This is a genomic window from Nocardiopsis potens DSM 45234, from assembly GCF_000341105.1.
GTDB lineage: Bacteria > Actinomycetota > Actinomycetes > Streptosporangiales > Streptosporangiaceae > Nocardiopsis_A > Nocardiopsis_A potens.
Map to the genome: position 1 here is coordinate 1 of NZ_ANBB01000041.1, position 113639 is coordinate 113639.

At 72.9% G+C, this 113639-nt stretch carries 106 protein-coding genes, 1 tRNA gene and 1 pseudogene (1 of these 108 running past the window's edge); 69 read left to right on the forward strand and 39 right to left on the reverse strand.

The annotated features are described in order from the left end of the window. A pseudogene (locus D459_RS35875) lies at positions 1-1247 on the forward strand (hypothetical protein); the annotation flags it as partial. Here D459_RS35875 and D459_RS35030 read toward each other — a convergent pair. Beyond that, on the reverse strand, positions 1225-3408 hold the full coding sequence (locus D459_RS35030; protein WP_017594029.1) for a hypothetical protein: 2184 nt from the start codon (positions 3406-3408) through the stop codon (positions 1225-1227). The pseudogene D459_RS35875 and the gene D459_RS35030 sit on opposite strands and share 23 nt — an antisense overlap. Positions 3409-3580: 172 nt before the next feature. Between D459_RS35030 and D459_RS0116040 the strand changes: the two genes are divergently transcribed. Further along, positions 3581-5170: a beta-N-acetylhexosaminidase gene (locus tag D459_RS0116040; RefSeq protein ID WP_017594030.1), complete on the forward strand. Its 1590-nt coding sequence runs from the start codon at positions 3581-3583 to the stop codon at positions 5168-5170. A gap of 99 nt (positions 5171-5269) precedes the next feature. Here D459_RS0116040 and D459_RS0116045 read toward each other — a convergent pair whose 3' ends face one another. Then, on the reverse strand, positions 5270-6175 hold the full coding sequence (locus D459_RS0116045) for a glycerophosphodiester phosphodiesterase (RefSeq protein WP_017594031.1): 906 nt from the start codon (positions 6173-6175) through the stop codon (positions 5270-5272). A gap of 271 nt (positions 6176-6446) precedes the next feature. Here D459_RS0116045 and D459_RS36375 point away from each other — a divergent pair, with 271 nt between their 5' ends. Further along, entirely contained in the window at positions 6447-7928 is a 1482-nt protein-coding gene (locus D459_RS36375; RefSeq protein WP_193790258.1) for a hypothetical protein, read from the forward strand. A gap of 1848 nt (positions 7929-9776) precedes the next feature. Here D459_RS36375 and D459_RS31800 read toward each other — a convergent pair. From D459_RS31800 to D459_RS0116085, 6 genes are all read right to left on the reverse strand, one after another. Then, positions 9777-10907: a hypothetical protein gene (locus D459_RS31800; protein WP_241485060.1), complete on the reverse strand. Its 1131-nt coding sequence runs from the start codon at positions 10905-10907 to the stop codon at positions 9777-9779. Continuing rightward, positions 10907-12076 (reverse strand): homogentisate 1,2-dioxygenase, encoded by a 1170-nt coding sequence (locus tag D459_RS0116065; RefSeq protein ID WP_017594034.1) that lies wholly within the window; start codon positions 12074-12076, stop codon positions 10907-10909. Before D459_RS0116065 ends, D459_RS31800 begins: the two co-directional genes overlap by 1 nt. A 118-nt stretch (positions 12077-12194) precedes the next feature. Further along, a complete protein-coding gene (locus D459_RS0116070; RefSeq protein ID WP_017594035.1) occupies positions 12195-13922 on the reverse strand; it encodes an FAD-dependent monooxygenase in 1728 nt (575 codons plus the stop codon). A 594-nt stretch (positions 13923-14516) separates the two neighbouring features. Then, positions 14517-15698 (reverse strand): C40 family peptidase, encoded by a 1182-nt coding sequence (locus tag D459_RS0116075; protein WP_017594036.1) that lies wholly within the window; start codon positions 15696-15698, stop codon positions 14517-14519. Between the two features lie 239 nt (positions 15699-15937). Then, entirely contained in the window at positions 15938-17605 is a 1668-nt protein-coding gene (locus tag D459_RS0116080) for a bifunctional 3'-5' exonuclease/DNA polymerase (protein WP_017594037.1), read from the reverse strand. A gap of 92 nt (positions 17606-17697) precedes the next feature. Beyond that, a complete protein-coding gene (locus D459_RS0116085; RefSeq protein ID WP_017594038.1) occupies positions 17698-18216 on the reverse strand; it encodes a MarR family transcriptional regulator in 519 nt (172 codons plus the stop codon). Positions 18217-18286: 70 nt separating this feature from the next. Here D459_RS0116085 and D459_RS0116090 point away from each other — a divergent pair, with 70 nt between their 5' ends. Next, a complete protein-coding gene (locus D459_RS0116090; protein ID WP_017594039.1) occupies positions 18287-19495 on the forward strand; it encodes an FAD-dependent oxidoreductase in 1209 nt (402 codons plus the stop codon). Positions 19496-19603: 108 nt separating this feature from the next. On the opposite strand, the gene D459_RS0116095 is transcribed toward D459_RS0116090, so the two are convergent. Then, complete coding sequence (locus D459_RS0116095) at positions 19604-20509, reverse strand: 2-hydroxyacid dehydrogenase (protein ID WP_017594040.1); 906 nt, start codon at positions 20507-20509, stop codon at positions 19604-19606. 262 nt (positions 20510-20771) lie between these two features. Between D459_RS0116095 and D459_RS0116100 the strand changes: the two genes are divergently transcribed. Further along, complete coding sequence (locus D459_RS0116100; RefSeq protein ID WP_017594041.1) at positions 20772-21383, forward strand: PadR family transcriptional regulator; 612 nt, start codon at positions 20772-20774, stop codon at positions 21381-21383. Here the strand turns inward: D459_RS0116100 and D459_RS0116105 are convergent. Both D459_RS0116105 and D459_RS0116110 read right to left on the reverse strand, forming a co-directional pair. After that, complete coding sequence (locus D459_RS0116105; protein ID WP_017594042.1) at positions 21353-22171, reverse strand: TrmH family RNA methyltransferase; 819 nt, start codon at positions 22169-22171, stop codon at positions 21353-21355. The two genes, D459_RS0116100 and D459_RS0116105, sit on opposite strands and share 31 nt — an antisense overlap. 122 nt (positions 22172-22293) lie before the next feature. Beyond that, on the reverse strand, positions 22294-22869 hold the full coding sequence (locus D459_RS0116110; RefSeq protein ID WP_017594043.1) for a hypothetical protein: 576 nt from the start codon (positions 22867-22869) through the stop codon (positions 22294-22296). Between the two features lie 316 nt (positions 22870-23185). Here D459_RS0116110 and D459_RS0116115 point away from each other — a divergent pair, with 316 nt between their 5' ends. From D459_RS0116115 to D459_RS0116150, 8 genes are all read left to right on the forward strand, one after another. Continuing rightward, positions 23186-24916 (forward strand): substrate-binding domain-containing protein, encoded by a 1731-nt coding sequence (locus D459_RS0116115; RefSeq protein WP_017594044.1) that lies wholly within the window; start codon positions 23186-23188, stop codon positions 24914-24916. A gap of 173 nt (positions 24917-25089) precedes the next feature. After that, positions 25090-26853 (forward strand): substrate-binding and VWA domain-containing protein, encoded by a 1764-nt coding sequence (locus tag D459_RS0116120; RefSeq protein WP_017594045.1) that lies wholly within the window; start codon positions 25090-25092, stop codon positions 26851-26853. Positions 26854-27063: 210 nt separating this feature from the next. Then, positions 27064-27780, forward strand: coding sequence for a hypothetical protein (locus D459_RS31805; protein ID WP_017594046.1), 717 nt, complete (start codon positions 27064-27066; stop codon positions 27778-27780). Between the two features lie 71 nt (positions 27781-27851). Continuing rightward, the gene (locus D459_RS37365) at positions 27852-29798 is read left to right on the forward strand and encodes a hypothetical protein (protein WP_026120444.1); all 1947 of its coding nucleotides are present in this window, start codon (positions 27852-27854) and stop codon (positions 29796-29798) included. A gap of 157 nt (positions 29799-29955) precedes the next feature. Then, a complete protein-coding gene (gene orn, locus D459_RS0116135; protein ID WP_017594047.1) occupies positions 29956-30561 on the forward strand; it encodes an oligoribonuclease in 606 nt (201 codons plus the stop codon). Positions 30562-30634: 73 nt separating this feature from the next. Further along, a tRNA-His gene (locus D459_RS0116140) sits at positions 30635-30707 on the forward strand. 207 nt (positions 30708-30914) lie between these two features. Then, positions 30915-32171 carry a hypothetical protein gene (locus D459_RS31815; protein ID WP_017594048.1) on the forward strand — a complete coding sequence of 419 codons (1257 nt, stop codon included), beginning with the start codon at positions 30915-30917 and terminating at the stop codon, positions 32169-32171. A 56-nt stretch (positions 32172-32227) separates the two neighbouring features. Then, positions 32228-32530 carry a SelT/SelW/SelH family protein gene (locus D459_RS0116150; RefSeq protein WP_017594049.1) on the forward strand — a complete coding sequence of 101 codons (303 nt, stop codon included), beginning with the start codon at positions 32228-32230 and terminating at the stop codon, positions 32528-32530. Between the two features lie 9 nt (positions 32531-32539). Here the strand turns inward: D459_RS0116150 and D459_RS0116155 are convergent, their stop codons facing one another. Continuing rightward, positions 32540-32806 carry a hypothetical protein gene (locus D459_RS0116155; protein WP_017594050.1) on the reverse strand — a complete coding sequence of 89 codons (267 nt, stop codon included), beginning with the start codon at positions 32804-32806 and terminating at the stop codon, positions 32540-32542. Positions 32807-33241: 435 nt separating this feature from the next. Between D459_RS0116155 and D459_RS0116160 the strand changes: the two genes are divergently transcribed. The 22 genes from D459_RS0116160 (at position 33242) to D459_RS0116255 (ending at position 52974) form a co-directional block, all read left to right on the forward strand. Further along, positions 33242-34336: a hypothetical protein gene (locus D459_RS0116160; protein ID WP_017594051.1), complete on the forward strand. Its 1095-nt coding sequence runs from the start codon at positions 33242-33244 to the stop codon at positions 34334-34336. 74 nt (positions 34337-34410) lie between these two features. Next, positions 34411-35196: a Flp pilus assembly protein CpaB gene (gene cpaB, locus D459_RS0116165; protein ID WP_017594052.1), complete on the forward strand. Its 786-nt coding sequence runs from the start codon at positions 34411-34413 to the stop codon at positions 35194-35196. Further along, a complete protein-coding gene (locus tag D459_RS0116170) occupies positions 35196-36878 on the forward strand; it encodes an AAA family ATPase (protein WP_017594053.1) in 1683 nt (560 codons plus the stop codon). The genes cpaB and D459_RS0116170 overlap by 1 nt, the downstream gene beginning before the upstream one ends. A 108-nt stretch (positions 36879-36986) precedes the next feature. Next, positions 36987-37379, forward strand: a complete 393-nt coding sequence (locus tag D459_RS0116175; protein WP_017594054.1) for a TadE/TadG family type IV pilus assembly protein — start codon at positions 36987-36989, stop codon at positions 37377-37379. Between the two features lie 74 nt (positions 37380-37453). Next, positions 37454-38785, forward strand: coding sequence for a CpaF family protein (locus tag D459_RS0116180; RefSeq protein WP_017594055.1), 1332 nt, complete (start codon positions 37454-37456; stop codon positions 38783-38785). Next, positions 38782-39711, forward strand: coding sequence for a type II secretion system F family protein (locus D459_RS0116185; RefSeq protein WP_017594056.1), 930 nt, complete (start codon positions 38782-38784; stop codon positions 39709-39711). The genes D459_RS0116180 and D459_RS0116185 overlap by 4 nt, the downstream gene beginning before the upstream one ends. A gap of 17 nt (positions 39712-39728) precedes the next feature. After that, positions 39729-40640 (forward strand): type II secretion system F family protein, encoded by a 912-nt coding sequence (locus tag D459_RS0116190; RefSeq protein ID WP_017594057.1) that lies wholly within the window; start codon positions 39729-39731, stop codon positions 40638-40640. An 8-nt stretch (positions 40641-40648) separates the two neighbouring features. After that, positions 40649-41881, forward strand: coding sequence for a sensor histidine kinase (locus D459_RS0116195; RefSeq protein WP_017594058.1), 1233 nt, complete (start codon positions 40649-40651; stop codon positions 41879-41881). 79 nt (positions 41882-41960) lie between these two features. Next, the gene (locus D459_RS0116200) at positions 41961-42659 is read left to right on the forward strand and encodes a response regulator (protein WP_017594059.1); all 699 of its coding nucleotides are present in this window, start codon (positions 41961-41963) and stop codon (positions 42657-42659) included. Between the two features lie 182 nt (positions 42660-42841). Beyond that, positions 42842-43132, forward strand: a complete 291-nt coding sequence (locus D459_RS31820; protein WP_017594060.1) for a hypothetical protein — start codon at positions 42842-42844, stop codon at positions 43130-43132. A gap of 105 nt (positions 43133-43237) precedes the next feature. Continuing rightward, positions 43238-44374, forward strand: a complete 1137-nt coding sequence (locus D459_RS0116210; protein ID WP_017594061.1) for a pilus assembly protein TadG-related protein — start codon at positions 43238-43240, stop codon at positions 44372-44374. Positions 44375-44477: 103 nt separating this feature from the next. Beyond that, positions 44478-45536: an OmpA family protein gene (locus tag D459_RS36945; protein ID WP_241485061.1), complete on the forward strand. Its 1059-nt coding sequence runs from the start codon at positions 44478-44480 to the stop codon at positions 45534-45536. A 13-nt stretch (positions 45537-45549) separates the two neighbouring features. Further along, a complete protein-coding gene (locus D459_RS35465) occupies positions 45550-46071 on the forward strand; it encodes a hypothetical protein (protein ID WP_152522996.1) in 522 nt (173 codons plus the stop codon). Positions 46072-46223: 152 nt separating this feature from the next. Continuing rightward, positions 46224-46709: an aggregation-promoting factor C-terminal-like domain-containing protein gene (locus D459_RS0116215; RefSeq protein ID WP_241485062.1), complete on the forward strand. Its 486-nt coding sequence runs from the start codon at positions 46224-46226 to the stop codon at positions 46707-46709. Between the two features lie 232 nt (positions 46710-46941). After that, positions 46942-47181, forward strand: coding sequence for a DUF7683 domain-containing protein (locus D459_RS0116220; protein WP_017594062.1), 240 nt, complete (start codon positions 46942-46944; stop codon positions 47179-47181). A 140-nt stretch (positions 47182-47321) separates the two neighbouring features. Then, a complete protein-coding gene (locus D459_RS31830) occupies positions 47322-47597 on the forward strand; it encodes a hypothetical protein (protein WP_020380208.1) in 276 nt (91 codons plus the stop codon). Then, positions 47594-48424 carry an HTTM domain-containing protein gene (locus tag D459_RS0116230; protein WP_017594064.1) on the forward strand — a complete coding sequence of 277 codons (831 nt, stop codon included), beginning with the start codon at positions 47594-47596 and terminating at the stop codon, positions 48422-48424. Before D459_RS31830 ends, D459_RS0116230 begins: the two co-directional genes overlap by 4 nt. Before the next feature lie 196 nt (positions 48425-48620). Further along, positions 48621-49868, forward strand: coding sequence for a hypothetical protein (locus D459_RS0116235; RefSeq protein ID WP_241485063.1), 1248 nt, complete (start codon positions 48621-48623; stop codon positions 49866-49868). Between the two features lie 5 nt (positions 49869-49873). Continuing rightward, entirely contained in the window at positions 49874-50416 is a 543-nt protein-coding gene (locus D459_RS0116240; RefSeq protein WP_017594066.1) for a hypothetical protein, read from the forward strand. A 109-nt stretch (positions 50417-50525) separates the two neighbouring features. Beyond that, the gene (locus D459_RS0116245; RefSeq protein ID WP_017594067.1) at positions 50526-50879 is read left to right on the forward strand and encodes a hypothetical protein; all 354 of its coding nucleotides are present in this window, start codon (positions 50526-50528) and stop codon (positions 50877-50879) included. A gap of 144 nt (positions 50880-51023) precedes the next feature. Further along, positions 51024-52475 carry an alpha/beta hydrolase gene (locus D459_RS0116250; RefSeq protein ID WP_241485064.1) on the forward strand — a complete coding sequence of 484 codons (1452 nt, stop codon included), beginning with the start codon at positions 51024-51026 and terminating at the stop codon, positions 52473-52475. Between the two features lie 19 nt (positions 52476-52494). Next, positions 52495-52974 (forward strand): hypothetical protein, encoded by a 480-nt coding sequence (locus D459_RS0116255; protein WP_051065451.1) that lies wholly within the window; start codon positions 52495-52497, stop codon positions 52972-52974. Between the two features lie 76 nt (positions 52975-53050). Here D459_RS0116255 and D459_RS0116260 read toward each other — a convergent pair whose 3' ends face one another. Both D459_RS0116260 and D459_RS0116265 read right to left on the reverse strand, forming a co-directional pair. Continuing rightward, the gene (locus tag D459_RS0116260) at positions 53051-53248 is read right to left on the reverse strand and encodes a DUF397 domain-containing protein (RefSeq protein WP_017594070.1); all 198 of its coding nucleotides are present in this window, start codon (positions 53246-53248) and stop codon (positions 53051-53053) included. Next, on the reverse strand, positions 53245-54120 hold the full coding sequence (locus D459_RS0116265; RefSeq protein ID WP_026120447.1) for a DUF5753 domain-containing protein: 876 nt from the start codon (positions 54118-54120) through the stop codon (positions 53245-53247). The genes D459_RS0116260 and D459_RS0116265 overlap by 4 nt, the downstream gene beginning before the upstream one ends. Positions 54121-54287: 167 nt before the next feature. Here D459_RS0116265 and D459_RS0116270 point away from each other — a divergent pair, with 167 nt between their 5' ends. From D459_RS0116270 to D459_RS0116295, 7 genes are all read left to right on the forward strand, one after another. Then, positions 54288-54767 (forward strand): ATP-binding protein, encoded by a 480-nt coding sequence (locus D459_RS0116270; protein ID WP_017594072.1) that lies wholly within the window; start codon positions 54288-54290, stop codon positions 54765-54767. A gap of 80 nt (positions 54768-54847) precedes the next feature. Beyond that, positions 54848-55288, forward strand: a complete 441-nt coding sequence (locus D459_RS0116275) for a hypothetical protein (RefSeq protein ID WP_017594073.1) — start codon at positions 54848-54850, stop codon at positions 55286-55288. A gap of 250 nt (positions 55289-55538) precedes the next feature. Then, entirely contained in the window at positions 55539-55916 is a 378-nt protein-coding gene (locus D459_RS0116280; protein WP_017594074.1) for a hypothetical protein, read from the forward strand. A 75-nt stretch (positions 55917-55991) separates the two neighbouring features. Beyond that, on the forward strand, positions 55992-57839 hold the full coding sequence (locus tag D459_RS31835; protein ID WP_017594075.1) for a deaminase domain-containing protein: 1848 nt from the start codon (positions 55992-55994) through the stop codon (positions 57837-57839). 1 nt (position 57840) lies between these two features. After that, positions 57841-58302, forward strand: coding sequence for a hypothetical protein (locus D459_RS35475; RefSeq protein ID WP_152522998.1), 462 nt, complete (start codon positions 57841-57843; stop codon positions 58300-58302). Positions 58303-58342: 40 nt separating this feature from the next. Next, positions 58343-58876 carry a hypothetical protein gene (locus D459_RS0116290; RefSeq protein WP_020380211.1) on the forward strand — a complete coding sequence of 178 codons (534 nt, stop codon included), beginning with the start codon at positions 58343-58345 and terminating at the stop codon, positions 58874-58876. A 119-nt stretch (positions 58877-58995) separates the two neighbouring features. Continuing rightward, entirely contained in the window at positions 58996-59490 is a 495-nt protein-coding gene (locus D459_RS0116295; protein WP_152522999.1) for a hypothetical protein, read from the forward strand. 127 nt (positions 59491-59617) lie between these two features. On the opposite strand, the gene D459_RS0116300 is transcribed toward D459_RS0116295, so the two are convergent. Further along, complete coding sequence (locus D459_RS0116300) at positions 59618-60949, reverse strand: phytase (protein ID WP_017594078.1); 1332 nt, start codon at positions 60947-60949, stop codon at positions 59618-59620. 296 nt (positions 60950-61245) lie between these two features. Here D459_RS0116300 and D459_RS33705 point away from each other — a divergent pair, with 296 nt between their 5' ends. The 3 genes from D459_RS33705 to D459_RS0116315 all read left to right on the forward strand — a co-directional run bounded on the left by D459_RS33705 (position 61246) and on the right by D459_RS0116315 (position 64422). Further along, positions 61246-62478, forward strand: a complete 1233-nt coding sequence (locus tag D459_RS33705; protein WP_017594079.1) for a hypothetical protein — start codon at positions 61246-61248, stop codon at positions 62476-62478. An 11-nt stretch (positions 62479-62489) separates the two neighbouring features. Continuing rightward, positions 62490-62978 carry a hypothetical protein gene (locus D459_RS0116310; RefSeq protein WP_017594080.1) on the forward strand — a complete coding sequence of 163 codons (489 nt, stop codon included), beginning with the start codon at positions 62490-62492 and terminating at the stop codon, positions 62976-62978. 517 nt (positions 62979-63495) lie between these two features. After that, complete coding sequence (locus tag D459_RS0116315) at positions 63496-64422, forward strand: hypothetical protein (protein WP_152523000.1); 927 nt, start codon at positions 63496-63498, stop codon at positions 64420-64422. Between the two features lie 65 nt (positions 64423-64487). Here D459_RS0116315 and D459_RS0116320 read toward each other — a convergent pair whose 3' ends face one another. Next, entirely contained in the window at positions 64488-64820 is a 333-nt protein-coding gene (locus D459_RS0116320) for a hypothetical protein (RefSeq protein ID WP_152523001.1), read from the reverse strand. Positions 64821-64825: 5 nt separating this feature from the next. Further along, entirely contained in the window at positions 64826-66031 is a 1206-nt protein-coding gene (locus D459_RS33710) for a hypothetical protein (protein WP_051065452.1), read from the reverse strand. 235 nt (positions 66032-66266) lie between these two features. On the opposite strand from D459_RS33710, the gene D459_RS0116330 reads away from it, so the two are divergent. From D459_RS0116330 to D459_RS31860, 8 genes are all read left to right on the forward strand, one after another. Further along, positions 66267-67715, forward strand: a complete 1449-nt coding sequence (locus tag D459_RS0116330) for a C2 family cysteine protease (protein ID WP_040710247.1) — start codon at positions 66267-66269, stop codon at positions 67713-67715. Between the two features lie 9 nt (positions 67716-67724). Continuing rightward, on the forward strand, positions 67725-68384 hold the full coding sequence (locus tag D459_RS0116335; RefSeq protein ID WP_017594083.1) for a hypothetical protein: 660 nt from the start codon (positions 67725-67727) through the stop codon (positions 68382-68384). A 121-nt stretch (positions 68385-68505) separates the two neighbouring features. Then, positions 68506-69642, forward strand: a complete 1137-nt coding sequence (locus D459_RS33715; RefSeq protein ID WP_017594084.1) for a hypothetical protein — start codon at positions 68506-68508, stop codon at positions 69640-69642. Continuing rightward, positions 69636-70037 carry a hypothetical protein gene (locus D459_RS33720; RefSeq protein WP_017594085.1) on the forward strand — a complete coding sequence of 134 codons (402 nt, stop codon included), beginning with the start codon at positions 69636-69638 and terminating at the stop codon, positions 70035-70037. The genes D459_RS33715 and D459_RS33720 overlap by 7 nt, the downstream gene beginning before the upstream one ends. 141 nt (positions 70038-70178) lie before the next feature. Continuing rightward, entirely contained in the window at positions 70179-70655 is a 477-nt protein-coding gene (locus D459_RS0116350) for a hypothetical protein (protein WP_017594086.1), read from the forward strand. Beyond that, the gene (locus tag D459_RS0116355) at positions 70633-71112 is read left to right on the forward strand and encodes a hypothetical protein (protein ID WP_017594087.1); all 480 of its coding nucleotides are present in this window, start codon (positions 70633-70635) and stop codon (positions 71110-71112) included. The genes D459_RS0116350 and D459_RS0116355 overlap by 23 nt, the downstream gene beginning before the upstream one ends. 347 nt (positions 71113-71459) lie before the next feature. Further along, the gene (locus D459_RS0116360; RefSeq protein ID WP_017594088.1) at positions 71460-72911 is read left to right on the forward strand and encodes a hypothetical protein; all 1452 of its coding nucleotides are present in this window, start codon (positions 71460-71462) and stop codon (positions 72909-72911) included. Positions 72912-73113: 202 nt separating this feature from the next. Continuing rightward, positions 73114-73527 (forward strand): hypothetical protein, encoded by a 414-nt coding sequence (locus D459_RS31860; RefSeq protein WP_017594089.1) that lies wholly within the window; start codon positions 73114-73116, stop codon positions 73525-73527. A gap of 2 nt (positions 73528-73529) precedes the next feature. Here the strand turns inward: D459_RS31860 and D459_RS36165 are convergent, their stop codons facing one another. After that, complete coding sequence (locus D459_RS36165; protein WP_169558461.1) at positions 73530-73700, reverse strand: hypothetical protein; 171 nt, start codon at positions 73698-73700, stop codon at positions 73530-73532. A gap of 242 nt (positions 73701-73942) precedes the next feature. Here D459_RS36165 and D459_RS0116375 point away from each other — a divergent pair, with 242 nt between their 5' ends. Together D459_RS0116375 and D459_RS35880 are read left to right on the forward strand one after the other, a co-directional pair. Continuing rightward, complete coding sequence (locus D459_RS0116375; RefSeq protein ID WP_026120452.1) at positions 73943-75259, forward strand: C2 family cysteine protease; 1317 nt, start codon at positions 73943-73945, stop codon at positions 75257-75259. 42 nt (positions 75260-75301) lie between these two features. Further along, positions 75302-75745 (forward strand): hypothetical protein, encoded by a 444-nt coding sequence (locus D459_RS35880; protein ID WP_017594091.1) that lies wholly within the window; start codon positions 75302-75304, stop codon positions 75743-75745. 441 nt (positions 75746-76186) lie between these two features. On the opposite strand, the gene D459_RS31865 is transcribed toward D459_RS35880, so the two are convergent. From D459_RS31865 to D459_RS0116395, 3 genes are all read right to left on the reverse strand, one after another. Beyond that, on the reverse strand, positions 76187-76594 hold the full coding sequence (locus D459_RS31865; protein ID WP_017594092.1) for a hypothetical protein: 408 nt from the start codon (positions 76592-76594) through the stop codon (positions 76187-76189). Further along, positions 76594-78138 (reverse strand): hypothetical protein, encoded by a 1545-nt coding sequence (locus D459_RS0116390; protein WP_017594093.1) that lies wholly within the window; start codon positions 78136-78138, stop codon positions 76594-76596. The genes D459_RS31865 and D459_RS0116390 overlap by 1 nt, the downstream gene beginning before the upstream one ends. 160 nt (positions 78139-78298) lie before the next feature. After that, positions 78299-79078: a hypothetical protein gene (locus D459_RS0116395; RefSeq protein WP_017594094.1), complete on the reverse strand. Its 780-nt coding sequence runs from the start codon at positions 79076-79078 to the stop codon at positions 78299-78301. A 193-nt stretch (positions 79079-79271) separates the two neighbouring features. Here D459_RS0116395 and D459_RS0116400 point away from each other — a divergent pair, with 193 nt between their 5' ends. From D459_RS0116400 to D459_RS0116410, 3 genes are all read left to right on the forward strand, one after another. Next, positions 79272-80159: a hypothetical protein gene (locus tag D459_RS0116400; protein ID WP_017594095.1), complete on the forward strand. Its 888-nt coding sequence runs from the start codon at positions 79272-79274 to the stop codon at positions 80157-80159. Positions 80160-80416: 257 nt separating this feature from the next. Next, positions 80417-82705 carry a fused MFS transporter/spermidine synthase family protein gene (locus tag D459_RS0116405; protein ID WP_017594096.1) on the forward strand — a complete coding sequence of 763 codons (2289 nt, stop codon included), beginning with the start codon at positions 80417-80419 and terminating at the stop codon, positions 82703-82705. A 28-nt stretch (positions 82706-82733) separates the two neighbouring features. Next, positions 82734-83174, forward strand: coding sequence for a hypothetical protein (locus D459_RS0116410; protein WP_017594097.1), 441 nt, complete (start codon positions 82734-82736; stop codon positions 83172-83174). Positions 83175-83199: 25 nt separating this feature from the next. Here the strand turns inward: D459_RS0116410 and D459_RS0116415 are convergent, their stop codons facing one another. The 4 genes from D459_RS0116415 to D459_RS0116430 all read right to left on the reverse strand — a co-directional run bounded on the left by D459_RS0116415 (position 83200) and on the right by D459_RS0116430 (position 86073). Further along, the gene (locus D459_RS0116415; protein ID WP_017594098.1) at positions 83200-84645 is read right to left on the reverse strand and encodes a WGR domain-containing protein; all 1446 of its coding nucleotides are present in this window, start codon (positions 84643-84645) and stop codon (positions 83200-83202) included. A gap of 174 nt (positions 84646-84819) precedes the next feature. Next, positions 84820-85182, reverse strand: a complete 363-nt coding sequence (locus D459_RS0116420) for an SdpI family protein (RefSeq protein WP_017594099.1) — start codon at positions 85180-85182, stop codon at positions 84820-84822. A 77-nt stretch (positions 85183-85259) separates the two neighbouring features. Next, the gene (locus D459_RS0116425; RefSeq protein WP_017594100.1) at positions 85260-85610 is read right to left on the reverse strand and encodes a hypothetical protein; all 351 of its coding nucleotides are present in this window, start codon (positions 85608-85610) and stop codon (positions 85260-85262) included. A 94-nt stretch (positions 85611-85704) separates the two neighbouring features. Continuing rightward, on the reverse strand, positions 85705-86073 hold the full coding sequence (locus D459_RS0116430; RefSeq protein ID WP_152523003.1) for a hypothetical protein: 369 nt from the start codon (positions 86071-86073) through the stop codon (positions 85705-85707). 354 nt (positions 86074-86427) lie between these two features. On the opposite strand from D459_RS0116430, the gene D459_RS0116435 reads away from it, so the two are divergent. Next, the gene (locus D459_RS0116435) at positions 86428-87237 is read left to right on the forward strand and encodes a DUF6612 family protein (protein WP_017594102.1); all 810 of its coding nucleotides are present in this window, start codon (positions 86428-86430) and stop codon (positions 87235-87237) included. Positions 87238-87401: 164 nt separating this feature from the next. Further along, positions 87402-88418: a hypothetical protein gene (locus D459_RS0116440; protein WP_017594103.1), complete on the forward strand. Its 1017-nt coding sequence runs from the start codon at positions 87402-87404 to the stop codon at positions 88416-88418. An 81-nt stretch (positions 88419-88499) separates the two neighbouring features. Here the strand turns inward: D459_RS0116440 and D459_RS0116445 are convergent, their stop codons facing one another. The 6 genes from D459_RS0116445 to D459_RS0116470 all read right to left on the reverse strand — a co-directional run bounded on the left by D459_RS0116445 (position 88500) and on the right by D459_RS0116470 (position 94812). After that, positions 88500-89498 (reverse strand): alpha/beta hydrolase, encoded by a 999-nt coding sequence (locus D459_RS0116445; protein ID WP_017594104.1) that lies wholly within the window; start codon positions 89496-89498, stop codon positions 88500-88502. Between the two features lie 187 nt (positions 89499-89685). Further along, positions 89686-90585 carry a phosphotransferase enzyme family protein gene (locus D459_RS0116450; protein WP_017594105.1) on the reverse strand — a complete coding sequence of 300 codons (900 nt, stop codon included), beginning with the start codon at positions 90583-90585 and terminating at the stop codon, positions 89686-89688. A 370-nt stretch (positions 90586-90955) separates the two neighbouring features. Further along, complete coding sequence (locus tag D459_RS31870; RefSeq protein ID WP_017594106.1) at positions 90956-92272, reverse strand: tetratricopeptide repeat protein; 1317 nt, start codon at positions 92270-92272, stop codon at positions 90956-90958. Positions 92273-92690: 418 nt separating this feature from the next. After that, complete coding sequence (locus tag D459_RS0116460) at positions 92691-93290, reverse strand: mycothiol-dependent nitroreductase Rv2466c family protein (RefSeq protein ID WP_017594107.1); 600 nt, start codon at positions 93288-93290, stop codon at positions 92691-92693. Positions 93291-93342: 52 nt separating this feature from the next. Further along, entirely contained in the window at positions 93343-94140 is a 798-nt protein-coding gene (locus D459_RS0116465; RefSeq protein ID WP_017594108.1) for an SDR family NAD(P)-dependent oxidoreductase, read from the reverse strand. Between the two features lie 171 nt (positions 94141-94311). Continuing rightward, entirely contained in the window at positions 94312-94812 is a 501-nt protein-coding gene (locus D459_RS0116470) for a hypothetical protein (RefSeq protein ID WP_051065454.1), read from the reverse strand. A 153-nt stretch (positions 94813-94965) separates the two neighbouring features. Here D459_RS0116470 and D459_RS0116475 point away from each other — a divergent pair, with 153 nt between their 5' ends. Next, positions 94966-95358 carry a MerR family transcriptional regulator gene (locus D459_RS0116475; RefSeq protein ID WP_017594110.1) on the forward strand — a complete coding sequence of 131 codons (393 nt, stop codon included), beginning with the start codon at positions 94966-94968 and terminating at the stop codon, positions 95356-95358. A 75-nt stretch (positions 95359-95433) separates the two neighbouring features. Here the strand turns inward: D459_RS0116475 and D459_RS0116480 are convergent, their stop codons facing one another. Together D459_RS0116480 and D459_RS0116485 are read right to left on the reverse strand one after the other, a co-directional pair. Further along, positions 95434-95946 carry a GNAT family N-acetyltransferase gene (locus D459_RS0116480; protein ID WP_017594111.1) on the reverse strand — a complete coding sequence of 171 codons (513 nt, stop codon included), beginning with the start codon at positions 95944-95946 and terminating at the stop codon, positions 95434-95436. A 1179-nt stretch (positions 95947-97125) separates the two neighbouring features. Then, positions 97126-98751 carry an OmpA family protein gene (locus tag D459_RS0116485; protein WP_017594112.1) on the reverse strand — a complete coding sequence of 542 codons (1626 nt, stop codon included), beginning with the start codon at positions 98749-98751 and terminating at the stop codon, positions 97126-97128. Between the two features lie 163 nt (positions 98752-98914). Between D459_RS0116485 and D459_RS0116490 the strand changes: the two genes are divergently transcribed. After that, positions 98915-99868 carry a DUF1152 domain-containing protein gene (locus D459_RS0116490; protein ID WP_017594113.1) on the forward strand — a complete coding sequence of 318 codons (954 nt, stop codon included), beginning with the start codon at positions 98915-98917 and terminating at the stop codon, positions 99866-99868. A gap of 194 nt (positions 99869-100062) precedes the next feature. On the opposite strand, the gene D459_RS0116495 is transcribed toward D459_RS0116490, so the two are convergent. Both D459_RS0116495 and D459_RS0116500 read right to left on the reverse strand, forming a co-directional pair. Then, on the reverse strand, positions 100063-101718 hold the full coding sequence (locus D459_RS0116495; protein WP_017594114.1) for a PepSY-associated TM helix domain-containing protein: 1656 nt from the start codon (positions 101716-101718) through the stop codon (positions 100063-100065). A gap of 417 nt (positions 101719-102135) precedes the next feature. Continuing rightward, positions 102136-102738 carry a hypothetical protein gene (locus D459_RS0116500; RefSeq protein WP_017594115.1) on the reverse strand — a complete coding sequence of 201 codons (603 nt, stop codon included), beginning with the start codon at positions 102736-102738 and terminating at the stop codon, positions 102136-102138. 277 nt (positions 102739-103015) lie between these two features. Between D459_RS0116500 and D459_RS0116505 the strand changes: the two genes are divergently transcribed. From D459_RS0116505 to D459_RS0116525, 5 genes are all read left to right on the forward strand, one after another. Beyond that, positions 103016-103912, forward strand: a complete 897-nt coding sequence (locus tag D459_RS0116505; RefSeq protein WP_017594116.1) for a DUF3592 domain-containing protein — start codon at positions 103016-103018, stop codon at positions 103910-103912. A 203-nt stretch (positions 103913-104115) separates the two neighbouring features. Then, positions 104116-104958: a nitrilase-related carbon-nitrogen hydrolase gene (locus tag D459_RS0116510; RefSeq protein ID WP_017594117.1), complete on the forward strand. Its 843-nt coding sequence runs from the start codon at positions 104116-104118 to the stop codon at positions 104956-104958. A 103-nt stretch (positions 104959-105061) separates the two neighbouring features. Then, positions 105062-106468: a dihydropyrimidinase gene (gene hydA / locus D459_RS0116515; RefSeq protein WP_017594118.1), complete on the forward strand. Its 1407-nt coding sequence runs from the start codon at positions 105062-105064 to the stop codon at positions 106466-106468. A 39-nt stretch (positions 106469-106507) separates the two neighbouring features. Continuing rightward, positions 106508-107518, forward strand: coding sequence for a TIGR03842 family LLM class F420-dependent oxidoreductase (locus D459_RS0116520; RefSeq protein WP_017594119.1), 1011 nt, complete (start codon positions 106508-106510; stop codon positions 107516-107518). 222 nt (positions 107519-107740) lie between these two features. Next, on the forward strand, positions 107741-107959 hold the full coding sequence (locus tag D459_RS0116525) for an EF-hand domain-containing protein (protein WP_017594120.1): 219 nt from the start codon (positions 107741-107743) through the stop codon (positions 107957-107959). Between the two features lie 46 nt (positions 107960-108005). Here D459_RS0116525 and D459_RS0116530 read toward each other — a convergent pair whose 3' ends face one another. The 4 genes from D459_RS0116530 to D459_RS31875 all read right to left on the reverse strand — a co-directional run bounded on the left by D459_RS0116530 (position 108006) and on the right by D459_RS31875 (position 112115). Further along, entirely contained in the window at positions 108006-109601 is a 1596-nt protein-coding gene (locus D459_RS0116530) for an alpha-amylase family glycosyl hydrolase (RefSeq protein ID WP_017594121.1), read from the reverse strand. Positions 109602-109797: 196 nt separating this feature from the next. Continuing rightward, positions 109798-110607: a nucleotidyltransferase domain-containing protein gene (locus D459_RS0116535; RefSeq protein WP_017594122.1), complete on the reverse strand. Its 810-nt coding sequence runs from the start codon at positions 110605-110607 to the stop codon at positions 109798-109800. Positions 110608-110763: 156 nt separating this feature from the next. After that, positions 110764-111306, reverse strand: a complete 543-nt coding sequence (idi, locus tag D459_RS0116540; protein WP_017594123.1) for an isopentenyl-diphosphate Delta-isomerase — start codon at positions 111304-111306, stop codon at positions 110764-110766. Positions 111307-111560: 254 nt separating this feature from the next. Further along, the gene (locus D459_RS31875; RefSeq protein WP_017594124.1) at positions 111561-112115 is read right to left on the reverse strand and encodes an RDD family protein; all 555 of its coding nucleotides are present in this window, start codon (positions 112113-112115) and stop codon (positions 111561-111563) included. 555 nt (positions 112116-112670) lie between these two features. Here D459_RS31875 and D459_RS0116550 point away from each other — a divergent pair. Together D459_RS0116550 and D459_RS0116555 are read left to right on the forward strand one after the other, a co-directional pair. After that, entirely contained in the window at positions 112671-113318 is a 648-nt protein-coding gene (locus D459_RS0116550; RefSeq protein WP_017594125.1) for a response regulator transcription factor, read from the forward strand. Between the two features lie 179 nt (positions 113319-113497). Next, on the forward strand, positions 113498-113639 hold the beginning of the coding sequence (locus tag D459_RS0116555; RefSeq protein ID WP_017594126.1) for an outer membrane protein assembly factor BamB family protein. It continues 1205 nt past the right edge of the window; only the first 142 of its 1347 coding nucleotides appear in the window; the start codon lies at positions 113498-113500; its stop codon lies beyond the right edge, outside the window.

Below are 113639 nucleotides of genomic sequence, written 5' to 3' on the forward strand. Positions count from 1 at the left end.
CCACCTTCGACCGGCTGCTGGCCGGCCGGCGCTGGCGCGAGGACTACCGGGCCGCGCTCGGCGCGACCGGCGGCCGCCGGCTGATCCTGGTCAGCACCACCTGGGGTCCGACCTCCCTGCTGGGCCGGTTCCCCGAGGTGCTGCCGCGGCTGCTGCGCGAACTGCCCGCCGACGAGTACCGCGTCGTGTTCGTCGCCCACCCCAACGCCTGGCACGGGCACGGGGTCTGGCAGATGCGGTCCTGGCTGGCCTCCTGCGAGCGCGCCGGGCTGGTCGTGCTGCCGCCCCGCTCCGGCTGGCAGGCGGCGCTGGTCGCGGCCGACCACGTCATCGGCGACCACGGCTCGGTGACGTTCTACGGGGCGGCCCTGGGCACGCACACCATGCTCGGCGCCTTCCCGCACGAGGACATGGACCCGGACTCCCCCATCGCGGCGTTCGGGCGGGCCGCCGCCCTGCTCGACGAGGACCGGCCGCTCGCCGACCAGCTGGCCGAGGACGCCGCCCGGCACCGGCCGGACCGGTTCGCGGCCTTCACCTCCCAGCTCACCTCGGTCCCCGGGGGTTCGGCGGCCGCACTGCGCACCCTGATGTACCGGCTGATGGAGCTGGACGAGCCGGCCGACCCGGTGCGCACCGTTCCGCCGGAGAGGCCGGTCCCGGTGTCGCTCTCCTGGCCGGCCCGGGCCGGCATCGCACCGCTGCTGGTCGCCACCGAGGGGGACGCCGCGGAGGTCCGGGTCCGCCGGTTCCCCGCCGAGCCGCGCGCCGGCGCCGGAACCGGGGCCGGCCCGGCCGGCGCGCACCTGCTCGCCGACGCCTCCGAGCCCGAGCCGAGGTGGTACGAGAGCGCCGACGTGCTAGTCCGCACCGAACCGGTCCCCGACCCGGCGGCCTGGGCCGAGCGCACCCTGTCCGAGCACGGGGCCTGCCGGATCGCCGCCGCCGCGACCGCGGCCGCACCGGGGGCGGCGCCGGCCCTCATCGCGGCGGTGCGCGCGGCGGGCCTGCTCCGGCTGACGGTGCACGGCGCCCCGCCCGGTTTCCCGGTCGAGGCCGCCACCGCCGCCCTCTGGCACGCCGCCCTGGCCGGCGCGGACCTCACCGCCCCGGCGACGGTCAAACTCCACCTCGGAGCGGCACAGGCCGCGGTCGCCGTCGAGCCGCTGCCGATCGGCCCCGAGCGGCCGACGGGGGCCGACCGCCCCAGGCCGGGGGCGGGCTCTAGCGCCGGAGGCGGCGGTTGACCCGGTGCAGGTCGGCCACGCGGTCCTCGGCACGGTAGAGCTCCGCCGCTTCGCGCAGGTCGGCGCCGGCCCCGGTGGCGTCCCCCTGTGCTTCGCGGAGGTCGGCCCGGAGGCAGAGCACGTCGGCGGTGCGCCGCCGGTGGGCGCCGCGGAAGCGCTCCAGAGCGGCCTCGATGTGCTCGCCGATCCGGTCGGCCCCCGCCCCGGCCTCCAGTGCGCCCCGGGCGAGCTCCATCTGGATGCGCCCCTCGTTGTAGGCGTCCTTCGCCGGCAGCCTCCGCACTTCGTCCCAGGCCTGCTCCAGTTCCTTCCGCTCCCCGGCCGCGTCGCCGCCCGCCCGCAGGCAGCGGGCCAGCTTCTGCCGCTGCACGACGACCGACCGCAGATCCCCCGCCTCTTCCGAGAGGGCGACCGCCTGCCGCTGCAGGGTGAGCGCCCGCGCCCGCTCCTTCCCGGCCCCGGCGCCGTCCTCCGCCCGGTCCAGCAGCTCCGCGCGGGCCAGGTGCGCCTCGGCCCGGTGCTCCCGGGCGCTGGCCCGGACGATGAGGACCAGCCGGGCCCGGGGACCGCGCTCCTCGGGGGCGCCGTCGGCATCGGCGATGGCGGCCTCCCCGTGCTCCTCCGCCGCCGAGACGCCCGCCTCCTCCCGCCCGGCGGTCTCCAGCCGACCGCGGACCGCCTGGACGTGGATCCTCGAGCGGAGGAGCAGGTCGGGGCGGATGTCCTTGGCGAGGGCCGGCAGGGCCCTGCGGTGCGTCTCGCACAGCGGGAGGTACAGGGACTCGGTGAAGTACAGCGCCCACAGGGCCTGGCAGATCCGCCCGGCGAGCCGGGCCTCCCCGAGTCCGACCGCGAGCTTCACCGCCTCGCCCAGCGCATGCCGTTCGGAGCGGAGCCAGGTGCGCGCCTCCTCCTCGCCCATCGGGCGCTGCGGCTCGGTGCGCTCCTCGGAGACGAGCGGGCGCTGCGGCATGACCGCCAGGTGCGCGTCGAGCGCCAGCGAGTGGTAGACCTCGCAGACCGCCTTGGCGAGGTCGGCCGGGTCCTCCCCTTCCGCGGCCGCGGCCCAGCGGCCGGAGGCCCGCTCCGCCGCCGCGGCGGTGAGCCGGTAGCGGGGCTCGGAGGCCCGCCCGGTGTCGTCCCGCTCCGCCAGCCCGTACCTGACCAGGTCCTCCAGGCTTTCGCGCACGTCCTTGCCGCGGTGCCCGGCCGCCAGGGCGGCGGCCTGCAGCCCCATCCCCTCCGGGCAGTGGCCCAGGTAGCGCACCAGCACTCGGTCCTCCTCCGGCAGCAGCGCGTAGGCGGCGTCCGGTGTACCGGCCATGCTCCTGTTCCCCTTTCCGAAGGCGATGGCGGCGGCGGTGTACCCGATGGCGTCCGCTTCCCGGGCGGATTCCTCGGCGAACAGCCGCTCGATCTCGTCATCGGACGGTGTGCGGAGGGGGCGCAGGGCGGCGAGCCTCCGCCACAGCACCCCTCGGGCGTCCTGCACGGAGAGCGGCCCGGCCGGCAGCGGCTCCGCGACGCTCCACTCCCTCCGGAGGCCGCCGAGCCAGTGGAGCGGGCGCTCACTGGTGATGACGACGAGGCTCCCCGCAGGAGCGCTCAGCAGCGGTTCGACCGCCCCGATCCGGTCGCCGTTCTCCAGCAGCAGCGCCATGGGGTCGAGTCCCTGGACGGCCTTCTCCAGCACCGCCCCGGGGTCGTTCACCGTGTAGCTCTCGGGGATCCCCAGGTCGCGCAGGAGTTCCTGGGCGCCCATGCGGCCCGGGAACCGGTCCAGGTCGATGGCGCGCACCACCGGGTCGACCTCCGGCAGTTCCTCCTGGAAGGCGTGGCAGAGCCGGCGCGCGAACTCCCCCGACCATCCGCCCTTGCGCCCGTGGAGGTTGAGCAGGTGGACCCGGTCCGGGTCGGCCACCTTGCGGTTCCACAGCAGCTCGTAGCGGGACCTCATGTCGGGGCCTTCGAGGCCGGGCCGGGGCACCGCCAGCGACGAGTCCCGGCGCGGCGCGTGCGCGACCTCCGCCCCTCCGTCCAGCCGGAAGATGTTGTAGACGTCGCCGTTGTGCAGATCGCCTTCGACCACCCCGACCTGGCTGACCGGCCCGGTGCTGTTCACCACCGAATTGACCGCGGAGACGGCGGCGTCGTCGGGCATGCGGCTGCTCCTCGGGAAGTGGGGGCCTCTCGTCCGGCGACGACCCTACCCCGCGGGGGTTCCGCCGATCCGTGCCTGTCCCCTTTCGGTCGGTGACCGGTCGGGGCCTGCGCGTCGCGGGGTCGGCGTGGCACGATGGGGCCGTACTGGTCTAGACCGGATAGGAGCACCCGTGTCCGCTCTCCCCCTCGTTCCGCGTCCTGCCGAGATACACGTCGACCAGGAGGCCGGCCTGTCGCTGGACTCCGCGACCCGGATCGACGCCGACCCCGGCGCCGCCGGGACCGAGGTCTGGCTCCGGGCCGAGCTCGGCGCCGCGACCGGCTTCGCGTTCCCTCCCGGGAAGGGGGAGAACGCGCGGATCAGGCTGAGCATCGACCCCGACGCCGGGCTGGGCGCCGAGGGGTACCGGCTGATCGTGGACGGGGAGGGCGCCGTCGTCATCGGCCACGACCCGGCAGGCGTGTTCTACGGCGCGCAGACGCTGCGCCAGCTGCTGCCGAACGGGGCCTACCGGCGCGCACCGCTGAACGGCGCGGACGGGGCCGCCGGCGAGTGGCCGCTGCCCAGCGTCGACATCACCGACCGGCCGCGGTTCGGCTGGCGCGGGTGCATGCTCGACGTCGGCCGGCACTTCATGCCCAAGCACGGGGTGCTGCGCTTCATCGACCTGATGGCCATGCACAAGCTCAACGTGCTCCACTTCCACCTGACCGAGGACCAAGGGTGGCGGCTGGAGATCAAGCGCTACCCGAAGCTGACCGAGGTGGGGGCGTGGCGGAAGGAGAGCCAGGTCGGCGCGGCGAGCGACCCCGGGTTCGACGGGCGGCCGCACGGCGGGTTCTACACCCAGGACGACATCCGGGAGATCGTCGCCTACGCCGCCGCCCGGCACATCACCGTGGTGCCCGAGGTCGACGTCCCCGGGCACTCCCAGGCCGCCATCGCCGCCTACCCCGAGCTGGGCGAGGGCGAGCCGCTGGAGGTCGGCACCCGGTGGGGGGTGATCGAGAACGTCCTCAACGTCTCCGACACCACGCTGGAGTTCTACCGCAACGTCTTCGACGAGGTGATGGAGCTCTTCCCGTCCCCCTACATCTGCGTCGGCGGCGACGAGTGCCCGAAGGGGCAGTGGCGGGCCAGCGCCGCCGCGCAGGCCCGGATCGCCGAGGAGGGCCTGTCCGGCGAGGACGAGCTGCAGAGCTGGTTCATCCGTCAGTTCGACGCCTACTTCGCCGAGCGCGGCCGGCGGCTGCTCGGCTGGGACGAGATCCTGGAGGGCGGCCTGGCGTCCGGGGCGACCGTGCTGTCCTGGCGCGGCACCGAGGGCGGCATCGCCGCCGCGCAGGCCGGCCACGACGTGGTCATGTGCCCCACCCGTACGTCCTACCTCGACTACCGGCAGTCCGACTCCGGCGAGGAGCCGATCCCGGTGGGCACCCTGCTCACCCTCGCCGACGTCTACTCCGCCGAGCCGGTCCCGCCGGAGCTGGCCGAGAAGGGCGCCGAGCACGTGCTGGGCGCCCAGGTCAACGTGTGGACCGAGCACATGGACTCGCCGCGCACCGTGGACTTCATGGTGTTCCCCCGGCTGTCGGCCTTCGCCGAGGTGGCCTGGGGGCCGGCCGAGCGGGACTACCGGGAGTTCCTGCCCCGGCTGGAGGCCCACCTGGGCCGGCTGGACGCCATCGGCGTGGAGTACAGGCCGCTGGACGGGCCGCACCCCTGGCAGAAGCGGCCGGGCGTGCCGGGCCGGGACTGACCCCGCCCGGACGCGGCGGTCCCCCCGGTGCGGCGGCCGCCGCGCCGGGGGGACCGGGGAAGGGGCGCCGGCGCGTCCGGACGCCCCTCCCCCGGGCCGCTACTTCGCGTGCTCCTGGATCACCTCGCGGGCGACGTCCGGGTAATCGCTTATGATGCCGTCCACGCCCTTGTCCAGGGCGGCCCGCATGTCGCTGCGGTCGTTGACGGTGTAGGTCAGCACTTCCAGGCCGGCTCCGTGCACGGCCTTCACGTAGCCCGCGGTGAGTTTGGTGTGGCTCGGGTTGATCTGGTCGGCCCACTTCGCGTACTCGGCGATCTCGTCCTCGGGCACCGTGCCCAGCAGGCCGTGCGGGACCGAGGGCATCAGCTTGGCCGAGCGCTCCGCCGACTCCCAGTCGAAGCTCTGCACGATCAGGCGGTCGGCGCCGCGCTTGCCCGTCGGCGCCAGCCAGCCGGGGTTGCGCGAGACCACGCCGGCGATGTCGGACTCGATCCCCGGGTAGAGCGCCGGCGACTTGATCTCCAGAAGCAGGTTGAGGCCGTTCTCCCGGAGGCGGTCGAGCGCCTCGTCCAGGGTGGGGACGCGCTCGCCCTCGTACTCCTTCCCGTACCAGGAGCCCGCGTCGAGCCGGCGGAGCTCCTTCAGGGTGAACTTCCCGACGTCGTAGGAGCCCCGGTCGGGGAAGACCTCCTCGGCGTCGGTGGTGCGCTCCAGAGTGGTGTCGTGGATGATCACCAACTCGCCGTCCTTGCTGCGCTGCACGTCGATCTCGACCGTCGTGGCGCCGCGCGCGTCCGCCTCGTCGATGGCGGCCAGGGTGTTCTCCGGGGCGTACCCCGCCGCTCCCCTGTGCGCGACGTCGAGCACCGAGAGCTCCCCCGGTTCTGCGTTGGTGAGCGGAGAGTCCTGCGAGCCTGTGTCCTGGACCGCCACGGCGGTCCCCGACGCCGCCGGCATGGCGAGAGCCAAGGCGGTGGCGATGAACCCGAGCCGTCGGATCATGACACTCCATTCATCTCTGCGCGAGCCGTTCTCACCGGCCGTTCAAGAGTCGGCGCGCACGGTTACCGGCGGGTGTCGTTGAAGCGAGGTCGGCGTGCCGCCCCCAGGAACTCCCCCACGCGGCCGGAGGTGGATAAGAGATTCCTCGACACGATGCACTCCTTGTGACCGGTTCACTACTTCGTGTGCGACTTTTGTTGTCGGTGACCCTTTGGCCACCACTCACAGTGTCATTAACACGACACTAAGTAGTCAAACGAGAGGGCGCACCATGCGCAAGCACCACAAAAGATGGGCGGCGCTGGCCGGTATGACCGCCGCTTCACTCACCGGTTTCGGGCTCCTCGGCGGCGCGTCGGCCACCGCCGACGACCGCGAAGAGCTTCCCTGGCCGGTGATCCAGCAGCGGGTCTCCACCTACACCCTGGACGGTTTCGAGATCAGCGACCTGCCCGCGGGCCTGGACGGGTACGCGATCAAGGCCAGGTCCTTCACCAACGGCATGGGCGAGCGGCAGGCGGAGATCTCCTGGGTCCAGGGGCCCGAGTCGGTCTACGGCAAGGTGTCCGTGCTCCGTTCGAAACGGTTCCGGTCGCTGGAGGACCTCCGCGACCGCAACTACGACCACCTGAGCCGCAACTCGCTGAAGAAGGTCGAGGTCAACGGCAAGGAGGCCTACCTCTCCGAGGCCAGCGGCGACCTGTTCCGGCTGGAGAGGCCGGGCGTGGCCGTCACCGTCTTCCTCCAGCCGGACCGGTGGGAGTCGAAGGAGCTGGTCAGGTTCGCCGAGTCGGTGCGCCCGCAGCGCGCCGCCCAGGGCGGCGCCGAGGCCCCGGCGGAGAAGCCCGCGGCCGAGAAGCCGGCGGACAAGCCTGCGGAGGAACCGGCCGAGAAGCCCGTGGAGAAGCCCGCCCCCGAAGCGGAGAAACCCGCGGACAAGCCCGCCGAGAAACCTGCGGCCGAGGCCGAGAAGCCCGCCGAGAAGCCCGCGGAGAAACCGGCGGAGAAACCGGCGGAGAAGCCCGCCGCCGAGACGGAGCAGGCCCCGAAGGGCGAGGAGTCTCAGCAGCAGGACGGGGCCCCCGCCCCGGAGCGGCCCGCCGGCCAGCAGGAGCCCTCGGCCCCCGAGACCGAGGTGCCCCCGCGGCAGCAGGAGCGGCCGGACGGGTCCCCCGCCGCGGAGAGCGGCGCGGACCGGCCCGCCGGCGGAGCCGAGCCCGCCGCCGAGTCCCCGGCCGAGGACCGGCCCGGTGCCGCCCCCACGGAGCAGAAGCCCGCGGGCGACGCCGGCCCCGCGCTCCAGGAGGGGGCGCTGAACCTCCCGGAGGGCACCACGCCCACCGAGATCCGCGTCTGCCTGCTGGAGGAGCTCGGCGGCAAGGCCCTGACCGAGGACGAGGTCGCCGCCTCCCGGGACGCCGCCGCGTTCACCATGCTGTGGGAGAAGGCCGACTCCGAAGCCCAGTGGGAGGCCCTGGAGACCTGCATCGGCCGGCTGCAGAGCTCGGGCGAGCAGGTCGACGCCGTGTCCCTGGAGGAGGGGGCGCTCGCCGAGAAGCCCGTCGGCGCCGCCGAGGAGGCCGCGCCCGCCGAGTCCGCCGAGTCCGCCTCCGGGGCCGAGGCCGCGGAGGGCTCCGGCGCCGCCGCGGACGCCCCGGCGGCCGTCGGACCCCGGATCCAGGTCAGCGGCCCCGACGCGGCCGCGTGGAACGTCGCTCCGTGGACGCTCCCGTCCGGCCGCATGACCGATTGACCGCTCGCCGACGGGCGGACAGGCCCGGGCCCGGTGGAGCGGAACGGAGAGCGGTGGTCCGCCCCGTGCGGATCACCGCCGCCCGCTCCTCTCCGATGATCTTGATGTTGCGGCCCCATCAACGCGCCTTGTCGCCAAGTGGCCGTTGCAACGAGGAACTCGGGAAAGGTCGAGGGACGGGAGGTGCCCCGACCGGGTGCGGCGCCCCACGAAGCGACGGCTCGAACGGGCGGCGACGGCGCAGGCAGGACCGGGGCGCAGACCTCACCCGAGCGCGGCGCCTCGCGGGGCGGGGGTTCAAGCGGGCGGCGAAGGCGGGAGGGGGAACCGGCCGGTCGGTCCGGCGCGGCACCCCGCAGAGCGAAGGCTCAAGCAGGCAGCGACGGCGAAGGTAGGGCCGGGGTACAGGTGGTCGCCCGAGCGTCGGGCCCCACGGGGTGAGGGTTCAAGCAGGCGGCGAAGGCGGCGATGGGGACCGGCTGATCGGTCCGGCGCGGCACCCCGCAGAGCGAAGGCTCAAGCAGGCAGCGACGGCGAAGGTAGGGCGGGGTGCAGGTGGTCGCCCGGGTGTCGGGCCCCACGGGGTGAGGGTTCAAGCGGGCAGCGAAGGCGGGCAGGGGACCGGCCGGTCGGTCCGGCGCGGCACCCCGCAGAGCGAAGGTCAAGACGGGCGGCGAGGGCAGTAGAGGGTCGGGCGCCGTGTTCACCGGCCCGGCCCGCACCCACCAGGGCGGCCTTATCCCCTATGCCCGGTTCGCGGCGGGGATCGGGCGGGAGCGGGGGCGCCTTGCGCACCGCGAGAGCACCCCGATTACATCTACCAGCGAGTAGCAAGCCCCCAGACCCCACCACCCCCTCGCCGATCACCCAGAGTGGCCAAGGCGGGCCCTCCCTGCAGGGCAAATACGACATCTCGCCCCCGCGCCATCCCTCCCCGGGTTCCGGCCCCCCGCCTTCCGGTCTTCCGGGCGGCTCGAACCCCCGAACACCGGCCCCATCAGGGCGATTCGAGCCTCTCAGGGGCCGATCCGGCCCGGGATGCGCGCCCGGGAATCACCGGGGTGCTCTCGCGGCGCGCAGGGCACCCCACCCCACCATCACCCTAAGTATTCACCCAGGTCAGAGAGGTGCAGCGGTTTCAGAGGCGGCCGGCCCCGGCACCCGGGCGACGCGGGCACGGCCACCCCGCCGCCCGGACCGCCCTGCTGCACCCGACCGACCAGCCGGTCCCCACCGCCGCCCTCGCCGCCCGCTTGAACCCCCGCCCCGTGAGGCACCGCGCCCGGGCGACCAGCCGGTCCCCTTCCCGCCCTCGCTGCCTGCTTGAACCTCCGCCCCGTGGGGCCCGACACCCGGGCGACCACCCCCGCCCCGCCCTTGCCTGCGCCGTCGCCGCCCGTCTTGACCTTCACCCCGTGGAGCGCCGCACCCGACCGACCGGCCGGTCCCCACCGCCGCCCTCGCCGCCCACTTGAACCCCCGCCCCGTGGGGCGCCGCGCCCGGGCGAGGCGCCTGACCCCGCCCCTACCTGCGCCGTCGCCGCCAGCCTTGACCTGCACTCCGCGAGACGCCGCACCGGACCGACCAGCCGGTCCCCACCGCCGCCCTCGCCGCCCGCTTGAACCCCCGCCCCGCGAGACGCCGCACCCGGCTGAGGCGCCCGACCCCGCCCCTACCCTCACCGTCGCCGCCCGCTTGAACCCCCGCCCCGCAAGGCGCCGCACCCGACCGACCGGCCGGCCCCCTCCCGCCCTCTGGGGTGCGGTGTTGCGACAGCCACTGGAAACCACCCGCGTTGTCAGGGGCCGCAACGTCAAGATCATCGCCCTGGGGGCGGCGCGCGTCCCTCACTCCGCCCAGGAGCCGAGCAGGCCCAGGGACGCGGCCTCGCGGACCGGGTCGGCGGTGCTGCGTGCGCCGACGCCGGTGAGGAAGCGCCGGGTGGTCAGCGCGGACGCGGTGTCCAGCGCGGACAGCCGGGCCGCCAGCCGCGGACCGTCGGTGATGCGCAGCGCGTCGATCACCTCGTTGGCGCGGCCCCCACCCGCGGCGACCGCAGTGGCCAGCAGCAGGTTGAGGAACCCGTGCCGGATCGGCGCGTCCGGCGCCGGCTCCGGCGCGACCGCCGGGTGCTCCCCGGAGGCGACCCGGAACGGCACGTCGTAGTGGACGCAGGCGCGGATCAGCGAGGCCAGCTCGGCCCACCTGGGCGGTGGAACGCCCGGGCCGCCGTGGCAGCGGACCAGGACGCCGAGCGGCCGGGCCCCGCTCAGCGCGGCGACCGCGTCCAGCCGCCACGGGCTGTCGGCCATCGCGAAGAAGACCGCGCGCGGCTCCCTCCGCAGCCCGCCGGAGTGCGCCAGGGAGGCGACCCGGCGCACCTCGTCCGGGCGGGCCGGCACCTCGAAGCAGGTGGGCACCAGCCCCGGCGCGTCCTCGGCGAGGGTGCGCGCGGCGTCGCCGTCCGGGCCGAGCACCACGCCCACCTCGACCTGGGGGCTCCCGGGCCCCGGCCGCGGCCGGGGGATCCGGCCGCCCTCCCCGATCGCGACGGCGCCGGCGTACGCCTCGCCCCCGCCGACGCCTAGCACCGACGGCAGCGCGCCGTCGGCCGCCCCGACGATCCCGGCGGTCGCCCCGGCGATCCCGGCGGCCGGCCCGGAGCCGTCCCCGCCGACCGCCCGGCCCAGCTCGGGCAGGAGCCCGGCCGGACACATCAGGCGCAGGCTGTGCATCGGGTGCGCGATGATCCGGTCGGACCGGTTGCGCTGCGCGGCCTGGAACGGCGGCAGCGGCGACGGCGGGAACAGCCCGGCGTCGTCGAGCAGGCCGCGGAGGAGGATCTGGGCCGGGGCGAGCCCCGGCTCGGCGACCGGGTCGCGCCACCCGGCGACCTCCTCCGGGAGCCGGCCCGCGCGGCGGAGCCTGCGGCGGGCGCCGCCCCGCCGCGCGCGGGTGTCCGCGGACGCGCGCCCCATCAGCGGGCCCATGTCCAGGCGTAGCCGGGGTCCTCGCATTCGAGCCCGGCCGGGCCGATGTCCAGCGGCCGGAAGGTGTCCACCATGACCGCGGTCTCGGTGGTGGCGGCCGCGCCGAGCGCCGCCTCCACCGCGCCGGGCTGCGGCCCGTGGGTGAACCCGGCGGGGTGCAGCGAGACCGATCCGATGCCGATGCCCGATCCCTTGCGCGCGGCGTAGTCCCCTGCGACGTAGTACATGAACTCGTCGCTGTCCACGTTGTGGTGGTTGTAGGGGATGGGGACGGCCTGCTCGTCGAAGTCGAGCGGGCGCGGGCAGAACGAGCAGACCACGAAGTTCGGCCCCTCGAAGGTCTGGTGCACCGGCGGTGGCGCGTGGGTGCGCTTCACGATCGGCTCGAAGTCGGCGATGTTGAACGCGTACGGGTAGAGGCAGCCGTCCCAGCCCACCACGTCGAACGGGTGGTGAGCGAAGGTCATCGAGGTCAGCCCGCCGCGGGTGCGCACCAGCACCGGGGTGGGCGCCTCCGCCTCGGGGCCCTCGGCCAGCAGCGGCTCCCCCGGTCCGCGCAGGTCCCGCTCGCTGTAGGGGGCGTGCTCCAGGAACTGGCCGCACTGAGAGAGGTAGCGGCGCGGCGTGCGGATGTGCCCGGAGGCCTCGATGACCAGCGCGTCGACGGTGCCGTGCGGGATCCAGCGGTGGATGGTGCCGGTGGGCACGGTGACGTAGTCGCCCTCGGCCGCCTCGATCGCCCCCTGGCTCGACTCGAAGCGCGCCGAGCCGGACTGCAGGTACACCGTCTCGTCGCCGGCGGAGTTCCGGTACAGCCCGCTGGGGCGGTCCGCCGAGGCGTGGCAGAGCCGGACGTCGGCGTTGCCGGCCAGCAGCCGCCGCCCGGCGACCAGGTCGCCGCCGGTGGGCAGCTCGCCGGTGCGGAAGTGCCGGGGCGCCAGCGGCAGGTTGGGGACCGCCGCCGCGGCGGACCGGGGGTCCTCGACCGGTTCGGCCTTGACGATGGCGGTGGGCAGGTGGCGGTGGTAGAGCAGCGAGGAGTCGGAGGAGAAGCCCTCCTCCCCCATCAGCTCCTCGGCGTAGATGCCCCCGTCGGGGCGGCGGAAGACCAGGTGGCGCTTGCGGGGGATCTCGCCGACGGCACGGTAGTACGGCATGGCGCTCTCCTTCCCGGGGAGCCGTCCCCTCCCCTGGGGGACCTCTACCCCCTCCGCGCCGCCGCGCCCCATCCCGGCCGGCCCGGGCCCGTTCCGGCCGCGCCCGCGGGCGGGGAGGTCAGGCGGTGCGGACCCGGGGCCGCGCCCCGCAGGCGCGGGCGAGCGCGGCGCGCACGGCCGAGGCCGCCTCCTCCGCCGCGGCCTCCGGGCCGGCCTGCCGGGGCACCCCGGCCGGCGGGGAGAGCACCGCACACAGGTGGGCGTCGGGACGCAGCACGAACAGCGTGCCGGGCGGGCGGCCCAGCGCCTCGGCGAGCCGGCCGTCCGGGTCCAGCTCGTCCAGGGCGTGCACGGTCAGCGGGAGCGGCAGCCCGGCGCGGCCGCGGCAGACCGCGCGGGCCTGGACCGCCCCCGGGGCGAGCACGGTGAACCCGGGGCCGAGCAGGCGGCGCAGCCGGGTGCGGTCCCCTTCGCCGCCGCCGACGCTGGCCGGCACCGCGCAGAGCGCGTCCGGGCAGATGTCGCCGGGGCCGGGGGCGCCCGGCCGGGCCTGGGCGGGGACCGCGCCGCCCGGGGTGGTCAGCGGCGAGTCCGCGTAGCGGAACGGTTCGGCGAGCCGGCCGGAGTCGATCTCGGAGCCGGCCGCGGGATCGGTGAGGGCGCGTTCCAGGACCTCGACCCGGCGCCGCCGGTCGGCGTCGGTCCGCGGCACCAGGAAGCGCATGGTCGCCGAGGTGATCCGGAGGTTCTCCCGGGCCGCGGCCCAGCGCTCGGCGTGGTAGCTCTCCAGCAGCGCCTCCTCGGCCGCGGCGCCGGAGCCGAGCGCGCACGCGATCTTCCAGGCCAGGTTCTCCGCGTCCTGCACCCCGCTGTTGAGCCCGCGCGCGCCGAACGGCGCGTACAGGTGGGCGGCGTCGCCGGCGAGCAGCACCCGGCCGGTGCGGAGCCGCGCGGCGCACCGCTCGTGGAACCGGTAGACCGAGGTCCACAGCAACTCGTAGCGGCGGTCGCCGGTGATCGCGCGGATCCGCCGGTCCAGGGCGCCGCTCTCCCGCTCGGCCTCCAGGTCGTAGCCGTCGGACACCTGCCAGTCGATGCGCCAGGTGGAGTCGGGGCACTGGTGCACCAGCACCTGCCGGCCGGGGTTCCACACCGGGTCGAAGTAGAACCTGCGCTCCCGGGGGAAGGGCAGGTCGGCGCGGATGTCGCAGATGAGGAACCGGTCGCCGAAGGACTCTCCGGGGAACTCGGTGCCGAGCAGCCGGCGCACCGCGCTGTGCGGGCCGTCGGCGCCGACCGCGTAGCGGCCGCGCAGCCCGGTCGGCCCGCCGGGGGCGTCGGCCCGCAGCAGCACGCCCGCGCCGTCCTGGCGCAGCCCGGTGACCCGGTGCCCGAAGCGGATCCGGATGTTCGGCTCGGCCTCGGCCGCGGCCAGCAGCTCCTCCTCCACCCGGGCCTGGGAGATGTTGATCCACGGCGGGAGCAGGACCCCGCCGCGCCCGGCGCTGCCGGGGAAGACGACGGTGCGCACCTCCCGCCCCCGGTAGTAGGTGCGCGCGGTGGTCCAGGTGGTGCCCTCGGCGATGATCCGCTCCCCGACGCCGAGCCGGTCGAAGACGTCGAGCACGTCGCGCTGGAAGCAGATGGCCTTGGAGCCGGTGCGCCGGAACACCGCGGCCTCCTGCTCCGGGGCGGCCTCCAGGACCTGGGAGGGGACGCCGAAGCGGGCGAGCGCCAGTGCCGCGGTCAGCCCGACCGGGCCGGCGCCGGCGATGAGCACCGGGGCGTCCTCGGCGGGCCGTCCGCGCGGGGCGCCGTCCCCGGGGCTCGGCTGGTTGAACGGCATGGGGTCCCTCCCGGCGTCCGGCCCCGCAGGGGCGGCCGCGGGCGGCGTGCCGCTCCCGCCCGCCTCCCCCCGTCTCCCCGTCGATGCTAAATGTGACCTGCGCCACCCGCAACGGCGGTCCGGTTGCGGAGGGCACACCGGCGCCGGGCCGCGCTCTTCGCACTCCGACTGAATTCCCCCGTTTCCCCCCGGACCACCCGGTTCTCTGTCACTTTGCGCAGTCGCGGTGTTGATATCCGGTCATCTGGGCTCTTGGCGAGCTCTTGCCAAAACGCCCCCGTACTGCTTACCTTGACCAGGTGTGCGGACGCCGCCCGTGTGCGGAGACGTGCGTTCCGATAACCGAAAAGACCTCGCGCAGGGCCGGAATCGCTGACTCCCCCTCCCTCAGTGACACGCCCTGCCTCCCCTCCTGTCGGGGGCCGGCCCTCCCCTCCCGGTCGGCCCCGGTACCAGGAGATGAGAAGGGGCGGTGCCGCTCGCGGCACCGCCCCTTCGCGCTTCCCTCCCCGGTCCTCCCAGGGCGATGATCTTGACGTTGCGGGGGTATCAGAGCGCTCTGGCACCCCCGCAGCGTCAAGATCATCAGGAGGGTCAGAGGCCCACCCGGACCACGCCGGCCATCTTGGCGGTGCGCACCTCGGTGGTGCGGACGTCCAGCCCGGTGCGCGGGGCCTCCAGCATCATCCCGTCGCCGAGGTAGATGGCGACGTGCGAGATGTAGTCGGGCGCGGTGGGGTCGGTGCGCCAGAAGATCAGGTCGCCGCGGCGGGCGTCCTCCCAGGCGACGTGCTCGCCCGCGTACCACTGGTCGTGGGTGACCCGCGGGATCGCGACGCCCTCCTGGGCGAAGGCCCACTGGAGCAGGCCGGAGCAGTCGAAGCCGCCCTCCTCCAGCGACTCCCCGCCCCACACGTAGGGCACGCCCTGCATGGTCTCGGCGTGCGCGATGACCCGCTCCAGGGTCTCCTCGGGGACCGCGCTGCCGCGCGCGCCGGCCGGGCGCGGCTCCGGGTCCTCCGCGAGCAGCTGCAGCGAGGCGTCCTCGCCGAGGACCTCCTCCAGCCGGTCCTTGAGCTCCCACAGGTCGGCCTCGGGCGCGGAGACCACCAGGCCGTTGCCCTCCGGGAAGCCCAGCTCCGCGGCGAGGTCCCGGGAGATCAGCGCGTCGATGCCGGCGACGCCGGAGGTGGCGTGCGTCCACACCTCGCGGGTCACCTCGCCGTCCGCCCCGTCGATCTCCACCTCGCCGCCGACGTCGAGGCCGCGCTGCCGGCCGACCTCGTCGGAGAGCGCGACCCGGCCCTCGGCGATGCCCTGCCAGATCTCGTCGGACTCGGCCGAGGGCTCGGGGGCGTAGTTGCGGAACCCGGACGGGTCCACGCCGAGCACCGAGGTCTCCTCGCCCTCGACGGAGACCCGGGCCGCGTCGACCACCTCGACGCCGGCCACCCCGTCCAGGCCGCGCACCTCGCGCAGGGCCCGCTCGGGCACGGTGTCCGGGAGGACCGCGAAGTACTCGCGCGAGCGGGGCTCGCCCAGCGGCTCGACCTCGGCGTCGCCGGAGAGGCCGCCGGGGTCGGCGACCTTCGGCGCGGTCCGCTCCCCGGAGGGCTCCGCGGAGGGGGACGGCCGGCCGGAGCCGCCCTGCAGGTCGACCGGGGGCCGGTCGGCGATGCGCGGCTCCGGGTCCGCCCAGGCGGGGGCCCCGAAGGCGGTGAACGCCACCGCGAACGCGACCGTGGTCCCCGCGCACGTTCTCAGCCGGTCCCGCACGAATCGACCTCGCTCTCCCGCGCCCTCGTTGACATCGCGTACAAGCATGGGTGCCCGGGGTCGCATTTTCAAGCGTCCCTGCGGTGAACTCGGAACCAACCGAATCCCCTGTGCCGCAGCGGGAGCGGCCGCCGGACGCGTGCCGCGGGCGCCGGAGAAGGGCAAAGCCTCTTGGACCCGCGTTGACCCGCCGCCGCTCCGCCCGCCGGCCCCGCCCCGGTCAGCCGGCACCGCCCCGGTCAGGCGTCGGCGTAGCAGTCCACCACGGACACGTCGAGCGGGAACCGGACCGGGCTCTCGCCGAACATCACCCGGCCCGCCTCGTCGGCGGCCCGCCGCGCCAGGTCCGCGGTCTCTCCGGCCAGCCGCGCCGGGACGTGCATGACCAGCTCGTCGTGCTGGAAGAAGACGATCTCCGGGCGGCCGTCGGAGCCGTCCATCCCGGCCAGGCCCCGGCGGACCGCGGCCATGAGGACCAGCGCCCACTCCGCCGCGGTGGCCTGCACGGTGAAGTTGCGGGTGAACCGGCCGCGGCCGCGCGCGGCGCCGCCGGCGTCCGGGCCCCCTTCCGCGACGGTGTTCCGCCAGCCGGGCGAGGGCGGCGGGCAGGTGCGGCCGAGCCAGGACCGCACCAGGCCGCCGCGCTCCCCCTCCTCCGCCGCCCGGTCCAGGAAGCCGATGGCCCGCGGGTAGGCCCGGCGCAGCACGGCCAGCAGCGGCGCGGCGTCCCCGCCGGTCTGGCCGTACATGGCGGCCAGCAGCCCGATCTTGGCGCGCTGCCGGTCCCCGCCGAAGGCGCCGGCCAGCCGGGCGTACAGGTCGTCGGCGCCGGCCGCCCGGGCCAGCGCGGCGTCCCGCGAGACCGCGGCGAGGATCCGCGGCTCCAGCTGCCCGGCGTCCGCGCTGACCAGCCGCCACCCGGGGTCGGCGACGATGGCGCCGCGCACCGCCTTGGGGATCTGCAGGGCGCCGCCGCCGCGGGTGGCCCAGCGCCCCGACACCACCCCGCCCACCACGTAGTCGGGGCGGAACCGGCCGCTGCGCACCCAGGCGTCCAGCCAGGCCCATCCGTGCGCGGAGTGCAGCCGGGCGAGCTCCTTGTACCTGAGCAGCGGGCGGACCGCGGGGTGGTCCACCGCCCTGAGCACCTCGGAGCGGGTGGAGGAGACGTCGTGCCCGGCGGCCGCGAACGCCTTGAGCAGCTGCGCGGGCGAGTCCGGGTTGACCTCCCGGCCTAGTGCGGCGGAGACCTCCTCGACCAGCCCGGCGAGGACCGCGGGGCGGGCCCCGGCCGGCGGCCGCGCGCCCAGCTGCGCGGTGAGCAGCCGGTCGTGCACGGCGGCGCTCCACGGGATGCCGGTGCGCCGCATCTCCGCGGCGGCCAGCGCGCCGGCCGACTCCACCGCGCACAGCAGCGCGAATCGGCCGGGGTCGGGGAGGCCGCCGATCCGCCGCCACTGGTCGGCGTGGACCTCGGCGAGCGCGGCCAGGCGGTCGGTGCCCGGCGGCAGGGTGCCGCTCTCCGCGGCGAACAGCGCCGGCTGCTCCTCGCCGCCGCGGCCGGCCCGGCGGACCGGGTCCGGCGGGACCTCCCGGCCGTGCAGCCGCGCCCAGGCGGCCCCCAGCGCGTGCGGTTCGCCGAACCGGCCGGCGTGCGCGAGCAGCAGCGCCTCGACCAGTCCGACGTCGTGGCAGCGGCCGACCTGCACCCCGCGGCCGAGCAGCGGCGGGTAGGCCTCGGAGGTGTCCGCCCACACCCAGCGGACCGCCTCCGCGCCGCCGGCCTCCCGCTCCGCGACCCCGACGGCGAGGTCACCGGTCTCGGCGGCGGCCCCCCGCACCCCGGAGGGGTCGAGCTCGGCGAGCCGCCCGCCGCCCTCCCCGTCCGGGTCCACCGCGATCCGCATGCTCCCAGTCTGGTCCTGGGCACCGACGTTTTCCCACCGTCCGCCCGTTCTCTCCCGGTCCGCTCGGCGGGGAGGGCCCGGGGCCGGAGGGGTCAGCGCTCGGGGGGCTCCTGGCCCTGCAGTTCGGCGGTGGCCTCCAGCTGGCGCCGGGCGGCCTCCTCCATGAACCCCGCGACCAGTTCGAGCTCGGCGTCGGTGTAGTGGCCGCAGAGTTCGGCGAGGCGGCGCAGCAGCCCTTCGAACAGCTCGACCCGGCCGTCCTCCAGGCCCGGGGCCGGCTCGACCAGGACCCGGCGGCGGTCGGCCTCGTCCCGGACCCGGCGCAGGAGCCCGCGGCGCTCCAGCCGGTCGAGCACGCCGGTGATGGAGGCGGGCTTGAGGCCGGAGCGGCGGACCAGCTCCCCCGCGGAGACCGACCCGGCGGCCTGGACCAGCCCCAGGATCTTCCAGTCCGTGGCGCCCAGCCCCAGCCGGGAGCTGAGTTCGCCGTGGTAGAGCACGGCGGCGTCGCTCATCGCCCGGCCGGCCTCGGCGACCCGGTGCAGCACCCCTTCGCGCGGACCGGCGGCCCCCTCCTCCGGTTCCGGCCGCCCCTCTGCGGAATCGGCCATTGACGGCCCCTCCCCTTCGCCTTATATTTCGTTCGAACGAACTAAATAATAACACGAGGAGTGACCCGCCATGAAGGTCCTGATCATCGGCGCCGGCATCGCCGGCCCGGTCACCGCGGCCGCGCTCGGGCGCGCCGGGATCGAGGCCGCCGTCTACGAGGCGCACGACGGCCCCGCCGAGCACCTCGGCTCCTTCCTCAACCTGGCCCCCAACGGCCTGGCCGTGCTGCGCTCCCTCGGCATGCTCGGCACCGTCCTGGAGTCGGCCGTCTGCCCCAGCACCGCCATCGAGTTCGCCAACGGCTCCGGCCGCCGGCTCGGCCGGCTCGAAGACGGCTCCACCGAACTGGAGGAGGGCCTGCAGACGGTGCTCATCATGCGCGGCGCGCTCCAGGCCCGGCTGGCCGAGGCCGCCGCCGCGCAGGGCGCCCGCCTGGAGTACGGCAAGCGCCTCACCGGTTTCGAGCGCACCGGTTCCGGGGTGTCCGCGCACTTCGCGGACGGCACCCGGGCCGAGGGCGACGTGCTGCTCGGCGCCGACGGGCTGCACTCCCCGGTCCGCACCGCCATGGACCCGGGCGCCCCCGCGCCCGACTACACCGGGCTGCTCAACTTCGGCGGGGTGGCGCACGGCGTCCGCGCCGCGACCCCGCCCGGCACCGTCCGGATGGTCTACGGCTCCCGCGCCTTCTTCGGCCTGCAGACCGCGCCCGGCGGCGCCGCGTACTGGTTCGCCAACCTGCCGCACCCGGAGCCGCCGCGCGGACCGGAGGCCCCCGGCCCCGAGCACTGGCGCGCCCTGCTGCTGGAGCGGTTCGCCGGCGACCTGCCGGAGATCACCGAGGTCCTCTCCGCGAGCCCGGTGCGGGACTTCACCGCCCACGGGACGTACGACATCGCGTCCCTGCCGCGCTGGTGCGACGGCCCCGTCGGGCTGCTCGGCGACGCGGCGCACGCCGTCTCCTCCTCCAGCGGGCAGGGCGCCTCGATGGCGATCGAGGACGCGGCCACCGTCGCCCGCTGCCTGCGGGACGTGCCCGGCCCCGCCGAGGCGCTCCGCTGCTACGAGCGGGTGCGCCGGGACCGCGTCGAGCGGGTCGTCGCCGAGGGCCGCCGGCGCGGCGCGCCCAAGCTGGCCGCCGGGCGGCTCCAGGTGCTCCTCCGCGACCTCATGCTGCCGGTGCTGTTCCGGACGATCTCGCTGCGCAAGGGCCACTCGTGGATGTTCGACCACCGGATCGACTTCGACCGGGACGTCCGCGAGCAGCTCCCCGCCTGAGCCCGCCCCTGCCCGGGGAAGGCGCGGAGCGGGCGCCCGGGGACCCCGAAGGCCGCGGCCCCGGCGGCCGCCCGCATCGGCGCCCCGCCGAAGCCGCGCCGCCCCCGCTCAGCGGGTTCCGGGCCGGACCACGTTCTCCAGCGGTTCGCCCGCGCCCCAGCGGCGGAGCTGGGCGTCGACGAACGCGCGCGCCCTGGGATAGAAGGTGTCCGACCCGCCCGCGACGTGCGGGGTGATGAAGACCCCGGGCGCCCCCCACAGCGGGTGCTCGGCGGGCGGCGGCTCCGGGTCGGTGACGTCGAGCGCGGCGCGCACCCGGCCGCCCTCCTTGAGCAGGGCGTCGGTGTCCAGCACCGGGCCGCGCCCCACGTTGACCACCAGCGCGTCGTCGCGCAGCAGCGCCAGCTCCTCCGCGCCGATCAGCCCGCGCGTCTCCTCGGTGAGCGGGGCGATCAGCACGACCACGTCGGCCTCCGGGAGCAGCCGGTGCAGCTCGGAGACCGGGTGCACGCCCTGCTCGGGCCGGGCCCGGCGGGCCACCCGGACCACCTCGCACTCGCACGGCGCGAGCCGCGCCTCCAGTGCCGCGCCGATGCTGCCGTGGCCGACGATGAGCACCCGGGAGCCCGCCAGCGAGCGGGTGTAGTGCGGCGCCCAGGTCCGCGCCGCCTGGTCGGCGGCCCACCGCGGCAGGTCCCGCTGGGCCGCCAGGATCAGCGCCAGCGCGTGCTCGGCGGTGCTGGCGTCGTGCAGGCCGCGCCCGTTGCACAGCTCCACCCCGTCGGGCAGCGCCGGCAGCACGTGCTCGTAGCCCGCGGTGAGCAGCTGGCAGACCCGCAGCCGCGGCATCCGGGCCAGCAGGTCCACCCGCTGCGTGCGCCCGTAGGGCATCACGTAGAAGACCGCGTCGGACAGCCCGGCGGGCTCGCCCTCCCCGTCGAAGAGGACGCCCTCCGCCCCGTCGGGGACGCTGCCCAGGTTCTGCTCCCAGGGCACCAGGACCCGGTCGGCCATGCTCTCTCCTCGGTCGCGCTCTCCCGCCCCGGCGGGGCGGTCCGGGCGCGCAGCGGCTCCCCCGCCCCGGCCCGCGGTCGGCACCGAAGCTACCAGTGGCGCCGCGGACCTCCCCGGACGGTTCCCCGCCGAAGCGATGATCATGACGCTGCGGCCCCATAAAGGCGCATTGGCAGGGCCGCGGCGCCGAGATCATCGGGGAGAGGGGGCGGCGCGGGCGCTTCGGGACGGGCGGGCCGCCGCGGGCCCCTAGAGTGATCGCATGCCGACCCGCGACGCCCCCGGACCGCGCGCGAACCTGCCCGTCAACGCCTGGGCCATCCTCGGGCTGCTGTCCTTCGGCACCGAGCTCACCGGCTACCAGCTGCGGCAGTGGGCGGAGAACGTGCTCGGGTTCTTCCACAGCGTGCCGGCGATGAGCCAGATCTACACCGAGCTGCGGCGGCTGGAGCAGCACGGCTACGCCCGCGGGGCCGAGGAGGAGGCGCCCGGCGGCCGGGCCCGGCGCGCCTACCGGATCACCCCCGAGGGGCGGGCCGCCCTCGCCGCCTGGATCGACGAGGAGCCGGTGGAGCAGCCCACCGCGCGCAACGGGGCGATGCTCCGGCTCTGGCTGGGCGCCCACGCCTCGCCGGAGCGCCTTCGGGGGATCCTCCGCGAGCACCGGGACCGGTCCGAGGCGATGCGCGCCGACGCCGCGTTCTCGCACCGGGTCACCGGGCAGGAGTACCCCGGGCACCCCTACGCCTCGCTGGTCACCTCCTGGGCGGAGCGTCGCTACGCCGCCGAGCGGGACATCGCCGAGCAGGTCCTGGCCGAACTGGAGCGGTTGGAGGCGGGCGGTCAGGAGGAGGCCGGGCGGACCAGCTCGTAGCAGGCGATCGCGGCCGCGGCGGTGACGTTGAACGAGTCCACGTCGCGCCCGGCCATCGGGATCCGCACGCACGCGTCGGCCTGCTCCATCCAGCGGTGCGACAGGCCCTCGCCCTCGGTGCCCAGCAGCAGCGCGGCCGGCCGCCCCGCGCCCTCCGCCACGGCCTCGCCGATCGGCACCGACCCGGGCGCCGGGGTGAGGGCGAGCGTGCGGAAGCCCTGCTCCCTGAGGCGGGCGGGGGCGCCGTACCAGTCGTCCAGCCGGGCGTAGGGCTGGCTGAACACCGCCCCCATGGACACCTTCACCGAGCGGCGGTAGAGCGGGTCGGCGCAGCGCGGCGAGAGCAGCACCGCGTCGATGCCCAGCCCGGAGGCGCTGCGGAAGATCGCCCCCACGTTGGTGTGGTCCACCACGTCCTCCAGCACGACGGCGGTGCGCGCCCCGCGCAGCACCTCCGCCGGCGAGGGCAGCGGCCGGCGGTGGAACGAGGCCAGCGCGCCGCGGTGCAGGTGGAAGCCGACCAGGCCGCGGGCGACCTCCTCGGAGACCACGTACAGCGGCGCGTCGACCCCGTCCAGGGCGCCGTCGAGGGCGGCGCGGCGCCGCTCGGTCAGCAGCAGCGAGCGCGGCTCGAACCCGGCGCGCAGCGCCCTGCGGATGACCTTCTCCCCCTCGGCCATGAACAGCCCGTGCTCGGACTCCAGGCTCTTGCGGAGATTGACGTCGCGCAGGTCGACGTAGTCGGCCAGGCGCGCGTCGCGCGGATCGGCGACCTCGATGGCGTGCATCCCCCCATTCTCCCGCCCCGCGGACACGGACCGGGCATCCCCGATGATCTCGACGTTGCGGCCCCATCAGAGCGCGCTGATGGGGCCGCAACGTCGAGATCATCGGGAGAAGGGGAGGCGGGTCACTCCATCGGTTCGAGCAGCGGGAGGAGGCGCTGCCAGCGGACCTCTTCGCAGGAGTCGGCGCGGTTGAGGGCGGTGTCGATCTCCTCGCCCTCCCACTCGCCGGTGATGCGCGCCTCGCCCGGCCCGTAGGCGCGGTCGGCGTCGCACACCGCCTCCGCCGGGACCTCGTCGAAGAGGCCGACCTCGGTCTCCTGCTCCTCGGGCTCCGCGGCCTCCTTGGCCTCCTTCTTCTGCTCCTCCGCGATCGCGGCCAGCTCCCGGCAGAGGGCGGGGTCCTCGACCGCGTCGCCGGTGCAGGTGAGGTTCTGGATGTAGGCGCGGTCCTCGGAGGAGACCTGGATCTGCAGGCGCCCTTCCGGGGAGTCCACCGCCGGGGGCGCGGCGTCGCTGGAGGAGTCGCTGACCATGTCGAGCTCGCTGCCCTGGGGCTGGTCGCTCGGCGTGCTCGCGGGCATCAGGGAGACGCCCGCGATGAACGCCCATACCAGGGCGCCTCCGGCGCACATGGCGCCCAGGACGGTGCTGCCGACGGCCCGCCGGGGGGTCCGGGGGCGGAGGTTCTGCTTGGCCATCGCCGCCACTCTTCGCGTTCGGACGTTCGGACACCGGCACTACAGCGGGAAGACTCCGCCCCGCCCGGTTTTGTTCTCGCGCCCCCCGAGAGCACCGCGCGCGGGCCTGGAGCGGGCCGGTTTCGAGGGGTCCGGCCCTGCGTTCCACTGTCCGCCGCGGCGTGCTCTCCGCGAGATTCGGGCGTGTACCGATCCCGCATACTAACCGTCCTCGAGCCGGGCGGTGACACTCGGTCCGCTTCCAGCCCCGCTCTTCTCCTCGATGCCTACCAGGCAGTAGGGTCGCGCCAAGCACCGCGCACCCCCCGGAGAACATGTGTCAAGCGGCCGACACCGTCTCGAACGGCGCACCCCCTCGCGCTTCCGCCTCGCCCTGGCCTCCCCGCTGGGCATCACCGCCACCGCGGTGGCGGCCATCGTCCTGCTCAGCATCGCGGTCCCGGTGGGGATCCGGCTGTCCGGCTGCGCCCGCACCGACTACCTGCGCATCTCCGGGACGCTGAGCATGGCGCCGGTGCTGCGCGCCGCCGCCGACGAGTTCAACTCCGAGGAGCACGTCTACGACGGGACCTGCGTGCTGGCGCAGGCCGACGAGACCGCCCCGCACCGGATCATGACCGAGCTGGCCGGCGGCGCGATGAACGGCGCCTCCTCGGTCCGGCCGGACGTGTGGGTGCCGGAGTCCTCCGCCTGGGTCGAGCTCACCCGGGTCTCCGAGACCGGGGCGCAGAACATCGAGACCTCGCCCCGCTCGCTGGCCGGCTCCCCGGTGGTGCTGGCCGCGCCGGAGGGCGCCGAGGGCCTGCCCGACCCGGGGGAGGCCGGGTGGGACCTGGTCCTGCCCGGCGGCCGCGAGCCGGACCGGCCGCTGGTGATGGTCGACCCGAACCGGGGCGTGGACGGGATGGCCGCCATGCACGCGGTCCGGCGCGAGCTGGGCGGCGGCGACGAGGCGGACGCCGACATGACCGACTTCGTGCGCGACGTCCAGCTGGACACGGCCTTCGGCGAGATCGACCCGGCCGGCGTCTACCCGCTCGGCGGGGCGCAGGAGCGGGCGGCGCTGACCGTGCTGCCGGAGCAGGCGGTGGCCGCCTACAACTCCCGCTCCCCCGAGGAGCCGCTGGAGGCCCTCTACCCGGAGGAGGGCACCGTGCTGCTCGACTACCCCTTCGTCACCACCGGGGACGACCCGCGGATGCGCGCCGCCGCCGACGACCTCTACTCCATCCTGCAGCGCGACTCCTACCGCGAGCGCCTGCGCGGGCTGGGCTTCCGCGACCCGGACGGCACCGCGGCCGAGGCGCTGGCCGAGCTGCCCGGGATCGACCCGGAGGGCCCGGAGACCCACGCCGACCTGACCGGCGACGCCCTGCTGGCCTCGCTGGACGACTGGAACCGGCTGTCCATGCCCTCCCGCACGGTGGTGCTGGCCGACGTCTCGGCGGCCATGGCCGAGGACCTCGGCGGGGACGGCCCGTCCCGGCTGGAGGTGACCCGGGACGCCGCGCGGCTGGGCCTGTCGCTCTTCCCCGACGAGACCGACATGGGGCTGTGGCTGATCTCCGACTCCTTCGGCGGGGACGGCCGGCAGGACGCCCAGGACCTGGGGCGGCTGGACGAGGCGGTCGGCGAGGGCGGCGCGACCCGCCGCGAGGAGCTGCAGGGGGTCGCCGAGGAGATCGAGGTGGCCGGCGGCGGCTCCCGGCTCTACGACAACATCCTGGACGCCTACGAAGAGGTGAGCTCCGACTACGACGAGGACAAGATCAACTCGGTGATCGTGCTGACCGCCGGCGAGGACGGCGGGTCCAGCGACATCTCGCACGGGGAGCTGGTCGCCGAGCTGCAGGACCGGTTCGACCCGGAGCGGCCGGTCACCATGTTCATCATCGCGTTCGGCGAGCAGTCCGCCCGGGAGGAGCTGGCGGAGATCGCCGGGGCGACCAGCGGCACCCTGTCGGTGACCGACGACCCCGGCGAGATCGGCGACATCTTCCTCAGCTCCATCTCGCGGCGGCTGTGCGTCCCGGACTGCGGGAGCTGACCCGCCCGCGCGGCACCCCGGAACCCGCACCCCTTTTGACCTGACATTTCACCTTTTTTCGGACATTCGCTAACCTTCCGAGACGTAGACCACACCGGCCCGCGGGGGCCGTCACCCTCCCCTCTCCTCCCCGTTCTCCCGTACCGACTCACGAGCACACATCGAGGACCACCTTGGGACGCCATCGCGGAAAGTACGAAGACGAGGAAGGCGGCCGGCCCCGTACGGAAGGCCGCAGCCGGCGTCGGCGGCGGCGCGGCGGAGCCTTCGCGGCCCTCGCGGCGGCGTTCGCGATCCTCGTCGCGGTCGCTCTGACCGGCACCTACATCTTCATGAACCAGAGCGGCTGCAGCGGCCAGGACATCACCCTCGACGTCGCCGTCAGCCCCGAGCTCGCCGCCCCCGTGCAGGCCGTGGCCGGCGACTTCAACGACGCCAACCACGGCGTCGACGGCCAGTGCGTCCGCGCCAAGGTGCGCGGCGTGGAATCGGCCGACGTCGCCTACGGCATCACCGGCGGCGGCCCCACCATGGGCGACACCGAGTCCCAGGTGTGGATCCCGGACTCCTCGCTGTGGGTCTCCTTCGTCCAGGAGCAGTCCGGCGAGGGCGGCGTCACCGACTCCGGGACCTCCATCGCCTCCTCCCCGCTGGTGCTCGCCCAGCCGCAGGACGCCGAGGAGACGGAGGAGCCGTCCTGGTCGGCCCTGGTGCCCACCGCGGCGCCCGCCGCCGACTCCTCCGGCAACGAGGTCCGCCTGGTCGACCCGGTGCGCAGCTCCTCCGGCCTGGCCACCCTGGCGCTGATCTCCAACACCATCGACGACGCCGACCAGGAGGGCCGCCCGCAGCTGGTCGCCGCCCTGCAGTCGCTGCAGGAGGGCTCCGCCCCCACCGAGGAGGCCGCGTTCGACGCCTTCGCCGAGCAGAGCTCCGGCGACGGCGCCGACCCGGTACTGGTCCTCTCCGAGCAGGCCGCGCTCCGCTACAACCACGACCACGGCGACGCCCCGGCCCGGGTGAGCTACCCCGAGGGCGGCTCCTACAGCCTGGACTACCCCTACGTCACCCGGACCGACGACCCGCTGACCACCCGCGCCGCCGAGGTGTTCCGCGGCGCGCTGACCCAGCAGGCCGCCCAGGACCGGTTCCTCGCCGAGGGCTTCCGCAGCGCCGACGGCGAGGCCGACCCGGAGGCGCTCCCCGAGGACCAGGGCTTCTCCAGCAAGGCGCCGAAGAGCCTGCCCACCCCCAACAACGAGACCGCGCAGCGGCTCACCCAGGCCTGGAACCAGTTCAAGCTCGGCACCCGGCTGCTCACCATCATCGACGTCTCCGGCTCGATGCTGGAACCGGTTCCCGGCACCGGCACCAGCCGGATGCAGGTCACCGCGGCCGCCGCCAAGCAGGGCCTGTCCCTGTTCCCCGAGTCGACCGAACTGGGCACCTGGGAGTTCTCCACCGCCCTCGAAGGCGACAAGGACCACCGCGAGCGGCTGCCGATCAAGGAGCTGGGCGGCGAGTCCGAGGGCGGCGCCACCCACCAGGAGGCGATCGCCTCCGACCTGGACCGGATCGAGCCGGTCCCGGACGGCAACACCGGGCTGTACGACACCTACCTGGCCGCCTACCGGGAGATGGCCGCCTCCTACAAGTCCGACCGGGTCAACGCGATCCTGATGCTCACCGACGGCAACAACGACGACCCGGACGGGATCTCGCTGAAGCAGCTGCTGTCGACCATCGAGGAGGAGTCCAACCCGAACCACCCCATCCCGGTGTTCACCATCGCCTTCGGCCCCGGCATCGACCTGGAGCCGATGCAGAAGGTGGCGGAGCTGACCGGCGGCGAGGCCTACCAGACGGAGAACCCCGCCGAGATCGGCGACATCTTCCTGCGGGCGTTCTCCCAGCGGCTGGAGGGCGCCGAGGGCTGAGGCCCCGGCCGCACCCGGCCCCGGGCCGCCCCTCCCCGACCGGACGGGAGGGCGCGGCCCCGGGCCCCGGCCGCGCCGCGCCGGCCGGAGATCCCTACCGATACATCACCCTTCCCCCTCCAATGGGGCCTATGGACTTCTCCTTCCCACTCGCGTAGGCAGAACGTACTCACAAGAGCGGTTGTGGCGTGCGTCTGGAGGGTGGCGACCATGGCCAACGCGTGGATGCCGGAAGCGGGGCGGGTGAAGTGCACCTTCGCCGCCGGGGGAACGTTCCTCGGCGGAGCGCCCCGGGCGGTCTGGCGCACCACCGAGACCGACCCCCGGGTGCTGTCCGCCCGCTCCGTCGCCCAGCGGCTGGACGGCGACGGGCGCAGCGCCCACCTGGTGTGGAACCCGTTGCACGGCGACGTCGCCCAGCTCCTCCCGGCGACCGCCCCCGCCGGCGGCCAGCTCTCCCCGCCGCCCGGCGGCGCCTCCCGGTCGATCCCGGTCGACGCCTCCGCCGACCCGGCCCGCGAGGGCCGCACCTGCCTGGTGATCGTGGTGGTCGGCCGCGCCGACGAGCCGTTCACCGACGGCCCGCTCGCCGGCGCCGGGCCCCTGCTCCGCTGGCTGGACTCCTGGGGCGTCCCGCAGTCCTGGCCCGGGGGGACGCCGCCGGCCTCCGACGGCCCGCGGCCGGCCCCGGCCGACGCGTGGAGCCGCGGCGGCCACTTCGGCGCCTCCCAGGTCCCCGGCTGCCCCGACCGCGGGCCCGGCGCCATCGACACCGGCCTGCTGCTCGGCGCGGCCTCCTCCGGCGGCGGACCCCCGGCCCCGCCGTCCGCGCGCCCGCTGCTCACCCCGGCCCTGCCCGCCCCGCTCTACCCTGCAGAGCACAGCGACAACGGCACCGCGCCCCCGTCCTACGCGGCCCGGCCCTGAGATGGATCCCCGCGGCGGCCGCCCCCTGCCACCGGACCTCACCGGTCCGAAAACCCTCTAGTCTGTGCGCCATGGGTGGATCGATCGAGCCAGGCTGGTACCAGGACCCCAACGGCGGTGACGGCCGGCTCCGGTGGTGGAACGGCCAGGAGTGGACGCAGCACGTCCGCTCGCTGTCGGAGCTGCGACCGGACCCGGGGGGCGCGGGCGGAGACGAGGAACCGACTGCCGACCTGAGCTCCGGCTCCCCCGGCGAGCAGACCATCCCGACCGCGGACGGCGGCCTGGGGGCCGGACCCGGCGAGCAGACGATCCCCTCCTCCGACGCCGGCCTCGGCGACGACCCCAGCACCATGCGCATCGACCCCGCCGCGCACCGCCCCGCGGCCCGGCCCTCCTACGAGGAGGAGCCGAGCACGATGCGGATCGACCCGCCGCAGCGGCCCGAGCCCGGCCTCGGCGACGACCCCAGCACCATGCGCATCGATCCCGGCGCGGTGCACCCGTCCCCTCCGGCGGCCTCCCCGTTCCCGCCGGACCGGCAGGCGCCCTCCGACGCCGGCCTCGGCGACGAGCCCAGTACCATGCGCTTCGACCCGGCCGCCGCGCAGCGGCCGGCCGCCGACGAGGACGTGCCCACCGCCGACCTCGGCGGCTCCACCATGCGCATCGACCCCGGCGCCGGGTACCGGCCCGGTGCCGACGAGGAGCAGCCGACCGCGGACCTGAGCCCGTCGGCCGGCTCCACCATGCGGGTCGACCCGTTCGCCGACAACGACGAGCCCACCAACGACCTCACCGGGCACCGCACCGGCTCCGGCGCGGGCACCGGCGGGCAGGCGCCGCCGAGCACCGCGGTGTTCAACCCCGACGACCCGGAGCTCGCCGCGTTCGGCGGCGGGGCCCCCTCCGACGACGAGCCCAAGAAGAAGGGCGGCTTCAACCGCTTCCTCGGCGACCTGCGCGAAGGCCTCAGCGAGATCAGCGAGGAGCGCAAGAAGCAGAAGGAGGAGCAGCGCCAGCAGGCCGAGGAGGAGGCCCGCAAGAAGGCGGAGGAGCAGCAGAAGAAGGCCGAAGAGCAGCAGCGCCTCTACGAGGAGCAGCGCCGCGCCTACGAGGAGCAGCAGCGGGCCGCCCAGGAGGCGGGCGGCGCCGCCCCCGAGGGCGGTCCGGGCGCGGCCGGCGCCGCGCCCGCCGGCTTCCCCGGCCCGGACGCTCCCCCGTTCCCCGGCCAGGACCCGGCGCACTCCGGCCCCGGCGCGCCCCCGTTCCCGCCCACCGGCGGGCAGCAGCCGTTCCCCGGCCCGCCGTCCGGAGCGCAGCAGCCGTTCCACGGCGGCCCGTCCGGTCCGCAGCAGCCCCCGATGGGCGGCGCCCCCTCCGGCCCGCCCGGCTTCCCCGGCCCGGGCCCGCAGCAGCCGGGCGACCCGAACCTCCCGCCGCCCGGCCCCTACGGCCCGCCCGGCGGCCCGATGGCGCACCCCGGCGGCCCCGGCCCGCAGCCGGGCCCCGGCGCGCCCCCGTTCCCCGGCCCCGGCATGCCTCCCGGCCCGCCGGACCCGGGGCGCCCCCCGTCCGGCCCGCAGCCGCCGTTCGGCGGCCCGTCCGGACCGCACCACGCCGACCCGTACGGGCCCCCCGGCCCCGGTGGTCCCGGCGGCCCCGGCTTCCCGCCGCCCGGTCCCGGTCCGGACGGCCCTCCGCCCGGCTTCCCCGCGCCCTACGCGGGCCCCGGCGGCCCCGGAGGCCCCGCCCCGGACGCCCCGCCGCCCGGCCCGTACGGCCAGCCGTCGCCCTACGGCCCGCCCGGGGGCCCGGCCCAGGCGCCGCCGCACAACCCCTCTCCGGAGCGGGGCAGGCGAAAGAAGAAGAAAGGGGGCTGCGGCTGCTTCGGATGCGGCATGTTCATCGTGGTACTTCTGATCGTGCTGTTCGTCGTCGGCGTGGTCCTGCAGTACACCGACACCCTCGACATCATGTGGCTGGTGTTCGGAGTGGACGTCTTCGAGTACCGGTAGGCGCACGCACCGGGGCGGGGAGAGCGGCCGGCCCCCTGCCCCGGCCCGCCCGGGGCCCGCAGCGGCACCCCCGCAGCGGCAGCGCGGCGGCCCCGCGGCCGCTACCGGCCGAGACGTTCGGAGAGCCGGGCCCCGGGCGGCGCATAAGCTAGCCCCTATGAACGACTGCTTGGTGTGGATCGACTGCGAGATGACGGGGCTCGACCTCGGTGCCGACGCGCTGATCGAGGTGGCCTGCGTGATCACCGACGGCCAGCTCAACCAGCTGGACGACGGGCTCGACATCGTCATCAAGCCCCCGCAGGCGGCGCTGGACCAGATGGGCGACTTCGTCACCCGCATGCACACCGACTCCGGCCTCATCGAGGAGCTGGACAACGGCGTCACCCTGGAGGAGGCCGAGGAGCTGGTCCTCGACCACATCAAGCGGTACGCGCCGGAGAAGACCCCGCTGTGCGGCAACTCGATCGCCACCGACCGGCTCTTCATCTCCCGCGACATGCCCCGCGTCGACGCCTACCTGCACTACCGGATGGTCGACGTGTCGAGCATCAAGGAGCTGCTGCGGCGCTGGTACCCGCGGATCTACTTCAACAGCCCGGAGAAGCACGGCGGCCACCGCGCCCTGGCCGACATCACCGAGAGCATCCAGGAGCTCCGCTACTACCGGGCCGCCGCGTTCGTCGCCCCGCCCGGACCGGACACCGAGACCGTGAAGGGCATCGCCGCGGAGTACTCCTCCCCCGCCCCGGGCGAAAAGTGATCGAAGCACCCTCCCGAGTCCGCTAGACTCTTACCGAACGCGGCGGAGAGCACCACTCGAAACCGCGGTCATGGTGGGTGTAGCTCAGTTGGCAGAGCACTTGGTTGTGGTCCAAGAAGTCGGGGGTTCAAGTCCCCTCACTCACCCTCGAAGAAAGGCCCGGCGCCCAGCGCCGGGCCTTTCTCGTTCCCCGGCCCTCCCCGACGATCTTGACGTCGCGGTGCTTTCCCGGGTGCCTGAAAGCCCCGCAACGCCGAGATCATCGGGGGAGGAGGGACGTCGGCTACCATGACCGCACGCGCCCCAGCCCCGAGCACCGACCGCCGCACCGACTTCTCCCCGGGAGTCCTCCGGTGACGTCCTCCTCCGCCCCCGCCGCCCGAGCAGGCGGCCGGCCTCCGGCCGCGGCCGACCGGCCCGGGGCCCGCCCCTGCAGCGTCGCCCTGCTCGCCGACGCCCCGCCGACCGGCGAGGTCGGCGACGCCCGGGCGCGCCGGTTCCCGCTCACCGGCAGGACCGAGGCCGAGCGCTCGGCGGCCTTCGTGGAGTTCGCCGCGGCCGAGCTGGAGGCCGGGCGCAAGGTCGTCGCCGTGCACCCGGACTGGCGGAGCGGGGCCGCGATCCGCGCGGTGCGCTTCGCCCGGGCCCGCGGACTCACCGACGGGATCGCCCCCGTCGGCCTGGCGCTGCCGCCGCTGGCCCTGTCCTTCCTCGCCGACCAGCTGGCCTACCTGGCGCGGTTCCTCCCGCCGGGCGCGGTGGCCGCGATGGCCGGCGAGCTGCCGCACCACATGTTCGCGGGGGCCTGCCTGCGCCGGGTGGGCGGCCTGTCCGCGCCGCCGCCCTCGCTCGCCCAGCACGCCGGGGCGCTCCTGCCGGGCAGCGCGTTCATCGCGGTGGGCGCCCCGGTGCGCCGGCTGCTGACCCTGCGCCCGGGGGAGCTGGCCGAGGACCTGCCCGCGCTGCCCGGGGCGCCGCTGCGGGTGGTCTCCTCCTCCCCCGGCGGCAGGGGCTCCCCGGCCTTCGCCGACGACCTGCTTCCGGTGCTGCGCCCGCACTCCGCCGAGGAGGCCCCGGAGCAGCCGCTGGCCGCCGGGTACTGGGGGACCGGCCGGTTCACCGAGTTCGTCGCGTTCAGCGCCCACCCGGAGGCGCTGGCGTACGCGGCCCGCACCGTGCGGACGGTGCCCTGCCGCTGGTGCGGCGAGCACACCGCCGAGCCCCGCTGCCCCTTCTGCGGGCGGACCGGCCACCGGGTGCCGCCCCGGAGGCCGCCGCTCGGCGGCCCGCCGTCGCTGCGCCTGACTCCGGTCCCGGCGCCGCGGACCTCGCCGGAGAACCTCTCCGTCCCCACCGGGCCGCTCGCCGCGAAGGACCGTCCCGTCCCCCTCCCCGCCGCGGGCGCCGCGCCGCCCCCCGTCCAAGAACTCCCCGCGCCGCGCCCTGCCGGGGAACTCCCTGCAGAGCCGCTCCCCTCGGCCCCGCTCCCCGGGCCGACGGCGCCGACCGCCCCGGGCCGCTGGCTCGACCCCCCGCCCGGCCTGCCGGTGGCGCCGAACGGGCGCCGCGGCGCGCACCCGATCACCGCCCCCGACGCCCCCGCGGACTGAGCGTGCGGACCGACCCTGCGGAACGCCCGCGCGGCCCCGCCCGGCATACTGGTCCCGTGTCCGACCAGGAGAAGAAGCCCCGGCTGGAGATCGAGTACTGCACGCGGTGCCGCTGGCTGCCGCGCGCCGCGTGGATGGCCCAGGAGCTGCTGACCACCTTCGAGTCCGAACTCGGCGCGGTCGCGCTGGTCCCCGGCACCGGCGGCGTGTTCCAGGTCCGGCTGGACGGCGAGCCGATCTGGTCCCGCGACACCGACGCGGCCTTCACCGACGCCGCCGACCTCAAGCGCCTGGTCCGCGACCGGATCGCACCGGACCGCCCGCTCGGCCACTCCGAGCGCCCGGCCTCCTCCGGCTGACCCCGGGGCTCAGCCCCCCGGCGGGTCCTCCGCCTCCGGGACCACCGCCGCGGGCCGCACCCGCTCCCGCTCCAGGTCCTCCAGCCACGGCTGCAGACCGCGGTCCCGCAGGTAGCCCAGCAGGTCCTCGGCCCGGTCCCGGTCGATGTCCTGCCCCTGCTCCCAGACGGCCTCGCACTCGCCGCACATCCGGAACACGGCGCCGTCCAACCGCGGCGGCACCCGGTACCCCGCCACCCGCCCGAGCCCGCACACGGGGCACTCGACTTCGCTCATGCCCAACGATCACCACCCGCCGCACCACCGCGCAAGGACGCGGCCCCACCGGAGGGCGCCCGGACCCAATCCCCGGACCCGAGGCGTGGCCGACTTCGGCCATCTCGCCCTCCGCACCGACCGCGACCAGGACCGAAAACCGTTTTCTCCGCATCCGAACGATTCCCGGATCGGCCGGAACCGTTCCCGCCCCGCCGGCGTCTCTTCAAGGTGAATCTGCTTTGTCCCCGTCTCTGCCGCCTTGCGCCCCGCAGTGATACAGGACACCGTGGGGGGCGCGCCCGCCGCGCGGCCGCGCGCCGTCCACAGGAAAGGATCGTCCTCACTGTGGACCACCGCAGAGCAGTAGGCTGTACCACCACGGTTTCTCACATTGAGCGCTTTCGGTGCCCTTAATCCCCTAAATCCTCCGTCTGATTCCGGGAGCTCGCAGAAGTGACCACTGGCCCCTCCAGGACCGCCTCCGCCGTCGCCCTCCTCGGCGACTACCCCAGCAGCGGGCTGCTCGGCAAGTTCCAGGCCGAGCGCTTCCCGCTGTCCGGCGCGGACCACGGCGAGCAGGCCGACGCGTTCATCGACTTCTGCCGCGGCCGCCTGGACGAGGGGAAGAAGGTCCTCGCCCTCTACGCCTCGTGGAACTCCGAGCGCGCCGAGCGGGCGATCGCCTTCGCCCGGGGGGCCCTGCTGACCGACCACATCGGCGCCGTCCCGATGAACATCTCCCCGCTGGCGCTCTCCCTGGTCGCCGACCAGCTCTCCTACCTGTCCCCCTACCTGCCCTCCGGGGTCACCGCCGCACTCGCCTCCGAGCTCCCCCGCCAGATCCTGGCGGGCGCCTGGATGAAGCGGGTCAACAGCCTGTCCACCATCCCCATCACCTTCAAGCAGCACCTGGGCTCCTTCCTGCCGCGCACCACCTTCCTGGCGTTCAACGCCCCGGCGCAGCGGGTGGGCCGGGTGAAGAAGCGCGACCCGCGCCCCAACCTGCCCGGCCGCCCGCTGGACCCGGTCCAGGTCCTGGTGGCCCGCCCGGACGGCCTCAGCCTGGACGAGTTCAACGAGCAGCTCACCCCCGCCCTGCGCGCGGTCTCGCTGAGCGCCCTCCCCGAGCAGCCGCTCGGCGCGAAGTACTGGGGGATGCGCAAGTACATCGAGTTCGTCGTGTTCAGCGCCCACCCCCAGGCCCTGCCCGGCGCCCCCCGCGCCATCCGGCCCGGCACCTGCGCCTGGTGCCGGGAACTGGTCGAGGGCCTGCACTGCCCGTACTGCGGCAACGTCAACCAGCCCATCGCCGGGCGGCCGCCGACCCGCGGCACCGACGTGCCCGCGCCCCCGACCAAGAGCACCGGGGAGCACATCCGGCCGGCCTGGGTCGGCGCGCGGAGCCAGACCCCGCCCTCCGGCACCGCCCCGAACGGCGCCGGCACCGGGCCTCAGCAGGGACTCGCCCCCCAGTCGGTGGCCGCCGCCCCGCAGGAGGCCCCGCCCTCCCATCCGAACGCCCCTCCCGACGGGCCCGTCGGTCGCTGAGCCCTGCACCGCGGCTCCGATCGGCCCCAGAGGACTCCCGCCCCTCGAACCCCTCTCCCTAGGAACGGAAGCGTATGAACCCCCGTCAGCGACGCGGCCTGCTGCTGATGATCGTCGCCGGGATCGGCGCCGTCGCGGTCTTCCTGACCGTGGTCTCCTACGTGAACAGCGTCAACCGCGAACTCGGCACCTACCGCACCACGCTGCGCCTCACCGAGGACGTCGCCCCCTACCAGCCGATCACCGAGGAGATGGTCGAGGAGCACCAGGTCCCGGCCCGCTTCTTCGACGAGGACATCTTCATCTCCAACCTGGAGGAGGTCCTCGACCAGCCCGGCCGGCAGCCGGTCTCCTCGACCTACATCAGCGAGGGCTCCCTGCTGCAGCAGAGCATGGTGATCCCCGCCCCCGAGCTGGAGGCCGGCGAGCGGGAGATCGCGATCATGGTGAACGCAGAGACCGGTGTGGCGGGCAAGGTGAGCCGCCAGTCCCGGGTGGACATCTACGCCACCTTCCCCTCCGAGGGCGACAACGACAGCTGCGCCACCCGGGTGCTGACCGACGTGGAGGTGCTGGAGGTCGGCCAGGTCGGCCAGAGCACCGACGAGACCGGCACCACCTCCGCGGTCGTCCCGGTCACCTTCCGGCTCAACCCGCAGGACACGCTGCACCTCACCTACGCCGAGGCGTTCTCCGGTTCGCTGCGGCTCGGCCTGATCAGCCCGGAGGGCTCCGGCGACCCCGGTGACATGCAGTTCTGCAGCAGCGACCAGGCCAAGCTGGAGCAGGAGTCCGGCGGCCAGGGCGGCGGCCAGGACGGCGACCAGGGCCAGGACGGCGCCGACGGTCAGGGCCAGTGATGAGCCACAAGATCATGATCGGCGTGCCCACCGCCGACCTCGAGACCTCGCTGATGGTCCGCTTCGACGAACTGAGCGGATGCGAGATCGTCAGCGTGCACCGGGCCTACGCCGAGCTCAGCGAGACGCTGCGGTCCATCCCCGACCTCGACGTACTGATCCTGCACGAGGACCTGGGGCCGCTGCCCGCGGTCGAGCTCATCCGCGACGTGACCCGCAACCACCCGCAGCTGGCCGTGCTGCTCATGGTGGACGAGCCCGACCCCGAGGTGTTCAGCCGCGCCATGGAGGCGGGCGCCCGCGGGGTGCTGCCGCACGACAGCACCATCGGCGACCTGGACACCCGGGTCACCCAGGCCGCGGAGTGGTCCCAGACGCTCCGCCGCCACTTCGAGGAGGCCAGCGCGAACGTGCCGGCCTCCGGGCGGCGCGGCACCATCCTCACCTTCACCGGCGCCAAGGGCGGCATCGGCACCACCACCCTGGTGGTCCAGCTGGCCCGCGCCGCCGCGCAGGCCGGCCGCTCGATCTGCCTGGTCGACCTGGACCTGCAGAAGGGCGACATCCCCGGCTACCTCGACCTGAACCACCGGCGCAGCATCGTCGACCTGGTCCAGGCCGCGGACAGCATCAGCGCGTCCATGCTCTCCGAGACGCTGTACGTGCACCCGGAGGGGATGCACATCCTGCTCGCCCCCCGCGAGGGGGAGCGCGGCGAGGAGGTGACCGAGCTCGCCGCGCGGCAGATCCTGGCCAGCCTGAGCTCCCGCTACGAGCTGGTCATCGTGGACTGCGGCTCGCACATGAACGAGGCCACCGCGATGGCCTGCGAGCTGGCGCACACCTCCGTGGTCACGGTCACTCCGGACCTGCCGGCGCTGCGCGCCGCGCAGCGGCTGATCGCCATGTGGGAGCGGCTCCAGGTGCGGGAGAAGAAGAACGTCCAGACGCTGCTGACCCGGCACAGCAAGAAGAACGAGATCCAGCCGGACTTCGCCCGCAAGCTGCTGGGCGTGTCCATGCTGCAGAACCCGATCCCCTCGATCTTCCGCAGCCTGGAGGAGGCCTCCAACACCGGGGACCCCCGCCGCATCACCGACGAGAACCTGCTCAAGCCGTACAGCAAGGTCGCCGGCGAGCTGGGGGTGCTGGCCCCGCCGCCCGAGCCGGACCTGGTCCAGTTCCCCCCGCAGGCCCCCGGGGCCGACCCCGCCCTGCCGGCGCTGCCCCCGAAGAAGCAGAAGAAGGGCCTGTTCGGCCGGGGCGACAAGGCCGCCGCCCCGAAGAAGGAGAAGAAGGGGAAGGGCAAGAAGAAGGCCTCCTCGGACAAGGGCGCCCAGTTCATCGAGTTCGCCGCGGTCACCCCGCTGCTGCTGCTCGCCGCCCTGGCCGTCTGGCAGGTCCTGCTGTTCGGCATCACCAGCATGTACGCGGGGCACGCCGCCAACGAGGCGGCGCGGCAGGCCGCGGTGACCCCGAACGACCTCGGCAAGATCACCGGCGAGGCGGCCAAGCGGGTCAGCGCGCCCTGGGACAGCACCGACACCTTCCACGTCGACATCGAGCACCGCCCGGACGGCTCCTCCTACGCCAAGGCGACGCTGGCCATGCCGGTGGTGCTGCCGAGCGCGACCTCCCCGTGGGACGTGACCGGCCAGGCCCGGATCATCTACGAGAAGTGACGGCGACCGACCGAGGACCGCGCACCGACGGGCGCGGCGACAGGCCAAGGGGGCTCTCCAGGGCCTCCTGAACTCCGACGAGGACCACAGCGAGAAAGGCACACCGCCATGGCACGCTCCCGTGCGGGGTCCCCCCACTCCGCCCGCTCACGCGGCCGCAGGGGCGACCGGGGATCGCAGTTCATCGAGTTCGCCGCCTACTTCCCCCTGCTGCTGCTGATCTGCGTGATGGTGATGGAGTTCTTCGCCGGCTTCCTCGCCCTGGAGCGGCTCGGCAACGCCGCCCGCACCGGGGCCCGGGTCGCCTCCACCCAGGGGGTCGAGGCCGGCACCGAGGCCGCCCGGGAGGCGCTCCCCGCCTGGCTGGACCAGGCCGAGGTCACCAGCGGCTTCAACGACGGCTCCTACTACGTGCAGGCCTCGGTGTCGCCGCCGTTCATGTACCCGGCCGCCGACCTGAACTTCCAGCTGACCAGGCGGGTGCACATGCCCGACCTGTGACCGCCCCCCCTGATCCCGTACGCCCGTCCGGTGCGGCCGCCCGCCCACCCGCAGCTTGATGGAGTCACCACCACATGGGCCTGCGCAACCGCCTCTACGAGAGCTCCCAGGAGAACCGGGAGAGCACCGACCGCAACAGCGTCTCGCACTGGCGCCAGCGGCTGCTGTCCGAGGTCAACCTGGACGACCTCGCCAAGCTCAGCATGCAGCAGCGCCGCATCCGCCTGGAGAAGGTGGTCGGCCACCTCCTCTCCCGGGAGGGCCCGGTCCTCTCCGACCGGGAGCGGAGCGCGCTGATCCGCCGGGTCGTCGACGAGGCGCTGGGGCTGGGCGTGCTGGAGCCCCTGCTGGCCGACGACAGCGTCACCGAGATCATGGTGAACGGCCCGGACGACATCTACGTGGAGCGCGCCGGCCGGGTGGAGAAGATCAGCACCACCTTCGCCAGCGAGAACCAGCTGATGCAGACGATCGACCGGATCGTCTCCCAGGTGAACCGGCGGGTGGACGAGTCCAGCCCGATGGTGGACGCGCGGCTGCCCAGCGGCGAGCGGGTGAACGTGATCATCCCGCCGCTGGCGCTCACCGGGCCCACCATCACCATCCGGCGCTTCCCCAAGCCGTTCACCATCAAGCAGCTGGCCGCCAAGGGCAGCCTCGACGAGCACACCGCCGCGCTGCTCGCGGCGTTCGTCCGGGCCCGGTTCAACGTCATCATCGCCGGCGGTACCGGCAGCGGTAAGACGACCTTCCTCAACGCGCTCTCGGCGTTCGCCCCCAACAGCGAGCGGATCATCACCATCGAGGACTCCGCCGAGCTCCAGCTCCAGCAGGACCACGTGATCCGGCTGGAGTCCCGCCCGCCCAACATGGAGGGCGCCGGCCAGATCACCATCCGCGACCTGGTCCGCAACTCGCTGCGGATGCGCCCCGACCGGATCATCATCGGCGAGGTCCGCGGCGCGGAGACCCTCGACATGCTGCAGGCGATGAACACCGGCCACGACGGCTCGCTGGCCACCGTGCACGCCAACTCCGCCGACGACGCCGTCTACCGGCTGCTCACCCTGGCCTCGATGAGCGAGGTCAAGATCCCCTTCGAGGCGATCCAGGACCAGATCAACGCGGCGGTGGACGTCATCGTCCACCTGTCCCGCTACGCCGACGGCTCCCGCCGGGTCGGCGAGATCGGGGTGGTCACCTCGGCCCGGCGCGAGGCGTTCAAGCTCTCCCCGGTGCTCCGCTTCGAGGCGCAGCCGCTCGGCGCGGACGGCCGCGTGCACGGCGAGTTCCACCGCTTCCCGCTCCTCGACCACATCGCCCAGCGCGTCACCAACGCCGGTGAGACCATCCCTCCCGTCTTCACCGGCGCCCCGACCCGTACTCCCCTGGGAGCCGCCCCGTGAGTCTCGACACCCTGTCCCTCCTCCTCGCCGCGCTGACCCTCGCGATCGGGGTGTGGGGGTTCCGCGAATGGGCCGTGGGCGCCCTCGACCGGCGGGACCTGGCCTCCCGCGGCGCCCTGGACGAGGTCGAGCGGCGGGCCAACTCGCCGCTGGCCCGGCTGGACGCGCTGATCCGCCCGACCGACATCGGCACCAAGATCGAGCAGCGGCTCCGGGCCGCCGGGCTGAAGATGAAGATCTCGGTCTTCATGATGATCGTGACGGTGGCCTGCGTGGTCGCGGTCGTCTTCCTGTGGCGCGCGCTGGCCCCGATCTTCGGCATCCTGGCCGCGGTGGGCGTGGTCGCCGGCATCTTCGGCTACCTCAAGCGCCAGGAGGAGCGGCGCAAGGAGGCGTTCACCGCGCAGCTCCCCGAGCTCGCCCGGGTGCTGTCCAACGCGACCCAGGCCGGCCTGGCGCTGCCCACCGCGATCGACATGGCCGCCGAGGAGCTGGACGACCCGGCCGGCTCCGAGCTGCGCATCACCGCCCGCGCCATGCAGCTCGGCCAGCCGTTCGAGGAGGCCGTGGCCGACCTGCGGGACCGGATGCCCTCCCGGGAGATCGGGGTGCTGATCAGCACCCTGCTGGTCGCGTCCCGCTCCGGCGGCGCCCTGGTCACCGCGCTGCGCAACATCTCCGACACCCTGGAGAGCAGGAAGGAGACCCGGCGCGAGGTGAAGACGATCCTCAGCGAGAGCACCGGAACGGCCTACGTACTACTCGGTATGGGCATCGGCTCGTTCTTCCTGGTCAACACGCTCATGCCGGGCGCCATCCAGAACATGACGGAGAGCACCGTCGGCTTCGTGCTCATCCTCGTCGCGATCGCCCTGTTCACCGTCGGCTTCCTGGCGGTACTGCGCATCGCCAAGATCGACTTCTGAGGCTGGAGTCCCTCCCGATGTCCCTCTCGCTACCGGTCATCCTCCTGCTCGGCCTGGCCGCCGCCATGTGCGTGGGCCTGCTCGTGTGGGGCCTGCACCTCCTCACCGCGAAGGCCCAGGTCGCCGCCGACCTCACCTCCGAGGCCCCGAAGAGCAGCGGGGACGAGGACCAGATCTTCATCCTGCACCGGATCACCCAGCGGATCGGCTCGCCGCTGCTGCCCATGATCAAGGAGCGGCTCAAGCCGGAACAGATCCAGAGCCTGCAAACCCGGATCGACTCCGCGGGCCGCCCCGAAGGGCTCACCGTCGACCGCTACCTGAGCCGCAAGGCCGGCGAGATCATCCTGTACGGGGGTCTCGCAGTGGCCATGCTCTTCCAAGGGCAGACGCTTTTTGCGTTTCTGGCCCTGGGGTTCTCCTTCATGACCGAGCTCTCCCTCATCGCCGAGCGGAACAAGCGCCAGGAGCAGATCCAGAAGCAGCTGCCGGACTTCCTCGACGTGCTGGCGGTCACCGTGGGCGCGGGCCTGTCGTTCCGGCAGGCGCTCTCCCGGGTTTCCGACTCCATGCCCGGCCTGCTCGCCGACGAGTTCCGGCTCGCCCTGCGCCAGATGGACCTGGGCACCCCCCGCAAGGAGGCCTTCAAGGCGCTGCGCAAGCGAAACAGCAACGAGTCGCTGGGCCGGTTCGTCACCGCGCTGCAGCAGGCCGAGGAGCTCGGCGCGCCGCTCGCGGACGCGCTCATGACCATCAGCAACGACATCCGCCGGGACGACGCCCAGTTCCTGCGGCGCAAGGCGCAGAAGACCGCGCCCCGGGTCACCGGCATCACCGCCGCCACCATGCTGCCGGGCCTGCTTCTGGTGATCGGCGGCGGCATGTTCCTCGGCATGGAGATCGACCTCAGTTTCATCAGCGGCGAGTGAGCAGAGCCATGAGTACCCCCGTCCAGGCGACGCTCCCCCGGCTGGCTTCGCTGGTCCGCCTGCTGCTGCAGCTGCGGATGCTGCTGGCCGCGTTCGCCCTGCTGCTCATTCCCGAGGAACGGCTCACCCCCCCTACCTTCCTGCTCATCCTCTGCTTCGCGCTGCTGTCCGGTCTGGCCGCACGGTACTGGGAGCGATTCGTTCCCTACCTGCACGAACACCCGCTGCTGATCACCCTGGACGTCTGCCTGATCTCCTCGGTGCTGGTGATCGAGGGCCCATCGGGCCCGGCGTTCATCATCACCGTCATCACCGCGACGGTCTGTGGCATCCTGTACGGCGTACGTGGGGCGTTCCTGGTCGCTTTGCTCCAGATTCTCTGCTACACGCTGGCCGTCCTGCTGTACGTCTACACGCATGGGCAGGACGCCCCGGTCGAAGTGTTCAGCTTTCAGACCCTCCTGGTTCACCCCACGCTCTACCCGATCACGGCCTACATCGGTTCAAAGGTTCGGGCGGTTTTCGCTGAGCTGGCTGCTGAACAGGAGGCCCGCAAGCAGGCGGAGCTGGCCGCGGCCGCGGCCGAGGAGCGCGACCGGCTCGCCCGGGACATGCACGACTCGGTGGCCAAGACGCTGCGCGGGGCGGCGATGGCGGCCCAGGCGCTCCCGCTCTGGCTGAAGAAGAACCCCGAGCGGGCCGCGGACATCGCCGCGCAGGTCGCCGACGCCGCGGACACCGCCTCCTCAGAGGCCCGCGCCCTCATCGCCGACCTGCGCGACCAGGACGCCGGCGCCCCCTTCACCGGGCTCGTGGAGCGGGCCGTGCAGGAGTGGGCGGAGCAGAGCGGGATCGCCGCCGCGACCGACCTCCCCGAGGAGTCCCCCGAGCCCTCGGTCACCGCGCGGCGGGAGTGCATCGCCGTGCTCAAGGAGGCGCTGACCAACGTCGAGCGGCACTCCGGGGCCCGAAGCGTCTCGGTCTCGCTGGCCGTGCACGAGGGGCGGTGCACCCTCTCCATCGCGGACGACGGCGACGGCTTCGCCGTCCCGCACGAGGAGGTGATGCGCGCCGAGCGCGACGGCAACGGCCACTACGGCCTGCTGGGCATGGCCGAGCGCGCCGAGCGCGCCGGCGGCTCCTTCGACGTCTCGTCCGCCCCCGGCGAGGGGACCGTACTGCGCGTCACGGTCCCCGTCATGTCGGCGTCCCCGCCCGCCCCGACCCCCGAGAAATCATGATGAATCCCCCATACGGAACCGAATGCCGCGAACGGACATCTGAGAGACACATGTCCATCCTCTGCTCAGGAGCCGCACCGTGACGCTCGACTCCCCCGACCGGGCATCAGCATCCCCCATCACCGTCCTGGCCGTCGACGACAACGTGATCGTCCGGGCCGGGCTGGTCGCGCTCCTGGAGGTCTCGGACGACATCGAGGTCGTCGCCGAGGCCGGCGACGGCGCCCAGGCCCTCGTCGAAGCGGAGCGGCACCGGCCCGACCTCGTCCTGCTCGACGTGCGCATGCCGGTCCGGGACGGGGTGAGCACCATCGAGGAGCTCACCCGGTTCTCCAAGGTCATCATGCTCACCCACACCGAGGACGCGGAGGTCGTCAGCACGGCCCTGCGCCGCGGCGCCTCCGGCTACCTGGTGCACGGGAACTTCAGCGCCGAGGAGCTCTACCGCGCGCTGCACGCCGTCGCGGAGGGGACGGGCACCCCGCTCTCCCCCATCGCCGCCACCGTCGCCCTGAACGCCATGCGCTCGGCCCCGGAGAAGCCCGCCCAGGCGGGGGACCCCGCCGGCCTGGGCCTGACCCAGCGCGAGGGCGAGATCCTCTCCGCCGTCGCCCGCGGCCTCGCCAACAGGGCCATCGCCGAGGAGCTCTTCCTCACCGAGAAGACCGTGAAGAACCACATCAACCGCATCTTCCGCAAGCTCGGCGTGACCAGCCGGGCCGAGGCGATCGCCCGCTGGAACGGCGTCCCGCCCCAGCAGAAGACGGCAGCCGACTGACCCCGCGGCGGCCTCCCGCCCCTGCTCAGCAGGGCACAGGCCCAAGGAATTCTTGGGACCCGCCCCCTTGCGAAGTTGGGCCCCCGGGCCCTAGGCGCCCGGATGCCCGCCCCCATAAATTAATGAACGTCGCAAGGGCAGGAGCCCACCGGATGAACCGGTAGAACGCTGAAGGAGTAGAAATGACGAACCCCCTGGTCTCCCTCCGCACCAAGACCTCTGACTTCATCGCGAAGCGCCGCGAGAACAAGAAGGACCGCGGCGCCACCTTCATCGAGTACGGCGCGCTCGTCCTCCTCGTCGCCGCCGTCGTCGCCGCCGTGTTCGGTTTCGGCCTCAAGGACAAGGTCGTGGCCATGTTCGACTCTGGCTTCCAGAAGATCTCCGAGAGCACTGACGTCGACTTCGAGGGTGGCGACCAGAACCCGGACGACCAGGGTGACCAGGGCGACCAGGAGCCCCAGCCCGAGTAACCTCTCCTCACCCGAAATCCGGTTCGGAAAGTTCGGCTTACTGGGGGCGGAGTCTACGGCTCCGCCCCTCTTCGACCCCCTAGCGAAGCTCATGAGTACACACAGATGAAACTCATACTGACGTCGCGTTTCGCCGGCGATCAGGGGCAGGCCAGCCTGTACCTGATCGTCGGCTTGGTGTTTTCTCTCCTCGCCCTCGCCATGCTCTTCCTTCGTCTCGGCGAGGCCAACGACATGCGCACTTCAACCCAATCCGCTGCAGACGCGGCCGCCCTCGCCGCGGCCGGCGACATCCAGCACCGGGTCGCGCAGACCATCGCCGATGGAAGCCTTCCCTGGGGGGTCAGCTGGCGGGCCAGCAGCGGAAAGGCCGCGGCCGAGGAGTACGCGAAAAAGAACGACGCCAAGCTCACCGATGTCCGGGCCAGCGACAATGACCAGGGCCGACTCGGAAACTTCGTCCGGGTCGAGGTCCGGGGCAACTCCTGCCAGCGCGAACTCCAAGAAGACGAGAGCGTCCACTGGAACAAGCGCGACTGCCCCGACAAGGAGGAGATCGAGGAGGCCGAGGAGCGCGGCGAGACGATTCCGGTGACCACTGGTAACGCCTCGGCGATCGCCCAGGTGAAGATCCCGGAGTGCAAGTCGGTTCCCATCCTCGACATCTTCGGTATGGAGATCGGCAGCTACATCGCCTGTCGGCCGGCCGACGGCGGAGAGTACCGCCGGATGTGGACCTATTCACAGGCGAAGGCGATCACCGATGTCAAGCTGGTCGACCGGGAGGGCCAGTGGATCTACAGTGAGCTCTCCGGCGGCCCCGGCAGCGGCCGGTACCCCTGCACCGCGGTCGGCGGCCAGAACATCACCCGCCAGATGTGCGAGACGCACGAAGCGATCATGGACGAGTGGGGCGTCGTCTTCGAGAAGTACGGCGTCGGCTGCTACCGCTCGCAGGAGGACGGCGGTGAACATCCCCGCGGCCGAGCCTGTGACTACATGGTCTCCGCCAACGGCGCACTCCCCAGCCCGGACCTGAAGAAGGGGTCCGACCAGGCAGCCCAGTGGATGATCGACAACCACGAGGAACTCGACATCTACTACATCATGTGGGACCACTACATCTGGAATCCGGGTCGGGACCCCGTCGGCCCGTGGGACCAGGTCAAGCGCTGGGTTCCCGACCGCGGCGGCAACACCGTCAACCACATGGACCATATTCACGTTTCAGTGAACTCCTGACGGCAGCCTCTCCACGCTGGCCTTAACCCGCTACTACCGTCATCGTCGATCCTCCGCTAGCCTCTGGGCGGCAACTCACGGTCTCGCTAGAAAGGTGGGGCAGATGCACAGGCCTCTGGCCAAATCAACTAAGAAACACAGGATCGCTTCTACCACCTCACTCCTCGCCGTCTCACTTCTGCTCACTTCCTGCGTATCGGACGGAGGCGCCTCTAACGAGGGCGGAAAGAACGACACATCCGGCAACGGAGGCGGTTCTTCCGATTCTGAGGGCAAGAATACGCCGATAGCGACTTCTCTGACCAGCGCCACCCCCAATAAAGAAAAACTAGAGTTCGGCGTCATGTCACTGGAGCGCCACGGAGAAGATATTGTCGTACTCAACGTCACCGTCACGAATCTGGGTGAACAAGAGGCGACCGTTCGCGACATGTTCAACGACGGTCGCTTCAGCAGCAATTACTACACCCCTGACGGCATTTCTCTGATAGACACCAAGAACAACCAACGCTACATGCCACTCCTCCGGAAAGACGAAGACCACTGCCTTTGCTCCGACTGGAAAGACACTTCGAAAATCGCTCAGGATGAAGCGATCGATTTTTGGGTTTCCTACCCGGCCCCACCTTCCGATGTCAAGTCAGTGGCCATCACGACTCCCGTCACTCCAGACATGATCGACATTCCAATAACGAACGCAGAGTCTCCCGACAAAGAGATCATAAAGTCCCCCGTCGGTGAACCTGACATCCGAGACCTGACTTCGTTTGCAGACTCTCTCGAAGACGACACTTCGCGAGCAGACAGCGGCTCCGAAACGAGAATAATGCTCTCTTCGGATGTCCTGTTCGAAGTGGAAGAGTCAGAACTCACAGAAAAAGCCGACCAAGCCCTGAAGGACGTTGCAAAAGAGATCGATCAGAGCTCGGGCAGCACGGTCCAGATCGACGGATACACCGATAACACAGGAAACGATTCCATCAATGAACCACTCTCCGAAGATCGCGCGAAGGCAGTCGAGGAGAAACTGAAGAAATTGGTCACGAAAGAAGGCGTGACGTTCGAGACGGCCGGCCATGGCTCCAGTGACCCGGTCGCCACAAATAACACCGAAGAAGGAAAGGCGAAGAATCGCAGAGTAACCATCTCTTTTGAAAAGTAAAGGTTCCCTGAACATGCAATATCGACAGCTGGCTCGTCGCACACTCGGGACACTTGCAATCACATTTGCTGTGACTCTCCCCCTGACCTCTTCGTCTTACGCCGATGAAGAGCTTCCTGTTCTCGCAACCGCCAACGCCTCAGACTCGAAGCTCGGAGACTCTTACATCGAAGTCAACGAGGTGAAAAGGTCATCCGAGGGCGGCTACACGCAGGTGACATGGACCTTGCGCGCACGCGGAGGGGTCGATTACGACTCCTCTAAACAAGAGAACGAACTCTACTACTATCTAGAAAACGGCATGAGTGGAGTTACCGCCCTCGACAAAGAGAACCAGATTCGCTACCACCCCCTCCAAGATGAAAAAAAGGTCTGCATGTGCGCCGGAACATACAGGCCAGTCAATTTCATCACCACCGTCGGAGATGAAAAATCATCACCATACTGGAACTCCTTCCTCTTCCCTGAAAGCACCTCCGAGATTTCTCTTGAATTCCCGGGTTTTGAGCCCACTCAAAAAATTTCTCTGAAATGACCTCCTACCCCTCAGGGAACTAACAGGTACCCCCCATGCGCAGGGACATCCTTCACAGACTCCGTGCCCGCAGAGGCGACGACCGAGGCGGAATCCAGTTCGCCGAGGTCGCCGGCCTCACGATCCTGGCCGCCTCCATCATCGGCGCCGTCATGCAGACGGACCCTCAGGGCAAGTTCAACGACCTTGTCCGCGAGATGGTGTGTCTCGTCGAAGGCCCCGAGTGCGACGGCAAGACCTGGACCGAGGTCGACCGGCCGAAGAAGCCCGAGGAGTACTCGTTCAACATCCCCACCGGCGGCCGTGGGGGCGACAACGAGGAGAACAAGGCTCTCGGCAAGGAGCTCGCCGCCGAACGCGGCTTCACCGGCCGGGAGTGGGAGTGCCTGGAGACCCTGTGGAGCCATGAGAGCAACTGGAACCACAAGGCGGTGAACCCGAGCGGCGGCGCCGCCGGCATCCCCCAGCTCCACCCCTCCGCCCACGCCTTCCCGCCGGGCTACATGGACAGCGCCGAAGTGCAGATCGAGTGGGGCCTCGACTACATCGAGGGCCGCTACCGGACCCCTTGTGAAGCGTGGGCCTTCTGGCAGGACCCGCACCCGAAAAACCCCGGCTACAGCACCAACTGGTACTAGGCCATCCCATCCAGGGCCGCCCCCGGCGCGGCCCCGCAGTCGACGGAGCACCGTCCTCCGTCATCAGAAAAGCCAAGGTAATTGCGCTGGGTGTGGCGTGCAGAGCACGGCGGGTTCAAGATCGAGTACGCCGCGCTGGTGATCCTCCCGGTGACCACGGTCGCCGCCGTGTTCGCCTTCGGCCTGCCGACCCGGATCGCAAGGTCAAGCCCTGACGGGGAGGGGCGGAGTTTTGCTGAGGCGCGAGGTGTGCGGCTATGACCGCGAGACCGAATGGCAGGTCTGGAGCACTCCGGTCGACGACGAGTCGGTGCGCTCGCTCGCCCCTCTGCTCGACACCGAGGACGACGAGGACCTGGTCTACGTCTACGACCTGGAAGGCCGCGTCCTCGAAGAAGCCGCCCGGCTCGCAGGGTTCCAGCCCCGGCCCGAGCTCGACTACACCCTTGAGGCGTTCGCCGCCGAAGGGTGACGGTCCCGTGCGGGCGTTCCCCGATCCCACCGCCCCCACCGAAAGCCCATGACCGACGTTTCTCCCCCGGCTCCCCCGCCACCGGGCGCGGGCGCCGCACCGCCGTTCTCATCGCCGCGCTCCTCGCCGTCCAGGTGTCCGTGCCGGCCGCCGTGCAGCTCACCGCGGAGGAGCGGCCGACCCGTTTCGGCTGGCAGATGTACTCGGGACGAATCCCGCCCCCCGAGGTTGAAGCGGTCTCGACCGACGGCGCGGTGGTCCCGTTCCGGAAGTCGGACATCGCCGCCAACCGCACAGAGGTCCGGCTCGACGAGGCCCTACTGGCGGAGCTCTGCGCGCTGGAACCGGACGTCGCCGAGTTCCGGGGGCACCGGCCTGAGGAGTCCGCCACCGTCGATTGCGGGGAGCACCGTTGAGCCTTCTCTCCTCCCCCTCCGCCCTCCTCTCGGCGGTCGCCGGTTCACAGGTCGGCTCCCGCACCCTGGGCCTGGCCCGCGCCATGATCGCCTGCGCGGCGATCGCCAAGGCCTGCCTCAGCGTCCCCTACTTCCTGGAGCTGGAGGCGCAGCGGCTCAAGCTCCCGATCCTGCCGCTCCCCGAGATCTTGTGGGTGCTCGTCGTGCTGCTGTGGGTGGCGGGCGGAGCCCTGCTGCTCTTCGGTGCGGCGGTCCCGCTCTCGGCCGGCCTGGTCGCCGCCTGCTCCTGGTACACGCTGCTCCTGGACGAGCGGACCTACTCCAACCACCTGCTCCTCCTCGCCCTCCTGGCGATGCCGCTCGCCGCCTCCGGCGGGGGCTCGCTGCGGGCCGGTCGGGGCGAGCGCGTCCCCGGGGCCGCGGCCTTCCTCCTGATGACGCAGGTCTCGACGATGTACGCCTTCGCGGGCATCGCCAAGACCAACCCGTCCTTCTTCGCCGGGGACGTCTTCGTGCGCAGCGTCGGCACCGACGCCGCACTGATCTCCTTCGCCCCGGAGCGGTTCCCCGCCCTGCTCCTCGCCGCGGGGGCGGCCGGGGCCGTCTGCCTGGAACTCTTCCTCGCCGCCGGACTCTGGTTCCGCGCCACGCGCAAGTGGGCGTTCATCGGCGGTGCGCTCCTGCACACGGCGTTCCTGCTGACGATGTCGTACCCGTTCCAGCTGCTCTGCTTCGCGCTGCTCTCCTGGTCGGTCTATCCGCTGTTCACCACTTGGAGACCCGCTCGACAAGGTGCACCGGCAGGCTCCGCACACGCCCCCTCCTGAGCGGGATCCACCAGTGGAAGAAGCCCCTCCGCTCTTCTTGCGTCGTTTCCGAACAGAACCGGCAGGGCAAGCGGCTCCCGCGGAAGAGTCGGTCCGCCTTGCACTGCGGAAGAACTGATTGGGGCCCACAGCTCCGTACCACACCGACTCAGGATGCGCTATTCTCGCCGTGTCCCCTGACATCCCCCACATATAATTGGAGATAGCCGTGTCCGGCCGAAATCGCTCCTGTGATAGAGGGGCGAGCTTCATCGAATACGGCGGTATCGTCCTTCTTCTGGGCACCGTTGTCACCGTTGTCGTCGCCTTCGGTATGCCCGACAAGGTCACCACCTTTTACTCCGTCGGCCTGTGCAGGATCGCCGGCGTCGAGACCGAGGAGTGCGCTGGCGAGGGAGAAGGCGGGGACACCCCCCGCACCGATGCCGCGGAGCCACAGGCTCCCGTCCACGAGATCCCCGCCCCCGACTCCGAGGAGCGACGTCCCGACGACGACTCCACCTGGCCCTATGCGGTGACCCCCGCTTCCTACCCGCCCGACCCCGGGGAGGGAGGAGACGAAGACGAAGAGTCCTCTGCGGAGGATCCCGTCACCAGCGGTGACGTGCCGGAGTCGGAAAGCCCTGTCTACGCGGAAGAGCACTCCTACCCCCAGCAGAGCGAGGTCATCGCATCCCAGAACGACTACAACACCGTGGAGGGCGCCGAGCTCTCGCAGTGCACGGTCTCACCCAGCATCATCGGGTCTCCTCCCCCGAGAAATCCGCTCACCGGCTCCACTACGTGCGACGTCCTCGACGAGATCGACACGGTGGTCCTGGGCGCCCGGCACCTCGCCTGCTGGAATCCCATGTACTGGGGCAAGGACGAGGACTGGGCCTACTGCCGCCCCCATTCGGCCGACATGCTCGAACACTTCGCCGAAGGCTCCGGTGATCCGGTCGACCTCGACATGGAGTCGTTCATGGAGGAGATCCCTGAGTTCGAGGACGAGGTGGAGAGGGCACAGCAGGACGTCATCGACGAGGTGCTGGCCGACGCGGAGGCGCGGGGCATCGACGGCCCCACCACCTTCCCTATCAGGACGAGCCAGACCGGCTGGGGATATCCGCCGGACGATGTGAACGGCCGCGACTACGTCTACGACAACCCCGACTGGGCCACCGCTCTCGGCAGCTTCCATTATTGGCTCGAAGGAGAGATCACCGTCCATCCCCCTGAAGAACCGGGCGGTGACTATACGTATTCGATGGACAGTAGCGTGAACATGCAGAAGTGGTACGACTGGGAGCGGGAGACCACCGAGCCGCTGTTCGGCGGCGAGGGCTGGAAGTCCAACATCTCCCAGATCAACCACTCCGACCTCGCCTTCCTGCACCAGACGGGCATAGCCCGGGAATTCTGGGTCCGCGGCGACACCGACCTGCCGACAGTGGAAGGGTGACCCTGATGCGTCGCTCCACCGCCGCGCTGACCACCGGGTGCGCGGCCCTGCTCCTCGCCGGCTGCGGCCCCACCGCCCCCGGCTCCGACGAAGAGCCTCCGACCCCGCCCTCTCCTTCGTCCATGGAAGGCGACACCGCGGAACTCCAGACCGGGTTCGAGGAGCTCAGCGGGCTCATCCTTCCGGACAACGCGTCCGAGCTGGAGATCACCGGCCAGCTGCTCGAGAATGAGCGCCCCCGTTACGTACTGCGCTTCGTCACCACCCGCGGCGGCGCAGAGGTCATCTGCACCGCGGACAACCTCAGCGTGTACACCGCGCACGAGCTGCCGGGTGAGGAGGAGCGCCAGGTCTTCGATTACCAGGAGAAGGACGAGGAGATAGCCGAGAGCGTGCGCTGCGAGGGGAGCAATCCCCAGCAGCCGCGCGTGCAGCGCCTGGTCTCCGTGGTCTTCCCCGAAGAGGGGCTGCAGCAGGGTCCGGACGAGCCCGACGGCGAAGACGTCGCTGTGGTGTACGCCCAGAGCGTCCTGTGGCCGAAACGCTGATGACACCGGTGCGGTGCCGGCCGGCCCCCGGCCCCCTAGCCGGCACCGCCTTCCTTTTCCCCTTCTCCCAGGAGCATGCGTGTCCGCAACCACCCTGCCTCCCCGGTCCGTGCCTTGGCTGAGGATCTGCCTGGTCGTCCTTTTCGCCACCACCGCCCTGCGCGCCTGGAGGCTGTACACGGGTCTGCCCGACCACCCCTTCTTCATTGTGGCCGCGCTGACGGCCGCCGTCCCCGGCATCGCCGCGCTACTGCTCGCCGTGTTCGCCGGTAGTCAGAGCCGTCTCGTCTACATCGGCATGCTTCTCACTTCAGGAGGACTTCTCGGCTGGACCCTGCTGACCTTCGGTTCCTACCTCCGCCTCATGGTGGACGTTGGAACCGCCCAGCTCGCAGCATCCGCCGTCGCCCTGGCCCTGTTGGCAGGGAGGGGCGCCCGCGACTTCTACTTCGACCGCTCCTGAACCGGCCTCTTCCGGCCTTGGACCGCTTCTGCCCGGGTTTTTGGGCCCGGAATTCCATAGATGGGGCCCGATTAGGCCTTAAGAGTTCGAAGAGGACGGAATAAGGTCGCGCCCCTGTCATCCCCCTCGTCGAAAGAGAAGCCCATGCTTCGACCGCACCATGCACCGGAGCGGGGCTCGTCCCTCGTCGAATACGGGGCCGTGATCCTCCTGGTCGCCGGCATCGTCGCAACGGTGGCCCTGACGAACGTCCCCGCCAAGGTGGGCGGCATGTTCTCCCACGGGATGGACTGCATCCTCCGCCTGGGAGAGTGCGAACGGCCCGACGGCGGCAGCGGGCCGCAGGCTGCCCCCGGAGAAGACGACGGCACCCCGTCGGACAGGAGGGTCGTCGCTCCTCCCGACGGGAACGCGATTCCGCCGGAGAACGCGGATCTCCCCGAGGAGAACGGGCGCCCCGAGAACGCCGACCTTCCCGCCTCCACCGGGCCGGCGGACGAGGAGGTCGTGGTCGAGCCGGTGGTCTTCGGCTGGTTCGACGGTGACGACCCGGGACTCGTGCCCGATCCCGAGACCAAACCCGACGAGGTCAACGACTGGTGGGAAGGCCTCAGCGAGGCCGAGCGCGAGGAGGTCATGCGCGAGGAGCCCGAGAACATCCGCGGCCTCGACGGCGTCCCGGCGGAGGTCCGAAACGAGCTCAATCGGGAGTTCCTCGACGCCGAGGTCGAACGGATGCTGGAGGAGGAGGGGCTGACCCCCGACGAGGCCCTGGAGTTCACCTTGGAGGAGGTGCGCGACGACCCTGTGCCCGGGGCCCCCAGCCTGGAGCTCTGGGAGATGCTCAAGCTGCAGCGGACCGTCAGCGCGGAGGGGTCGGACCACTACATCCTCACCCTCGACCCGGACGAGGGGCGGGCCATCGTCTCGACCGGCAACCCGGACACCGCCGACAACGTCGCTACCCTGGTGCCGGGCACCGGCATCGAGTGGACCGCCATCAACGGCCAGCTCGGCCGCGCCCAGAACCTCCGCGAGGCCGCGGCCCGGGTCGACGAGGAGGCCGACCACGCGGTGGTCTCCTGGATCGGCTACGACAGCCCGAACTGGGGGCAGGCGCCGTTCGGCGGGAAGGCCGAGGACGGCAAGGACGATCTCCAGGACTTCCAGTACGGTCTCCGTGTCACCCACGAGGGCGAGCCGTCGAACAACACCCTCATCGGACACAGCTACGGCTCCGTGGTCGTCGGACACGCTGCACGGAATGATTCGGGGGTCTATGTCGACAACATCATCCTCGTCGGGAGCCCCGGGATCGGCGGCACGGTCGATGAGTTGAACTTCGACGGCGACATCGAGGACGTCCACGTCGCCATGTCGGACGAGGACTGGATCAACCAGAATGCTCTGAAGGGGTTCCACGACTATGACGAGCTCTACGACGGCCTCGAAGACAGCGGTGCGTCCCGGATCGAGACCGGTCCCGAGACCGAGCACGACGGATATTTCAACCAGGAAGAGGACGAAGAGAGTGGCGAGAAGGTGGACACGACCGAGCTCCGCCAGTTCGGCGGGATCATCGCCGGCGCCGAATGACCAGGGCGCAGGGCCGGGCATGCGCCGACCGGTGCGCTCAGTCTGCGCCGCCACCGCGCTGGTACTGCTCGCCGGAGCCTGCGTCGGCGACTCCGAAGAGACCGGTCCGAGCAGCCCCCTCGACGAGGCGGAGGCCGGCGAGCGCGTCGAAAAGCACATCGCCGACGCGGTCGGGGCCCTACCCGGTGAGGTGGAGCTGGAAGACGTCGGGAACGGCCTTGTCAGTGCCTCTTGCGAGACCGATCCCCTGATCACGGTGAGCCGGTCCTACTGGCTCCGCGGCCTGCCCGAAGAAGACATCGAGCAGAACGTGGACCTGCTGGTCGAGCACTGGGAGGGCAGCGGTTTCGCGGTCACCGGCGACCTGCGCCCGGACGACGTCTTCGTGACGGCCGAGAACGAGGAGGACGGCTTCACGATGACGGTCGCCGCCAGCATTCAGGGCAGCCTGTCGATCGACGCCTCTTCTCCGTGCATCGATCCGAGCGGAACGGACTGACCGGCGCGGCCCGCCTTCTCACCCAGACGGGCCAACGCGGCAGAAGGGGGGAGCGGATCAGCATCCCATGCGGCGCCTACCCCTGCTCAGGACGCCTCTCCGACTTGAGACCGCTGAGGAAGGCCCGCCACTCCGAGGTAGGGAAGCCCAGGTGCCCGAGCGAGGGGTATTGAGAGTCGCGCATGCGGGAGTAGTCGTTCCCGATCGCCACCTCGACGCAGTTCTCGCCCAGCGGTTGGCTGTAGCTACTGGTCTTCCAAACGCCTGTGATCACGGTTGCCCTGCCCCTGACTCCTCTTCCGCGAGGGACCGCATGAGCGCGGCGGACTCCTCTTCGGAAAGCGCTTCGGACGACAGTGCATCATAAATCAGGTCATACTCCTGCACAGCGGTCTCTTGTTCCAGAAAGCGCCCGTCGTAGGCCGACTCGAGGAAGACGAGTCTCCCCTTCGGTGCTCCCGGGAGTTCCAAAAGAGTGAACGGTCCGCCCAGGCCGGCGTGGGCACCTGCGGAGTCAGGTAGGACGCGTATCGAGATGTTCGCCTGCTCGCCGTCGTTCAGCAGCGACCGCACCTGCCTCCTCATGACCTCGCGCCCTCCCACCGCCTTGCGCAGGGCGGCCTCGTCGATGATCGCGTACAGGCGCAGAGGGGCTTCGAAGTGGAACAGCCTCACCCTCCGGGCGGAACGGGCTTTCAGTCTCCGCTCGGCCTCTTCCGGGGACGGGGAGTTCGGGACCTTGCTGAGGAGCGCTTGTGTGTACTCCTCGGTCTGTAGCAGGCCGGGGATCACCAGGGCCTCGTAGGTGCGGATCGTCAGTGCTTCGGCTTCAAGGCCGACGTAGCGGCCGCCTCCGAGGATGTCCGCGTAGCGGCTCCACCATGCCTTTGCACGTGCCTGCTCAGAGAGCTCGACCAAGGCTTCGACCTGCTCGGACCGGTTCACTTTGTAGAGCTCGGCAAGCCCTCGCACGTCGTCGGGTTTGAGGCGTTTCCACCGAGAACTCTCTATCCGGTGGAGCTTCGTCCGGTCCCAGCCCATGGCCTCGGCCGCTTCGGCCGCCCCCATGCCTGCCGCTTCGCGGAGCTCTCGCAACTTGTTGGACAGCAGGCGGCGCCGAACTTCAGGACTCGGAGCGTCGGGCACGCGAGCCTCCTCTTCCAGGTGACCGACCGGTTCTTAAGGCTAGCGCCACACCTTGAATCAGCAACGTTGCAACTTCTGCTTGAAATTTACCACGTTGCATTTTATTCTCTGAGTCAGAAGCCGACCACTCTCCGTGTGGCTCCCTCTTTCTCGTCTTGGTGGTTCAGATGTCGCTTCCCGAGATCACCCCGTCCTTCTCGCTCCCGCGCACCTACTCCACGACCTTCGCCGGCCTGCCCGGCCAGGTGGCCGCCGCCCGCGCCTGGCTGGACCACCTGCTCGCCCGGCCCACCGCGCCCCCGGGCGCGGCCCGGGCCCGCCCCACCGCCTGCCTGCTCCTCAGCGAACTGGCCACCAACACCCTGCGCCACACCGCCAGCGGCGCCCCCGGCGGCCTGTTCTCCGTCATCGCCACCCTCGACGCCTCCCACCTGCGCATCAGCGTCCACGACCAGGGCGGCCCCAACACCCCCACGCCCCCGGCGACCGCCCTCCACCACCACAGCGCCGACCAGGCCCTGCTCTCCTGCTCCGGACGCGGCCTGCTCCTGGTCGCCTCCCTGGCCGCCGCCTGGGACACCCGCCCCACCCCCACCGGCCGCACCGTCTGGTTCGAACTCGACCTCACCGCCGACGCCCGGCGCTGAGCCCGAGGGGCGAGCCGCCACCGGCGAGGCCCGCCCCTCCCCTCTCCGACCGCACCGACCTCACACGAGGAGAAGACCCGATGAGCCCCCTGATTCCCCGCGCCCACCGCGCACCGGCCCGCGAACGCGTGCGCGAGGTCCTGGCCGCGCCCCGCGGCGACCGCTTCAACCGCGCCCGCCCCTACGCCCCGCTGCGCACGCCCTCCCCGCCCGACCGCCCTGCGAGCATCACCGCGAGCGCCCCCGGACCCGCCGAGCGCGGCGCCCTGCCGCCCTGGCTGCACCGCCTGCACACCGAACTCGCCCCCGACGGCACCCCCGGCACCGGCGTCGCCACCCCGGCCCGACCACACCCCAGGCCTCCGCACCCACCCGCGCCCCGCCCGGGTGCCCGGCCTGCTGTCGGCACCGCCCGACGCCTCCCGTTCCTGCTCCGCCACGCCGGCACCAGCGACATCGCCTACCACTGCACCGTCATCGGCATGGTCCTGCTCTCCCACCTCCTCGGCCTCTTCGGCTGAGCCAGACCACCACCACAGCCCGCCCGGGACACAAGGAGGGGCCCGGGCGGGCCTTCCCATGCCCGCGCCTCATTGCGGTCACCGTCGGTGTCGAAGGACACACGGCCGGAAACGGCCATTCCCATCCCCACTGGCCAGAGGCCTGCCCGACACCCATTAGGCCCCGATTTGGGCCCCTGGGCCCAATCAATTGTCGTTCGCGGTCCGTAATCTTCCTGATGCCCATAGCACCCGAAACATCCGGAAGAAGATGACCACCGCCGTGCGCCGCCCCTTGCCCTCCGGTCTCACCACCGTCCGCGTCCTGCTGTTCGCCTTCGCGGCCCTGTCCTTGATCGGCGGCGCCGGGACGCTGCTGTCCTGGGGGTTCTACTCCACCGCGGTCCTGGCTGCCACCTTCATGTTCATCCTGCTGCCCGGGGCGGCCGCGTTCCTGCTCGGCCTGTTCCTGCCGCGCGGCGGGCCGCTGATGTTCTGGCTGCTGATCCTCCTGTGCGTGTTCTGGATCCTGGCCGCCATCGGCAACGCCGCCGACGGGCCGAAATGGCTGATCCAGCTCTGCTGGCCGTTGCTCGTGCTCTTCTTCACCACCCGCAAGGCCTCCCGAGCCCACTTGCTGCACCGCTGACCCGCCACCTCCGCTCCCCTTCCCTCACCCGTCAGCCGCCGGGTTCATCAGGCGTGCCCGACCCCCTCCCTTTTCATGCTCAGACGCATCCATGACCCCGAACGCGGGGCCTCCCTGACCGAATACGCGGCGGTCGTCGTCCTGGTGGCGTCCGTGATCGCCGCTGTGATGGGCATCGGTATCCCCGACCGGGTGAACACCATGCTCGACCATGCCTTCGGCACACTCGACGACCCCGGCGCCGTCTCCGCCGACGGCTCCTCTGACGCCTCGAACGGCGGCAGCGACCCCTCCGGGGGCCAAACCGGGGACGAGGACTCTTCAGGCGACGGCTGGAACACCGACGACATCTCCGCCGCCGCCCCCTCCGACGGCGGTGGCCCTGGGGAGGCCTCCGGGGCGCAGCCCATTCCCTCCCTTCCCACAGAGGCACGCCCCTTGGGGTTGGGCGACCCTGCCGGTTTCACATCCGGCCTGCACCCGGGCGGAGCGAAGGTCGAGCAGGTCGGCGCAGAGGAGTGGGTCGACGAAGGCCGCGAGCAGGCTCAGGGTTTCGGCCAGGAGATGTGGGACATCGGCGTCCAGGCGTGGGAGGGCACCAAGCAGGCCGCCCTACACCCGGTCGAAACCGCGAAGGAGACCGCCAAGGGCGTCAAGGATTTCGTCCAAGGAACCGTCGACGACGTCAAGAGCGCCGCCCAGGACGCCGGGGACGACTTCTGGCGGACTTGGGAGACCGAAGGGCCGGTCGCAGCTGCCTTCGGCTACGCCAAGGACTGGGCCGTCTACATGAACTGGGAATCGCCGGTCGGCTTCGGCGGCCTGTTCGTTCCCGATGAGGCCCGCGAGTACTGGAGCGAGGGCGAGTACGGCCGCGCGGCCGCCCAGGTCGCCGCGAACGCCGTCACCTATCTCCCCGGCCTATGGGGAGCCAAGGTCACCCGATTCCTTCCCGATCCCAAGAGCCCCGACCGCCCCGGAGCCAAGGACGAGGACCAGGGCGGCTCCCAGGAAAGCAAGGAGGACAAGGACGGCATCACCTGTGCCTCCAACAGCTTCCTGCCGGGTACCCCCGTGCTGCTCGCCGACGGCACCACCGCCCCCATCGAGGACATCACGGCCGGCGACGAGGTCTGGGCCTTCGACCCCCGCACCGGAGAAGAGGGGCCTCGCGAGGTCACGGCCACCATCACGGGCGACGGCCCCAAGACCCTCGTCGACATCACCACCGACGACGGTTCAGGCAGCACCGGAACTGTCACCGCCACCGATGAGCACCCCTTCTGGGCTCCTGAGCCCGCCCAATGGGTCGACGCCATCGACCTGGAACCGGGCACCTGGCTGCGCACCTCCACCGGCACCTGGACCCAGGTCACCGCAACCGACGCGCATCGGGCCGACGACCAGCAGGTCCACAACCTCACCATCCAAGGCCTGCACACCTACTATGCTTCTATCGGCGATAGCGCAATCCTGTCCCACAATTCTCCGGGTTGTGTAACTCTCGACAAATCTGGGACGAACAAGCTCCGCGAGTACTGGGCGAACAGCGGACAGACCATCAAAAAGAAACAGAACGTCGCAGTAGCGAATGTCGAGATCGAAGGGCTACCCAAGCGGCAGTTGGTATCTGTCAGCGGCAAGGACGACAAAACCCCGACAGGAACCGTCCGAGAACCTGCACCAGAGGATCGCGTATTCGAAACCGTTGACCCGAATAATGAAAAAGTGGTTCGCCCGAACGACTCGGAAGTGAAAATCCTGGAAGAAATATCGAGTCAACTCGACAAAGCCGGAACACCTAAAGCGCACGGCAGGATCGAGCTTTACAGCGAACTGCCGATCTGCGGATCCTGTTCCAATGTGATAACAAAATTTAAAAAGCGATATCCAAACATCGAAATAATTGTATCCCAGGAATAGAATGAACTTGCCAGAAAAAATGGAATCACTTATTTCATTGGCAAAAGAAAGGGGGAAGGAGCTTCAATACGACGGATGCAGTAGAGATGAGATCAATGAAATACTATCCACCAACAACACTTTCCTTCCACCTGAATCCTACCTATCTTTTATGAGGAAGATGGGAAAGAAGGCAGGTCACATATTCCTGGGCTCATCACTTTTTTACCCAGGCTGCTTGCTGGCCTTCGAAGATATCGACGAGATCTTCTCCGAAGAAGAGTTAGAGAAAATATTTCTCTTTGGACACCACCAAGGCTATCAATACTATTTCTTTAAAAAGGGAGAGGCTGGAGTGTGGATGCGCACAGACCTCACCTCAATCAGCGATGAACGCGTGGCTGCCTCATTCGAAGAGCTACTAGAAAAGGAGATCGAAGCAGCAAGGAAAATCCTCTGCCCCCCTCCATCACAGGGATGCTAGCACCCTTCCGGCGAGCACCACTCAATCTGGATTGGCGGCAGTGATCGAACTACCCAGAGACTCACTCTCGATATCCTGGTCCTTGGACGGGGAGAGCAACGGGCGGCTCATGGGGCGCAAAGAAGCCGGGTGGGCGAAGCTCGAAGAGTGGGAGATCAGAGAAAGAGCGTTCCTGGGGGATTTTTCATTGAAGCTCCAAGGAGCCGAGGTGAGGAAAAGCCGGTATCCTTTGATCGACCTCGCCCTCTCCTTCCATGGGGCGCTCTCCCAGGTGGCGATGGATGGAAGTTCGTACGTCGACTTCTTGGGAGAATCCGGCCGGATCGTTCTCTCCCTGAAAGATGAAAACCTCAATCTTCGGATCCATCCCGGAAGAGGGTTCGCCGAAGTTCCATTCATTCACCTCTACTCGGAAGTGTGCAAGTTCCAGCGCAGCCTCCTTGACATCCTTACAACCCACCGGCCAGAAGTACTGCAAAACCATTTCATTGAATACCTTTACCGAGTCTCAGGAGTCAGAGAGATGGGGGAAGTCCAGTTCCACCGCCACCTCTCTGCCATGCACGAAAAATAAAGGAAACCCCAGTTCCAGCAGCCGACCTTCCCTGACGGAAGTGGCCGACCCGCACCCGACTGAAAGAGCCCTGGCCTGCACGTTTTGGGCTCGTAGTTTCTTCTTCGCATACTTCTTTGATGAACGACTCTCATCGACCTCCCCCGCCCCGCTGGTCTGAACGGCGGATACCCGAGTACGTGCGGAAGTGGGCCGAGCGCACCATCGGATCCGCCGACGGTGTCGATCCGGTCGACTACCTCGACCAGGCCTCCGCCCTGGACGCCGCCATCGCGGCGGCCTGGCTGTTCTGCCCGGAGACGGTGGAGTACCGCGGCGGGATCTTCCTCAAGCGCCGGTTCAGCTCCACCAACGTCGACCGCTGGTTGGAGGAGCACGATCTCAAGACCACCCAGGCCACCGTCAATCTGCAGTACATCGGGGACCTCTACCCGCACGTCGAATTCGCCGAATCCGACGACGCCGACGACATTCAGCTGCTGTACGCACTGGCCGAGTGCTGGTACGCGGTGTGCACGGTGCGCCACCCCGGCAGGCGCATCCACGTCTCCACCGACGAGGACGCCGACGGCCTCTCCCCCGCCGGCCCCAGCCTCACCCTCTGGACCGAGTGATGCGGTCGAACCGGGCCGGTCGGCGGGGGTCGCCCGGATTCGCAGGCGGTCGGAAGGGGTCGGCCCCGGCCGCCGGAGGCGGGCTCCGGCGGCCGGGGCCGCTCCGGGTGGGAGGCCCCTGTGAACGTCAGTCGTCGTCCAGGGCGTCCCGGACGTCGTCGAGGTCGACGAACTTGAAGCCGGTGGCGTCGCCGCGCTGCTCGTCGTCGTTCTCCGGGGTGGCCTCTCCGTCCTGGACCACCATCAGGCCGTCCGGGTACCTCTCGCCGAGCGGTTCGGCGAACACCTCCAGGCCGTCGCACTCCTCGGAGCCGTCGAGTTCCTCGGACGCCGCGACCACCCGGAAGCCGCCGGTGTGGGCCTCATCGTCCTCGCGCACCTCCTCCAGGTCGTAGGCGAAGAAGGAGTCGTCCCCCTGGCTGGAGGCCAGCAGCCGGCCGCCGCCCTCGCCGTCGGGGAGCACGGCCAGCCCCTCGACATCGGCGGTGAGGTGCTCGCCGCCGTAGCCGGGGTCGTCGCCGGGGATGCACTCGTCGGCCTGCTCGTCGTACTCGGCCGGAACGCCGTACTCGCGGACCCGGTCCACCAGCTCGGGCTCGCCCTTCAGGTCCGCGCGCATCCGCCAGATGCCGACGGTCTCCTGCGCGGCGAACAGCGTTCCGCTCTCCGGGTCGACCGCCAGGCCCTCGGCCTGCGGCAGCTCGCCGGGGTCGCCGCACGGCGTCCAGGAGGTGCCGTCGGGCATCCGGAAGGTGTCGGGCAGCTCGATGGTGCGGACCTCGCGGTAGGTCACCGTCCCCTCGGGGGTGGGCAGCAGCTCCAGCAGCGCCAGGGTGGTGCGGGCGGCCTGGGTGGCCACGGCGTAGGAGCGGCCCGTCTCCGGATCGGTCCAGGTGGTCAGGCCGTAGGCGGTGGCCTCCCCGTTGACCTCCTCCTGGGAGTCGGAGAAGATCCACGGCGCGTCCGGGTCGGTGACGTCGGTGAGCGGCGCGTCGGGGTCGTCCGGGTCGATGCGGTGGATCCGCAGCCTGTCGTGGCCGCGGTCGCTGGAGACCGCGACGTCGACCGGCCCGGAGGCCGTTTCCAGCCCCTGCACCAGGTCGACGTTGTTGAACCGGCCCGGGGCGTCGCCATCTCCGGGCGGCGCGGGTGCGGGGATCTCCTGCACCGACTCGGCGTCCAGGTCGTAGACGTGCAGCCCGCCCTCCTTGAGGGCGGTGATGACCAGGCTGCGCTCCGGGTCGTCGGGGTGGCGCCAGATCGCCGGGTCGTCGGCGTCGGAGTTCCGCCCCTCCTCGTCGCCGTGGACGGCGGCGGTCTCGGCTCGCGGGGTGATCTCGGGCAGGCCGCTCTCCTCGTCCGCCGCCGCGGGGGCGGGGGCGGCGGTGATCGCGGTGGCCAGTGCCAGCGCCGGGAGGGAGACCGCGGGGAGTGGGCGGATCCGGTACGGGCCGTTCAAGGAAGGCGCTCCTTCGCATCGGGGGGATGAACCGACCCGAGGGTGCGGCCCGTGTGTGACGGGAAGGTGCCCCGGGAGGCCACCGGGGCGTGTACATGCGGGGAACGGCCCCTTGCCTCCCGGGGGACGGGCCCGCACTGCGGAGTCCTCCGGTCGGCCGGGCGCCCCTGCCTCGGTCCTGCGCCGAAGTTGGGTCTCCAGGCCCAAGACGCCCGGTCCCCCGCTCCGTAGGCTTTCTCTTCGCCCTGGAATGCGCGGAGATGCCCGCCCGGGGCACCGGGGGAAGGGGAGCAGGGATGCGCTGGGTGTGGCGGGCCGAGGCCGGCGGGTTCAAGATCGAGTACGCCGCCGTCGTCATCCTCGTCGCCACCATCGTCACCGCCGTCTTCGCCTTCGGACTGCCCACCGACGTCAGGGTCCTCTACGCCGAGGGCATCTGCCGCATCATGCCCGACAGCGAAGGCTGCGACGGCGAAGGGCAGGGCGGCGACCAGGAGACCGGCGGGAGCGACCAGGAGGGCACCCCCGGAGAAGAGGACGGTGAAGGGCAGCCGGAAGAGGGGCCCTCCCCCTCTCCTTCCGCGCCTCCCGGTGGCGGCGGTGAGGACGAGGAGGGCGACGGCTCGGACTCCCCCGTCATGGAGCCGGCCGGCGCCTTCGACCAGGAGGCCGCCGACGACTACGCCGAGGCGCAGGAGGAGCTGGAGGAGGCCCAGGGGAAGCTGGACGGCGCCGACTCCGACCAGGTCTACGACGACCTGATGAACCTCCTCGGCGACATCGTCGGCTACAACGACGCCAAGGCCTGCCTCACCGAAGGCGATCTCATCGCCTGCCTGTGGACCATCGTCGGCCTCAGCCCCTTCGGCAAGGGCGCCAAGCTGATCAAGAACACCCCCAAGATCATCAAGCTCTGGAACCGCTGGCGCAAGGCCAAGAAGACCAAGGAAGGCCTGGAGAAGGCGGTCGACACCGCCAAGGGCAAGGTCGACGACGCGATCAAGACCTGCGAGCGGGCCGCCGGGCTGAGCAACCGGTATTACAGCGCGGTCCCCGCCTCGCTCGGCGTTTCCTCCGGCGGCGGTCTCCGGGCGGCGCCCGCGGTGTACGGCGGGGGCGGCGGGCCTTCCGGGACGTACGCGCTCGCCTTCGTGCCGGCGGGCAAGAAGAACAGGGAACCCGCCACTCCGTGCGAGCTCAACTGGGACCCGAAGAGCACCAAGACGTTCGGGCACACCTTCAGCAGGCACGGCGCCGGCTCGAAGAACACCGAGAAGTTGAAGGGCCGGGCCGCCTCCACGAAGAACCCCCAGGGGCAGTGGCTGGACAACCAGAAGGGCTCGGACTTCATCAAGAACAGCTACAACCCCAAGGGGCCCTTCGCCCCGGACGAGCAGGTCTTCGAGGCGCCTGACGGGTTGGGGCAGGTCATCATGCCCGACGGTTCCATCAAGGAGGCCACGCACATCCTGGTCGTGCTGAAGAAGGACGGTACGATCAAGACCGCTTATCCGGTGATCAGGGAGTAGGAGCGGACGCGTTGTTCTCCATCACCCTCTCCGAGGCGACGCGCGCCGCCGCGCCCGAAGGGGACGCGGTCCTCTCCGAGGACTACGAGACCGCCGTCATGGAGGCCTGCGAGCTGCTCGCCGAGACCGACTGCGAGTTCCGCGTCCGCGGTTTCGGCGCGGACTGGCCGGTCGACGTCTGGGTCGACCTGTCCACCTTCATGGAGGACCTGCCCGAGGTGCTCGAAGCGCTCCGCGGTTCCGCCGAGGCGATGTCGGACTTCTACGAGCAGGGCCTCCAGCGGACGCTGTACTACCGCCCGGAGGGAGACCGGGTCCGGATCCGGTGCGAGTCCCGGACCGACTGGGTGCCCGACCCCGACACCGAGTGGGTCGGCCGGGACGAGCTGGACCGGATGCTGTCCGACGTCGCGATCGCCTTCGCCCGCTCGCTCCGCCTGGTCGATCCGGTGGCCGCGGCGCGGGAGCCGTTCGCCTCCTGGGCCGAAGGGCGCGTCTGACCCGTAGCCGGATTCGGGCCGGGCGGCCGTCTGCATTCGCCCGTGGCCGCTTTCCGTGCGTCCGGTGCTGAGGGCCCTACGGGCGACCCGCGATCCCGGGGCGACAAAGGTCCGATGACCTGACCGGCCATTCATTTTCGCGGGACCGACCCGCCTCTTAGAACGATGGCATCACGCAAAGAAATTCTTCACCGAAAAGAAGTTCAAGGATCGACTATTTTTGATGAATCCGCAGGTTAAACGATCCGAGCATTGAAGTCTCCGATCACCACCCGCACCCCGTCACGACCCTTTCCGGATTGCGCTACCGTTTCCCTCGGCAAAACACCTCTGGAAAGGCCCCCCATTGTCCAGACTCAGCGCCGCGACGGTCCCCTCCGCTTTCCGAAGAACCGCGGCGGGCTTCCTTCTGATCCCCCTCCTGGCCTCATGCGGAGGCCAGAGCGGAGGAGAGGCCTCGGAGACCGGGCGGTCTCCCGAACCGGCCCCCGAGATCGACTTCGGCGGCATCGTCAGCGTGGAGATGGGAGACCCCGCCTCCACCCTGACCGTCGCCTCCCCCGACGACCCGTGCGGAGACCCGAAGGAGCGGATCGAGATCGAGGCCGTCGTTCCCTCGCTGGAGGTCGAGCGCGCCTGGTTCGCCCCGGACTGGTCGCACCTGGCCCTGCCCGCCGAGAACGGGATCGCGGTCCTCCGGCTGGACCCGCGGGACAAGGCCTACAAGGAGGCCTACACGCTCTCCCCCACCGGGGGCGGCTCCGGCGCCTCCTTCACCGGCCCCCGCTTCTCCCCCGACGGCGGGAGGCTCTGGTTCGAGAAGCGGACCGGCGACACGATCCGGCTGGTCTCCATCGAGCACGCCTCCTACGAGGAGGGCGACGACATCGACGAGACCGGGCCGGAGTCCGGCGTGCCCGAGATAGAGGGGGACCCCGGCAGCGAGGTGCTGTGGGCCTTCACCCCCGAGGGCGAGCCGCAGTTCGGCGAGCTGGTCCAGGTGGAGGCGCCGGCGGACGGCGTGCTCTCGTCCGAGCACCGCACCACCGAGGGCGGGCAGGTCGCCTACGCCTCGGTCATCGTCTCCGAGAACGTCGACGAGTACGTGCTGCTGGACGGGATGCCCGCAGCCGAGGACGGGTTCTGGATGCGCGGGGCCGGCACCCTGGCGGCACCGGAGACCAGCACCCCCTACGGCGCCATCGCCGAGGCCTCGATCGAGGAGGACGGGAGCATCTCGCTGAGCGAGGCCGTCCCGCTGGGCGGCGACGGGCGGCTGCCCGACGTGGCCGTGGCCGACGCCGACGAGGAGCGGGTCCTGTTCCAGACCGCCTCGGGCGTCTACACCACGTCCCTGAGCGGCGGCGGAGAGCCCGAGAAGGTCGCGGAAGAACCCTGCCTGGAGCCGGAGCTGGGCCCGTACAAGACGCTCGCCTGGTCCTGACCGGGCGGGCGGACCGGCCCGCGCGGCGCCCACCGGGGAAGGGGGCGCCGCGCGGGCCGCGGCCGTCAGGCCCCGTCGAAGCGGTCCAGGGAGCGGAGGATCGCGTGCCGGACCCCGCCCGCGATGTCGTACCCCTCGGCGATCTCCCGGATCCCGTCGAGGAAGCCCTCGCCGGCCTCGACCGAGCCGTCCTCCGCCGCCCGGGTGCGCAGGGCGCCGGCCAGGTGGTGCTGGGCCTCCAGGTAGCCGGCGAGCCTGCGGCAGGTGGTCTCGCAGGGGGCGTCCGCCTCCGTCCGGGAGGCCCGCGCCGCGATGGTCAGCTCCCAGACCAGGTCGGTGAGGAAGGCGGCGCCGCGCCGCGAGGCGAGCAGGGCGCGGGTCCGGTCGGCCGTGTTCACCGGCGTCACTCCCAGAATCCGTCGTCGGGCAGGTCGGACCGGTAGATCTCGCGCGGCAGGCCGTCCACGTCGTACCCGCGCTCCTGAAGGATCCTGATCCGGTGGTTCCCGTTCATGATGGTGCCGTCCGGTTTGACGATCAGGGCCTCTTCGCCGCCCGGTTTCAGCGAATCGACGATCTCATCGGTGCTCTGCTTGCGGAGCGCCTTGAGGGTGCTCTCCTTCATGGCCTTCTCGCTGTGCAGGCCCTTGAGCTCACCGGGCTTGCCGTCCGGCCCACGGCCCGGGTCGGGGTTGGCGCAGACCGTGCCCTCCGTGCCGGCGAGCAGCTCCTCCAGGCTGGGGGCCGGCTTGCTCGGCTTGTCCGCCTCCGCGAGGAGCTCCTCCAGCGTCGGCTTCTTCTCCCCGTCCCCGGCGGCCGGCGCCGCGTGGACCAGGGTGAGCTCGGTGCCGTCGGAGAGCACCACCGGCCCACCGAACGCGGAGGCCCCGTAGGCGCTGCGCCGGGGCTTCCCGGCCTTGCACTCCCCCACCGCGTCCCGGGTGCCGTCCTTGGCCTTGTCGAACCGCTTGAGGGCGGCGTCCTTGGCCTTCTTCAGCTTCCGCCAGCGGGAGAAGAGCTTGATGATCTTGGGGGCCTTCTTGACCAGCTTGGCGCCCTTGCCCCACGGGGTGAAGCCGACCACGGTCCACAGGCAGGCGACGATGTCGCCCTCGGTCAGGCACTTGCGGGCGTCCTCGACGCCCATCAGGTCGAGGAGGATGCCCATCAGCTCGTCGTCGAGGGAGGCGTACTCGCTCTCCGCGTCCTCCTTGGCCTCCTTGGCCTCGGCCAGCTCCCCGTGCGCGTCGATCAGCGCCTGGGCCGCCCCGGGGTCGTAGACGATGGTCTCCGCGTCGGCGGGCGGGTCCTCGGTCTCCTCCTGGTCCCCGCCGCCCTCGTCCTCCCCATCGGCGGAGCCGCCGCCGTCCGTGTCGGACCCGGATCCGCCGCCGCCGTCTCCGCCGCCGGCCTGCTCGCCGCCGGAGCCCGCCTCGTCGCAGTCCTCGTCGTCCCCGGTGATCCGGCACAGGCCGATCTCGTACATCCTGCGCACGTCGGTGGGCAGGTTGAAGACGGTCAGCGCGGCCACGAGGGTGGCCACCATCAGCACGAGGGCCCCGTACTCGATCTTTCCGGCGCCCTTCTCGGCCCGCGGGGCCCGGTCCACCGCATACCTCGTTTCTCTGAAAAGCGAAGAAGCACCCGCCCGATAGGGGAATGTCCGGGCGGCGCTCCGGAATCCTAGAGGGCGGGATTCCTCCGGGGAAAGGGCGGGAGCCGGGCGGTACCGGGTCGAAATGGGCCCCCGGGCCCTACCCTCCCTCCCCGGGTGCGGCTAGCCTGCTGCGCAGCCGACCCCCTCCATCCCCCAGACGTCGGCCGGACAGGCGGTGCACACGGCCGTGCCCAGGAGACTCCCCGCTGCGGACCGCGGCGCCTCGATGCTCGAATACGGGGCCGCCGTCCTGCTGATCGCGCTGATCGCGGGCGCGGTCTTCGGGTTCGGGGTCCCGGAGAAGGCCGCCCGGCTGTTCGAGGCCGGGTTCGACGGCATCGAGGCGGCGACCGGCGGCGGGGACGGGCCGTCGGGCGGACCGGGGCAGGACGGGCAGTACTGGAACCAGTCCGACCCGGACGACCCCGGCCATGAGGGCCCGCCGCCCGGGCACCCGGCCGGTCCGCCGGCCGAGCCGACCGACCCGGACGACCCGGGCTACCAGGGGCCGCCGCCGGGGCACCCCGCGGGCCCGCCGGCCGAACCCTACGAGGGGCCGAAACCGGAGCAGGCCGACCGGGAGAACGTGCAGGCCGCCCTCGGCGAGCTGGACGAGTGCCTGGAGCGGTGGCACGAGGACGCCCCCTGGTTCTCCGGCAGCTGCGCCTGGGACGTCTACCGGGACCTCTCCCCGGAGGACTTCGCCGGGGTGGTCGACGCGCTCTCCCCGCAGGAGCTGCAGCGCCTCTTCGAGTCCGGTCCGATCCCGCTGGAGCAGGAGTACTTCGACTTCATCGACGAGGTCATGGAGCTCGCCCACCTGGACACCATCCGCACGCTGCAGGAGAGCGGGGCGACGCCCTTCGCCCAGCCGGGGTTCGACGAGGTCGGCGGCGACCCGGCGTCCGGGGACAGCCCGGGCAGCGTCACCTACCGGGAGCCCGCCTCCTACTCGCTCTACGGCTCCACCGAGGACGGCAAGGATCCGGTGATGTGGGAGCACATCGACCAGAACGCGCTCGGCGACTGCTGGCTGATGGCGACCATGGGCGCGATGGCCGTGCAGAGCCCCGGGATGGTCGAGGAGATGATCGAGGAGAACCCGAACGGGACCTTCACCGTCACCTTCCCCGGCCGGGACCCGATCACGGTCACCCCGGACCTGCCCACCAACCCCGACGGCACGCTCGCCTTCGCCGGCTCCCAGGAGGACCCCCCGGTCATCTGGCCGGCCGTCATCGAGAAGGCCTACGCCCAGATGGAGGGGAACGACTACGGGAACATCGAGAACTGGCACCCCGGCGGCGCGATGAACACCTTCAGCGGCGACGCGGGGCTGGACTACGTCCCCGACTTCACCGGGACCGACATCGACACCCTCGCCGACGACTTCGAGAGCGGCGAGGCGATCACCTTCTCCACCCCGCCGAACGGCGACGACAAGGAGAAGAAGGAGCTGATCCAGGACAACACCCTGGTCAGCGGGCACGTCTACTTCGTGACCTCGGTCGACCGGGAGAACGGGACGGTGACGGTGCGCAACCCGTGGGGCCCCCACACCGATGACATCGTGATGACCATCGACGAGGTGAACGACAACATCGCCGCCGTCCACTCCATGGACCTCGACGAGTAAGGTACGCCCATGCCCTCCTCCCCTCGCCCACGACGGCTCGGGCGGGCCGCGCCCGCCCTGCTGCTCTCCCTGCTGCTGGCCGCGGCCGGGTGCTCCGGCGACGGGGAGCGGCCGCCCGCCGGCGAGGACGAGCACTACATCGTCCAGGGCAACCAGCTCGCCCAGGGCGACCTGCGGATCGGGCTGATGAGCGTCTCCGAGGACGAGGCGGTCATGGAGGTGTACGCGGAGGACTTCGAGACCGAGACGGTGCGCGCCGGGGAGGGCGACACCTTCGAGGCGGGCCGCCGCACCATCACCGTGGAGCGCATCGAGACCGGCGGCGACGAGGGCGTCGCGCTGACGATCGACGACCCCGAGGCCCCGGCGGCGTCCGCCTCCTCCGAGGAGGACGGCGGCTCCCCCGGGGAGGGCGGCGCGGAGGACGGCGGCCCGATGGAGGACCCCGAGGTCTTCTCCGTCCGGCTGGGGCACCAGAGCACCGAGTCGGGGATCACCATCGGCCTGGGCGCCACCGCCGGCGGCACCGCCCGGATGCTGGTGCAGACCGAGGACGGCGGCGAGGAGCAGGTCGAGGCCGCCGCCGGCGAGGAGTTCGCCGCGGGCGACCGCACCCTGGAGGTCGTCGAGGTCGGCGACGGGATCGCCTACCTGAAGTTCACCGACTGACGGACGCGTCCGGTTCCGGCCCCGCACCGCACTTGGGCCCCCGGGCCCAAGACGCCCGGCGCCCCTGCTTCCTACGCTCTTCCTCTGGTCACAGGAGGTTCGGGGGACAGGGGGAACGGGGATGCGCTGGGTGTGGCGGGCCGAGGCCGGCGGGTTCAAGATCGAGTACGCCGCCGTCGTCATCCTCGTCGCCACCATCGTCACCGCCGTCTTCGCCTTCGGGCTCCCCACCGACGTCAAGGTCCTCTACGCCGAGGGCATCTGCCGCATCATGCCCGACAGCGAAGGCTGCGACGGCGAAGGACAGGGCGGCGACCAGGAGACCGGCGGGAGCGACCAGGACGGCACCCCCGGAGAAGAGGACGGCGAGGGCCGGGAAGAGGAGCCCTCCACGTCCCCCTCCGCACCTCCCGAAACCGACGGCGAGGACGGAGAGTCCGGTGACGGCAGGGAGGTCCTCTACGATCCGGAGCTGGCCGGAGACCTGGAGGACGCCGAGCAGGACCTCGCCGACGCCGAGAGCGCCCTCGCCGGGGCCGATTCCGATCAGCTCTACGACGACCTGATGAACCTCCTCGGCGACATCGTCGGCTACAACGACGCCAAGGCCTGCCTCACCGAAGGCGACATCGTCGCCTGCCTGTGGACCATCGTCGGCTTCAGCCCCTTCGGCAAGGGCGCCAAGCTGATCAAGAACGGTCCCAAGATCTACAAGCTCTGGAACCGCTGGCGCAAGGCCAAGAAGACCAAGGAAGGCCTGGAGAAGGCGGTCGACACCGCCAAGGGCAAGGTCGACGACGCGCTGGACGCCTGCGGGGTCCCCGGCAAGAAGAACAGGTCCGTCGTCGGCGTCCCGGCCCTCCTGGCCGGTGGCGGCGCCCTTTCCTTCGAAGGCGCCTCGTTCTCCGATCCGCCCTCCCGCTGGGCCTCGGGCGGGCAGGTCCGCGGCTTCACCGTCGACGGGCTGTACGCCTACCGTGTCCTCGCGGGAGGCATGAGCCCCCTCGCCGGCACGAACGATCCGCGGAACGTCTGCGGCGATGCCGCCAAGGCCGCGAACGTCAGCCTCAAAAAGCTCAAGGAGAAGCAGCTCAAGAAGATCCTGGAGCGGTACGACACCGATCCGCACGAGTTCAAGGAGGATTACGTGGGGAAGGGCGCCATCTCGAAGTTCGACGTGGCCAAGGGGGACGACGGTTTCCTGTGGCTGGTCACCAAGGACGGAAATACGACGATCAAGACGTATGAGAAATGGTAGGGACCGAGCACCCCTTCCGCCTCTCCGTCCGCATCGCCGCGGACCTGGGCGAGGCGGAGGCCGGGGAACTGCGGACGGCACTCGCGGACCGGGGTTTCGAGGACGCACTGACCAGGAGGGAGACCCGCCGAGGCGGGGTTCACTGGCGGATCGACCTGGGCCGGGCCGGACGGCCGGACCCGCTGTTCGACCGGCTGGTCGACCTCGGCGAACCGGTGGCCCGCACGGTCGGGCGGATCACCCCGGAGGGAACCGTGTACGTCTCGCTCTGCCAGGAGATCGACGACGTCGACGATCCCGGCCAGAAGGGGATCTGGTTCGCCCCGGAGGCCGTCCGGTGGGCGGCCCTCGCCGGCGCCTCGATCGACATCGACCAGTACATCTACACCGACTGAGCCGGGGCCCTGCGGGTTCCGGCCCCGCCCTGAAGTCGGGCCCTCGGGCTCAAGACGCCCGGTCCCCCGCTCCGTAGGCTTTCTCTCCGCCCTGGAATGCGCGGAGGCGCCCGCCCGGGGCTTCCGGGAAGGGGCACGGGGATGCGCTGGGTACGGCGGGCCGAGGCCGGCGGGAGCGACCAGGACGGTACCCCCGGAGAAGAGGACGGCGGCACCGGCGAAGAAGGCGGGCAGGGCGAGGAGGACGATCCTTCCGGCGGCGGGGAGGACGGCTCCGAGGAAGAGGCGGAGACCTCCCCCGCGGACTGGGACGGCGTGTACGACCCGGAGCCGGCCGGGGACCTGGAGGACGCCGGCCCGATCGCCCAGCACTCCGGCCAGGCGAAGGAACTCGGTTTCGAGGACAACGACGAACTCGCGGATTACCTGCAGGGGGCGATGGCCCCGAGGAAGAGCAACAACCCTGCGAACAACATCCTGAAAAAGCCGAAGCTGAAGAACGGAAGAATCGCCTGGCACGATGAGAACAACGGCGTGATCGTCATCAGGAATACGCAGAATCCGACGAAGAGCACGGCTTACAAGGGCGCTCTCGATGAATTCCTCCGACTCTCCTGAGGGAGACCCGAACGCTTCCGGCGCGCCGGGCGCCTCCCCGGGCGACCTGGCCGCGGCCTTCAGGGTCATCGACTCCCCGCAGGCCTCCGACGACGAGGCCGGTGCCCTCATCAACGCGGTCGCCCGGTCGCCGCTCTCCGGGGAGGCGGTTCCGCTGCTGGCGGCCTCGCTCCGCTCCACCCGCAGCCCGAGCCGGGCCGTTCTGATCATCCGAGCGCTCAGGGGGCTGGACGCCGCCGCGGGGAGCATTCCGGAGCTGCTGCGCATCGCCCGCGGGGCCGACTGGGATCCCGGGCGGGACGCCTGGTGGGTCGCGCTCGGCACGCTCTCCCGGCTGGCCCGGCGGGCGCCGGAGCTCGCCGGTGAACTCCGCGCCCTGGCCGAGGAGCCCGGGCTCACCGAGCACCAGGCCTCGTGGGCCGCCAAGTGCGCCGAGCGGGCCGACGCCGCCTCCTGAGCGGGGCCCGCCGGGGCCGCGTCCCCGGGGCTCCCCGCGCCTCCGCCCGGCCCGGATGAGCGGATGATTCTTGGCCCAACGTCCGGGCACCGAAAAGCGGCACCCCGGTTACGGGGAATGAAACAGGCCCACCCCTCTGGGCCCCCCTTTTCTCCGCCTTCTCTCTTCGGCACCGCGGGTGATCTGGAAGGACTCCACTACTTTTCCCGAACGCCGTTTCAGTGAGCGGCACAGAGGTCCCAGGAAAGTCCCCATAAGGCCCTGCTCCGCTGGGTCTGATGCCTTTTCTTTCCCGCTCTTAGCCTCGGAACCGCTCGGACGGTGCAGAGGCGGGGGCGGGGAGTGCGGTGGAGTTCTTCGGTGGGAGGCGCGGCGGCGACCGCGGGTCATCGGCCACGGAGTACGCGGCCCTGGTCCTGCTCGTCGCCGCCCTGCTCGGGGCGGTCGCCGTGGTCTCGGTTCCGGCCCGGGTGGCCGGCCTTCTGGAGTACGCCTTCTGCGTGATCGGCGGCGGGAAGGACTGCGGCCTGGACCCCGGCGGGGACCGGGCCGACGCACCCAAGGACGAGGACTACCTGCCACCGCGCTGCGAGGTGTACCAGCTCCAGGACAAGGCCGGTTACTCCATGTACGTCGGCATCTTCAAGTTCGGCGAGGAGTACGCCTTCATGGAGCAGCAGATGGCCGACGGCACCTACCGGCTCACCCTCATGCCGCACAACGTGGAGCTGGGCGTGGAGGGCAAGGCCTTCCAGGTGAAGGGCGAGGGCGGGAAGAACGTGCGGCTCGGCGCGGAGGCGAAGATCGGCGCCTACCTGAAGGCCGGGGTCGGCGACACCTGGGTGTTCAAGGACAAGGCGGAGGCGCGGTCCTTCAAGGACGACATCATCGAGAACCAGATGGCGATGGACTCGATGGCCCGCAACCCGGGGGCCGGGCTCTACTACGCGCTCAACCCGCCGCCGGAGATCCCCGACCCCGGGATCACCACCGCGACCCTGCGGCTGGAGGCCGGGGCCAACGCGGAGGCCGGCGCCGGGGTCAAGACCTCCTCCGGCGAGACCTACTGGGACAGCGGGACCGGCCTCAACGGCAAGATCCGGGTCGGCGGCCAGGTCTCGGTCCGCACCGACCGGCGCGACCCGGACAACCCCCTCACCGGGACCACCTACCAGATGGACGGGCAGCTCGGCGTGGGCAGCGAGCTCGGCGGCGCCGGCGCCGAGGACCTGCGCAACTGGACCGGCGCGGTCCGGGTGACGCGCAACGAGGAGGGCGAGCCGGTGGAGCTCGTCTACACCACCTCGGTCGAGGAGTCCCTGGTCAGCAAGGACCGCCTGGGCAACAGGTACAAGGGCGGCAAGGGCGGGCTGAAGGACAAGGAGGGCGCGGGCATCCTGCAGGAGACCCGGACCACGCTCACCCTGGACACCCCGGAGGAGCGCGCGATCGCCGAGCGGTACCTGGAGGAGCAGGGGCTGACCGGGATGCCCTCGCTCGCCTTCAGCCAGGTCTTCGACGACGGCGGCGACCTGCTGCGGGAGCCCCCCGAAGGGGCCGGCGAGTTCGAGCGGCTGCTGTACGACAAGGCCACCGTCTCCAACACCGTCCAGGAGAAGACCACCGATGCGGCCGCCTTCGGCGGCAAGGTCGCGCTGGGCCTGGGCCTGGGGCTGAAGCTGTCCACCGAGTCGTCGGCCGCGCACACCGTGGAGGCCGAGTACCTGGGCGCCCCCCGCCCGGAGGGGACCCGCGGCTTCCTCGACTTCCCCGACTGCGTCTCCCGGGAGGGGCGATGACCGGGCGGGCCGGACCCCAATGCTCCGGCTGCGGCTACATTTGCGGTGGTTCCGGCGCCGCCCCCGCCGTGCTCCGCGGGCGCGGGCGCGTCCCCTGCCCGGCCCGTGCGGCCCGGCGGGGGCGGCCCGTGCGGCGCAGGAACCTCCGGTCCAGGACGAGTGAGGCCGCCCCGCCCGGGCGGGGCGAAGAGAGGCGCAACCGATGAGAGCCCCCCTCTGGTCGGCCGCGGTGGTGTGCGGCGGCTGGCTGGTCACCATGATCGGCTACACCCTGATCGGCGCCGCGGCGACCGCCGCCGCGGTCGCCCCCGCCGACGGCACCGTCATCGTGCGGGAGACCGTGACCACCGCCGACGTGCTGAGCGTCCTGGCGGTCCTGGTCCTGGTCGCCCTGGCCGTGTGGCCGGGCACCGCGGTCGCCGTGATCCGGGCCCGGCTCGCCCCGCGCGCGGCCGCGGCCGTCGGCGCGGCCGGCCCGGTGGCCGCGGTCGCCATGACCCTCGCCCTGTTCGCCTCGAACGGCGGCGGTGCGGGCACGGCCGCCGCGCACGCCGCGGCGGCCGCCCTGGGCTGCGCGGCCGGCATCGCCGCCGGCCGCTCGGCGAAGCGCGGCTGAGCTCAGCGCCGCTTGCTGAAACCGATACCGAACGCCACGGCGAGCACCAGGCCGATCGCGATCCCGAGGCCGATGTTGTCGATGGAGACGCCCAGGGCGACCCCGATCACCACACCGACCGCCGGGCCGGCGCCCGCCGCCATTCCTCTCTTCATGCCGCCTCCGGTCTTCACGCCCCTCCTCATGTCCGCATCCCCTGGATGAGACGCCCCCGAGCGCCGCCCAGATCCCGCACATACCGCCCGAACCGCCGGATCTCGCGTCCGGTTCCGGCCACCGGGCCCAATCCGCGCCCCTCCCGTTTTGGGCCCCCGGTCTCACGACGCCCGACCGCTCCGGCTCTTAGGCTCCCCGCATCGGATTGCGCCTCGCCCTTCGGCACTGACATCAGCCGACCTTGTGAAAGCAGCCCTGCATGCGCGCCCTCTCCCCTCCCCCCGCCGCTGCGGCCCGCCGACGCCCCGACCGCGGAGCCGGCCTCACCGAGTACGCCGCCGGTGTCCTGGTGGTCGCCGCCCTGGTCGTGGCGGTGTTCGCGACCGGACTCGATTCCCGCATCGCCGACATGTTCCGCGAAGGCCTGTGCCGTGTCTCGGAGGCCGTCGAGCAGAGCGGCGCGTGCGAGGAGAACGACGGACCGGACACCCGTGGGCCCGACGTCACCACCCAGGAGCACCGGATCGGCGGGGGCGGGAACGGGAAGAAGCCGGACGGCTCCGACGGCCCCGACTACGCCGACCCGGAGGCGATCGAGGACGAGCTCGCGGAGATCCGCGAGTCCCTGGACAGCGGTTTCTGGGACTTCTGCCTCTTCAACTGCCCCCGTGACCCGGCCGAGGTCATGGAGGGGATGACCTCCGAAGAGCTGAACACCCTGATGTCCTCGCTCACCGCGGACGAGATCCGCGAGCTGCTCGATTCGGACGGCGTCCGCGAGATCGTGCTCTCCCGGGTGGACCTGGAGATCCTCCGGGACCTGCGCGACATCGACCGGCACGGCATCGACCCGTCCTTCGACGACGTCGAGGGCGACAGCGCCAACACCGAGGACGGGAGGCGCACCGACCTCGGCTGGGCCGAGTACCCGAACGGCACGCTCTGGGGCGACGACGGGGAGATCGGCTCCGACGACCTGCGGCAGGGCGCCCTGGGCGACTGCTGGTGGCTGGCCGGCATGGGCGCCATCGCCGACCAGAACCCCCAGATCATCAAGGACATGATCAAGGAGAACGCCAACGGCACCTACACCGTCACCTTCGGCGACGGCGAGCAGGTGACGGTCACCCCCGACCTGGTGGTCAACTCCAACAACAGCCCCGCGTTCTCCAGCCCGCAGGGCGGGGTCATGTGGCCCGCCATCCTGGAGAAGGCCTACGCCGAGAAGGAGGGCAGCTTCGGGGAGATCGAGGGCGGCTGGCCCGGCGACGCGATGGAGACGATCACCGGCGACGACAGCGGCGAGGTCCCCGGCATGCTGCAGACCGAGGAGTTCCTCTCCGCGATGCTGGACGAGGGCGTCGCGATCGGCGCCACGACGCCCGGCGACAAGAAGGACTCCTACTATGAGCTGGAAAGCGGCGACAGCCTGGTCGGCAACCACGCCTACGTCGTGAAGGAGATCAAGGACGGCAAGGTGACGCTGTACAACCCCTGGGGTCGGCAGCACGCGACGCTGACCATGGAGGAGTTCCGCGAGAAGCTGGACACCGTGCAGACGAACGAGGCCGAATAGCCGACCGCCGTGAACGGCCGCTCCCGGGAGAGAAGACGACCGATGCCCCACCGACCGAACCGCCGCCGCGCGCTGCCGGCCGCCGTCTGCTGCGCCCTCCTGCTGGCCTTCGGCGCCGCGTGCAGCGGTGGCGGAGACGAGGAGCCAGCCTTGGACCCGACCGGTTCCCCCACCCGCCGCACCGTCGACCCCTCGCCGCCCCCGAGCGGGGAGGAGCGCACCCTGCGGCTCGCCCAGGGGGCGCAGGACCGCTCCAGCGACCTGGAGCTCTCGCTGTCCCGGGTGACCGACGGCGAGGCCCGGCTGACCGTCTCCGCCGGCCCCGGCATCGACGAGCCGCAGACGCTCACCGGGTCCGAAGGGGACGCCCTCGAACTGGAGAACGGCTACACGATCACCCTCGACGAGGTCGAGGACCCTCCCGAGGACCATGAGGGGGTCGGCAACGCCGGCTCCGTCACCGTGACCGTCTCTCCCCCGGAGTAGGCGGAACCCCGGAAGCGCCGGTGGTGCGGGCAGGCGCCCGCCCCACCGGCGCTTCCGTGTCCCCCGGCCCCGCGCCCACCCTGTTGAGCCCAGGGCTGTTGCTTTTCCCCGGCCCTGGACGCACACCGTGCACGGGACCGCCGGAGCGGCGGGCCGGGCAAAAGCAACAGGCCGGGGCTCAACATCGTCGTCGTACCACCGCGATGACGTCGAGCTCCGCGTCGTCGTCTTTGCCCGGCCCACCCCGAGCGGTCTTGTTTCCCCGAGTAGGAAGGGGCCGGGAAAAGACGACGACCCTGAGCTCGACAAGGTGAGCGCGGGGCCGGGGGCGGGAAAACGGTGCCCCTGAGCTCGACGAGGTGGGTGCGCCCGGCCCGGTGAGCGCGACCGGACCGGGCGGGCGCGGGGCCGGGTTCCGCGGCGGCCGGTGCGGACCGTCCGCTAGCGGCGGGCGCGGGCGAACACGTTCTCCTGCTCCCGGGCGGGGAGGGCGATCCACCAGGCCGCGGCGGCGCCGGCCACGAAGCAGAGCGCCCGGGCCGTGATCACCGAGGCGGGGGTCCCGGCGCCCACGGAGAGCACCACGTCGGCGACCAGGTCCACCAGCGGAGGGGCGAGGACCACCGCCGCCCCGAGAGCGCTGCGCAGCCGGGGGCGGCCGTAGACCAGCGCCGCGGCCAGCACCATCAGGAAGGTGACCGGGAGCTGCGGGAGTGCGTACCAGGCGATCCGCCCGACGTCGTCGGTGATCTGGTCGACCGGGGCCAGCGACTCGACCCCGAGGCCGACCGCGACGCTTCCGACGATCCAGACCCCGGCCGCCGCTGCGACGGCGAGTACGGCTCTCATCAGCCCTCGTCCTCCTTGGCCTGGTCGGAAACGCAGTCAGCGTACTCGACGAACCGGCGGGGGCCGCCGTCCTCCGGACCGGCCAGCATCAGGGCGTCGGTGGTGTTCCGCTCCTCCATCGCCCAGTTCACGCTGCCGCCGAACTGCAGGCCCATCTTGATCTTGGCGGAGAGCTCGCCCTGGTCGGTCTCCACGTCGGAGGCGTACTGCCAGGCGCGGCCCTTCTCGTAGAAGACCTCGTCCCACGGGGGCGCGTCGTCCTCGGGCTTCTCCGCGATGTCGCCGCCGTAGTCCTCCTCGTCCAGCTGGTCGGCCATGGCGTTGGAGACGTAGGGCGGGGGGATGAGTCCGTGCTCTTCGAGCAGCTTCTCGCCGGCCGCCTGCTCCTCGGGGGTGTCGAAGTCGAGCTGGACCATCTGGGTGACGCTCTTGGTCTGCTTCTTGCCCCCGCTGATGCCGCCGCCGTCCAGGCCGTCCTTGTTCTTCCGCTGGTTCTGCTTGTCGATGCCGACGGTGTAGGAGCCCTCGGCGGCGGCGATGTAGCGGATGCTGTCCAGCGAGCCGTCCTCGTTGCGCATGATCCGGGTGCCGCCGCTCCAGCTCAGCTCACCGTCGGCGTGCGCGGCGAGCGCGGTGGCGCCGAGGCTCCCCGAGCCCGTCCAGCCGAACGTCTCCGAGGTCTGGATGTTCTTCGGGTCGCTGTACCAGGTGGACTTGTCGTACTTGCCGCTGAGCGTGACGTTGCCCTGGGCGCCGAGGTTCATGTTCCACGAGTCGCCCTTCTCCGCGGCCGGCCCGGCCCAGACCCCGAGTGCCCCGTCGAGGGTCCCCTTCAGCTCCAGGGTCGCGGTGCGGACGGTCGGCTCGACGGTGATCTCCGGGCGCTCGTAAAGGCCGAACAGCTCGGCGAGGGCGAGGCCGGTCTGGCCCCGCGGGTTCATCTGCCGGTTCTGCTCCTCGGCGATGGCGGCGTCCACCTCGTCGGCGAACTTCTCGTACTCTTCCTTGCTCTTGAAGATGTAGGTCATGCCGGGCGAGAGCTTGGCGCTGACGCCGCCCTCCACGGTGGCGCCGGCGTGCGCGGGGGCGTCGGCGTTCTTCTTGCCGAAGTCCCAGCCGGCGCCGCCGGCGACGCCGACCTCGGTGCTGGGCACGAAGGTGACGACCACGCTGCCGTCGGAGAGGTTCTCCTTGGCGTAGCTGTACTCCTGGCCCCATTTGAAGATGCCGAGGCTGAGCGAGTACCCGTAGGTCTCCTTGGTGCCGTCCTTCACGCAGTAGAGCGGCGTGTAGTCGTAGTCCGGGTCCGCCTCCCCGTCATCGCCGCCGTCGCCCTCGTCGTCGCAGGGGCCCTCTTCACCGGTGACCGCCTGCTGGATCCGGCAGATCGCGTCGGCGAACAGGTCGCCGGTCTTACCGGGGACGGAGACGAGGACCGCCCCGGCGATCGCCGCGATGCACAGCACGACGGCCGCGTACTGGGTGAAGGACGCGCCGCGGTCGCCGCCGGGCGCTCGGCGGCGGGCGGCGCCCCCGGGGGTCACCTGGAGGCCCCTTCCACCATGAGGAGGTGAAGACGGGGGAAACGGTTCGCGACGAGCAGCATTCCGGCATGCTAAGGAGCCCCGGTCCGGGCCGGGTAGAGGCCAGGAGCCCAACTCAGGGCCCAAACCGGAGGGGGCCCAGACCGGGCCCGCCCGCCGGTCAGCCGCAGGGGACGTCGGTGTACTCGAACAGCGGGACGTCGTGCCAGCCGGCGCCCTCCACGTAGCAGAGCCGGCCGGGGATGTAGTCCTGCGGCGGGTTCACCTCGTGCCCCCACAGCTCCTGCGGGGTCTCGTAGCGCAGGTAGCGGCCGGTCATGCCGTCCTGGTGCCGCTCGGAGTCCTCCTCGGGCGGGACGCCGGCGATCGCCACCGAGAACTCGGCGCTGGGCTCCTCCTGGGTGAGCTCGGCGACCGGGCCGGCGTCGGCGGCGGTGTAGGTCTCGTAGCCGACCGTGGCGCCGTCCTCCGGCTCCTCGGCGTCCTCCGGGTCCTGCGGGTTCGAGCCGTCCGGCACCAGCACCGAGAAGTCCTTGCCGTGCAGCAGGTAGCCGCCCTCGTCGTGCAGGTAGGTGGCCTTCCCGGAGAAGACCACGTCGTCGCCGTCCCGCTCGGCCGAGGTGAAGGTGATGCTCAGCCGGGACGTCCAGTCCAGCGCCATGCTCCCGCCCTCCCCCACCTGCTCCCCGGCGGAGGGCGCGGTGAACAGCTCGACGGTGTCGTTCCCGGTCGCCTCCGTCTTCACCGCGCCGACGTCCCCGGTCCCGCCCCCGATCGGGCCGCCCCGGTCCCCGCGGTCGGCGACCCCCGGGGCGGCGGGGCCGGCGGCGTCCGCCGACGACGGGGAGCCCTCGGGCTCCGGCTCGCCGTTCGGGTCCACGCACCCGGCCGCCGCCAGCAGGGGCACCAGCACCAGTACCGCCGCCTTCGCGCTCTTCATCCTCTGGATCACCGGGCCTTCGGGTCTCGGGGGTCCTTCTCCGGCAGGCCGGATTATCGCAGAGGAACCGGCAGGGCCTCGGCGGGGAATTCCGGAAAAAGGCGTTCCCGCCATTGTTCTGCGCGCCATTCCGGGGTATTCGGCCGGGAGGGAGGTTTCCGCCGGTTCGGGCGGTCGATAGGCTTCGGTCACTATGAGACTCCTCCGCTCGCAGATCGCGCTCCTGGTCCCCGCCCTCCTGCTGGCCACCGCCTGCCAGGGCGGCGAGCCGGAGGAGCCGAAGGAAGAGCCCTCCCCCTCCCCGGTCGCCGCGGCGGACCTGGAGAAGGTCGAACCGCCCGAGGACCCGGAGGAACTCGCCGATCTGGTGCAGGAGCGGATGGAGAAGGCGCTCTCGGTGAAGGTCGCGATGAGCGTCGTCCCCGAAGAGGAGGAGGGCGAGGCCTCCATCGAGGACGTGGAGGTGAGCATGCTGCTCACCGACCCGCCGGCCGCCAAGATGACCGTGGTCGACAACAGCGAGGAGCGGCCCAGCACCGCGCACATCATCGTCACCGACAAGACGATGTACACCACCCTGGAGGAGGAGGCCCTCCTGCCGGACAAGGACTGGATGCGCCTCACCCAGGAGGAGATCGACTCCGCAGAAGAGGAGATCGGCCCGTTCGCCGAGGTGTTCCGGGTCATGCTGACCGAGACCAACAAGTCCCTGGAGCAGGCCTCCGGCCGGGCCGGCCTCGACGTCGTCCGCTACGGCGAACTGGAGGGCGACCCCGAGCAGGCCGAGTCCGAGGACGGCGGGCCCCTGACGGTCTACACCGGCACCACCCCGACCCGGGACCTGGCCGATGCCGGCCACGCCGACTTCAAGGCGGCCGCCGACGCCGGTTTGAAGGAGGTCTCCTGGGAGTTCTCCGTCACCGACCGGGGCCTGCCGGAGGAGTTCTCGGTCGAGATGGCCACCCCCGACGGGCAGGAGGCCCGCAGCACGGTGCACTACAGCGAGTGGGGGAGCGACATCGAGATCTCCGCTCCCGCCGAGGACAACGTCGGGACGATCATGGAGAGCCTCAACGCCTGAGACCGCCGCCGAGGAAGCCCTCCCCTGCCGATGATCTTGACGTTCCGGGCCTATCAAGCCGCGTTGATAGGCCCGGAACGTCAAGATCATCGGGGAGGAGCGGGCCCGCCGCTCCGCCCGGGCCCGATTTGGGCCCCTGGGCCCACTTCGCCCGGGCCTTCCCTTCCCTAGGCTTTTCCACGTCCGTGTCCTCGCGCGGCCGGGGTTCCCGGGCCGCGCCGCGGGGCCGGATCCCCGCCCCCGCCGCCGAGGACCCCATGACGACGACCGAGCAGACGCCCCCCGCGAGCACTCCGGCCGCACCCGTGCGGACCGCCCCCTACAACGTGCTGTTCACCGCCACCATCCTGCTCAGCGCGCTGCTGCTGTTCGCGGTCCAGCCGATGGTGTCCAAGGTGCTGCTTCCCCCCTACGGGGGCGCCGCGGCCGTCTGGACCACGTCCCTGCTCTTCTTCCAGACGGTCCTGCTGATCGGCTACGCCTACTCGCACTACGCGCCGCGGCTGCTCGGCCGGTACCACCCCCTGGTGCACGCGGCGCTGGTCCTCACCCCGCTCGCGGTGCTGCCGATCGCGCTGCCGGCCTGGGCCTCGCCGGACGGCTCCGCGCCGGTCGCGGTCTGGCTGCTGCTGGTCCTCACCGCCATGGTCGGGCTCCCGTTCGCGGTGCTGAGCACCACCGGGCCGCTGATCCAGGCCTGGTACGCCCGGCTCGGGCTGCCCCGCTCGGACGACCCGTACTTCCTGTACGCGGCGAGCAACGTCGGCAGCCTCACCGCGCTGATCGCCTACCCCTTCGCGGTGGAGCCGCTCCTGGGCATCGGGGCGCAGGCCGGCTGGTGGGCCGCGGGGTACGGATGCTTCGCCGCGCTGATGCTGGGCTGCGTCCTGCTCTCGCTCCGGCGGGCGAAGCGGGGCGGAGGCGCCCCCGCCCCCGCCGCCGCCGACGAGGAAGAGGCCCCCCGCCCCGCCGAGGCCGCCCCGCCCGCCTCCGAGCGCGCCGTCACCTGGCGCCGCCGGCTGCTGTGGATCGGGCTGTCCGCGCTGCCGTCGTCGCTGATGCAGGGCGCCACGAGCTACATGTCGACCGACGTGGCGGCGGTGCCGCTGCTGTGGGTGCTCCCGCTCGCGCTGTTCCTGGCGACCTACATCATCGCGTTCGGGGTGCGGCGGCACGGCTGGGTGAACGGCACCGTGGACGTGGTGCTCATCGGGATGCTGCCGATGCTGTTCCTGTCCCAGTCGCCCTCCGTCGTCCCGGTCCCGCTCACGCTGCTGACCACCCTGGGCATGCTCACCGCGGTGGCGCTGGCCTGCCACGGGCTGCTCGCCGCCGATCGGCCCGCCCCGGCGAAGCTGACCGAGTTCTTCCTGATCACCTCACTCGGCGGGGCGCTGGGCAGCCTGTTCAACGGCGTCATCGCGCCACTGGTCTTCGACCGGGTGCTGGAGTACCCGCTGGCGCTGATCGCCTCGGTACTGCTCGCGTTCACCGTCGGCCGCTCTTCCCGTGTCGTCTCGGCCCTGGGGGAACGGCTTCCGGTCCGGCTGGCCGTGATCGCCCTCGCCGGGGTGCTGCTGGTGCTGTACCTGCTCAGCGGCGTCCCGGCGTTCATCCTCCTGGTGGCCTTGTCGACGATGGCGGCTGCGGCGCTGATCTTCCCCGCCGCCCGTGCCCGCGTGCTCGTCTTCACCGCCGCCGGCCTCGCTCTCCTGATCAACTCCCAGTTCATCCAGAGCAGCGCGGTAGAGGCCGGGCGCACCTTCTTCGGCTCCTACATGATCCGCGAGGAGGACGGCCTCCGCCACCTCGCCCACGGCACGACGGTGCACGGCTTCCAGTCGCTGGACCCGGAGCAGGCCGCCGAGCCGACCTCCTACTACTCCCGTACCGGGCCGGTCGGCGACCTGTTCGCGGCCTACGGCGGGGACGCCGGGGCCGTCGGCGTGGTGGGCCTGGGCACGGGCGCGGTCGCCGCCTACGGCGAGGCCGGGCAGCGCTTCGACTTCTACGAGATCGACCCGGAGATGGTGCGCATCGCGAGCGACCCCGACCGGTTCACCTACCTGTCGGACTGCGCCTGCGAGGTCCGGACGGTCGTCGGGGACGGCCGGCTGAAGCTGGGCGAGGCGCCCGCGGGCGAGTACGACCTGATCATGCTGGACGCCTTCACCTCCGACGCCATCCCGACGCACATGCTCACCCGGGAGGCCCTGACGGAGTTCGCCGAGCACCTGGCCCCGGGCGGCGTCCTCGCGGTGCACGTCAGCAACCGCAACCTGGAGCTGGCCCCGATGGTCGGCGCCACCTCCGCGGAGGCCGGCCTGGAGGGCGTGGTCCGCTACGACCGCAACACCGGGGCCGACGGGGAGCAGGCCAACCCCCTGGCGACGTCCTCCGAGTGGATCGCGCTCGCCCCGGACGCCGCCGCCCTGGAGCCCCTCACCCGCTCCGGAGCCCCCAACTCCGAGGCGTGGGCGCCGCTGCCCGGCGACGGGCCGGTCTGGACCGACTCCTACTCCTCCCTGCTGGGGATCCTCAAGTGAGGAGGGCGGAGGCCGGGAGGAGCCCCCGATGAGGATGGAGTGCCTCGGGAACCGCGGCACCGACCTGCCGGTGCAGGACGTCGACCACTACGGCACCGAGCACACCCGGTTCGACGTCACCGTCGGGCGGGAGTACACCGTCTACGCCCTCACCATGGCCGGGCCCCGGCTCGACGTGCTCATCGCCGACGACACCGGCAAGCCGGGCTGGTACCCCGCGCCGCTGTTCCGGGTCACCGACCCCGCGCTGCCCGCGCACTGGGAGTTCGCCTACCCGCCCACCTCGGGGCAGACCGACGCCGAGACCCTCACCGGCGACACCGCGCGCTGGGGCTACCCCGAAGCGGTCCGCTCCGAGCGGCACGGCATCGGGCTGGTCGAACGCGACCCCGACGACCTGCTCGTCTTCTACCGGGAGCAGCAGCGGTACCGGGAAGAACCGGAAAAGCGGGAGGAGCGGGAGGGCTGACCCGCCCGCTCCCCCGGTGCCGGTCTCAGCCGAGGCGGCGGATGTCGCCGCGGACCCGGTAGAAGCCGCCGCGCTCGGAGGCGCGGACCTCGTCCACCAGGAAGCGGGCGCCGGGGCGGCGGATGTCCTTGGGGAACTGGACCCGCCAGTCCTCGCGGAAGCCGGGCGAGGCGACGCGGACCCGCACCCGGCCGCTCTCCTGGACGCACTCCACCACGATGCCGCCCGCGGTGGAGGCCTCGGCGGCGGTGACGGTCTCCAGCTCGGTGGAGGGGGTGGCGGCGGCGATGGCGGCGGCCTTGACGTCGACCGGGTCGGGGATGCTGCCCTGCTCGGCCGCGCTGATCGCGGCCTCGCTGGCGTCGATGCAGGCCAGCGAGCCGTCGGTGGTGACGATGTAGAGCCGGTCGCCGTGGAACTGCATGGAGAAGGCCGAGCCGCAGCCGGTCGCCAGCTTCCACAGCCGGCGCCCGTCGCGGGCGAAGCAGTACACCGAGGAGTGGTTGTCCCCGGCGAACACGTAGCGGCCGTCGGGCGAGGCGGCGCAGGAGAACACCGAGCCGTCGCAGCGGTAGGTGGAGCGCATCGTGCCGTCCTTGCCGATGCGGTGCACCACCTGCCGGGAGGTGCCGGCGAACACCTCGTCGCCCTCCTGCCAGCCGAACAGCACCTGCCCGCTGGTGGGGAGCTCCCACAGCTGGTCGCCGGTGCGGGAGTCGTACATCGCCACCCCGGCGGAGTGGCCGTGGTAGACGCCCTCGTCGTCGCAGCGGACCATCCACGCCGAGCTGCCGGCGCTGCGCCGGGACCACTGGAACTCGTCCTCGTGGTCGATGGTGGTGATGCCGCCCTGGGCGTCGGAGACGCCGAGCACGCCGTCGTGCACGTCCAGCCAGAAGATGTCGACGTTCTCGGCGATCTCGTAGGCGGCGTGCGGGATCTTCCCGCCCAGCTCGTAGACCTTGCCGTCGTCGCACCCGGCGTAGATCCAGAAGTCGTCGGCGACGATGCACTTGACGCCGTCGGGCAGCCCGTAGCGGGCGGTCACCTGGCCGGAGTGGGACAGCGCGTAGACGTCCCCGGCCTGGTTGCCGACCCAGGCGCGCTCGTCATCGACGAAGATCCCGAACGCGGCGCTGCCGGAGCGGAACCGCCACAGCACCGGCGCCTGCCGGGCCGACGAGCGGTGGCTGACGATCTGGCGCCGGGTCACCGGGCGGCGCTGCCGCTGCCCCTGCACGGCGGGCTCGTAGCCCTTGCGGAGCTTCTCCGCGATCTTCTTCGCCGCGCTGGCCTCCGCCTTGGCGACCGTGGGGTGCTTCGCGGTGCGGCTCTGCCCCGGTTCACCGATCCGCCCGTAGCGGATGGTCACCTCGGTGCCGTCCACGACGACCTCGTAGAACTTGTGCGCGCCGCCGCCCTCCTCGGAGAGTTCGAGGTAGGTTCGAGGCTCGATCGTGCGGTGGTTCATGCTCACCCTTCGGGGACGACGGGCACCGGGGAACGGCAGCGCTGACGGGATCGGTGCGCGGAATCGGATTCCGCGGACTGCTCCGCGTTCGATGATGAAACTAGGGGCGGGCGCCGACATTCCGGTACCGGAGGGGCGGACCGCCGCCGGGCGGCCGAGGCAGGGGCGGTCCGGTCAGGGGCGGTCCGCGGTGCGGGCCGCGCCGATCCCGCGGGCCGCGCCCACCGCGAGGAGCGCGGTGACGGCGCCGAGCGCGGTGAACATCGGGGCGGTGGCGGCCCCCGGTTCCTCCGCGAGCGCGCCCCAGGCGAGGAAGGCGGGGCTCGCGAGGAGCGCGGCCGCCGCCCCGGCCAGGAAGAACGGGCGGGCGCGCCGGTGGGCGGCGTGCCAGGCCTGCTCAGAGGCGAGGGTCGTGGGGACCCGCACCCCGGGGCTGGTGCGGATGTCGACGCCCGGCCGCACCGAGTGCCGCGCCGTCCAGGCGAGGAACCCCGCCAGGAGGACGAAGAAGGAACCGACCACCGTCCAGTCCGACATGCTTCGACCCTTTCCGCCGCCCTGCCCGGATCCGTGCCCTCACTGTAGGCGGCGGGGCCGGCCCCGCCCGGTGGGGGTCACCCCGGGGCGCCGTCCCCCAGGTGGGTGAACCAGCAGATGTCGATGGAGTCGATGTCCGCGCGGAGGCCGTCCAGGCCGGTGCGGATGCGGGCCAGGGCCTCCTCCTTGGGCAGGTCCCAGGGGATGAACGGCGGGGAGTCCCCCTCGATCAGGTCGATCGGCCGCACCCCGGCGTCGAACAGGTCGCCGGCCAGGCGGAGCATGCCCTCGGCGCGCTCCTCGCGGGCGGGCTCGCCGAGCAGGGCCTCCACCTCCCACAGCAGGACGTTGAACGGGACCCAGGAGCCCTTGCCGTACTCGATGCAGTAGTCGAGCAGCTCCCGGTACCTCTCCTCGCTCCAGGCCACCGCTTCCTCCGTTCCCGCGTCCTCCTCGGCCCTTCCATGGTGCGGCGCCCCGTCCGCCCGCCGGACCGGGGCCGGGGCGGACGGGGCACCGGGCTCATCCGCGCAGGGCCCAGGCCAGGGCCGGGACCGCCGCGAGGGCGGCGGCGACCGCGGCGGCCAGGACCGGCCCGGCGCCGAGCGCCCCGGCGACGGCGGCGCCGGCGGCCAGGCCCGCGGCGGAGCCCGCCGTGTCCGCCACCCCGCCCAGGCTCTGCGCCTGCGCCCAGCCGGACGGCGGGGCCGTCCGGTCGATCAGCTGGAGGAAGAGGCTGAACTGCGGGACCGCGCAGAGCCCGGCCGCGGCCAGGGCCGCCCCGACGGCGGCGAACCCCGGCTCGGCGGCGACCACGGCCAGCGCCGCCGCCTGGGCGAGGCAGAGCAGGGCGATCAGCCGGCCGGGACGGCGGGGCCGGGAACCGGGCATGCGTCCGGGCCGGTGGCCGGCGTCGGCCCCGGGGGGCCTGTCGCTGCGCACCACCGGTGCCTCGGCGCCGGGTCACGGCGGGGTGGCGGCCACTCGCTTCCCTCCTGGGCGCCCCGCGCGGGGGCGTGACGGCTTCGGGCGGGGCCGGGTCCCGCCGGCCGCTCCGCCCCGCCCACCCTCCCGGATCCCCTGCCGCGCCGCAAGCGCCGGCCGCTCCGCTGCCGGGCCGCCGCGGTCCCCGCGGCGGTCTTCTCCGGAAACGGCCGGAACCGGGGCGGGGGGAGCCGCGTCTGAGAGCCGGAGCGAAGGAGGGGGGCTCCGCTTTCCCCCGTGATCTCGAGGAGTACTTCAACCATGATGAAGAAGCTGACCACCGTGCTCGTCGGTGCGGGAACCGCCCTCGCGCTGGGCGGATGCGGGATGCTCCCGGGGGGCGGCGGCTCCGGTTCCGGCGGGGGCGGGGGCGAGGGCGGCGGGGCCGGCCTGTCCTCGCTCAACCCGGTGGAGATCGTGGCGAAGGCGGTGGACAACACCGAGCAGGCCGAGAGCTACACCGCCACCATGACGATGTCCGGCTCGGTGCAGGGGCAGACCCTCGACACCCAGGCCGACATCGAGTACACCTCCGACCCCGAGCCGACCATCAAGATGAGCACCACCTCCCAGGGCATGGAGTCGGTCATGCTCATGCGCGGCAGCGAGATGGTCATGGAGGACCCGACCGGCGGCAGCGGGTGGGTGCGGATGGACCTGAGCGGGACGGGCATGTCCAACGCCGGCTCCCAGGACCCGCTCTCCGAGGTGGAGAAGCTGCTCGCCGCCGAGGACGTGCAGGAGAGCGGCTCCGAGGACGTCAACGGGGTCGGCACCACCCGCTACAGCGGCTCCTACAGCGCCGCCGAGGCCGCGAGCAAGATCGGCGACGAGGAGCTGGCCCAGCAGGCCGAGCAGCTCTACGGCCAGATGGGCATCGAGAGCGTCGAGTTCGAGGTCTTCGTCGACGACGACGGCCTGCCGCGCCGGGTGACCAGCTCCGCGGGCGACGTCATGGAGAGCACCATCGACTTCCTCACCTTCAACGAGCCGGTGAGCGTCGAGTACCCCTCCCCCGACCAGATCAGCGACATGGGCGACATGGGCGGCCTGGACACCGGCGGCTTCTGACCCCCCTCTCTTCTCCGCTCGGGGCGCCCGCCGGCACGGCGGGCGCCCCGGCGCCGTCCCGGGGCCTGCCCGGGGAGCGGAACGTCCCCGGCGAGTGGGAGGCTCTCCCCGTCCCGAGCAGAGCGGGGCGCCGAGGAGCGCCCGCCGACCCCGCCAGGAGCCCGATGATCCGCGCCGAACCCGTCCGCTCCCTGCCCGGTGTCCCGCACCGCGTCGTGCACGGGCCGCAGCCGCTGCAGTGGGGCCTCGCCGTCGATTCGGCCCCCGCCTCGCTGGACGTCTACGACCTCGGCACCGGGGAGCGCGTCCGGTCCTTCCCCCGCCCCGTCCCGCTCGGCCCGAAGGAGGGACCGCAGGAGGCGATCGCCCCCGACCTGTCGTACGCGGTGCTGATCGACGCCGAGGCGGTGCGCGCCGTCGAGCCCGGGGGCCGGGTCAGGTGGAGCCTGCCGGTGGGGCGCCTGCACGGCGACATCGCCGGGTGCGCGGCGGCCCACGCCACCGCCGACGGCGCGGTGGTCTGGGCGCAGATCGGCGAGGACGGGGACGCGCCGGCCGACGAGCACGGATGGCGCCCCGACCGGACCGTCGCGCTCGCCGCCGACGACGGCCGCCTGCTGGCCCAGGCCGTCTACTACAGCAACCAGTTCCCCTTGCTCTTCCCGCACCCCGACGGGGTGCACATGCTCTTCGACCAGTCGGAGTGGTGCGGCGCCCTGCGGGTCGGCCCGGACGGCGCCGCCGAGATCACCGACCTGTCCGGGGGCACCATGCTGCACATCGCGGCCCCGGCGCCGGACGGCTCGCTGCTGATGTTCCTGGAAGCCATGTGGACGCTGGAGCGCCGCTCCCTCCCGGACCTGCGCCGGCTGGCCCTGATGGACGACGATGTGCTCGGCGGAGGATCCCTCGCGGGCCCGCCGGGGTTCCTCGACGCCGACCGCGTCCTCGCCGCCGTCGACGAGCCCGACGTGCTCACCGCCGGCGAGAACGGCGCCCCCTTCCAGCACCTGCTGCTGAACGCCGCCGACCTGAGCAGGATCGGCCCCATCGCCTACCCGGACGGCACCCCGGGAGAGCCCGCGGTGTGGACCAAGCCGCTGGGCGACGGAACCTGGCTCACCTCCCCCGATGACGAGGACCTCCCGGTCCGCCGCTGGCGCCTCGCTCCTCGGCGCTGACCTCGACGCCGCCGTCTCAAGGGCCCCCGGTGTCAAGATCAGCGCCAAGGGGCGGGGGCGGGGCTTGGAAGGCCGTACCGGTCAGCCGTCGAGGAGGCGGTGCAGCCAGGCGGTCCGGGCGCGGCGGGCGTCGCGGGACATGGCCGCCTCGGGGAGCAGGGCGTCGAAGCAGTGCACCCCGCCCGGCCACACGTGCAGCTCGGCGCGGCCGCCGCAGCTCCAGATCCGCTCCGCGTACTGGACCACCTCGGTGCGGAACGTTTCGGCCGACCCGGTGTCCAGGAAGGCCGGCGGCAGCCCGGAGAGGTCCTCGGCGCGGGCCGGGGCCGCGTAGGGCGGCACGTCCGGGCCGCCGCGCCGGTCGCCGAGCAGGGCGGTCCAGCCGACCCGGTTGTCCTCCCGGTTCCACGGCAGCGGGGAGCCGCCCATCTGCGCGGCGGAGGCGGTCGCGTCCCGGTCGTCCAGCATGGGGCAGGCCAGCAGCTGGCCGAGGAGGGCGGGGCCGCCCCGGTCCCGGGCGAGCAGCGCGGTCGCGGCGGCGAGCCCGCCTCCGGCGCTGCCGCCGGCGATCACGATCCGGTCCGGGTCGGCGCCGATCTCCGCGGCCTCCTTCGCGGTCCACAGCAGCCCCGCGTAGCAGTCCTCCACCGGGGCGGGGTGCGGGTTCTCCGGGGCGAGCCGGTAGTCGACCGAGACCACGACGGCGGCGAACTCCTCCGCCCAGCCGAGCACCTCCTCCAGGCCGAAGAGCGGGCCGCCGAGGAACATGCCGCCGCCGTGCACGTGGTACAGGACCGGGCGCGGGCCGCTCGCCCGGGCCGGCCTGCACACCAGCAGCCGGACGTCGGGCGCCCCGTCGGGGCCGGGGGCGGCCGCCTCCCGCACCCGGAACGCCCCGCCGCGCTCCGGGTCGGGCGGGATGAACGCCGCCGCGTGCTCCGCGCGCCTCTCCGGGATGCTCTCCAGGCTGAGCCGCGACCCCTCGACGAGCCGCTCCACGGCCGCCAGCGCCGCGGTGAACTCGGGATCGACCGGGGGCGGCGGCCCCGGGTCGCCGGCGGAGGGCTTCGACGTCGCCATCGCTTGCTCCCATCTCTCGATGTGCGCCACCGGGCGCGCGGTCCAGGCCCTCCGAGCCTGGCACACCGGCCGCCGCACCGTCCGGGATCCGGGGGACGCGGGTCGGAGCGGCCTCCCCTCCCGCGCTGCTCTCAGCCCCCTGCGAGGCCGAACCCGCTCCCGGGCCCCGGCCGCCGGCGCCGCCCGGTCAGGGGCGGATCCGCTTGAACGCCTCCATCCGCTGCTCGTGGTACTCGACGTCCTCGGGACCGTGCCGGACGCCGCGCTCCCGGGCCAGGAGGTAGTAGGCGGCCTCGCGGCGCAGCCGGTGCCGGACGAACTGGACCAGGACCTCGTCGTCGATCCTCCCGGCCGTGCCGCCGGCTTCGGCGTACTCGGCGGTGAAGGCGCGCATCGCCGGCATGTCGTCGGCGAACTCGCCGCTCCATTCCATGGCGGCCGAGGCCACCTCCGCTTCGGGGGCGGCGACGCACGCCTCGTCCCAGTCGAGGACGGCGACCAGCTCCCCGTCCGCGGCGAGGGTGTTGCCGGCGTAGAAGTCGCCGTGCACCGGGTGCCGGCGCGGACCGGCACGGTGGAAGGCGGCCAGCCACCGGTCCAGGTCGGGGTCGCGCAGCGCCGGGTCGGCCGGCGGCGCCCCGCCGTCGATCCCCTCCACCAGGAAGGACGGGACCGGCCTGGGCCCGGGGTCCATGTCGGCCAGAGCGGTGTGCAGCCGGGCGAGCAGCCGCGCCGCCCGGGCCGCCGTCCCCGGTTCGTCCTCGTCCGGCCAGGCCCCGTCGATCAGCGGCCACACCGTCATCGGCCGGCCGTCGACCCGGACCACGGTGCCGCCGCCGGCCGCCGGCAGCGGGACCACCGCCTCGGGGAGCGACGCCGCGGCGTGCAGGGCGACCGCGTGGCACCACTCCGCCTCCGCGGTGCTGCGGGACCGCGGCCCCAGCCGCACCGCCAGCGTTCCGAGCGCGAACGCCGCGGACTCCTCGCCGCCGTGCAGCCGCCGCGGCTCCGCCCCGGTCCGCACGCCCCAGTGCTCCGCCAGCGCGGCGCGCGCCGCCTCGGGGAATTCGATGTCGGTGAAGACCATGGGCCGAACCCTGCCACACCGTCCCCGGCGGCGTCGCACCGTTTTCCGCCCCCTCGGCCCCGCCCCGCACCGGCCGCCGGAACGCAGATGCCGGCGCCGAAGGCCGGTTCGGCCGCGAGAGGCGCGGCGGGCCCCGCGGACGCGGCAGTACCCGCCGGAGAGGCGGCTCCGTCCGGCTTGTCCGGCGCCTCCGGAGCGGGGCGGGGCGTCCGTGCCGCAGCCGGCGCGAGTGTGCGGCACGGAGCGGGTCCCGGCGGTACCGGCGGTAGGGACGTGGGAACGCGGAGGCGGCCGCGCGGCCGCCCGGGCGGATGCGCCCCGCACGGCCGACCGGGCGTCTCCGGCGGCGCGGGGCCGTCCCCGGAGCGGGTCAGGCGAACCTGTTGCTGGGGACCGGCCCCGAGGAGGGCATCGGCGGTCGGCTCCCGGTGAGCCAGAGGCCGGCGGCACCGGTGGCGAAGGCCAGGAGCCCCTCTTCGGGGTCGAACGGCGGCGCGCCGTCCTGCTCCCCTCCGGCCTCCAGTTCCGCGGGGGCCGCCGCGGCCGCGATGATCTCCTCGGCCAGCGCCTCCGCGGGCCGGTCGTCCGCGGGGACCGGCTCCACCCCGCCCTCCGGGCGGAGGCGCATGCTCTCGGCCCACGGCGACCGCACGGCCTGCGCCAGCCACCCGGTCACGTCGGCCGGCACCGCGGGCGGGCCGGTCCAGCAGGTGGAGCGCTCGAAGAGGACCTGCCCGGGGGCTCGCTCGCGGAGCGCCTCCACCACCTCGGGCCGGACGTCGTTGAGGTCGTAGGCGACCACCAGCCGGCCCGGCCGCGCCCCGGCGAAGGGCTCGGCCCCGACCCCGAGGAGCCCGGCGGCGGCCAGCCCCAGGGCGCGGCTGGACCGGTCCGGCAGCAGGTCCACCCCGTCCGGGCGCCGCCCGGTGGCGTCCAGCACCCGGATCAGCCGGTGCAGCGCCCGGGCGCAGGCGCCGTGGTCGTCGCCGGCCATCGCGTAGCGGCCGTTCATCCCCTCGTCGTAGCCGAAGGGGGAGCGCTCCAGCAGCACCCCGCCGGTCAGGGCGAAGTGCCAGCCGCGCAGGTCGCGCGGGCCGAGCCCGCCGTTCTCCCGGACCGCGAGGGCGCGGCGCACCATGGCGGCGAGCCGCTCCCGGGCGGGCAGCCAGGCGTCGTCCGGGGGCGGCGCCAGCGCCGCGGCGACCTCCGCGGCCAGGTCGACCCGGCCCGCCAGCAGCGCGTTGTAGCCGAGCAGGTACCGGTCGGGCCAGTCCTCCAGCGGCGCCTCGCCGTCCTCCAGGGCCCGGTGCAGCGCGTCGGCCGCTTCGTCGTGCCGCTCCTCGTCCTCCAGGGCGGAGACCAGTTCGCGGAGGACCGCCGGGCTGCCGGGCGCCTCCTCCCGCAGCTCCCGCAGGACCGGCACCGCGGCGAAGGCCGCGCCGCGCTCGACGCAGGCGTAGCCGAAGTCGTAGCGGGCCTGCGGGTCCGCCGGGTCGGCGGCCACCCGGCCGGCGCTCTCCGCGAGGTCGTCGAAGCCGGACCTCTCGGCCAGCCGGGCGAAGACCCCGGCGAGTTCGGCGGTCCCGAACGCGTCCAGGTCCTGCCGGAGGCGGCGCAGCACCGCCCCGGGGTCGCCCTCGTCCAGCAGCAGCCGCACCTCTTCGCGCGCGTCCTGTGCTCCGCTCATGTCCGCGTCCTCCTCGCTGTCGGTCCGCCGAGCCGCCGCGGCCGGTCGGCTCCCCGGCGGCGCCTGCGGCGCGCCCAGGAGGTCTCGGACGCGCCGGGGCCGCGCCCCGCTCCCGCCGTGGCCCGATCCGGCCACGGGACGCCGGGCCCGGCCTCCCGCCGCCGGTGGAGGCGCCGCTGGAGGCGCCGGGCCGGGGTGAGGTGGGCGGGGGCGGCGAACGGGGCCCTCCGCCGCCGACACGGGCGTCCTGCCGTGCACGGCCCGCCCGGCCCGCATCCGCCCCGCGCAGCGCCGGCCGGGTTCCCGAACGGGGCACCAGTGGTCGCGGCGCCGGGCGCGCAGGGCATCGGCGCGGTCCGGACGCCCGTCGAGCGGAGCGGACGAGGACGAACGGCGGGAGCCGCCCCCCGGAGGGGTGTCAGTCCGCGGGACCCTTGAGTTCGCGGAAGCCGGGGGTGCCGGCGACCAGGAGCAGGCCGTCCCAGAGCCGGCCGGCCTGCTCCCCGGTCGGGGCCTCGGCGACCACCGGCCCGAAGAACGCGATCCGGCGGCCGTCCGGGCCGGTCGCGGCGATGATCGGGGTGCCCACGTCACCGGGGACCAGCGCGACGCCGGCCTCGTGCGAGGCGCGCAGCTCGGCGTCGTAGTCGTCGCCCTGGCCCGCCTCGGCGAGGTCGGCGGGCAGGCCCGCGGCGGTGAGGGCCTCCTCGAAGGCGCCGATCCAGTCCTGCTCGCCGCGCTCGTGGCCGGCCCAGAGCGCCTCGTGGAAGCGGCCGAGCGCGTCGGACCCGTACCGCGACCGGACCGCCGCGCAGATCCGCGCCGGGATCAGCAGGTAGCCCTCGGGGTCGTCTTCCGGGTCGTCGCCGCGGTGCTCGTTGAGGATGGTCAGGCTCATCACGTGGCGGCGGACGGCGACGGGCCGCACCCGGGCGGCCTCCTCCAGCCAGCGGGCGGTGACCCTGCTGAGCGGGCAGGACGGGTCGAACCAGATGTCCGCGGTCCATGTCTCGGCCATCGGTCCAGGGTAGCCGGTGCGCCCGCGGGTCCGGGGTCCGTCCGGGGGCGGGTCAGCCGAAGTACTGGCCGGCGTTGACGTCGATGACGGCGCCGGTGGTGGCGGCCGAGGCGTCGCCGGCCAGGAAGAGCACCGCGCGGGCCACGTCCTCCTCGGTGGCGATCCTGCGCAGTGCCATGCGCCGCACGTCCCGGTCGCGGATCTCCCGGTAGGTGGTGCCCTCCTCGGCGGCGCGGGCGGCCATCCAGTCGCGGAGCACCGGGCTTTCGATCCATCCGGGGGCGACGCAGTTGACCCGCACCCCGTGCGGCCCCAGTTCGTCGGCGAGGGACTGGGAGAGCAGGTGCACGCCCGCCTTGCCGGCCGCGTAGTCGCTCCGCCCGGCGTAGGCGGACCTGCTGGACATGGAGGTGAGGTTGACGATCGACCCCGCCCCTTTGCGGACCATCTGCGGGGCGATCCGCCGGCAGCAGAGCAGGGTCCCGTAGACGGCGGTGTCCACCCGGTGCCGCCAGCCCTGCAGGTCCTCGGGGCCCATGTCCAGCACGTTCTGCCGGTGGCTGCCCGGGAAGGCGGCGTTGACCAGCACGTCCGCGCCGCCGAAGCGGTCGTCGACCTCCGCGGCCAGCCCGCGGACGGCCCGGTCGTCGGTGACGTCGGCGGGGAGCGGCAGCGCCTCCCCGCCGCGCGCGGCGACCTCGCCGGCGATCGTGCGGAGGGTCTCCGCCGACCGCGCGGAGACCACGACACGGGCGCCCTCCTCGGCGAGCAGCAGTGCGAGCGTCCGTCCCAGCCCGGGTCCGGCCCCGGTGACGACCGCGGTCCTGCCTGCGAGTGCTCCGTCCGCCATGGCCCCTCCGGTGGTCGGTCCCACCTCGGACCCTACCAAGCGCCCGCTAGGGAGGGGAGGGTCCAGGACAAGTCCGGCCTCCTCCTCCGCGATGATCTCGGCGTTCCGGCCCTATCAAGCCGCGTTGATGGGGCCGGAACGTCAGGATCATCGACCTGGGGCGGGGCGGGGTCAGCGTTCCCGCAGAGCGCCGTCCTCGATCTCCACGCCGGCTTGGGGGCCGCCCTCACCGCAGCCGGGGCCGTTGGCCTCCAGCATCTCGGGGGTGGCGGTGACCGTCTCGTCGAACAGCTCCTCCCCGTCGTCGCCGAGGAGTCTGACCCGCACCCCGACCGGGGCCTCCGGAAGGTCCTCGACGGAGGCGAAGGCGTGCTTCCCGCCGGTGGGCACCGACTCCGCGCTGCACACCCCGCCCTCGCACCCCTGGTCGACGCTCTCGCTGGAATCGCTCAGCTCGATGCCGGGCTCCCGGCACTCCCCGTCCCAGCAGACCTCCATCTCGGCGGCGCGCACCCCGGCGGCGTCCTCGGGGGCGATGTCCAGGGCCACCCCGACCGGAACCCCCATCGCGGTGCACGTCCGATCACCGCCGGCCGCCGCACAGCCGGCGACCGCTCCGAGCAGGAGCAGCGCCCCGGCCCGGAGGGCCCATACCGCCGTCGTGCTCCGCATCGGCACCGCCGCCTCTCTCCGTCGGGTGTTCCCGCTCCCCCGGCGCCGACTCCGACGGCCGGACCCGGCCGCCCGTTCCCGGGAATCGCACCGGCCCTCCGGGCATTGGCGATAGGTGCAGTCCTCGATACCCGGACCCGAACGGAGCCGCACGTGCGCATCGGAGAGCTCGCCTCGATGACCGGCGCCAGCCCCCGCTCCCTGCGCTACTACGAGCAGCACGGGCTGCTCACCCCTTCCCGGGACGCCAACGGGTACCGGGACTACGGCGAAGTGGACGCCGTCCGCGCGCGCAACGTCAGGGACCTGCTGGACTCCGGGCTGACCATCGACGACATCCGCCGCTACACCGAGAACGGCTGCCTGGACCGGCCGCTGCGCGAGTCGCCGCGGTGCACCCCCGAGCTGGAGACCGCGAAGCGGCGGCTGGCCGGGCTGGACGAGCGCATCTCCCACCTGCAGGGGCTCCGCGAGCGGCTCGCCGCGCACAGCGCGGAGCTGGAGCGGGCCCTGTACCCGGCGGACGCCCTGCACGCGGCGGACTGAGCGCCCGCCCCGCCCGCCCCGCACCGACGGGGCGGGCGGGGCAGGGCAGGCGGGGCCGGCGGGACGGGCGCCGGTTCAGCGGACCAGGTCCTCCGGGAGCAGGTCCATCAGCAGCCCGTCGTGCCAGGTTCCGTCGGCGCCGCGCTCGTAGCGGCGCATCACCCCGACCGGCTGGAAGCCGACCTTGGCGTAGCAGCGGATCGCCGGGGCGTTGGCCGCGGCGGGGTCGATCACCAGGCGGTGGTGGCCGTGGTCGTCGATGAGGTGCGCGGCCAGGGTGCGCACCGCGTCGGCGCCGATGCCCCTGCCGTGCACGGCGGGGTCCAGGAAGATGTCGATCCCGGCGTGCCGGTAGTCGGGCTCCTCCTCGGCGTACCACTGGATCTCGCCGACGATCTCGCCTCGGTACAGGATGGTGAAGTTCCCCAGGTCGGGGTCCTTGTGGTCCGCGGCGACCTCGGCGGCGAGGTCGTCGCCGCCCCGCCAGTGCTCGCGGACCTGCGGGGTGGCGCGGATCGCGGCGAGCGAGGCGACGTCGCCCTCCTCGGCGGGGCGCAGCGTGACGATACTTCCGGTGAGCACGGTCATGGAGCCGAACGTACAGCGCGGCACCGCCCCAGGCCATGGGCTCCCGGCACTCCCCCACTCGGACCGGCCGGTCGGTCGGGCGCGGCGCCCCACGGAGTGGGGGTTCAAGCCGGCGGCGACGGCAGCGGTAGAGGCGGGGCCCGGCGTCTCACCCGGGCGCGGCGCCTCGCGGAGCAAAGGTTCAAGCGGGCGGCGAGGGCGGGAGGGGCCGGGCGCCGCGTCCACCGACCCGGCCCGGCGCATGCTCCCGGCAGGAAGCGGCGGTGCCCTAGCGGCGCGGGCCGGCCCGCCTGCCCGGGCCCGTCCGGGGCGCCTTATCCCCTATGCCGGATTTGCAGCAAGGAACAGGCCAGGGGCAGAGGCGCCCTGCACACCCCCGCAGCACCCCGATTACATCTACCAGCGAGTAGTAAGCCCCGAGACCCCCACCACCCCCTCACCTGTTACCCAGAGTGGCCAAACGGAGCCTCCCGGGAGAACAAAAGCGACATCTCGCCCCCCGCGCCGCCCCTGTCCGAGTTCCGGCCCCCTGCTTTGTGGCCTTGCGGGCGGCTCGAACCCCCGAACACCGGCCCGATCAGGGCGAATCAGGCCCTCAGAGGCCCGATCCGACCCAGGATGCGCGCCCGGGAATCACCGGGGTGCTCTCGCGGTGCGCAGGACGCCCCACCTCACCATCACCCTACGCATTCACCCAGGTCAGAGAGGTGCGGCGGTTTCAGGGGAGGCCGGCCACGCCGCCCGGGCGACGCGGGCACGGCGATCCCGCCCCCTGCCCCCACCTCTGCCATCCCGGCCCGCTCTGCCGCGCCGGACCGACCAGCCGGTCCCCCTCCCGCCCTCGCCGCCCGCTTGAACCCCCACCCCGTGAGGCACCGCGCCCGGGCGACCGCCTGCACCCCGCCCCTTCCTTGGCCGTCGCCGCCCGTCTTGACCTTCGCTCCGCGGGGCGCCGCGCCCGACCGACCAGCCGGTCCCCCGCCGCCGCCGTCGCTGCCTGCTTGAACCTCCGCTCCGTGAGGCGCCGTACCCGGCTCGGACGCCCGGCCCCGCCCCTTCCTCCGCCGTCGCCGCCCGTCTTGACCTTCTCTCTGCGGGGCGCCGCGCCTGACCGGCCGGCCGGCTGTTCGCCGTCGGCCTACCGGTCTATCGACCTGCCGACCTGCCGGTCCGCCGTTCTCATTCGCCGGGGACGGGCTCGATCGGTACGTCCTCGAAGGTGCCGAACGGGCCGGCGTCGAAGGTGACCTTCTCGACGTCCAGCGGCGGTGCGGGGAAGTAGAGGAAGCTCCGGTTGGTGCTTCCGGGCTTCTGCTCGTAGGGGAAGCCCGGCGGTTCGATGTAGTCGCGGATCTCGTCCGGGTCGTCGTCGCCGATCCGCACCGCCCGGTAGACGGTCTCGGTCTCCGGGTCGACCACGCCGAACGACCCGAACCGGGCCCCGGTGAGACCGTTGCCGCCGAAGTAGGGGCCGGAGATGTTGGCGATCTGGATGTCCCTGTCGCCGGTGTTGGTGAGCCGGAACCTCGCGACGAGGTAGGCGCCGTCCCGGTAGAGCGGGAGCAGCTCCAGGTCGTAGGAGTACCCCTTGTCGTCGGCGTACTCCCCGGTGGCGGCGGGTTCGGGGTCCTTCTCCCGGAACGGGGACGGCGGGGCGGTGTCCCCGGTGTAGCCGTCGGAGGAGGTCTTCTCCTCCGTCGTCTCCGTCTCGGTCTCCGCCACCTTGATGTTGTAGGAGATCTCGACGCGCCGGTTCTGGGCGCGCGCCTCCTCGTCGTCCTCCCCGCCCTCCTCGGCGACCGGCTCGGTGGCGCCCTTGCCCTCGGTCTCGTAGGCGTAGTCGGAGCCGAGTTCGGCCTCCAGGTAGTCGCGGACCGTCTCGGCGCGCTCCTCGGAGAGCGTCTGGTTGTAGTCCTCGTCGCCCTTGCCGTCGGTGTGGCCGGTGATGGTGATCGGCGGCTTCTCCGGGTCGGCCTCCGCCTTGGTCTCCGCGACCACCTCGTCGAGCACCGCGGAGGCGTCGTCGGTCAGCTCCGCCTCGTCGAACTCGAACAGCACGTCGGCGTCGAGGTCGACCTGGCGGTGGGTGGCCGAGGTGTCCCGCTTGATCTCGGTGCCCTCGGTGATGCTGTACAGGTCCCAGCCGTACCCGTCGGAGACCTCGCCGTCGTTGACCGGGGCCACCACCTCGTCGCCCGAGTTCAGCGAGTAGTAGTCGGGCGGCTCCTCGTCGGGGACCTTCCGCTCCCCTTCGGCCTCGGTGACCGGGATCCCGGTGAACTCCGCCTGGGTGCCGGGGAAGATCACGGTGATCCGGTCGGTGCCGTCGGGCAGCCGGGGGAAGTGCGCCTCCATCTTGTAGTCCACCCCGCCGACGACGTAGGTCGGCAGCTCGGAGCCGACCAGGTCGCCGTCGTCGTGCGCGGGGTAGTACAGCTTCCGCCCCACCGGGTCGATCAGCCGGATGCCGCTGGGCCCGCTGTCCAGGATGCCGCCGGCGTAGGCGTCGGGAGAGAGCACATCGTCGTCCCCCGAGGGCACGGTGGTGAACCGGAGCACGGTGCGGTCCTCGTACCGCTCCACCTTGTCGATCCGGAAGCCGGACTCGAACATCTTGTGCTTGCCGGAGACGCCCTCGCGTTCGAACGGGCCGTCCGAGTAGGTGAGCTTCTGCTCCTCCTGCTCCTTTCCGTCCTTCTCACCGTCGCCGTCCGAGCCCGGTGAGCAGCCGCCTGCGAGCAGGACGGCGCCGGCGAACAGGGCACCGAGGCGCAGCGGGGTTCCGCGGACCGAAAACCGAATCATCGGGGGCTTCTCCAAAGTCAGGGGCAAGGGGAACGGGGCTGGCCCACCGTTCTCCGACGCCCCATGGCGCACCGTGGTTCCCGGATTGCACTGTGTGTCCTGTTCCGGCCAGCGGCAGCGCTCACCCGGGGCCGCCGCCGACCGGCCGGATACCGTCCCCGGCATGGAATCTGTGCTGCGGAACCCGCTCGCGGAGCGGCTGGAGGGCGCGCGGACGGTGCTGGTGGCCGGGGCCGGCGGCGGGTTCGACGTGTACGCCGGGCTGCCGATCGCCCTGGCCCTGGCCCGCGCGGGCAAGCGGGTGCACCTGGCCAACCTGAGCTTCAGCGCCCTGGACGGGGCGCCGCACCCGCTCGGCCCGGACATCGCCGAGGTCGGACCGGACACCCCGGGGCACCCCGGGTACTTCCCGGAGCGGACGCTGGCCCGGTGGCTGGAGGGGCGGGGCCTGCCGCCGGTGGTGCACGCCCTGCACCGGACCGGCGGGCGCCCGCTGCGCGACGCCTACCGGACCCTGGTGGAGCGGCTCGGCGCCGACGCGGTGGTGCTCGCGGACGGCGGCACCGACCTGCTGATGCGCGGCGACGAGGCGGGGCTGGGGACCCCCGAGGAGGACATGGCGAGCCTGGCCGCCGTGCACGGCTGCGGGGCCGGCATCAAGCTGGCGGTCTGCCTCGGCTTCGGCATCGACGCCTACCACGGGGTCTCGCACGCGCTGTTCCTGGAGAACACCGCGGCGCTGCAGCGGGACGGCGGCTACCTGGGCGCGTTCTCCGTCTCCCCGTCCTCGCCCGAGGGGGCCGCCTACCTGGACGCGGTGGAGCACGCGCAGGCCGCCACGCCGGACCGGCCGAGCATCGTCAACGGCTGCATCGCGGCGGCGGTCCGCGGCGACTTCGGCGACGTGCGGTTCACCGAGCGGACCTCCGGCGGGGAGCTGTTCGTCAACCCGCTGATGAGCGTCTACTTCGCCTTCGAGGCGGACGCGGTGGCCCGCCGCTGCCTCTACCTGGACCGGATCGCCGCGACCGAGTCGTTCCGCGAAGTACAGGCCGCGGTCCAGGCCCACCTGTTCTCGCTGGAGGCGCACCGGCCGGCGCGCCCGCTGCCGCACTGACCGGCCCCGGTGCACGCCGGCTCCGGTGCCCCTGCCCGGTGCAAGGCTCCGGAGACCCGCCGCCTCCCGGTCCGCCCCGGGCGGGCGCGCGGCCGCACCCAGGACGGCGGTGCGCCCGTCCGGCGGGGCGGGCGGGTCCCGCCGCCGGAGGACCGGTGCGCCCCGCCCCCTGTCCGGAGCGGGGCGCACCGGGGTCAGGCCGCCCGCCCCCGCTTTCCGGAGGTCCGGGCGATGACCGTGTCGACCAGCACGAACGCCAGCAGGGAGGCGCCGAACAGCGGGAGGAACAGGCCGATCGCGACGGCGGCCGCGGCGACCAGGATCCGGGCCCGCCAGGTGAGCCGGCTCCAGGCGCCGCGCGGGATAGGGCGGCCGAACCCGGCGCCGCCGCGGGTCGGGCGCCGCTGCCACCACATCCGGTAGCCCAGCACGACCAGGGCCAGGGCCGCGACCGCGACCGCCGCCAGCAGCAGCTGGTTGGGCAGCCCGAACAGCAGGCCCATGTGCGCGGCGATGCCCCAGTTGGTGAGCTTGGCCATCAGCGGGAAGTCGTCGAAGCGCAGCTCCTCGACGACCTTGCCGCCGGCCGCGTCCACCGCGACCTGGTCCTGCCGGACCGGCCAGGCGCGCTGCGTCTCGGCGACCGTGTAGGGGGCGCCCTCCCCGTCCGGGACGCCGATCTCCACCGGCCCGTCCAGCCCGGCGGCGCGGGCGGCGACCAGCGCCTCGTCCGGGCCGATCCCGCCGTGGCCCGCGTGCCCGCCGTGGCCGGCGTGGTCCCCCTCGCCCTCGTGACCGCCATGCCCGCCGTGACCGGCGTGGTCTCCGTGGCCGGACCGCTCTGCGCCGTCGTCCTCGGCGGCCGCGCCGTGGCCGGCATGGCCGCCGCCGTCCGCGGTGGAGAGCGCGGGGGTCTCCCAGCCGAGCGCGGTGCGCATCGCGCCGATGTTCTCCCCCGCATAGGCCGACCAGGACAGCCCGGTCGCGGAGAGGAACAGCAGGCCGGCCAGGGCCCACAGGCCGATCGCGCCGTGCCGGCCGAGCGTGCGCCTGCGGCCGGACGCCTCCCGCCCGGGAAGCAGGAGGCGGCGGATCCGGCCGGGCCGACTGGACCCGCCGGGGCGGCCGGGGCGGGTGGCCCAGAGCAGCGCGCCGCCCGCCGCGACCGCCCACAGCCAGCTCGCCGCGAGTTCGGTGTAGATCCGGCCCGGCTCGCCCAGGTGCAGGTGGCGGTGGAGCTCTGCGAGCCAGGTGCGCACCGGCAGCGAGCCGCTGCTGCCGTAGACCTCCAGCTCGCCGAGGACGTCCCCGGTGTAGGGGTCGACGAAGACGCCCGTCCGCTTGCCGTCGTCCTCGGGCTCGGTGAACAGCACCCGGGTGCTGTCGTCGGGGGCGTGCCCGGGGCGGACGGCGTCCAGCGCGCCCTCCGGGCAGGCGGCGGTCGCCGCCTCCACCTGGTCGCGCAGCGGGAGCCGGTCGGTGCCGACGGCGACGTGCAGCCGGTCGGCGTAGAGGACCTGCTCCAGCTGCGGGGTGAAGGTGTACAGCAGGCCGGTCACCGCCGCCACCACCAGGAACGGGGCGACCAGCACGCCGGCGTAGAAGTGCAGCCGCAGCAGCAGCGCGCGCAGCGCGGCTCGGGACCCGCCGGGCGGTGCGGCCCGGCCGGCCTCCGCTCCGGGCCCCGCTGCGGATTCCGCTGCGGGTTCCGCTTCGGCGCGGTCGGGGGCGGGGCTGGGGGCGGGGTCCGGACGGGCCTGGGCGGGGTCCGGCTCCGCCGGATGCTCGGAGGCGGCCGGTCCGCCCGGCGGCGCCTGCCGCCGGGTCGTGTCACCGGATTCGATCGACAAGGCTCTCTGCTCCTCGGGTTCGCGAAGGGGAACCGGGGCGCCGCGCACGGCGGCGGGGCGGAGCGGCGGCCGGCGCGGGCCGCGCGGTGCGGGCGCGGGCCGCGGGCGGAACCGCCCGGGCGGACGCACCGGAAGGGCGCGGTGGTGGGCACGGCGGCGGTCCGCTCCGGTTCTCCCGGTTCGGGTCGTGGGCACGGCCGAGCGCACCACTGATCGCGCCGGCTCCCCAGGAGGACGTGGTACCGGGGCGGGTGCAGGGCACCGCGGCACCGGGCCTCGGCCGCAGAGCACCGTGGCACCGGGGCGCGGGCTTCAGAGCACCGCACACCGAGGCGGGCACAGAGCACAGAGCACCGCGCACCAGGGCGGATGCCCGGCACGGAGCACCCGGACGGACGTCCGGCGGGGAAAGGCCGATCAGAGGCGGGTCGGCGAGAGGAGCGGTGGCGGGCCTCTTCCGATCACCACGTGCCGCAGCGCCCCCAGCGCGGGGGCGGGCAGGTCGGCGGGGACGGCGGGCACCGTGACCGGGGCCGCGGGCGGCTGCGGGGCCACCGGGTCGGGCGGCAGCATCCGGGCGAGCAGGGCGCGGACCTGGCGGGCGAGCGCGAACGCCGCGGCCTCACCGCGCCGGATCCACCACCCTCCGACGGCGACGGCCGCGGCGTGCGCGGCGACCATGCTCCAACCGCCCTGGGCGCTCGTCTCCGCCGCGGCGGACAGGTGCGCCGGCGCCCCGTGCCCGCCTCCCCCGGCGAGGGACTGCGCGGTGGAGAAGACCAGGTGCAGGGCGAGCTGGATCCAGGCGAGCCAGGCGGTGACGGTGCCCAGCCCGCGCTCGCGGGCCGTTCCGGCGTACCCCAGGGCGAACACCGGTACCGCCGCGGCGGCCAGGCCGGCGGCGGGGACGTGGTGCCCGCCGCTCAGCGCGTGCCCGGCGGCGGACACTCCCACGCACACCGAGGTGAACGCGGCGGCGCGCGCTGCTCGGAGCGGGGACGTGTCGGTCACGGAGGACATCTTGACCCACTTCCCGGGCGGTGGACACCCGGGGTGGCCTCCCGGCCCGGAAAGCCGGCGGAGGCGGGGCGCGGGGAGCGCGGTCCGGCGGAGCCGCCCCGGGTCGGGGAGGGCTGCCGGTTTCCGGGCGGCCGGAGAAGGAAGAAGGAGGAGGAACCGGAGGCGCGGGCCTCCCGTCGGTAAGAGCCGGGCCCTCCTCCGGACCGCACCATCCCCGATTCCCGGTCCCCGGTCCGACGGCCCCGTCCCCTTCTTCCCCGACTCGGAGCAGGCGACCATGCAGAACCAGACCTTCCTCTTCTTCGCCCTGGCGGCCGCCGGGATCTTCCTCTACCACCTGTTCACGTGGGTCCGCGATGTACTGCGGCGGCGGAAGCGGAGCGGGGCCGAGGCGGAGGCCGTGGTCGACCGGGTCGAACCGGTGGAGCCGCCGGAGGCGACCGAGCATCCGTTCGTGCTGCGCTACCGGCTGCCGTCCGGCGCCGAGCATGTGCAGCGCTTCGACCGCGGGCTCGACGGGGTGGTCCCCGAGCCCGGCGAGCGGCTGCGGGTCCGGTTCGACCCGGCGGACCCCGCCAACGCGGAGGTCGCCGGCGGCTCCTGCACCGGCCCGCTGCCCGGGGCGCCCGAGCCGAAGCGGCCGGGGGCGGTCGCCCGGGCGCTGCCTCGGCTCGGCCTCCTGCTGGTCGCGGCGCTCTTCGTGACGCTGTTCCTGGTCTCCGCCCAGGAGGGCGAGCTCTTCCTGCCCCTGTTCGGCCTGCTCTTCGCCGTCACCGGGCTGTTCACCGCCGCCGGCGGGACCGTGGCGCTGTACCGGAACGCGAGGCTGCGCCGCTCCCCGATGCACACCACCGGCGAGGTCACCCACATGTGGGAGGAGTGGCGCACCCGGGGCAGCGGAAACGACCGGCGCCGCTACCGGGTCCACCCGTACACGGTGCGCTACACCGTGGCCGACGGGCGCGTGGTGCACCGCCGGTCGCCGGAGGCCTCCTCCTCGCCCCGGTACCGGGTCGGGGACCTGGTGGAGGTGTACTACGACGCCTCCGAGCCGACCCGCTTCTCGCCGGGCTCGCCGGGCGGCGGCGCGTCGGCCGCCGGATACATCGGGATCGGCATCGGCGTGCTCTTCGCTCTCGGCGGCGGCGCGGCCGCGTTCTTCACCCTGCCCTGACCCGCGGGGGGAGGGGAATTCCCTCTCCCCATTTCCCACTCCTTTCCCACCGGCCTCTCTTTGTGCGATTCCCGATAAATGGGGCGTTCCACTCCGGGCGGTGCGTCGGGGATTGACCGGGCGGCGGCCGATACTTAGAGTTCATCGGCACGCGCCCCCGTTCACCGGCGAGCGGAGAAAGGGCCGCGCAACCGAGGAGGGCCATGTCCCGAACCGTTCGCGCAGCACTCGTCCAGACCGAATGGACCGGCGACACCGCCTCCATGGTCGCGGCCCACGAGCGGTACGCCCGCGACGCCGCCGCGCAGGGCGCCGAGGTGATCGGCTTCCAGGAGGTCTTCAACGCCCCCTACTTCTGCCAGGTGCAGGACGAGGAGCACTACCGCTGGGCCGAGCCGGTGCCCGACGGCCCCACCGTCTCCCGGTTCCGGGAGCTGGCCGCCGAACTCGGCATGGTCATGGTCCTCCCGGTCTTCGAGGTGGACGGGGCGGGTTTCTACTACAACACCGCGGCCGTGGTCGACGCGGACGGAACATATCTCGGGAAATACCGGAAGCACCATATTCCGCAGCTGAAAGGGTTCTGGGAGAAGTTCTACTTCCGTCCCGGAAACCTGGGCTGGCCGGTGTTCGACACCGCGGCCGGCCGGATCGGCGTCTACATCTGCTACGACCGGCATTTCCCGGAGGGGTGGCGCGCCCTCGGCCTGGCCGGGGCGCAGCTGGTGTACAACCCGTCGGCGACCAGCCGCGGCCTCTCGTCCTACCTGTGGAGGCTGGAGCAGCCCGCGGCGGCCGTCGCCAACGAGTACTTCGTCGCCGCGATCAACCGGGTCGGCCGGGAGGAGTACGGCGACAACGACTTCTACGGCACCAGCTACTTCGCCGACCCGCGCGGGGCCTTCGTCGGCGCGCCGGCCTCCGACGCCAAGGCCGAGCTGCTCGTCCGCGACCTGGACTTCGGCCTGATCGACGAGGTCCGGCACCAGTGGGCCTTCTACCGCGACCGCCGCCCCGAGGCCTACGGGCCGCTGACCGAGGCGTGAGGACCGCGCCGCCCCGCGCCGCGGGCGCGGGGGACGCGGCGGTGCGGGGCCGTGCCGCCGCGCCGCCGGGACGCCGTGCCGCTGGAGAGAGAAGGAGCCGCCTGTGAACCGCACCCTCGTCACCGGGGGACTCGTGCTCGGCGAGTCCGGGGAGAGCAGCGCCGAGGTGCTCGTCGAAGGCGAGAGGATCGCCGCCGTCGCCGCGCGGGGCAGCGAGACCGCCGAGGCCTGGGCCCGCAGCGGGGCCGAGGTGATCGACGCCTCCGGGCACTACGTGCTGCCCGGCGGGGTGGACGCGCACACCCACATGGAGATGCCGTTCGGCGGCACCTACGCCTCGGACACGTTCGAGACCGGCACCCGCGCCGCCGCCTGGGGCGGCACCACCACCATCGTGGACTTCGCGATCCAGCCGGTCGGCGGGGCGGTCCGGGAGGGCCTGGACGCCTGGCACGCCAAGGCCGACGGGGTGTGCGCCGTCGACTACGGGTTCCACGCGATCCTCTCCGACGTCACCGAGGACTCGCTGAAGGAGCTGGACGCCCTGGTCGCCGAGGGCGTCACCTCGTTCAAGCTGTTCATGGCCTACCCCGGGGTGTTCTACAGCGACGACGGGAGGATCCTGCGCACCATGCAGCGCGCCGCGGGCAACGGCGGGCTGGTGATGATGCACGCCGAGAACGGCATCGCCATCGACGTGCTGGTGGAGCAGGCGCTGGCCGAGGGGCGGACCGACCCCCGGGTGCACGGCGAGGTCCGCCGGGCGCTGCTGGAGTCGGAGGCGGTGCACCGCGCGATCCAGCTGTCCCGGGTGGCCGGCAGCCCGCTGTACGTGGTGCACGTGTCCGCCGAGGAGGCGGTGGAGGAGCTGGTCCGCGCCCGCGACGCGGGGCTGCCGGTGTTCGGCGAGACCTGCCCGCAGTACCTCTTCCTCACCGCGGACAAGCTGGCCGAGCCGGACTTCGAGGGCGCCAAGTACGTCTGCTCCACGCCGCTGCGGCCCGAGCACCACCAGCGCGCGCTCTGGCGCGGGCTGCGCACCGGCGACCTGTCCGTGGTCTCCACCGACCACTGCCCGTTCTGCTTCTCCGGGCAGAAGGAGCTGGGCCGGGGCGACTTCTCCCGGATCCCCAACGGCATGCCGGGCGTGGAGAACCGGATGGACCTGCTGCACCAGGCGGTGGTGGACGGGCGGATCACGCTGCGCAAGTGGGTGGAGACCGCCTGCGCGGCCCCGGCCCGGATGTTCGGCCTGTACCCGCGCAAGGGGGTGGTCGCCCCCGGCTCCGACGCCGACCTGGTGGTCTACGACCCCGGCGCGGAGCAGGTGATCTCCGCCGAGACGCACCACATGAACGTCGACTACTCCGCCTATGAGGGCACCCGGGTGCGCGGCCGGGTGCGCACCGTGCTCTCCCGCGGCCGGGTGGTGGTGGACGGCGGGGCCTACCTCGGCGCGGCCGGGCACGGCCGGTACGTCCCCCGCTCCACCTGCGGGTACCTGGACTGAGCCGGGTTTCGGAGACCGGCGGAGAGAGAGGGGCGAGGAGTGGACTTCGGACTGGTGCTGCAGACGGACCCGCCCGCGGGGGCGCTGGTGGAGCGGATGCGCCGCGCCGAGGAGGGCGGGTTCGGCCACGGCTGGACCTTCGACTCCTGCGTGCTGTGGCAGGAGCCGTTCGTCATCTACAGCCGCGTCCTGGCCGCCACCGAGCGGCTGCGCGTGGGCACCATGGTGACCAACCCGAGCACCAGGGCCTGGGAGGTCACCGCGTCGTCCTTCGCCACGCTCAACGACATGTACGGGGCGCGGACGGTGTGCGGGATCGGCCGCGGCGACTCGGCGATGCGGGTGGCGGGGCGGCCGCCGGCCACCCTGGCCCGGCTGGAGGCGGCGATGCACGCGATCCGCGAGCTCGCCGAGGGGCGCGAGGCCGAGGTGGACGGCACCGCGATGCGCCTGCCGTGGGTGCGCGGCGGCCGGCTGCCGGTGTGGACCGCCGCCTACGGCCCGCGCGCGCTGGCCCTGGCCGGGCGCGCCGCCGACGGGCTCATCCTGCAGGTCGCCGACCCCTACCTGGTGGGCTGGATGGTGCACGAGGCCCAGGCGGCGGCCGCGGCGGCCGGGCGCGACCCGGCCGAGCTCACCGTGTGCGTGGCGGCGCCCGCCTACCTCACCGACGGGAGCGCGGAGCAGGCCGCGCACGCCCGGGAGCAGTGCCGGTGGTTCGGCGGCATGGTCGGCAACCACGTCGCCGACCTGGTGGCCCGGTACGGGGAGGGCTCCGGCGCGGTCCCCGAGGAGCTGACCGGCTACATCAAGGACCGGCGGGGATACGACTACGGCCACCACGGCCGGGCCGGCAATCCCGACACCGCGTTCGTCCCGGACTCGGTGGTGGACCGGTTCTGCCTGATCGGGACGGCCGAGGAGCAGCTGGCCAAGCTGGCCGAGCTGCGCGCGGCCGGGGTGGACCAGTTCGCGGTGTACGCGATGCACGACGCGGTGGACGAGCTGATCGACGGGTACGCCAGGGAGGTCGTTCCGGCCGCCCCGTGACCGGGCCCGCCCGCGGGGCGCCCCTGGCGCGGGGCCGCTCTCCCGGGGCCGCGGAGGCGGAGCGCGGCCGGGTGCTCCGCAGGGGCGGCGCCCCGCTGTTGCGGCGGCGCCGGGGCACACCGTAGCCTTCCGCCGCACGGCACCGCGGCCGGACCGGCGCGGTGCGGCCCCGCGCGGCCGGTTCGCACCGGTTCCGCCCCGATACCTGGAGCGTGTCAGCACATGCCGGAGACGACCGAGTTCGCCCCGACCTTCTCCCTCGTCGACGCGGACGGCGACGGCCTGATCAGCGCCGAGGAGCTCACCCGGCTGATGGCGGCCCTCGGCTCCCCGTGCACCCCGGAGCGCGCCCAGGAGGCCGTCCGCGCCATGGACGGCGACGGGGACGGCCGCATCTCCCTGGAGGAGTTCTCCCGGTTCATGTCCCAGAACCAGGGCTGATCCCCTCCCCCTCCGCGTCGGTCCCGGTGCCGTCGGGGCACCGGGGTCAGAGCTCGAAGACGCCGAAGCCGAAGCCCTGCACCCGGACGCCCCCGGCGGTGCACTCTGCCCCTTCGGTGAGCAGCGGGCGGGCGCCGCCGTACCCGGCGACGGCGACCTCCGCGGCGTCCCGGCGCGGGTTGACCGCGACCAGGTAGCGGCCGTCCCGCTCGTACACCAGCGGGTAGCCGTCCGCGACGACCTCCACCGCGCCGCCGGTGCCCAGCCCGGTGTGGGCCTTGCGGAGCGCGATCAGCCGGCGCACCAGGTGCAGCAGCGACCCCTCGTCGGCCCGCTGCGAGGCGGCGTCCGGGCGGCCCGGGTCGGGGTCGAGCGGCAGGTAGAAGCGGTCCTCGGGGGCGGTGGAGAAGCCCGCCCCCGGGGTGGCGTCCCACTGCATCGGGGTGCGCGAACCGGCCCGGTTCTTCCCGGGGAGGATCTGGCTGCCCTCGGTGTCCGGCAGGCCCGGGACGAAGCGCATGCCGATCTCGTCGCCGTAGTGGATCGCGGGCAGCGCGGGCCAGGTGAGCAGGAACGCGAAGGCCGACCGGGCCTGCTCCGGGGTGCGCGGCCCGCACACCAGCCGGGAGAAGTCGTGGTTGGAGGTGGGCAGGGAGATCCGCCCTCGCCCCTCGACGGCGGCGGAGGCGCCGCGCCACGCGTCCAGGAAGGTGCGCGGGCTCCCGCCGCCCTCGGCGTCGAAGTAGCAGCGGCTGCCCCGGAAGTCCCAGGGCCCGCGGTCGGTGCCGGTCCGGGTGTCCCACAGCGACCGCAGCGCGGCGCCCCGCCAGGGCCCGCCGAAGTGCAGCAGGAAGTCGGCGTGGAACCCGGCGCCGACCGCCGTCGCGGGGTCGCCCCACTCCGAGACCAGCACCGCCTCGGGGTGGTCGGCCTGCAGCCCGGCCCGCAGCTCGTTCCAGAGCCGGCCCGTCTCCACCCACCCCGGGTCGTCCTTGACCAGCGAGTAGGCCATGTCCACCCGGAACCCGGAGACGCCCCGGCGCAGCCAGTGGTCCATGATCTCGGCGAGCGCCCTGCGGTTGGCCCGCGGCCCCTCGGCGTCCACCGGCCGCCGCCAGGGCTCGTCCTCCCTGGGGTGGGCGTAGCCGAAGTTCAGCGCGGGCTGGCTGGGGAAGAAGTTCGGCTTGTAGTAGCCCTCCCGGCTGCCCGGCGAGGGCCGGAACCCGGGGGCGGGCCGGTCCGCCCAGATGTAGCGGTCGTCGGCGGGATCCGACGCGGAGTGCACGAACCACGGGTGCCGGTCCGAGGTGTGCCCGGCGACCAGGTCGAGCAGGATGCGGATGCCCCTGCGCCGGGCCTCGTCCACCAGGTGCGCGAAGTCGTCCTCGGTGCCGTAGCGCGGTGCGACGGAGAAGTGGTCGGCGACGTCGTATCCGGCGTCGGTGAACGGCGAGGCGAAGCAGGGGTTGATCCAGACCGCGTCCACCCCGAGCCACTCCAGGTGGTCCAGGTGCGCGGCGATCCCGGCGAAATCGCCGATCCCGTCCCCGTCGGAGTCGGCGAAGCTCTGCGGGTACACCTGGTACAGCACGGCGTCGTCGAACCACTCGGGCACGGTGCTCCGCTCGGCGCTCGGGGTCATCGCGGTGGCCTTCCCTTCCTTGCGGCGGTACGGCGTTCGGCGGCGCGGGACTCGGCCGCACGAGACGCTTCCTCCCCGGCCCCGGCCGCCGCCACCCCGGAACCGCCCCCGGCCCGGCGGCCGCATCCGGCCACGGCCGGGCCTTCCCGGACCGGGCCCGCGGCGCGGGCCCGGTCCGTCGTCCCCCGCTCCCGGCTCAGAGCAGGCTCTCGGCCTCGGTGCAGGCCGATTCGAGGAGTTCCGCCGCCGCGTCCAGGGCGGCGGCCAGCGGGGCCTCCGGGTCGGCCACGGCCGCCGTGATCCGGTCCATGCCCCGCAGTCCGGCCCGGGTGAGCAGGGTCTTCTCGTTGGTGATCCACTCGCCGCGGGCGGCCAGCACCGCGTGCGCGGCCTGGGCCGCGGCGGTGGCGGCCGCGCCGGCCGCCTCGGTGCGCAGCCCGCGCGGGGCGTGGCCGGCGCGGGCGTAGGCGAGGGTGAGCCGGGCGTTCTCCCGCCAGCGGTGGAACGCGGTGCGGCGCAGCGCGTCCGGGTACTCCGGCCGGGGCAGCCCGCCGTGGAGCACCCGGTTGTACGCGAGCTCGGCGAGGAGCAGGTAGCCGGGGATGCCGGCGAGGTGGAACATCAGCGGCTCCCAGTGGAACCGGCCGGCCCGCGCCTCGGCGATCTCCCGCTCGACCGCGTCCAGGTCGCGGTAGTGCACGTCGACGCTGCGGCCGTCGACGGTGAGCCAGGCGCCGCCGTTGAAGACGCCGCCGCCCCAGGCGCCGACCTCGGAGACCTCGCCGGGCCAGCCGAGGGCGCGCAGGTCGTCGGGGCGGAACACGCCCCGGTAGTAGACGGCGAGGTCCCAGTCGCTGTCCGGGCCGGCGGTGCCCTGCGCCCGGGAGCCGCCCAGGGTCACCGCCTCGACCCCGGGCAGGGCGGCCAGCCGGCCGCCGACGTGGTCGAGGAACTCCCGGTCGCCCATGGTGTGCCGCTCGCCGCCGTGTTCGTCGTGATCCCGCATGCCGCGGTCCTTTCCGGAATGTGAAGTCGCGAAGGGGCCGTGCGGCCGCAGAGGCGCGGCCGCACGGCGGGCGCCGGAGCCGGGCTCGACGGCGCCCCGGTCCGGTGGCGGGATCAGAGCTTCACACCGGCCGATGGTAGTGGCCGGTGCAGGGGTTCACCAGCCGTTTTCCGGGAAGCGGCGGCGGATCTGCGGGGCGGCGGCCTCCAGCACGGTGTCGAACCAGACCGAGAACGGGGCCGCGGCGCGCATCGCGCGCAGCTCGTCGGGGCCGGCGAAGGCCGTCTCGGCGATCTCCTCGGGGTCCGGGGCGAACTCGGCCGGGGCCTCGCCGACGAACAGGTGGTTGAACTCCCGCTCGACCAGCCCGGATCCGGGGTCGCTCAGGTCGTAGGCGACGGTGCCGGCGGCGGCGAGCATGGCGGGCGGCGCGCCGAGCTCCTCCGCGGTGCGGCGGGCCGCCGCGGAGAGCGGGTCCTCCCCCGGGAAGGGGTGCCCGCAGCAGGTGTTGGACCAGGCCCCGGCGGAGTGGTACTTGCCGGCGGCGCGGCGCTGCAGCAGCAGGCGCCCGTCCGGGTCGAACAGCAGGACCGAGAAGGCGCGGTGCAGCCTTCCCGGGGCGGTGTGCGCGGAGAGCTTCTCCGCGGTGCCCAGCGGGGCGCCGCCGGGGTCCACCAGCTCGACCAGGATCTCGGTCATCGTGCCTCCTTGCACGGGCGGGGCCGCGGGGAGGGGCCGCCCCGCGGCGCGGGTGCGCCGGGTCCGCGGCCGCGGCACGGGCCCGGGACGCGGCCGCCCGCTCCCCGTACGTCCAGGTGGGGGCGGTGTTCCCAGCATAGGGGCGGGGCGGGCGGCAGGGGGCCCGATCGCGATACGGGGCGGATGTCCCGTTCGGGGTGCTCCGTCCGCCTCCCGGCGGGGCGGCCTCCGGCGCGGGCGGCACCGTTCCGGGGTCAGGCCTCTTCCACGACCCGGGACCCGGCGGCCTTGTCGTGCAGCGCCTGCCGGTCCGGCCGGTCCCTGACCGCCCAGCCGATGTCGGCGATCCAGTACAGCCCGCCGAGCAGGTTCCCCCACAGGCTCCAGCCGAGCAGCATCGGCCCGGCCCAGAACAGGGCGCGGACCGCGGCCGCGCGGGTCGAGAGGAGGAGCCCGGCCCCGTGCAGCGGCACCACCCGCAGCCCCATCACCCTCTTCCCCGGGGTCGCCCCCCACCGGGGCAGGAAGAGCACCTCGTAGCCCCACCAGATCAGGAAGAACAGCGCGGCGAACGAGCCCAGCCCGGCGCCGGTGGAGAGCGGTCCGTCCGGGAGCGCCGAGCCCGCCACCGTCAGCAGGGCGAGCAGCGGCACCAGCGCGATCATGGAGACCGCCTGGACGATGACGCAGTCGATGAGCCGGGCCGCGAAGCGGCGTCCCAGGTCGGCGCTGCGCGGCCGCTCGGCGGGACCGGCGTCCCGGCCCTGCCGCGGCCCGCCGCCCGGTCCGTGACCGCCCCCTTGCGCCATCGCCGCTCCTTCCGCTCGTGCCCGCTCGCGACGGCCCCCGTGCACACCGTCCGGCCCGGGTGCGACGCTACTCGATCGGCGTCCCCCGATTCACATTCGAGGCGACGGCCCCCTGGCGGGCGGCGCGGCCCCGGGTGGTGATCTCGACGCCGCGGGCCCGTCGGAGCGCTCCGGCGGGCCCGCGGCGTCAAGATCATCGGGAGGGGGACGCAAAGGGGCGGAGAGCGGTGGAGCCGGGTGGCCGGTTTCGGAGCGTTCGCGCGCGTGTAGGGCACGCTGCGTATACGCGCAGTTCCGGGGCGGCCGGTACCGGCGGGGCCGCGCGCGAGGGGGGAGAGGCCGGTTCCGGCCACGCCCCGATGCGGCATACCCGGGGACATTCCGGGGCAAGGTATCCGCAACACACGTCTCGCAGGACCCCACCCGCCCTTCAGCACCCGACCGCCGCCCGCGCCGGGGCGTCGAACCCGCGGCGCCGGAAGACGCCCGAAACCGGCTGCGGAGAGTCAGCGACGGCTCACCCCAGCGGCACTGACGATGACCAGGAGAGCCCCCATGACCCCGTCCTCCCCCCTCACCGTTCTGCTCGCCGGCGACAACGCCGTGATGCGCGCCGGGCTCGCCGCGCACCTGCGCAGGGCTTCGGGTTCCACCGTCCTGGAGAGCCGGACCGGTGCGGAGGCGGTCAAGACCGCCGGCGAGGAGCTCCCCGACGCCGTCCTGCTCGACGTGCACATACCCGCCGCCGGCGCCGATCCGGTGCGGGAGCTGAGCAGACTGGCCCCGGTGGTCGCGCTGGCCTTCTCCGGGGACCGGGAGGAGGGCCGGGCGGCGGTCGCCCGGGGCGCCCGCGCGTTCCTCCAGTACGGCTCGTTCACCCCGCCCGAGCTGGCCGAGGTGGTGGCGGCCGTGGTCCGCCCCGGGGGCGAGCCGGCCGGGCAGGCCGAGGTGGACGCGCTCGTCGCGGCGCGCGGCCCGGCCACCGCCGCGGCGCTCCGCGCCGAGCACGGCCTGACCGAGCGGGAGTCCCAGGTGATCCGGCTGGTGGCCGGCGGGATGTCCAACTCGATGATCTCCGACCACCTGGTGGTCTCGGAGAAGACGGTGAAGAACCACATCAATCACATCTACGCCAAGCTGCACGTGCGCAACCGGGCCGAGGCGGTGCAGCGCTGGAAGGAGGCGGAGTCCGCCCTGGTCTGAGCCCGGGCCTGCGGATCCGCCCGGGGCATACCCTCCCCCGGTGCCCGGTGGAGGCGCGCCCTCCCCGCGCCGCGGCGGCTCCGGGGCCCGGCGCGGGTCCGCCGATTCTTCTCTAGAGTGAGGGCCCGAAAGCGCCGCCGAGGCGCCCAGCAGACCCCGCCCGCTCGAAGGTGTGCCCCGTGCAGATCGGACCGTCCCCGCGCCGCCGCGCGCTCCGACCGGTGCTCGCGGCCGCCGCCGCGGCGGTGCTCGCCTCCGGCTGCACCGGCCCGGCCGACGGCGGGGGCGGCGCCGAGCAGCAGCGCGCCGAGGAGGGGGTGT

Coding starts and splice junctions, on each gene's coding strand:
- D459_RS35030 (WP_017594029.1), bottom strand. CDS start 3,408: ATGCCCGACGACGCCGCCGTCTCCGCGGTCAATTCGGTGGTGAACAGC.
- D459_RS0116045 (WP_017594031.1), bottom strand. CDS start 6,175: ATGATCCGACGGCTCGGGTTCATCGCCACCGCCTTGGCTCTCGCCATG.
- D459_RS36375 (WP_193790258.1), top strand. CDS start 6,447: ATGCGCAAGCACCACAAAAGATGGGCGGCGCTGGCCGGTATGACCGCC.
- D459_RS31800 (WP_241485060.1), bottom strand. CDS start 10,907: ATGGGGCGCGCGTCCGCGGACACCCGCGCGCGGCGGGGCGGCGCCCGC.
- D459_RS0116065 (WP_017594034.1), bottom strand. CDS start 12,076: ATGCCGTACTACCGTGCCGTCGGCGAGATCCCCCGCAAGCGCCACCTG.
- D459_RS0116070 (WP_017594035.1), bottom strand. CDS start 13,922: ATGCCGTTCAACCAGCCGAGCCCCGGGGACGGCGCCCCGCGCGGACGG.
- D459_RS0116080 (WP_017594037.1), bottom strand. CDS start 17,605: ATGCGGATCGCGGTGGACCCGGACGGGGAGGGCGGCGGGCGGCTCGCC.
- D459_RS0116085 (WP_017594038.1), bottom strand. CDS start 18,216: ATGGCCGATTCCGCAGAGGGGCGGCCGGAACCGGAGGAGGGGGCCGCC.
- D459_RS0116090 (WP_017594039.1), top strand. CDS start 18,287: ATGAAGGTCCTGATCATCGGCGCCGGCATCGCCGGCCCGGTCACCGCG.
- D459_RS0116095 (WP_017594040.1), bottom strand. CDS start 20,509: ATGGCCGACCGGGTCCTGGTGCCCTGGGAGCAGAACCTGGGCAGCGTC.
- D459_RS0116100 (WP_017594041.1), top strand. CDS start 20,772: ATGCCGACCCGCGACGCCCCCGGACCGCGCGCGAACCTGCCCGTCAAC.
- D459_RS0116105 (WP_017594042.1), bottom strand. CDS start 22,171: ATGCACGCCATCGAGGTCGCCGATCCGCGCGACGCGCGCCTGGCCGAC.
- D459_RS0116110 (WP_017594043.1), bottom strand. CDS start 22,869: ATGGCCAAGCAGAACCTCCGCCCCCGGACCCCCCGGCGGGCCGTCGGC.
- D459_RS31805 (WP_017594046.1), top strand. CDS start 27,064: ATGGCCAACGCGTGGATGCCGGAAGCGGGGCGGGTGAAGTGCACCTTC.
- D459_RS37365 (WP_026120444.1), top strand. CDS start 27,852: ATGGGTGGATCGATCGAGCCAGGCTGGTACCAGGACCCCAACGGCGGT.
- orn (WP_017594047.1), top strand. CDS start 29,956: ATGAACGACTGCTTGGTGTGGATCGACTGCGAGATGACGGGGCTCGAC.
- D459_RS0116155 (WP_017594050.1), bottom strand. CDS start 32,806: ATGAGCGAAGTCGAGTGCCCCGTGTGCGGGCTCGGGCGGGTGGCGGGG.
- cpaB (WP_017594052.1), top strand. CDS start 34,411: ATGAACCCCCGTCAGCGACGCGGCCTGCTGCTGATGATCGTCGCCGGG.
- D459_RS0116170 (WP_017594053.1), top strand. CDS start 35,196: ATGAGCCACAAGATCATGATCGGCGTGCCCACCGCCGACCTCGAGACC.
- D459_RS0116175 (WP_017594054.1), top strand. CDS start 36,987: ATGGCACGCTCCCGTGCGGGGTCCCCCCACTCCGCCCGCTCACGCGGC.
- D459_RS0116180 (WP_017594055.1), top strand. CDS start 37,454: ATGGGCCTGCGCAACCGCCTCTACGAGAGCTCCCAGGAGAACCGGGAG.
- D459_RS0116190 (WP_017594057.1), top strand. CDS start 39,729: ATGTCCCTCTCGCTACCGGTCATCCTCCTGCTCGGCCTGGCCGCCGCC.
- D459_RS0116195 (WP_017594058.1), top strand. CDS start 40,649: ATGAGTACCCCCGTCCAGGCGACGCTCCCCCGGCTGGCTTCGCTGGTC.
- D459_RS31820 (WP_017594060.1), top strand. CDS start 42,842: ATGACGAACCCCCTGGTCTCCCTCCGCACCAAGACCTCTGACTTCATC.
- D459_RS0116210 (WP_017594061.1), top strand. CDS start 43,238: ATGAAACTCATACTGACGTCGCGTTTCGCCGGCGATCAGGGGCAGGCC.
- D459_RS36945 (WP_241485061.1), top strand. CDS start 44,478: ATGCACAGGCCTCTGGCCAAATCAACTAAGAAACACAGGATCGCTTCT.
- D459_RS35465 (WP_152522996.1), top strand. CDS start 45,550: ATGCAATATCGACAGCTGGCTCGTCGCACACTCGGGACACTTGCAATC.
- D459_RS0116215 (WP_241485062.1), top strand. CDS start 46,224: ATGCAGACGGACCCTCAGGGCAAGTTCAACGACCTTGTCCGCGAGATG.
- D459_RS0116240 (WP_017594066.1), top strand. CDS start 49,874: ATGCGTCGCTCCACCGCCGCGCTGACCACCGGGTGCGCGGCCCTGCTC.
- D459_RS0116250 (WP_241485064.1), top strand. CDS start 51,024: ATGCTTCGACCGCACCATGCACCGGAGCGGGGCTCGTCCCTCGTCGAA.
- D459_RS0116255 (WP_051065451.1), top strand. CDS start 52,495: ATGCGCCGACCGGTGCGCTCAGTCTGCGCCGCCACCGCGCTGGTACTG.
- D459_RS0116270 (WP_017594072.1), top strand. CDS start 54,288: ATGTCGCTTCCCGAGATCACCCCGTCCTTCTCGCTCCCGCGCACCTAC.
- D459_RS0116275 (WP_017594073.1), top strand. CDS start 54,848: ATGAGCCCCCTGATTCCCCGCGCCCACCGCGCACCGGCCCGCGAACGC.
- D459_RS0116280 (WP_017594074.1), top strand. CDS start 55,539: ATGACCACCGCCGTGCGCCGCCCCTTGCCCTCCGGTCTCACCACCGTC.
- D459_RS31835 (WP_017594075.1), top strand. CDS start 55,992: ATGCTCAGACGCATCCATGACCCCGAACGCGGGGCCTCCCTGACCGAA.
- D459_RS35475 (WP_152522998.1), top strand. CDS start 57,841: ATGAACTTGCCAGAAAAAATGGAATCACTTATTTCATTGGCAAAAGAA.
- D459_RS0116295 (WP_152522999.1), top strand. CDS start 58,996: ATGAACGACTCTCATCGACCTCCCCCGCCCCGCTGGTCTGAACGGCGG.
- D459_RS33705 (WP_017594079.1), top strand. CDS start 61,246: ATGCGCTGGGTGTGGCGGGCCGAGGCCGGCGGGTTCAAGATCGAGTAC.
- D459_RS0116335 (WP_017594083.1), top strand. CDS start 67,725: ATGCCCTCCTCCCCTCGCCCACGACGGCTCGGGCGGGCCGCGCCCGCC.
- D459_RS33715 (WP_017594084.1), top strand. CDS start 68,506: ATGCGCTGGGTGTGGCGGGCCGAGGCCGGCGGGTTCAAGATCGAGTAC.
- D459_RS33720 (WP_017594085.1), top strand. CDS start 69,636: ATGGTAGGGACCGAGCACCCCTTCCGCCTCTCCGTCCGCATCGCCGCG.
- D459_RS0116350 (WP_017594086.1), top strand. CDS start 70,179: ATGCGCTGGGTACGGCGGGCCGAGGCCGGCGGGAGCGACCAGGACGGT.
- D459_RS0116355 (WP_017594087.1), top strand. CDS start 70,633: ATGAATTCCTCCGACTCTCCTGAGGGAGACCCGAACGCTTCCGGCGCG.
- D459_RS31860 (WP_017594089.1), top strand. CDS start 73,114: ATGAGAGCCCCCCTCTGGTCGGCCGCGGTGGTGTGCGGCGGCTGGCTG.
- D459_RS0116375 (WP_026120452.1), top strand. CDS start 73,943: ATGCGCGCCCTCTCCCCTCCCCCCGCCGCTGCGGCCCGCCGACGCCCC.
- D459_RS35880 (WP_017594091.1), top strand. CDS start 75,302: ATGCCCCACCGACCGAACCGCCGCCGCGCGCTGCCGGCCGCCGTCTGC.
- D459_RS31865 (WP_017594092.1), bottom strand. CDS start 76,594: ATGAGAGCCGTACTCGCCGTCGCAGCGGCGGCCGGGGTCTGGATCGTC.
- D459_RS0116395 (WP_017594094.1), bottom strand. CDS start 79,078: ATGAAGAGCGCGAAGGCGGCGGTACTGGTGCTGGTGCCCCTGCTGGCG.
- D459_RS0116400 (WP_017594095.1), top strand. CDS start 79,272: ATGAGACTCCTCCGCTCGCAGATCGCGCTCCTGGTCCCCGCCCTCCTG.
- D459_RS0116405 (WP_017594096.1), top strand. CDS start 80,417: ATGACGACGACCGAGCAGACGCCCCCCGCGAGCACTCCGGCCGCACCC.
- D459_RS0116410 (WP_017594097.1), top strand. CDS start 82,734: ATGAGGATGGAGTGCCTCGGGAACCGCGGCACCGACCTGCCGGTGCAG.
- D459_RS0116415 (WP_017594098.1), bottom strand. CDS start 84,645: ATGAACCACCGCACGATCGAGCCTCGAACCTACCTCGAACTCTCCGAG.
- D459_RS0116420 (WP_017594099.1), bottom strand. CDS start 85,182: ATGTCGGACTGGACGGTGGTCGGTTCCTTCTTCGTCCTCCTGGCGGGG.
- D459_RS0116430 (WP_152523003.1), bottom strand. CDS start 86,073: ATGCCCGGTTCCCGGCCCCGCCGTCCCGGCCGGCTGATCGCCCTGCTC.
- D459_RS0116435 (WP_017594102.1), top strand. CDS start 86,428: ATGATGAAGAAGCTGACCACCGTGCTCGTCGGTGCGGGAACCGCCCTC.
- D459_RS0116440 (WP_017594103.1), top strand. CDS start 87,402: ATGATCCGCGCCGAACCCGTCCGCTCCCTGCCCGGTGTCCCGCACCGC.
- D459_RS0116445 (WP_017594104.1), bottom strand. CDS start 89,498: ATGGCGACGTCGAAGCCCTCCGCCGGCGACCCGGGGCCGCCGCCCCCG.
- D459_RS0116450 (WP_017594105.1), bottom strand. CDS start 90,585: ATGGTCTTCACCGACATCGAATTCCCCGAGGCGGCGCGCGCCGCGCTG.
- D459_RS31870 (WP_017594106.1), bottom strand. CDS start 92,272: ATGAGCGGAGCACAGGACGCGCGCGAAGAGGTGCGGCTGCTGCTGGAC.
- D459_RS0116460 (WP_017594107.1), bottom strand. CDS start 93,290: ATGGCCGAGACATGGACCGCGGACATCTGGTTCGACCCGTCCTGCCCG.
- D459_RS0116465 (WP_017594108.1), bottom strand. CDS start 94,140: ATGGCGGACGGAGCACTCGCAGGCAGGACCGCGGTCGTCACCGGGGCC.
- D459_RS0116470 (WP_051065454.1), bottom strand. CDS start 94,812: ATGCGGAGCACGACGGCGGTATGGGCCCTCCGGGCCGGGGCGCTGCTC.
- D459_RS0116480 (WP_017594111.1), bottom strand. CDS start 95,946: ATGACCGTGCTCACCGGAAGTATCGTCACGCTGCGCCCCGCCGAGGAG.
- D459_RS0116485 (WP_017594112.1), bottom strand. CDS start 98,751: ATGATTCGGTTTTCGGTCCGCGGAACCCCGCTGCGCCTCGGTGCCCTG.
- D459_RS0116490 (WP_017594113.1), top strand. CDS start 98,915: ATGGAATCTGTGCTGCGGAACCCGCTCGCGGAGCGGCTGGAGGGCGCG.
- D459_RS0116500 (WP_017594115.1), bottom strand. CDS start 102,738: ATGTCCTCCGTGACCGACACGTCCCCGCTCCGAGCAGCGCGCGCCGCC.
- D459_RS0116505 (WP_017594116.1), top strand. CDS start 103,016: ATGCAGAACCAGACCTTCCTCTTCTTCGCCCTGGCGGCCGCCGGGATC.
- D459_RS0116510 (WP_017594117.1), top strand. CDS start 104,116: ATGTCCCGAACCGTTCGCGCAGCACTCGTCCAGACCGAATGGACCGGC.
- D459_RS0116525 (WP_017594120.1), top strand. CDS start 107,741: ATGCCGGAGACGACCGAGTTCGCCCCGACCTTCTCCCTCGTCGACGCG.
- D459_RS0116530 (WP_017594121.1), bottom strand. CDS start 109,601: ATGACCCCGAGCGCCGAGCGGAGCACCGTGCCCGAGTGGTTCGACGAC.
- D459_RS0116535 (WP_017594122.1), bottom strand. CDS start 110,607: ATGCGGGATCACGACGAACACGGCGGCGAGCGGCACACCATGGGCGAC.
- idi (WP_017594123.1), bottom strand. CDS start 111,306: ATGACCGAGATCCTGGTCGAGCTGGTGGACCCCGGCGGCGCCCCGCTG.
- D459_RS31875 (WP_017594124.1), bottom strand. CDS start 112,115: ATGGCGCAAGGGGGCGGTCACGGACCGGGCGGCGGGCCGCGGCAGGGC.
- D459_RS0116550 (WP_017594125.1), top strand. CDS start 112,671: ATGACCCCGTCCTCCCCCCTCACCGTTCTGCTCGCCGGCGACAACGCC.